The organism is Variovorax flavidus (genome assembly GCF_030317145.1).
GTDB lineage: Bacteria > Pseudomonadota > Gammaproteobacteria > Burkholderiales > Burkholderiaceae_C > Variovorax > Variovorax flavidus.
Genome location: NZ_JASZYE010000008.1, coordinates 1 through 112,019, shown reverse-complemented (window position 1 = coordinate 112,019; position 112,019 = coordinate 1). Strand labels below are relative to the sequence as shown.

The window sequence follows — 112,019 nt, the reverse complement described above, 5'->3', positions numbered from 1 at the left end:
TTCGCCGTGGCCTGCGCGGAAGGTCCGCCGCGAAGATCCAGATCGGAGAAATAGGCGATGCCGTGGCCACGCGTGTTGTCCGCATCGGCCGAGATGGCGACCGCGACCACGTCAGGCATGGTGCTGCCGGCCTCGTCGCCGAACGCGCGGCGATAGTCCGCGAGCAGGTTGCGTCGTTCGGCCACCCATGTGCCCGGCTTCGCGGCGGCGCCGGACTCGAGCACGATCATGCGCACGCGGCGGGTGAAGGCGTTCATGAACTCGCTTCCCTTCGCCTCCTTGTTGTCCCACACGTAGCACAGCGCTTCGCTGGGCACGTCTTCGCCGGTCGTACGGCGGGCGAGCGCCAGACGGGTGCGCTCGCCGACGGACAGCCTGTCGACCGGGAAGTCGAAGAACACGCACACCTTGGCCGCGCCATCGTCACCGGCGCGGGTGCGCAGGTCGGCGTCCTGGACGAACTCGTCGACGCGCCAGCGCCATGCGAGCGTAGTGCCTCCGTTGAGCGGCACCTGCGTCGGATGCACAAGGTTGCCGTAGGACTGGTCGGCCTCGACCCTCAGCACGCGCTTGCCGTCCTGCTGCACCACCTCGAACCGCGTGGGGGCCTTGTTGGGCAGGGTGGTGAAGCGCCAGGGCTGCGGCGCCTGCGCGCCCTGTGCGCTCGAGAAGGGCGTGAGCGTTGCGGGCTCGTCTGCGTGGGCAGCGGGAGTCGATGCCAGCAGGAGCATCGAAGCGAGCGGCAGGGCCGCGGCAACTCGCCGCTGCCAGCGCGCAAACTGATCCGTCGTCGTGCTCTCCATGTCGGCCCCTTCGCCCTGGGTTGGTGAAACCTCTGCTGAGCGCCTTCGGCGCTCAGCGCACCATGCGAGTGTGGGGGCGAAAGGGCCCAAGATAAATACGCCAAAAGGAATCTGTCTGTCTCAATCCCGGACACAATGTCCGGCAGACAGCTATCGAATCGATAGCAAGAAATCCTTGTTTGGCGGCCTCGCAGAGGCTATTCGGCCGCCCTCGACGGGCTCAGTGCAGATCGCCGTCGACGTAGTACCACCGATTGTGGAGGCCATCGACCTCGCGCACGAAACGGCTGCGCTCGTGCAGGCGCGACGCCACGCCGGCGCTGCTGCGTTGGCGGGCCACGAACTCGACCTCCGCGTGGTCGGCGTCGAGCACCGATCGCGAGCGGACGTCCAGCCCGAGCCACTTCACGCCGGGATCGAAGCTCACTTCGGCTGGGCGGGTCGATGCATGCCAGGTCGCGAGCAGGTAGTCGGCTCGTTCGCGCACGAAGGCGGTGTAGCGCGAGCGCATGAGCGATTCGGCGTCCGTTGCCGGGGTGTTCTCGAAGTCGTCCACATAGCGGCCGCAGCATTGGGCGTAGGCCAGCGGGAGTTCCCGGCGATCACGGCGCCCGCAGGGGCAAGGGACACGGGCGGAACTGGGAGAGGATGCGGACATTGGGAAGGTTTTGGCGGGGAATGCAGCACGTATTGTGCAGACCCTCGCACAAACCCTGCCTCCGGCAGCGCCGCCCCTCCCCTCATTTGGGGGCAGGCAGACGGCCCAGGAGGCTTTCGACCGCCAGGCCCAGGGCCAGCAACTGGCGGTCGCTGCCCGCCGGCCCGTCGAACTCGAGGCCGACCGGCAGGTGGCTCGTGGCACCCAGCCCCGAGGGTAGTTGCAGGCCCGGTATGCCGGCATTGCTGCCGGGGTCGGTGTTCTGGATCAGCACGACGAAGTTCTCCGGGCTGCTGGCATCGGGCGTCGCGGCCAGCGCCACGCGCGGGACCGTCGGGAACACCAGCGCATCGAGCCGGTTCCTCGTGAAGGTGTCACGGTAGAGCCTCTGCAGCGCCGGGCGGGCCACCCGCATCGCGTTGTCGTACGCCGGCTTGGCGTCGACCACGCCTTTGGCGGCCGGCAGCTTGCGCGGGATGATCAGCCCGTCGAAAGTGCCCTTCACATCGGGGCTGGCGACCGCCGCGGCGAGTTGCGCGATGCCCACGCCGGTGCGGTACCTGGCGAGGTAGGCCGCGATGTCGTCATGCGCCTCGTAGAGCGCGACCGGAAAGCCGACCGCGCCGTTGAGCTCCATCAGCTTCGGCATTTCCACGTCCACCAGAGTCACCCCCGCCGCACGCAGCTTGGCCAGCGCTGCATCCGTGGCCGCGCGCGTGTCGGCATCGAGATTGGCGTAGAAAGCCGGCACCACGCCGAGCCGCACGCGCTTCAGGTTGGCGGGCTTGACCGGCGTACCGCCCACGATCACACGATCGATCAGCGCCACGTCCGCGACCGACAGCGCCATTGGCCCGGCCGTGTCGCGCGTGTGCGAGATCGGCGTGATGCCCTCCTGCGAATAGCGGCCGACAGTCGGCCGCAATGAGGCGCAGCCGTTGAACGCGCAGGGAATGCGCACCGAGCCGCCCGTGTCGGTGCCGAGTGCCGCCGGCACCATGCGTGCGCCAAGCGCCGCGCCGTTGCCGGACGACGAACCACCCGCGACACGCGTGCTGTCATAGGCGTTGCGCACGCCCACTTCGGGGCCGGTCTGGAAGGCGGGGTTGTAGCCCGTCACGCCGAAGGCCAGCTCGTGCATGTGGGTCTTGCCCAGCACGATGGCGCCCGCCGCGCGCAGCTTGGCGACGACAGGCGCGTCGGCCTGCGGCACGAAGGTCTTGAGGGCGGGCGTTCCGGCGGTGGCTGGCAGCCCCTTGACCTGGATGTTGTCCTTCACCGCCACCGGCACGCCGGCGAGCGGCTTGCAGGCGCCTCCCTGCTTGCGCTCCGCATCTGCCGCACGAGCGGCGCGCAAGGCGCCAGCCTCATCGAGCGTGATGAAAGCGTTGAGCTGCATCTTCGCCCTGGCCTGCGCGAGGTAGGCCGACACCACTTGCTCGCTGCCGAGCGTGCCTGCGCAGATCAGCCGCGCGGCCTCGCTGGCCGTCAGGGTGGCGATATCCGGTGTCACGGGCTGTGCCGCCGCGGGCAACCCGAGGGCGGTCATGCACAGAAGGGCCGCCGCTCGAAGCGCGCGCGGAGGATTCGGCGGGAAGAGCATGGTGCGATCTCCAACGAAGAGACCACCAATGCTGCACCGATATGTGCGCCTTGTCTGCCGGAGCGTTCGGCACCTATTCGCCGGACCTGCGTTAGTCCGATGGCGCCTGTTGCGCGGAAACACGTGGCATGCGGATGCCGCAGTAGGCCATGACGATGGCGATGATCGGGCTCGCGATGCAGAAGATCGCATAGGGCGCGTAGCTGAACGTGGCAACGCCAAGGGTGGCTGCCATGTAGGCGCCGCAGCTGTTCCATGGGATCAGCGCAGACGTGGGCGTTGCCACGTCGCCGATGGTGCGCGACAGTACGACCGGCGCGAGGCCGCGTGTTTCGAAGGCACTCTTGAAGGACCGCCCCGGCAACATCACGGCCATGTACTGATCGGCAGTCGCGATGGCGGTACCGATGATGGCGGCCGCGAGCGCGGCGACCAATGCCCCGTTGCTCTTCGCCCGCGCGAGGATCGGAGTCGTCAGTCGCTCCAGCACTCCGCACCTTTCGACGACGCCGCCGAAGGCGAGCGCGGTGATGATGAGCCAGATCGTGCTCATCATGCTTTCCATTCCGCCCCGTGTGACCAGCAGGTCGATGGTCGGAACGCCGGTCGAGGATTTGTAGCCGCTCGCCAGCGCCAGCCACATGCCCTTGAGCATCGCGAGCAAGGTCGGAACGCCTTCTCGCGGCTGTGCGAAGGCGATGACGCGCTCAGGCGCAACAAAGACTGCCAGGACGGCGGCGACGAGCGCGCCGACAAAGATCGACGTGAAGGCGGGAATCTTGAACAGCGCAAGCAGGATCACGGTTGCGAGCGGTATGAAGAGAATCAGCGAGATGTTGAAGGTGCTCTTGAGCAGAGCCAGTTTCTGGCTCGCGTCGAATTCACCGGGACGGCCGAGCTGGTAGAAGACCAGCAATGAAATGACAAGCGCAATCAGCGAAGTCAACAGCGTCTCACGGATGTGCTTGTACAAATTGACGCCCGCCGCGGCGGCGGCAAGGTTGGCCGAGTCCGAAAGCGGTGAGGACTTGTCGCCGAAGTACGCGCCAGAAATCACCGCACCAGCCGTGATGGCGGGGTTCATGTCCATGTTCTGCGAAATGCCCATCAGGCCGATGCCGATCGTGCCCACGGTCGTCCAGGAACTCCCGATGCTGAAGGAAATGAATCCGCAGATCATCAGGGCGGTCGCGTAGAAGTAATTGGGGCTGAGCAACTGCAGGCCGTAGTACACCATTGCGGCGATGGTGCCGCTCAGCGCCCAGGTGCCAATCAGCGCGCCGACCGCCAGCAGGATGAAGATGGCGCCAAGACCTGAACTCACGCTCGCAATGGCCGCCTCGCGCATTTCATCCAGAGTGAGGCCGTGACGCAAGCCAATGACGGCGGCCACCATCGTCGCCACCATCAGTGCCACTTGGTTCGGCCCTCCCGCACCGGCATCGCCGAACAGGAAGTAGGAAAGCCCGACCAGAAAAATCAGGCTGGCGACGGGAATGACGGCCTCGATCAACGAAAGCGGAGGCTTTGTCGCTTGCTCCGTGTCCATACTCTCCCTGCTTGCGCGGCAGCGTGTTGGTGTGGGTGTTGCGGTCGTACGGAAGAGCCATGCACCGGGCGGTTCCGCCAAGGTCCGCGGTCGCCGGCATTACACATCCGCTTGGCAACAAGCGCAACGCGGACAAAGTGATTTGCCGCTGGCGCTGCTACGTCGAGAGGCGCTGATCGAGAGCGGCCGCCTGGTACGCGTGCGCCATGAATGGACGCCGCGCGTCCACGAACATGCGGGTCATTCATTGGCGGTGTGATCTCAGGCCAACGGGAGCTGAATTCCTGACTCTGCGAAGACATCGCGTACGACGGACAGCCCGTTCAGCGCTGCCGGAAATCCCGCGTAAACCGCCGTCTGCATCACAACTTCTACCACCTCCGCTGGTTTGCAGCCGACGTGCAATGCAGCATGCACATGCACCCGCAGCTGAGGCAGCGCATGGCCAAGTACGCACAATGCAGCGACCGTCGCGAGTTCACGTTCGCGCAAGCCCAGCCCTTCTCTTGCGTAGATGTCGCCGAACGGGAATTCCAGCACATAGCGCGCGAAGTCCGGAAAGGACTTCGCAAGCCCCTCGACCACTGCCAGGCCTGCCGGGCCGTCCACGGCAGCCAACATGCGCGAGCCGCGCTCGTAACGCTCGGCGCTCATCGGGCACCTCCCATGTGATGCCGACGAGCGGCCGCGGTTACTGAAGCATGGTGAAAAAGGGTCATGAAGTTCTCCAAACATTTGATGAAAGTCACTGTAGAACTGGCCTCCAGCAAGCGGAATGACCAAGTTCGTGATACCTTTTTGATATGTCTAATCTGCTGGACTCCCGGTCACTCGCGCTCTTCCTTGCCGTCGCGGATGCGCTGAGCTTTCGCCAGGCGGCCGAGACACTGCACCTGTCTCAGCCGCCGCTGAGCCGGGCGATTCGGGAGCTCGAGGAGCGATTGGGGACGCGGCTGTTCGACCGCAACACGAAGGGCGTGAACCTCACCGACGCTGGGCAGCGGCTGCTGCCCTATGCGCGCAGCGTCGGAAAGTTGCTTCGCGAGGCCGAAGCGGAACTCGCGACCCAGGGATTGCCGACCACCCTCCGGCTTGGCCTGACCAGCGCAGTGGAGCCGACGTGGTTCCGCGGGCTGGCACAACGAGTGCAGGCAGCTCATCCCGAAACGTCCGTGTCAACCCTGTCCGATACCTCTCCGCGGCTTGTACGCCAGCTTCGCGCCGGCAAACTGGATGCGGCCTTCGTTGCACTTCCTACGGATACGCATGGGTTGGATGTCCTGGAACTCGACCGCCTGCCGATGGTGGTCGCGATGCAGTCTTCCCATCAGCTGGCGAAGCGCAGGACGGTCAGTCTTGCAGACCTGGCGCGCGAATCGGTCTTCTGGTTCGAGCGCGCGCGACAGCCCGCGTTTTACGACCACTGCCAGAAGGTCTTCTCTCGCCATGACTTCGCTCCACCAAAGCTGAAGGAACCGACCGACCATCACGTTCTATTGGGTGACGTGGCCAGTGGACGTGGTGTGGCCCTGCTGCCCAAGTCGTTCACCGGACTGAGACGGGCGGGCGTCGTCTACAGGTCTCTGGTCGAGGGCGAAGAGCTAGCAGTCGGTATCGGGCTCGCTACGCGCAGGGACCGGCAAGGAATGCGCGACATACTGATCGAGGCAGGAACATCCGGACAGCCGTAGTCAGCCAACTGCGGACCGTCGGTCGTGCCGCAGAAATCACCAGTTGGCAGACATTCGCGGCGCGTGCACAACAGTCCTGCCCCCAGGGGGAAACGCGTAGCCCGAAGCGCGTGCACACAAACAGGCATATGAGAACAATCAGCCGAATGTCCAGCCCAGCGCCCCTTTCGTTCAATTTCGTGCTCTTCGTTGCCATCGCTGCACTGACCGGGCTCGCGATATCGCTCGTAGTGGGCCTCCTCATTGGCGCGGCGCTGCTCCCACGCGGCCATCCCGCGGCAGACCGCCTTCGTCAAATCGCCGGCGAGATACCTCGTTTTGCGCTCGCGGGCCTGGTCTGGATTCCTACCGTTGCTTTCGTTGGCGTCATCGCCTTTTTCGCCCTCGTCTGAGCAGGCGCGCGGATCGCGCCCATCCCTGATGTCCAAACATTTCGCCGAAGGCTACTACCTGATTACTGGTGCTTCGGGAGCCGGAAAGTCCACCCTCATAGCGGCGTTGAGCGACCTTGGATATGCCACGGTCCCGGAAGCCGCCCTCACCATCGTCCGCGAGCAACAGGAGTGCGGTGGCAACATTCTTCCTTGGGTGAATCGCCCGGCGTTCATGGAAGCGGTCCTCGAGCGCAACATCCGCAACCATCAAGCTGCTCGGTCGCTGAGGGCGCCAGTTTTCTTTGACCGCGGCATTCCGGAATGCCTGGCCTGGTTGCAACTGTCGGGCTTGGCGTTGGAGCCTCATCATTTGGCCGCGCCCGCTCAGTACCGATATGCCCCAACCGTATTTGTGGCAGAGCCCTGGCCCGAGGTGTACGTTCGCGATGCCGAGCGCCAGGCAAGCTTCGAGCGGGCGGCTCGCTCCTATGCGCCAACCGTGGCGGCGCATGTCGAGGCCGGGTATTCAACCTGCGTCATTCCAAAGGTGTCCGTGCAGGCGCGCGTGGCGTTCGTCCTCGAACATGTGGCGAACATGATGTGAGCCTCCAGTCGGCCTACGGCGCACGTACTACTCCGCCTCGATGCCGGCGGCCTTCACGATGCGTCCCCATTTCTGGGATTCGCCCGCCTGGAACTTCGCGAGTTCGTCCGGCGAGGTCGTGAACACCTCGGTGCCGGTCGGCTCATAGAACGCGGCCTTGGCCGCATCGCTCTTTGCCGCCTTGACCAGCAACTCGTTCAGTCGCTTGACGACTGCAGGCGGCGTCTTGGCGGGCGCATAGGCGGCGAACCAGTAGCCCATCTCGTAGCCCTTGACGCCGGCCTCGGCGATGGTCGGCACGTCTGGCGCGAGCGGCGAGCGAGTGCTGCTCGACATGCCGAGCGCGCGCAGCTTGCCGGATTTCACCTGCGGAAGGCCCGTCGCGGTGTCGGTGATCATCATGTTGATCTGGCCGCCGAGCAGGTCCGTCACCGCGAGCGTGTTGCTCTTGTAGGGCACGTGCAGCAGCTTGATGTCGGCCATCTGCTGGAGCAACTCGCCCGCCATCCGGCTCGACGAACTGCCGCTGCCGAAGCTGTACTTGCCCGGCTCCTTCTTCGCCATCTCGACGAACTCTGCGACGGTCTTGGCCGGGAAGGACGGGTTGACCACCATGATCTGACCGCCCTTGCCCAGTGCTGCCACGGGTGCGTAGTCCTTCACCGGGTCGTAGGGCAGCTTCTTGAAGAGGTGCTCGTTGGCCGCGTGCGTGGTGTTGGTGGTGATGAGGACCGTGTACCCGTCCGGCGCGGCCTTGGCCACTTGCTGAGAGGCGATGAAGCCGCTGGCGCCGGCCTTGTTGTCGATGACCACGGCCTGCTTCGTCTCGGCGGTGACGCCGTTGCCAATGGCCCGTGCGATCTGATCCGTGGCAGTTCCGGCGGCGAAGGGCACGACGAAGGTGATGGGTTTGTCGGGGAATCCCTCGGCATGTGCCAGCAGGGGCACCATTGCGAAGGCAGCGGCCGCCGCGAACGCGATGGAGTGGATGCGGTTCATTTGTCTTGTCTCCGGATAGTGGTTGGATATGAAAGGGATCAGGATTCAGGCGGGCCGACGAGCAGATGCTGAAGTGCGTCAGGCACTTCGATCGGCATGTCGAGCAAGAGGAACGAGAGAGACTTGCCGTGCGTGTCGAGGTTCAGGGCGTCGTTGACGCCACCATCGAGGACCGCGTCGAGCACGAAGTTCATCGCATGCAGTCTGGGCAGGACAAAGCGCTGCACGCGGCTCGGTGCCCGGTAGCGAAACTGCGAGGCCACGGCATCAGGCGTGATCTGCTCGAGCAGCAGCGGGAACAGGTCCGGATGCCAGGCAATCACGCTGATGTTCGAGCGATCGCCCTTGTCGCCAGTTCGACCGTGCGCCGCGCGATAGAGGGGAACAGTGGCGGAACTCATGGCGACACCATCTCGAAGCGCACCGGTACTGCTTCCCGTGGCAACAGGCACGAGATCGTGTTGAGCCGTGGCGTGAGCGTGCTGCGAACACCGCCGCCGCCGGCAGGGCCGCAGGTGTAGAGCGCCATCACTTCGCGCCCCAGACGTTCGGCTTCGGCACGATCGTCATGTGTGGCGGCAATCCGCAGGCGCACGTCGCGCGCACCGCTGTCGGCCGTTGCCGCGAGGGTGTGCCCGGCGTCGTCGCCGAGGATGCTGACCGCCCCGATCAGGTCGACGCGCAGGGCAAGGCCTTTCAGGCGGCTGCGCAACACGTCGGCGGCGAGGCGCGCTCGCGACTCGGCACGCGGACCCGCGTATGAAATTTCGCCCTCGGCGAGCCAGCCACCTTCGTGGCACACGTTCACCTTGTAGTGCGTCGGGCGTGCATGGCCGCGAACGCCGTTCAGCGCGACGCGATTGACGCCCAATGCACTCACCTGTGCCTCCGTGATGTCGGCGATGACATCCGGCGTGAGGTAGCCAGCCGGGTCGTGCACCTCGTAGAGCAACTGCTCCTTGACCGTGGCTTCAGTCACCAGGCCGCCGGTTCCATCGGACTTCACGATGGTGCAGGCACCATCGGCTTCGATTTGCGCAATGGGAAATCCCACCTTGTCCAGGCTCGGCACCTCCTTGAAACCAGGGTCGGCGAAGTAGCCCCCGCAAACCTGCGCTCCACATTCGAGCAAGTGGCCCGCCATGGTCGCGCGGCCGAGCTTCTGCCAGTCGTCCGCGCGCCATCCGAAGTGGGACATCGCAGGGCCGACTGTCAGCGATGGATCGGCGACTCGGCCGCAAACCACGATCTGGGCGCCTGCATCAAGGGCAGCGGCGATCGGCTCGGCACCGATGTATGCGTTGGCGCTCACGACGCGCAGGCTGTCGAGGCGCTCGCCCAGTTGCTCGCGCAGCAATTCGCGTTGCGCCGGTGTGGATAGATCGTCGCCCTCGATCACGGCAATGCGCGGCGCAGGCGCCCCCACTTCCAATGCGATGCGGGCGATATGTCGGGCAGCTGCGCGCGGGTTGGCTGCGCCGAAGTTGCTGACGATACGGATTCCGTTTTCAAGGCAGCGCGCCAGCACCGGACGCAGCATCTCGTCCAGCAAGGGTTCGTATCCCGACTCGGGATCAGCGCGGCGCCGCAACTGCGCGAGTGCCAGCGTGCGCTCGGCCAAGGTCTCGAAGATGAGGAAGGCGCGTTGGCCCGCCGGGCCCGCAGCGAGCGAGGCGACCAGCGTGTCGACGACCGGGCCAGCCGCATCGGTGCGGTCGCCGGAGAAGCCGGCTGCGCAGCCCACCAGCAATGGAGCGATTGATGGATTCATTCAGGGGATGGATTCATTCAGGGTTTGTCTCTCGTAGCGGAATGTATGGGCGGGAAGTGTTATCGGTAAAATTGAAAGTTCGAATCAACTCATCCACTTTTCAGATAGCCATGCCAACCACCGATCTATCGACACGACAGCTCCGTGCGTTCGCAGCGCTAGCCGACGAGCGCAACTTCACACGCGCGGCGCAGCGCTGTCATCTGTCGCAGCCGGCTTTCAGCACGTTGATCCGCACGCTGGAGGAGACGGTGGGCGCACGGCTATTCGATCGCGACACCCGTAGCGTGCAACTGACGCCCGAAGGGCGCCAGTTCGAGAGTTCGGCGAGGCGCCTGCTTGACGACATGCAGGAATTGATCGGTGACCTTGCCGACCGCGTTGAGCGGCGAAAGGGACGCGTGAGCGTTGCGGCGCTGCCTTCGCTCGCGGCCGGCTGGCTCCCACAGATCCTTGCAGAGTTCATGCGGACCTGGCCAGGGATCGCGGTCGAGCTTCACGACGCGCTCTCGGATGCGTGCATCGCGCGGGTACGCAATCACGAAGCCGACTTCGCACTCTCCGCGAGCGAGGCAAGGTCGACCGCAGGGGTGGACTTGCGCAGCACAAAGCTGTGCAGCGACCGTTTTCACCTGGTCTGCCGCACCGACCACCCCTTGGCCAGGATCGACAGGCTCTCACCAAAACAACTCGCGGCTTATCCATTCATCCAGATGACGCGCAACAGCAGCGTGCGCCAGGCGCTGGATGCTGCGCTGCATCCATTGAAGCTCAATACCGTCTTCGAAGTGGAGCACTTGGCGACCGTGACAGGATTGGTCGAAGCGGGTGTCGGAATCAGCGTCGTGCCGACGCTCACCCTCTTTCACTTCCAACGCGAAACGCTCATGACACGCCCCCTGTCGGCGCGAGGCCTGAACCGCACGATTCATCTCGTCCAACGAAGAGAAGGAAGTCTCTCCGTCGCGGCACAAACCTTGCACGATCTGATCTTCGAGCGAATGGGGTCGCTGAAGATCGAGGACATGCTCGCTCATTGAGCGCCGGGCACCGCGAGAGCGCGATCGACACCCGCGCCGTATCTCCGATCAGCCAAGGGCGGCGGGTCGCGATGCAGCGCGGATGTGACAGACTCTCGCTCCATCTCAAGTTGACAAGGACTTTCATGAGGCTGGCCGAAGAACTTCCCGAAGTGTTCGAACGCTTCGGCCGCGTGTCGGCCCGTCGCATGTTCGGAGGCCACGGCATCTTCCACGAGGGGCGCATGTTCGGCCTGGTGAGCGGCGAGCGCCTGTACCTCAAGACCGACGAGGAGAGCCGGGCTCAGTTCGAGGCGAAAGGGCTCGCGCCCTTCGAATACATGCGCTCGGGCAAGCTGACACCGACCTCGTACGTCGAAGCGCCGCCCGAAATCTACGAAGACCGCGAGGAAGCGGCGCGCTGGGCCCGCCTCGCCTGGGAGGCCGTCCTGCGGAAGGCCGGCGCGGCCGCGCGACGAAAGCCGGCTGCCAGGAAGATGGCTGCAAAGAAGGCGAAGAAGGCGTAAGTGGCGAAGGCCGCTAGGGCTGATTCAACTGAGCGTAGGGCACGAACGCGGCGCCACCCCAATTGGCCTGCAGCAAGACGCCCTTGTCGGTGAACTGGTAGGTGGACACGTAGGGATTGAAGGACATGGACATGTCCGCCGATGATCCCGCGGAGCGCAGCTTCATGGTTGCGTCGGCGGACGCAGCGACGTCAGCGCCGAGTCTGCGAAATTGGTCGAACACTTCCTTGTTCTTGAAAACCATCACCTGGCGGAAATCCTTGTATCCAATGCCCGGGCCGGTGCCGGCGCGCGTTGCAAGCATGAAGGTGTTCGCCTGCGTGGCGTTGTCGACCAGCACCCCTGTGCCGCGCGCCCCGACGAAGAGCAGGACGTTGATCTGCGAGGAATCGAACACTGCGTAGCCGATCGCCTTCTTCACTTCATCGCGGGTCTCGGGCTTCTGCGCAAAAAGCTCGTCGAGCGTCTTGTCGCGCATGGAGAGGATCTCCGCCTTGACTCTGGGAACATCGGCAGGCAACAGCGCGGGCTGCACGGAGCTTTCGTCATGCTTGGATCCTGTGGCGCAGGCCGATAGCAGCACAGGCAGCAACAACAACATCCAACAACGATGCTTCATGTTGAATTCCTGAAAGGCGATTGGGGCAAGGCAGGCACCAATGAGTTCGTGTCATTGTGCGCCAAGCGACGTTGGGAGGCCATCGCCGCCATGCCGAAACAATTCGATGGACGCGCGCGCCCGAGTGCGGCATGCTTGCGCGCGATTGCCCCACGAACGATCGCAGGCGACCCCAAAAGTGACCAACTCACGTCGATTTGCGCAGGCATGCCTCGCCGCCGTGGCGGTAGCGTTGCCGAGCCTTGGATTCGGTCAGCAGGACGCGCTGCCCGCATTCAAGGAACTCGACTCGATGGAAGCGAGAGTTCAAGGCTGCGTGACCTGTCATGGGCAGAGCGGACAAGGGACCAGCAACGGCTACTTCCCGCGAATTGCAGGAAAGCCGGCCGGCTACCTCTACAACCAGCTCGTGGCGTTCCGCGACGGCACCCGGCGGTATCCGCCGATGAACTATCTCGTCGCCTATCTGCCGGATGCCTATCTCAAGGAGATCGCAGACCATTTCGCCAGGCAGCGCCCACCATTCGCCGCGCGTGAAGACGCCGGTGCCGACGCAGCCACGCTGGCGCGAGGGAAGGCGCTGGTAACGGCAGGGGACCCGCAAAAGGGCATCCCCGCGTGCATTGCCTGTCATGGCGAGGGCCTGACTGGCATGAACCCGGGCATTCCCGGGCTGGTGGGGCTTCGGCCAAGCTACATCGCGGCGCAGCTCACCCGCTGGCGGGTCGGCGACCGGCATGCGGCCGACCCCGACTGCATGAAGAGGATTGCGGTGCGCCTCTCGGAGATCGATGTGAACGCGGTGGGCGCCTGGCTAGGGCAGCAAGATCCTCCCAGGGACCCTTCACCCGAGTCCTCGAACCTCGTCCGCATGCCGCTGGCATGTGGCAGCCAACGGTAGTCGCCATGCGTCGTCCCTGGATCACCTTGCTTGGCGCGGTCGTGGTGGTCGGGGTGATCGGCGTTGCGGCGATGTACTACCTGCTTCCTGGCGAGCTTCGCCCTACCCAGGGGGTGGCAACGACGCCCAACGCCACGACGCAAGTCATCAACAAGGGCGAGTACCTCGCGCGGGCCGGTGACTGCGTTGCGTGCCATACCCACCCGGGCGGCCAGGAGTTCGCCGGCGGCCGCGCCATGCCGACACCGTTCGGCAACCTCTATGTTCCGAACATCACGCCGGACGAGGAAACTGGCATCGGCGCGTGGTCCCCCGAAGAGTTCTATCGCATGATGCACAAGGGCGTGTCCCGCGACGGTACGTTGCTGTACCCCGCGATGCCCTTCGCCTCCTACACCAAGGTGACGCGCGAGGACTCGGACGCCATCTTTGCCTACCTGATGTCGGTGCCGCCGGTGAAGCAGCCGAACCGGCCGCACGAGCTGCGCTTCCCCTACAACAAGCGGGAGCTGCTGGTCGGTTGGCGCGCCTTGTATTTCAGCGAGGGCGAGTACCAACCCGACCCGAAGCAATCCGCCCAGTGGAACCGCGGCGCCTACCTCGTACTGGGCCTGGGCCATTGCGCCATGTGCCACACGGCCGTGAATCCCCTGGGCGGTTCGAGCGAATCCAAGGCGTTCGAGGGCGGGATGATCCCGAACCAGAACTGGTACGCGCCATCGCTGACCTCGAACCGGGAAGCCGGGCTGGGCAACTGGAGCCTTCAGGACATCAAGGATCTGCTCCAGGTCGGCGTCTCGCACCGCGGGACCGTCTACGGGCCGATGGCCGAGGTCACCTACAACAGCCTTCAGTACCTGAGCGACGAGGACGTGGAGGCGATGGCGGTCTACCTGAAGGCGCTGCCGCAGCGCGACTCCGAGCCGCCGCCCACGAGCCAGGCGCGCCTGGTGGCGCCGAACGTCATGGAGCTGGGCCGGAAGGTCTACGCCCAGCAGTGCGCGATGTGTCACGGCGAAGAGGGCAAGGGCCATCCGCCCGGCCTGCCTCCGCTTGCCGGCAACCAGTCGATCACCATGGCGTCGCCCGTCAACTCGATCCGCATGGTGCTCAACGGCGGCTACGCGCCCGGGACCCGGAAGAACCCGAGGCCGTACGGGATGCCTCCCTTCAATCACATCCTTAACGATGACGAGGCGGCCGCCGTCGTGACCTACATCCGCGTCGCCTGGGAAAACAGCGGCACCCCGGTGTCACCCGCCCAGGTCAATGACCTGCGCAAGCTCATACCCGAATAGGAGGAGGCGGAGATGACATCAGCGGCCAGGCAGGAAGAGCGACTCGACGACGAAGACCGTCGCGTCGACGAGATCGTGAGACGAGGACCTTCCGGTACCTTCGCTGTCGCCGGCGTGGCGACCGCCATCGTGGTCGCCATCTATTTCATCTTCTACATCTTCGCCTACCTGCCGCGAGGAGCAGTGCAGTGACGGCAGCGATGTCCTCCGAAGACGGCACATCCGAAGCCATTGCGCTCGCGGCGGAGAAGCGCTGGGCCTACGTTGTCGCAGGCATCATCGTGATCCTCCTGGCGATGATGATCGTCACGGGGCTGCACTGGGCGGCGATGCCTCCGTCGCGCGTGGAGACCATCGACGTGAATACGGTTCACCTGAAGGGCGAGTTCGTCGAGAGCAATCTCGGCACCGCGCTGGGACCGGACGGCAAGGTCACCGTGCGCCTCGTTGCGCAGCAATACTCCTTCGTTCCGCAGTGCATCGTCGTTCCCGCGGACATGCCGGTGACCTTCCGAGGGACAGCCACGGACGCCATCCACGGATTCATCGTCGGCCGGACGAATGCCAACACGATGCTCATTCCAGGCTTCATCGCCACGTTCACGACGCGCTTCTCCAGGACCGGCGAGTGGTTGATGCCCTGCCATGAATACTGCGGCACCGGCCACGAGGCGATGTGGGCGCGCGTGCAGGTGCTGCCACCCCAGGAGTTCCTGGCCAAGGCGCAAGCGGGAGAAAGGCTGGACTGTGTTTCACGCTAGGAAACTCGTTCTCGCCCACTTCGGGGTCGCGTTCATCGCGTTCCTGGGTGCACTCGCGCTGGGTGCGTGGCAGATGTACATCCGCAGCCCCCTTGCCACCTGGGTCAACAACCCGGAGCACTACTACCGCTCCGTCACTGCCCACGGCACGGTGATGGCCTATGTATTGCCGACGCTCGTGGCGATGGGCTTCGGCTACGCCATCTCGGAGCTTGCGCTCAAACGGCCCCTCATCGGAGTTCGATGGGCCTGGGCCGGCTTCTGGCTGGTCATCGCCGGCACCGTGTTGGCGGCAGTGACGATGGCACTCGGCAAGGCGTCGGTGCTCTACACCTTCTATCCGCCGATGATCGGCAGCCCCTTCTACTACTTCGGCGTGGTGCTTGTCGTCGTGGGCTCGTGGGTCTGGGTCGCGCTCATGGCCGTCAACCTGCATGCCTGGCGCAAGGAGCATCCCGGCGAGACGGTGCCGCTCGCGATGTTCGGCAACGTCACCGGCGCCTACCTCTGGGCCTGGACGTCACTGGGGGCTGCGCTCGAAGTGCTGGTCCTCATCCTCCCGGCGTCGCTCGGCCTGACGGACACCATCAACGCCGGACTTGCGCGCGTCTTCTTCTCCTGGACGCTTCACGCCATCGTCTACTTCTGGCTGATGCCCGCCTACATCGCCTTCTACACGATCGTGCCTCGCGCCATCGGTGGGCGCCTGTACAGCGACACCATGGGACGCGTCGCGTTCGTGCTCTTCCTGGTGTTCTCGATGCCCATCGGCATCCATCACCTGTTTGCCGATCCGCAGGTGGGATCAGGCTTCAAGTTCGTTCACGCGGCGATGACCGCGATGGTGTCCGTTCCGACGCTGCTGACCGTCTTCACGATCGTCGCATCGGTGGAGATCGCCGGACGCCTGCGCGGGGGCCAGGGACTGTTCGGCTGGGTGAAGGCGTTGCCCTGGGACAACCCCTGGATGCTGGCCGTCACCTTCTCCTTCGTGATGCTGGGCTTCGGAGGCGCCGGCGGCATCATCAACATGAGCTACCAGCTCAACGAAACGGTGCACAACACCCAATGGGTCACGGGCCACTTCCACCTGATATTTGCCGGCGCCATCGTGCTGATGTACTTCATGGTGGCCTACGATCTCTGGCCTCAGCTCACGGGATGCGCGCCGCTGTCTGCCACGCTCATCAAATGGCAGGTGTGGACCTGGTTCGTCGGGATGATGGTGCTGTCGATGCCCTGGCACCTGGTGGGCCTGCTCGGCATGCCCAGGCGCATGGCGTACTACGACTACACCCACCCTGACATCCAGCCGCAGGCCTGGACCGTGACCGTGTCGGCCCTCGGCGGGTTCGTGCTGCTGGCCTCCGGCATCCTGCTGGTCTACATCCTCGCCACCGCGCACAAGCGCAGGGCTGGCGTGGTCCAACCCTATGGCTTCAGCCGCACGACGCACCCGACGACGCATACCCCGGCACTGCTGAACCGCTTCGGGCTCTGGGTGGCCATGATGATCGGCCTGACTCTCGTCAACTATGGGTATCCGATCTTTCAGCTGGCGGTGCTGAAGGAGGCTTGGGTGCCCATCATTCCGATCGGGAGCCGGTGATGCGTGACCGGGCCGTCTACTCCTGGCGCAACGGCTGGTTCCGCTGGTCGGTGGTGTCGCTGGTCGTGTTCACGGTGCTGTGCGTGCTGGTGGGATTCGTCTGGCTGCCGTCCGTGCACAAGGACTTCACCGCGCAGAACCTGTGGGACGCGATCTGCAGGGCTGCGGGCGTTCCGGCCCACTGGTCCAGCGGATCGGATGTGAAGACCGGGCCCGCGTCCACGGACGTCGTTCTCGAGCGCCGCATGGTCCGCATGACCGACACCGCTGCGGTGGGCCGGGGCGCGACGCTTGCACTGAACTGCACGATGTGCCACGGGGCGCAGGGCATGAGCACCTCCGACGCGCCCAATCTCTCGGGCCAGTACCCTGAAGTCGTCATCAAGCAGTTGCTCGACTACAAGGCAGGCCGGCGCTCGCACACCCTGATGGAGACGCTGGCACGCAACATGTCCCAGCGCGACATCGAGGATCTCGCGGCCTACTACGCCTACCTTCCAAAGGCCCGGACGGCACCCACCACCTACGACGAATCCTTGCCCGCACTGGTGCGCGTGGGCGACCCGCTGCGCAACATCGCGCCGTGCATCTCATGCCATGGCGGCGTCGACCAGAAGCTCGGCGCACCGTGGATCGAGGGAATGCCCAAAGACTATCTGGTCGAGCAGCTGAAGGCCTTCAAGACAGGAGCGCGACGCAACGACTCCCAAGGCCAGATGCGCAACATGGCTCGACCGATGTCGGAGCAGGAGATTGCCGAAGTCGCGGAGTTCTATGCCCGCAAGGCCAGCGCCGGACAACGACACTGAACGAGCCCGGACAGTTCGGCCCCGATGCCCGGCTCAGGGCCGGAACCACCCGTTGCCCACCACCAGGTACACGGCCGTCGTCCCCGGGCTGTGGGCCACATCGATGCCCACATCGAGTCCGAACTTGCGTGCCAGTTCGTAGCGAAAGCCGAAGCCGCCGCTGCCCACGTTCTGCGTGGCGGAAAAGTTGTCGCCGGTGACACGTGTTGTCCCGCCCCCGGCGAAGACGACGCCGCTCCATGGGCCGGAGAATCGCCAGCGTGCTTCCACTTCGACGGAGGCAACCTGGTCGCCCTGGTATCGCATTGCGGGGACGCCACGCAGCTGGACGAACGGCCGCAGGAAAAAAGGGGTGCCGTCGGAGGACCATGCATAGCTTCCACGCGCGGCCAGCGTGACGCCATGCGCCAGCGGCTGCCAGCCCATCACGATCTGCTGGAAACGTTCGAAATCATCGGTCGAACCCAAGGCCTCGCGTGATGCCAGCCATGACGTTTCGGCGTAGACGCCGCGCGTCGGCGTGAAGACGTTGTCCCGCGTGTCGTATTCGAGGATGGCAGTCGGTGCGGAGATCTTCACGCGGGCGCTGTCGGCGAGACCCGAAGGCTGAGGCTCGTCCCGCAGCTTCGGGTCGACGTCGGCGAAGACGTAGCGCATGCCGATCGCCCACGGTGACTTCGGTGCGAGTTGCCAGTTGACCTGCGCGACGGCGCCTGCGAACTGCAGCGAGTAGCGCACCTTCTGGTCCAACGATGGCAGTCCGGAGCCCAGGCCGTAGAAATCCAGATTGACCTCTCCGGCCGCGGCACCGACCAAGGTGCGCAAGCGCCCGTCCATCCAGCGGCTGGCATCGCCCGCGAACGCACCCATCGTCCCGTTCTCGGTGGCGAATGCCCCGATGCCCGAGATGTCAGGGCGCGCCCATCCTTCGTCACCTGCTTCCTTGCGTGGCCGCAGGAACATGCCAGCGGCGCCGCCGCCGTAGCCGACGGCCGGCTCTGTCACGACGATCGGGATCGGCAGGAAACCGCGGGGATTCTCGAGGAGGCTGCTCAAGTCGAGCGGTCCATCCTGACGGTCGAAGAGCCGTTCGCGGCCGCGCGGCGCGGGCTCCTTCATCGCCTCTGCAGGCGCCGCGCCCTCGCTACGCAACGGTTCGGACAAAGGCTGGGCGCCGACGCCCGCTGATGCGCCCATGGCGAGCACATGAAGTAGGGCGGGCGGCAACCAGCGCATCGTTGAATTATCCAGATGGGTCGGTGTCGTCTCTGCGAGAAATCGCCTCGATTGGAACCGAGTGTCGCCATGCAGTCGAGATGCACAGCCAGATCGTGGAACAGCTAGTTGAAATCGTCATTTGACGCCGCGAGGATCCATTCGCGAAATGCAGCCACCTTCGGTCGTGCCTGGCTGTCTTTTGGATAGACCAGGTAATAGGCGAAGTCGTCGAGAAGGGTGTCCTTGGCAAGCCTGACAAGGCGCCCCTCGGTGACATCTGGCGCGATCATCGCGGCGGGCAGAAGGCCTGCACCCTGACCGGCCAGGACAGCCTTCAAGAGCAATCCGGCATCGTCAAAGGCGACGCCGCGAGCGGGCCCGATGTCGTCGACGCCGAGGGTCTGGAACCACAGGTGCCAACCCCTGCGCTCCGCATCGTGCACCTTCGGCCACGACGCGAGCGCTGCGGGGTTCGGCGGCAATCCCCGCGCGTTGACCAGCGCCGGCGCGGCGACTGGCACGACCTCGACACTCACGACCCGATCGCTGAGCAGGCCGGCGTAGCGACCGAGCCCATGGCGCACGGCAACGTCGACGCCGTCGCGCTCCCAGTTCACCAGTGCGGTGCTCGCGACGATCTGAAGATCGATCTGCGGATAGGCCTCCTGAAAAGACCGCAGTCGCGGGACGAGCCACGCCGAGGCGAAGAAGGGCGTCACGCTGACGGTGAGGCGACCGGTATCGGCGCCGCCTCCGATCCGGCCCGACGCTTCGGCGATTTGCCTGAACGCGTTGTGGATCGGAGGCAGGTAGCTGTGACCCGCGGTGGTGAGCCGGATGCCCCGGTTGACGCGATGGAACAGCGTGACGTCGAGATGCGACTCGAGCAGTTTGAGCATCTGGCTGACGGCGCCCGGCGTGACGCATAGCTCCTCGGCGGCCTTCTTCACGGACTGGTGGCGCGCAGCCGCCTCAAACGCACGCAAGGCGCCCAGCGGCGGAAAGCTTCTGAAGTTCATTTAGCTCAGCTTAATCGAATGGCTCAGAAATGCTGCTTTGATCTGTCTCATCTGGAGAGGCAGACTGGCACCGGTACAGCAATTTTCATCTTAGCCAGACTAACGCAATATTGGAACGCATTCACGCATGAACGACCCAACCGACGAGTGGCACCACCTGACGATCATGGAACTGGCGACGCGCATCCGGAGACGCGCGATGTCGCCCGTGGCGCTAACGCACGCCCAACTCGAACGCATTGCCGCGCTCGACCGCGACCTGTCCAGCTACGCGAGGGTCATGGCGGATTCGGCTATCGCGCAGGCCAGTACGGCGGAGGCTGAACTGGCGGCTGGCCGCTACCGAGGCCCATTGCATGGAATACCGATCGCCGTGAAGGATCTCTTCTGGACCGCGGGCGTGCCGACCTCGGCCGGCATGGCGGTCCACAGGGATTTCGTTCCAGCGGAAGACGCCACCGTCGTTCGCCGGTTGCGCGAAGCCGGCGCGGTGTTGCTCGGCAAGTTGCAACTCACCGAGGGCGCCTACTCCGAGCACCATGCCAGCGTGATCGCACCGAAGAATCCGTGGGACGCCGCGTACTGGCCCGGCATCTCATCCAGCGGCGCCGGCGTCGCGACGGCAGCGGGCCTTTGCTACGGTGCGATCGCCTCCGACACGGGTGGGTCGATTCGCTGGCCTTCGGCGGCCAACGGCGTGACGGGGCTCAAGCCGACCTGGGGCCGGGTGAGCCGCCACGGAATGTTCGCGCTGGCGCCCACGCTGGACCATGTCGGCACGATGGCGCGCAGCGCCGCGGATGCCGGCGCACTGCTTTGGGCGATTGCCGGGGCGGACACGGCCGATCCCTCCGCGGCGCAGTGCCGGGTGCCCGACACGCCGACATCAGCGACTCAGGACTTGCGAGGTCTGCGCCTCGGCATCGACCCGGCGTGGAATGGCGACGACGTCGATCCCGGCGTCCTGCGCGTCGTCGCGGAAGCGATCGCGGCCCTGTGCGAACTGGGCGCCCGGATCGTGCCGGTTCGCATGCCCGCGATGGACCAGGCTGTCGCGGACTGGGCGCCACTTTGCGCGGTGGAAGCCGCCGTCGCGCACGAAGCCACCTATCCGGCACAGGCGCATGCGTACGGGCCGGTGCTGGCCTCAGTGGTGGCGCGCGGACGCACGCTGACCGCTGTCGACCACCACAAACTGCTGATGCGCCGACTCGCGCTGCGTGGCCGCGTTGATGCGCTGTGGGCTCACATCGATGTTCTGCTGACTCCGGTCCATCCCTTGCCGCCGCCGACACTGGCGGGGATGCAAACGCTCGGCGAGCGACCTGAACTGGTGGCAAAGCTGCAACGGTATACCTGCCCCTTCAATCTGACCGGCCATCCTGCGTTGACGTTGCCCGGCGGCGTCGGCGACGGCGGAATGCCCATCGCGTTCCAACTGGTGGGGCGGCACATGGGCGAACCGACGCTGCTGCGCGCCGGCACGGCCTACCAGGGCATCACGCCGTGGCATCGGCGCCATCCCGAGGCATGGATCGACGGTCTGCAGGCAAGATCGAGGTAGCCATGTCATCTCACTTCAATACGGGCGAGCGCCCGACGGTGTTCTACGGCTGGTTCGTGGTCGCTGCCGCATTCGCGATCACCTTCATCGGCTTTGGCAGCGCCTACACGTTCAGCGCGTTCGCGGACTCGCTGCAGAGTGAATTCGATGCATCGCGCGGCTCCACGTCGGTGGTGTTCTCGCTGGCGGGCTTTCTCTACTTTGGCTTCGGCATCGTCAGCGGCCGGCTCGCCGATCGTTGGGGCTCGCGGCGACTCGCCCTGGTCGGAATGCTGCTGCTGGGTGGCGGACTGATGACCGCGAGCCTGGCGCAAAGCCTGACCCAGGTCTACGTCGCCTACGGGCTCGGGATGGGTCTGGGCGTCGGCTGTTCCTATGTGCCGGTGGTGGGGGCGGTGCAGCGGTGGTTCGCCCGCCGGCGAGGGCTGGCGTCGGGCCTGGCCGTGAGCGGGATCGGTGTCGGCACGCTGGTCATGCCCGTGCTGGCCGCGGGTCTGATCGCGTGGCTGGGCTGGCGCGGCGCGTATGCCGTGCTCGGTGGCGTGGCGATCATCGTGGGATGCGGCATGGCGCTGCTCATCGAGAACGACCCGGCCGGTCGCGGCCTGCTTCCTGATGGCGATGCCGCGGACGGCGGGGCGCCGCTGGCGCGCGCCGCGGGCATGTCCGTGCGCGAGGCCATGCGGTCGCGCCAGTTCGCCGCGCTGTACGCGGCCTGTCTGGCCTGTTCGTGTGGCGTCTTCGTGCCTTTCGTGCATCTGGTGCCCTTTGCCATGGACCATGGGGTGAAAGCCTCGTCGGCCGTGCTGCTGCTGGGCGCTGTCGGCATCGGCAGCACGGCCGGCCGCTTCCTCCTGGGCGGACTGATGGACAGGATGGGGCGCGATCGCGCTCTGTGCGCAACCTTTCTCGGCATGGCGTTTGCACTGGGCATCTGGGCCTTGTCGACCCAGCTGTGGTCGCTGGCCTTCTTCGCGCTGGTCTTCGGCCTTTTCTACGGAGGCTGGGTCGCAGTGTTGCCGGCGGTCGTGATGGATCGTTTCGGCGGCCGTCACGTGAGCGGCATCATCGGCGCCCTCTACACGAGCGTGGCGTTCGGCACTTTGATCGGACCCAGCGTGGCGGGATTCATCTTCGACCACAGTCGCAGCTACATGGTGCCGATCCTCGCGAGCATCGCCGCGAACCTGCTGGCGGCGGGCATCGCCTGGGCCGTGCCGCACCGGACAACGGACGCACGCACCACGCCAAGCAGCAAGGACGCGGCTTGAACGCATGTAGCGAGAGCCCGGCCGGATCCGTCGATTTCCAGAATCGGCCTTTCCCGACGACGCCTCATTCAGCTATCGTGCGTGCCACGGGACTGTCCCGGGCCCCGAACCGCGAGCGCTGACGGTGCTATCGGTCGAAGAACTATCTGGTGATGTATGGAAGCTCCACTGCTCGCACACGCAATGAACCTCACGACCCTCTCGGTCTTTGCGTTGGTCGCCTTGGTGGCCATCGCAACGCCAGGGCCGACCGTGTTGCTGGCGCTGGCCAATGGGTCTCGCTATGGCGTGCGCCGGTCCCTTCCCGGAATGTTCGGCGCAGTCATGTCTGACTTCGTGCTGGTCGGCGCCGTCGCGCTGGGTCTCGGCGCCTTGCTTGCTGCATCGGAGTTCTGGTTCTCCGTCGTGAAATGGTTCGGCGCGGCCTACCTCGCGTGGATCGGCCTCAGGCTGTTGCGCTCAAACGGAGCTCTGGACCTCTCGCCATCGGGAGCGGAAATCGGCGATGCCGCAGCGCGACGCGTCTTCGCGAAATCCTTTCTGGTCGCAGTCACCAACCCGAAGGGATACCTTTTCTGTTCGGCGCTGTTGCCGCAGTTCATCGATGCAGCAGCACCACAATGGCCCCAGTACGTCGTGATTGGCCTGGTGTTTGCTGGTCTGGACTTCGCTGTCATGCTTGGCTATGCCGTTGTCGGAGCGCGCGCCGTAAGGCTGCTGCGACAGCGAGCAGTCCTTTGGCTGGACCGCTCGTGCGGCGCCGCGTTGTTGGCCCTGGCTGGCTCGCTGGCGTTTTACCGTCGAAGCGCCAACTAGGGTCTAGCTTAGAAATACTCAAAATGATGGATTGGGTCCCAATAGTCTTCGTTACGTTCAAGGTTCTCGTGTTCGGCACGGGCATGTTCTTCGCCATCAAGTGGCACTACGAGCGAGGGAAGAAAGGGAACGAGAAGCAGAGCGCGGCGCCACGCGCGGGCAGCAAGGTGGCCGCAGTCTTCGTGCTGTCGCTCCTGGGCCTCTCGCTCCTCACCTTCGGCCTCAGCAGGATGCTCGGTTTGGACCTGACCTTCCCGTGATGGCAAAGAATGGTCGGCCGATATCCGAACGCGGCCACGAGCAGACCGTCAACAAATCCATCCAATTTGCGGCTACCGGAGCGACTTGGTTGCCCTAAGGTGCAATTCCTCAGCCGGCGTACAAGGCGGATGATGATCGAGATTTCGCGCAGCCAAACTTTCATGGCTTGAAAGGAGTAGAGATGGCGACCTCGAAGAAGCCGAACATCCTGTTCATCATGGCCGACGACATCGGCTGGTTCAATGTCAGCGCCTACAACCTCGGCGTCATGGGCTACCGCACCCCGAACATCGACCGGATTGCCCGACAGGGTGCGATGTTCACCGACTTCTACGGCCAGCAAAGCTGCACGGCAGGCCGCGCGGCATTTATCACCGGTCAGGCGCCCATCCGCACCGGCCTGACGAAGGTCGGCATGCCGGGCGCTACCTTGGGCCTCAGCGCGGAAGACCCTTCGGTGGCCGACTTCCTGAAGGGGTTCGGCTATGCCACCGGCCAGTTCGGCAAGAACCACCTGGGGGACCGCAACGAGCACCTGCCCACTGTCCATGGCTTCGACGAGTTCTTCGGAAACCTCTACCACCTCAATGCCGAGGAGGAGCCGGAGTATGAGAACTACCCGAAGGATCCGGCATTCCGCAAGCGGTTCGGGCCGCGCGGCGTCTTGAAATGCAAGGCCACCGACAAGGACGACGCGACTGTGGACGCGCAGTTCGGCAAGGTCGGCAAGCAGACCATCGAAAACACAGGTCCGCTGACGCGAAAGCGCATGGAGACTGTGGACGAGGAGTTCCTCGACGCAGCAATGGACTTCATGGAGCGGAAAACGAAAGAGGGTGGCCCCTGGTTCTGCTACTTCAACCCGACCCGCATGCACGTCTTCACGCACCTCAAGGAGTCGTCCAGAGGCAAGAGCGGCTTCGGTCTCTATCCCGACGGCATGGTGGAGCTCGATGGCTATGTGGGCCAGTTGCTGAAGAAGCTGGAGGACCTCGGCGTTGCCGACGACACCGTCGTTGTCTTCACGACCGACAACGGCGCGGAGGTGTTGTCGTGGCCGGACGGCGGTGCGACACCATTTCGTGGAGAGAAGGACACGAACTGGGAAGGCGGTTGGCGTATCCCCTGCGTCATGCGCTGGCCGGGGGTCATCGAGCCCGGCCGGGTCATCAACGACATCTGCTCGCTCCAGGATTTCATTCCGACCTTCGCGGCAGCGAACGGCGAAACGGAACTGGTCGAGAAGGTCAAGAAAGGCTACAAGATTGGCGAGAAGACCTTCAAGGTCCACCTGGACGGCTATAACCTCTTGCCGTTCCTGTCGAGCGAAGAGGAGAAGTGCCCACGCGAAGGCTTCCTCTATTGGAGCGATGACGGCGACATGATGGCCATGCGGATGGGAAAGTACAAGATTGTCTTCGCCGAACAGCGAAGCAAGGGACTAGAGGTTTGGCGCGAGCCTTTGTCCCAGATGCGCATCCCCAAGTTCTTCGACCTGCGCTCGGACCCGTTTGAGCGTGGCGAAGAAAGCTTCAAGTACAACGATTGGTTCGTTGAGCAGAACTTCTTGATGTATGGCGCGCCCCCGCTGCTCGCGAAGTGGCTGGACAGCTTCAAGGAGTTTCCACCACGAGCCCGCGCCGCGAGTTTCAGCGTCGACCAGGTCGTCGAGAAGTTGATGCCCAGGACCTGAGCACCTTCAGCGCTCGCGGCCTTCGCTCAGTTGCTTAAAGAGCCCGCTGAATGAGCAGCTTCTGAATGTCCGACGTGCCTTCGTAGATCTGGCACACCCGCACGTCGCGGTAGATGCGCTCCAGCGGAAAGTCATTGACGTAGCCATAGCCGCCCAGCGTCTGGATGGCCGCGCTGCACACGCGCTCGGCCATTTCGCTGGCGAAGAGCTTGGCCATGGCCGCTTCCTTCAGGCAGGGCTGGCCGGCATCGCGCAGGCTGGCTGCGTGCCAGATCAGTTGTCGCGCCGCTTCGAGCTGCGTTGCGCATTCGGCCAGCCGAAAGCCCACTGCCTGCTGATCGAAGATCGAGCCGCCGAAAGCCTGGCGCTCCTTCGCATAGGCCAGTGCCACTTCGAACGCGCTGCGCGCCATGCCCACGCTCTGGGCCGCGATGCCGATGCGCCCGCCCTCCAGGGCGCCCAGGGCGATCTTGTAGCCTTCGCCTTCCTGCCCGATCAGGTTCCCGGCAGGGATGCGGCAGGCATCGAAGTTGATCTGTGCCGTGTCGCTCGAATGCTGGCCCAGCTTGTCTTCCAGCCGCGCGACCGCGTAGCCCGGCGCATCGGTCGGCACGATGAAGGCGCTCATGCCGCGCTTGCCTGCGCCCTTGTCGGTGACCGCGATCACGATCGCGACCTGTCCGTTCTTGCCGCTGGTGATGAACTGCTTGACGCCGTCGATCAACCAGCCGTCGCCGTCCCTGCGCGCAGTGGTGCGCAGCGACGATGCATCGCTGCCGGCCTGCGGCTCCGTCAGGCAGAAGGCGCCAAGCATCTGTCCTTGCGCCAGCGGCTGCAGCCACTGCTTCTTCTGCTGCGCGTTGCCGTAGCGCATGAGGATCGCGTTGACCGGGCAGTTGGTCACGCTGATCGCGGTGCTGGTGCCGCCGTCGCCGGCAGCGATCTCTTCCAGCACCACCGCGAGCGTCAGGTAGTCGAGCCCGGCGCCGCCATCTTCCTCGGGCACGCAGATGCCATAGGCGCCGAGCGCCGCCAGCCCAGCATGCGCCTCCTTCGGAAAGCTGTGCTCGCGGTCCCAGCGCGGGGCGTGGGGCCAGAGTTCCGCTTGCGCAAACGCGCGCACGGCATCACGAATCGCTTCCTGGTCGGAGCTGAGCAGCATGACGGCGTCCTTGTTTACTTGCCTTGACCGAGGTCCATGATCAGCTTGCTGGCCATGTAGAGACGGCGCGGGATCGCGCTGGTGTCCACGTACTCGGCCTTGTCGCTGTGGTAGCCGAAGCCCGGCAGGCCCAGGCTTTCGATGACCGGCTTGCCCGCCAGTGCGGCGTAGGCCGCATCGGTGCCGCCGCCGGTGCGTTCGACGATGTCGAGTTCGCCGCCGGCTTCCTTGTAGTACGCCACGGCCTTGTCGACCAGCTTGCGGCCGCCCTCGCCCGCATTGAAGGCCGGACGGCCGCGCGTGATCAGCACCTTGACGTCGGCCTCGGGCAGCTTCTTCTGCTGCGCCTTGGTTTCGAGCGTCTTCATCGCGGCGTCGAAGTCTTCGTTCTTCGCGTAGCGAACGTCCGCGTTGAGCGTGGCGCCGGCCGGGATGATGTTGGAGACATTGCCGGCCTTGGCCATGGTCCAGTTGAAGCGCAGGCCCTTGGCCTTGTCGTCGATGCCCATCGTGCGCAGCACCAGGTCCGAAGCCTCGACCAGCGCGTTCACGCCCAGTTCGGGCGCTGCGCCCGCATGCGAAGCCTTGCCGGTGATGTTGACCTGCACGTACGCGATGCCCGAGGTGCCGAGCGAAAGGTCTTCCTTGCCCGCGCCCGTGGGCTCGAAGGAGAGCACGTAGTCGGCCTTGGCGGCTTCTTCCTGGATCAGGTCGCGCGAGCCGAAGGAGCCCTTTTCCTCGTCGGTGTTGAACAGCACCGTGATGCTGCCGAAGTCCTGGAAGCCACGCGCCTTGAGCAACTTGAGCGTGTGCACGATGACCGCGTTGCCGCCCTTGTCGTCCGCGATGCCGGGGCCGTAGGCCTTGTCGCCTTCGACGCGGAACGGCGCCTTCGCGAGGATGCCCTTGAGGTACACCGTGTCCATGTGCGAGATCAGCAGCAGGTTCTTGCCGCCCTTGCCCTGGAGCTTGCCGACGATGTTGTCGCCCACCACGATGCCGGCCGACTTGCTGCGCGTGACGGTGAAGCCCAGCGACTTCAGTTCATCTTCCAGGTACTTGCCGGCCGAAGCCATGCCCTCGGCATCGCCGGTGCCGGTCTCGATGTTGACGAGGTTCTCCAGCGTCTTGATGACGGCGGGCTTCTCCGCCGTGGCGGCTGCGAACAGGGCCTGGTCGCGCGTCTGGCTCCAGGCGGCGGGTGCAACAAAGGCGGTGGCGAGCAGCGCGGCCAGCGCGCTGCGATGAAAGACCGGATGCATGTGAACAGGACCTCAAGAATTGGAAGAGCCTTCGATTCTAGGGAGCGGTTCTCGCTCGAATCAGGCACGGATCAAAGAGCGCGGATCAGATCAGTTCGATCGCCACCGCCGTGCCTTCGCCGCCGCCGATGCACAGCGTCGCGACGCCGCGCTTCTTGCCGCGTTGCTGCAGCGCATGGATCAGCGTGACCATGATGCGCGCACCGCTGGCGCCGATCGGATGGCCCAGCGCGCACGCGCCGCCATGCACGTTGACGATGTCGTGCGACACCGACAGCTCGTGCATCAGCGCCATCGGCACCACGGCGAAGGCTTCGTTCACTTCCCACAGGTCGACGTCCTTCACGCCCCAGCCCGTCTTCTTGAAGAGCTTGGCAACCGCGCCGACCGGTGCGGTCGAGAACCACTCGGGCTGCTGCGCATGCGTCGCATGGGCGACCAGGCGCGCGATCGGCTTCGCGCCGTATTTCTTCGCGGTGCTCTCGGTCATCATGACCAGCGCGGCAGCGCCGTCGTTGATGGACGAGCTCGACGCCGCGGTGATGGTGCCGCCATCCTTCTTGAATGCCGGCTTGAGCGTCGGGATCTTGTCGAGCTTGACCTTGCCGGGGCCTTCGTCGATGTCGATGACCGTCTCGCCGCCGCGGCCCTTGACCGTCACCGCGGCGATCTCGGCCTTGAAGGCGCCGGAGCTCGTCGCGGCCTTGGCGCGCTCGACGCTGGCGATGGCAAAGGCGTCCTGCTGCTCGCGCGTGAACTTGTACTTGGCGGCGCAATCCTCGCCGAAGGTGCCCATCGAGCGGCCCGGCTGGTAGGCGTCCTCCAGGCCGTCGAGCATCATGTGGTCGAAGATGCGGTCATGGCCCATGCGGTAGCCGCCGCGGCCCTTGAGCATCAGGTAGGGCGCGTTGGTCATGCTCTCCATGCCGCCGGCGACCATCACCTCGTGCGTGCCCGCAAGCAGCATGTCGTGCGCGAGCATCGCCGCCTTCATCGCGGAGCCGCACATCTTGCTGAGCGTGACGGCGCCCGCGCTGTCCGGCAGGCCGCCCTTGTAGGCCGCCTGTCGCGCAGGTGCCTGGCCCTGGCCCGCCATCAGGCAGTTGCCGAACAGCACCTCGCCCACGCTGTCGGCCGTGATGCCCGCGCGTTCGACGGCCGCCTTGATGGCCACGCCGCCGAGGTCGTGTGCCGCGAGAGAAGAGAAGTCGCCCTGGAAGCCGCCCATCGGGGTACGGGCCGCGCCGACGATCACGATTGATTCGCTCATGGAAATTGCTCCTTCAGTGGTTTGTCAGAAATACGGCGCGTGGCCATCGTGGCGAAAGCGCTGCGCCTCGTCGTAGGGAAAAACGTCCAGCATCTGGCCCGCCTGGATGCGTTGCTTGTGGCTCTGCCAGAAGGCCGCATCGAGCAGGTCCGCGTGGTGGGCCATGAAGGCCTCGCGCACCGCCGGGTTGCCGAGCAGAAAGGGTTCGAAGGTCTCGGGGAACACATCCTTCGGCCCGACCGTGTACCAGACTTCGCCGCTCATCTCGTCCTCTTCGTTGCGCGGTGCGGGCACCTTGCGGAAATTGCAGTCGGTGAGGTATTCGATCTCGTCGTAGTCGTAGAACACGACCTTGCCGCCGCGCGTGACGCCGAAGTTCTTGAACAGCATGTCGCCGGGGAAGATGTTGGCCGCCACCATGTCCTTGATTGCATTGCCGTACTCGACCACCGCATGCTCCAGTTGCTTGCTCGCGCGCTTGGCGTGCTCGGGCTGCTCGAGCAGGTCGAACGCCTCCTGCAGATAGATGTTGAGCGGGATCATGCGGCGCTCGATGTAGACGTGCTTGAGCACCAGCTCCATCTCCCCGTTGCCGTCGCGGTCGCCGATCTCCAGCTGGCTGGGCGCGAACTGCTTGATCTCCTCGATCAGCTCGGGCTCGAAGCGGTCCATCGGGAAACCCACGTCGCTGTATTCCAGCGTGTCGGCCATGCGGCCGACGCGATCGTGCTGCTTCACCAGCATGTACTTGCCCTTGATCTGCTCCCGAGTGGTCTCCTTCTGCGGTGGATAGAAGTCCTTGATGACCTTGAACACGTACGGAAAAGACGGCAGGTCGAACACCAGCATCACCATGCCCTTGATGCCGGGCGCACTGCGGAACCTGTCGGTCGAATAGTCCAGGTGCGCAAGGAAGTCGCGATAGAACAGCGTCTTGCCCTGCTTGGCCAGCCCCAGCGCGTTGTAGATTTCCGCGCGCGGCTTCTTCGGCATCAGGGAGCGCAGGAACTGCACGTAGGCCGAGGGCACCTCCATGTCGACCATGAAATAGGCGCGCGCAAAGCTGAAGAGCATCTGCAGGTCCTCTTCGCCGAACAGCACTGCGTCGACGTAGAAGCGGCCCTTGGCGTCATGCAGGATCGGCAGCGAGAAGGCCAGCTCGACGAAGCCGTTGATGATCTTGCCGACCACGTAGGCGCCCTTGTTCCGGTAGAACAGCCCGGAGAGCACCTGCAGCTGGAAGTTGGCGCGCAGCTTGACCTGGTGGAAGCGCCCCAGGATCGCCGCCGCCACGCGCTCGGCATCCCGGCGCATGTCGGCATGGATGCCCTGGAGCGCGTAGTCCTGCAGCATGCGCTCGACGGTGTCGGCCAGCGTGGCGCTCTCGGGGTAGTAGGCGCGGTAGGTCGGCTTGTCGCGCTGCTCGATGTACTCGGTGCTGATGGCCGGGCGCACGAAGATGAAGTCGTTCTGGAAGTACGCGCGGTGCAGGATCTTGGTGGTGACCGAGTTGAAGAAGGTCTCGGCAAGCTCGGGCTGGTGATGGTTGACCAGCAAGCCGATGAAGTGCAGCTTGACCTGGTGCCACACGTCCATCGGCTGCTCGCCGGCCTTGAACTCCTTCTCCAGCCGGGCGACGGCCTCCCCCACCCGCAGGTCGTAGAACTCGATGCGTTCGCGCTGCGCGCGTTGCTGGCCGTGCCAGTCGGCGGTCTCGAAACGGTGCTTGGCGCGCGACGACTCGGCCCGGAACAGCCGGTAGTGCCGATCGAAGCCGTCCCGCATCGCCTTGGCGATGTCGTAGGCAAGCGGCGAATCGAGGCGCTGGGGGAACATGGCTTCAGAAAGCCTCAGTCGGTTTCCTTGACGGCTTCGGAACTGGGCTGCGCCCCTTCTTCGGACGGCTTGCTCCACTTGTAGCGGATGCGTTGCACGGCAGCGCGGTACAGCGCGTCGAGCGGCCTGGAGCCGTCGACGGTCATGCCCAGGTCCTGCAGCAGCCCGTCATGCACGCCGAAGGCCCAGCCGTGGATCGTGACCTTCTGGTCGCGGCTCCATGCATCGCACATGACGGTGCTGACCGCCACGTTGACCACCTGCTCCGCCACGTTCAGCTCGCACAGGGCATCTGCGCGCACGTGCTCGGGCAGGGACTTGAGCATCACGCGGTGCCGGTCGCGCACGTCCTGGATGTGGCGGATCCAGTTGTCGGCGATGCCGATGCGCGCGCCTTCGAGCGCGGCCTGCACGCCCGAGCAGCCGTAGTGGCCGACCACCATGATGTGCTGCACCTTGAGGCGCTCGACCGCGAACTGGATCGCGGACAGTGCATTGAGGTCGGAGTGCACCACGATGTTCGCCACATTGCGGTGCACGAACACTTCGCCGGGCTCCAGACCGGTGATCTGGTTGGCGGGCACGCGGCTGTCGGAGCAGCCGATCCACATGTAGCGCGGGGTCTGCTGCTTCACCAGGCTGGTGAAGAAGCCGGGCCGGTCGCGCTCCATCCGGGCGGACCACGCCCTGTTGTGGGCAAACAGATCGTCGAGGGATTCAGGCATGTTTTCCATTGTCGATAAGGTGTGTAGGTTGGATGGGCCAGGTCAGACGCTCAGCGTGCCTTGGGCTTGGTGGCACGCGCGAGCGCGGCGCGTGCCTGCTTTTCCTGTTCGCGGACTTCCGCGATGTTGGCTTCCAGCTCGGCCATCTGGGCTTCGAGCTGCTCGCGGTGACTGCCGAGCACCCCGAGGAAGCGCTGCAGCTGCACTGCGGTGTCCCTCGGGCTGTCGTACATGTCGAGTATCTCCTTCACCTCCGTGAGCTTCAGCCCGAGCCGCTTGGCACGCAGCGTCAGCGTGAGGCGCGTACGATCGCGCGAGGTGTAGATGCGCTGCAGGCCCGCGCGCTGCGGCGTGAGCAGGCCCACGTCCTCATAGAAGCGGATCGCCCGGGTGGTGAGATCGAACTCCTTGGCGAGTTCGCCGATGGTGAAGGTCTGCGACGGCATGGAGCGGTGGGTTGCGGGGGCGACAGCGCGTTTCGACCGCACTGCCTACAATCATGGCTTCTTGCCATGACGTTAACGTAAACGTCAATCGTACATGAACCTCCTCGAACGCGAACTCCACTATCCCCTCGGCGACACCTTGCCGGCTCCCGGCGAGGCGCTCGAAGTGGCGCCCGGCGTGCGGTGGATCCGCATGGCGCTCCCCTTTGCGCTGGACCACATCAACCTCTGGCTGCTGCGCGACACGATCGACGGCGTCGAAGGCTGGACGGTGGTCGACTGCTGCATCTCGCACGACGCCTCGCGCGCGCAGTGGGAACAGATCTTCGAAACCCAGTTGCAGGGCCTGCCGATCCTGCGGGTGATCGTCACGCACATGCACCCTGACCACATCGGCCTGGCCGACTGGCTGTGCCGGCGCTGGAATGCGCCGCTGTGGATCAGTGCCACCGACTACCACGTCGCCCGCGTGCTCACCTCCGCCGGCGACACGCTGGCCGGCGGCGACGCGGCGGCGGACTTCTTCGCCTCGCACGGCCTGACCGACCCCGAAGCGGTCGCGAAGATCCGCGGACGGACCAACTACTACGTCAGCATGGTGCCCGCCGTGCCGGCCAACTTCGTGCGCATGCTCGACGGCGACCGGATCGCCATCGGCGGCCGCGAGTGGCGCTGCATCAGCGGCTACGGCCACGCGCCCGAACACATCGCGCTCTACTGCGAAGAGCTCAATGCCCTGCTCGGTGGCGACATGATGCTGCCGCGCATCTCGACCAACGTGAGCGTGCATGCCGGGGAGCCGGAAGCCAACTCGCTGCGGCTCTTCCTCGACAGCATCGAGCGCTTCAATTCGCTGCCGGCCGACACGCTGGGCCTGCCCTCGCACGGCAAGCCGTTCACCGGCATCCACCGCCGCGTCGAACAACTGCAGGAGCATCACCGCGACCGCCTGGCCGAGCTGCTGGAGGCCTGCATCGCCAAGCCGCACAGCGCGGCAGAAGGCCTGCCGATCCTGTTCAAGCGCCAGCTCGACCTGCACCAGATGACCTTCGCCATGGGCGAGACCGTGGCCCACCTGCACCTGCTGTGGTTCTCGGGCCAGTTGCAGCGCCGCCTGGGCGAGGACGGCGTCTACCGCTTCGGCGCCTTCGCATGACCGTATTGAGCCAGTTGCGCGCAGGCCAGTTGGCCGGGTCGCAACGGCTCGACCTGTCCTGCGGCCTCACGGAGTTTCCGCGCGAGATCTTCGATCTGGCGGACACGCTGGAGGTGCTCAATCTCTCGGGCAATGCGCTGAGCGCCCTGCCCGACGACCTGCACCGGCTGCACCGGCTGCGCGTGCTGTTCTGTTCGGACAACCAGTTCACCGAGTTGCCAGAAGTGGTGGGCCAATGCCGGCAGCTCGACATGGTCGGCTTCAAGGCCAATCGCATCCGCAGCGTTCCGGCGGAGTCGCTGCCGCCAGCCTTGCGCTGGCTGATCCTCACGGACAACCTCGTCGAGGCCCTGCCCTCCACGATCGGCCAATGCGCCCGGATGCAGAAGCTGATGCTCGCCGGCAACCGTCTGCGTGCGCTGCCGGAAGAGATGGCCGCCTGTCGCGCGCTGGAGCTGCTTCGCGTCTCCGCCAACGAATTCGACGCGCTGCCCGATTGGCTTCTGTCGCTGCCCCGGCTTGCATGGCTGGCTTTCGCGGGCAATCCCTTCGACGAGACGCCGGAACAAGCGGCCCTTGCGGCGCAGCCTGCAGCAGCCATCGACTGGAGCGGCCTGTCGCTGAAGCACAAGCTGGGCGAAGGTGCCTCCGGCGTGATCCATCACGCGGATTGGCAGCAGGCCGACGGCACCATCCGTCCGGTGGCGGTCAAGCTGTTCAAGGGCGCGGTCACCAGCGACGGCTGGCCGCACAGCGAGATGGCGGCCTGCATCGCGGCCGGCCCGCATCCGAACCTGATCGCCGTGCTCGGCCGGGTCAAGAACCATCCCGAGGACACGCCGGGCCTGGTGCTGGAACTGGTGGATGCGAGCTTTCGCAACCTCGCGGGGCCGCCGAGCCTGCAGTCCTGCACGCGGGACGTCTATGGCCCTGAAGCGCTCGGGTCCCTGGAGACCGTCTCGCGCATGGCGCACGGCATCGCCTCCGCCACCGCCCAGTTGCATGCGCGCGGCGTTTTGCACGGCGACCTCTATGCGCACAACATCCTGTGGAACGGCCAGGGCGACTGCTTGCTGGGCGACTTCGGCGCAGCGTCGTTCCTGCCGACGGACGCCGCCACGTCGCAGGCATTGCAGCGCGTCGAGGCGCGCGCATTCGGTTGCCTTCTCGAAGAACTGCTGGCCCATTGCCACCCGGTCGTCGAAGCCGACGAGGCGAAGCGGAAACTGCTGGCGACCTTGCAACTGCGGTGCACGGACCCGGACACGTCGGCACGCCCCGCGTTCGCGGAAATCGCCTCGCTCCTGGTCGCCTGACCACCATGCGCCCCCTGCCGCTGCCCTTGCGTGATGGCGTCGGCCCGAGCTGCGTCGCCCTGCCGACGGGCGACTGGCCCACGATCCTCGAATTCCTGGTGCAGCGCTTCGCCGCCATCCCGCGCTCGACATGGCAAGCCCGCATCGAGGCCGGCGACGTGGTCGACGAGCATGGAGTGCCCGTCACGCAGGTCCGGCCCTTCGAGCCAAGGCTGCGCGTCTACTACTACCGCGCGCTCGAAACCGAGCCCCGCATTCCTTTCGAGGAAGTCATCCTGCATCAGGACGAGCACCTGCTGGCCGTGGACAAGCCTCACTTCCTGCCGGTCACGCCCGTGGGCAAGTACGTGCAGGAAAGCCTGCTCGTGCGCCTCAAGCGCAAGCTGGGCCTGCAGGATCTCGCGCCCGTGCACCGCATCGACCGCGAAACCGCCGGGATCGTGCTGTTCTCGGTACGGCCCGCCACGCGCGCCGCCTACAGCGCGCTGTTCGCGGATCGCGAGATCAGCAAGCACTACGAAGCGATCGTCCAGTGGTCCGGCGACCGGACGCTGCCCGCCATTCATCGCAGCCGGCTCGATGCCGACACTCACTTCATGCGCATGCGGGAAGTTCCCGGCGAACCCAATTCGGAGACGCACTTCAGGCTGCTCGCCGAACGCAACGGATGGGCCCGCCTGGACCTGTCGCCCGTCACCGGCCGCAGGCATCAATTGCGCGTGCACTGCGCCGCGCTCGGCATGCCGATCCTGAACGACGCCATCTACCCCGTGCTTCGTCCCGAAGGCAGCGACGACTTCGAGCGGCCGCTGCAATTGCTGGCCAGGGAGATCGCGTTCCGGGATCCAGTGAACGGCAGCGAACGGCGCTTCACGAGCCCCAGGTCGCTCTCGCTGCCAGCCTGAGCCGTCGTCGGCCGGGCCGCTTTTGCGGCCCCTGCTGGCACCCATGTGACGCAAGCCGGCGGCAAGGCGCACTAAGCTCGCGCCGAACACTTCCAGGAGACAAGCCACATGGACACCACCCAACTCTTCTCGCTCAAGGGCCGCACCGCGCTCATCACCGGCGGCTCGCGCGGCATCGGCCGCATGATTGCCGAAGGCTTCCTCGCGCAGGGCGCCCGCGTCTACATCTCGGCGCGCAAGGCAGCCGCCTGCGACCAGACCGCCAAGGAACTCGCGGCCTTCGGCCATTGCGTCTCGCTGCCGGCGGACGTGTCGACGGTCGAGGGTGCGCATGCCCTCGTCGCCGCGTATGCCAAGCATGAAGGCTCGCTCGACATCCTGGTCAACAACGCCGGCGCCGCCTGGGGCGCGCCCTACGACGAGTTCCCCGAGAGCGGTTGGGACAAGGTGGTCGACCTCAACCTGAAGACGCCCTTCTTCCTGACCCAGGCGCTGACGCCGATGCTCAGGAAGGCCGCCACGGACCATCTGGCGAAGGTCATCAACATCGCGTCGATCGACGGCATCTCGGTCAACCCCCAGGAAACCTATTCGTATGCGGCGAGCAAGGCGGGCCTGATCCAGCTCACGCGCCGCATGGCACTGCGGCTCGCGCAGGATCGCATCGCCGTCAGCGCGATCGCGCCGGGCGCCTTCGCGTCCGACATGAACCGCGTCGCCCGCGACCATGGTGACGAGATCAAGGGCGGCATTCCCGCGGGGCGCATCGGCGAGCCCGAGGACATGGCGGGCGCCGCGATCTATCTCGCCTCTCGCGCTGGCGACTACGTGATGGGCTCGACGCTCATCGTGGACGGCGGCGTCACGCACGCGCGCTGAGGGGCGCGAGGATGTCCGGGCTTCTCAGGAACATCCTCGCCTTCTTCGTCGGGTTGTTCGGCTACGGGAGCAGGGCCCCGCAGGACGTGGTGGTCACGAACTTCTGGGTCACGCCCTTCGACTCGGGCATCAAGGTGCTCAAGAGCGACAAGTACCTGCAGTTTGCCGAGACCGCGCAGGTGGACTACCTGCTCCAGGTGGGCCGGTTCTTCGCCATTCTTCGAAGCGGGGCCAGCTTCGTCAATGTGGCGCAGCAGGTGAGGTTCTCGCGGCCCGTTCCCGTCTTCAGCCGGGTGCGGGTCGAGACGCGGCTTCTCTACGCGGACGAGAAATGCGCGTACTTCCTGCATGCCGTGCATGCGAGAGGCGGCCAGGCTGCCGAGGTGCTGGTCAAGATGAAGTTCAAGAAGGGCGGCATCACGGTCGCGCCCGCGTCCTTTCTTCGTTTCGACTTCGCGGAAGTTCCGGAGAAGGTTCGACGCTGGGAGCCCGTGCTGCAGACGCAAGGCCCTGGCGATACGCCTTCCTTCCCTTCGCCTCCGCCACCTGCAGTTCCTTCGCAGTCAACACATAAGCCGGGTTGTTCACCATCCGCTTGACGGCGAGGTCGATGAAGGCCCGCACGCGCGCCGGCTGGGCAGTGCGGCTTCCGTAGTAGACGAAGGTGCTGGAGTAGTCGGCCACGTGCTTCGTCAGTACCGGCACCAGCCGGCCCGCGCGGATGTGCGGCGCGGCCGTGACGCCCGTCAGGAGTCCGATGACGTGCCCCGCCAGCACGGCTTCGGTCTCCAGCGGCTCGTCGTTGACGCACAGCGCCGGCACCACGGGGTAGTCGACCATGCCATCGTGCACCTTGACGTGCCAGGGCATGACCCGGCCGGTGCTCGTGTGGCGAAAGGCGCTGCAGCGGTGTGCGGCGAGCGCATGGAGGCTGTCCGGCGCGCCGTGGCGCTCCAGGTACGCCGGCGCCGCACAGATGATGAGCTGCAGCGGGAACAGCTTGCGCGCGATGACACCCTCGGCCGGCGAAGGCCCGACGCGAAAACCCACGTCCACGCGGTCTTCCACCCAGTTGCCGATGCGGTCGTCCAACTGCACATCGGGCTGCACTTCGGGGTACAGGCGGCAGTACTCGTCGAGCACCGGCCAGAGCACGGGCGCGAAGGTGGACCGCGGGCCGACGATGCGCAGCGGCCCGGCGATCTCGTCCTTGGCTTGCCGTGCCATGTGCAGGGCGCGCTGCAGGCCGACCAGTGCCGGCTGCGCGGCTTCGAGGAACTGCCGGCCCTCGTCGGTGAGTGACAGGCTGCGCGTCGTGCGGTGAAACAGCCGCACGCCGAGATGCTGCTCGAGCTGCGCCAGGGCCTGGCTCGCAGCCTGGGGCGTCATGCCCTGCGCAACGGCGGCCTGGCGCAGGCTGCCGAGTTCGGCGGCCTTGGCAAACGTTCCGATGGAACGCAATTCGTTGATCGGCATGAAGCCCCCTTTGGCTGACGATTATCAACAGCAACTTGTCAGTCCTTCAAGGTTCCGCGGGCTATTCGGCGCGTAGGTCCAAGCCTAAAGTCTCCCCAGGTCGGCCGTTCGAGCCGGCTACCCACCTGTGCGTGCGCCGCCCCCGCAGCGCGCGCCAACGATGAAGGAGCGGAACGCGACATGACCACGCTCGACGAGTTCAGCATTTCCCGACGCGGCCTGTTGAAGGCCGGTGCGGCGACCGCATCCGTGCCTGCCATGGCCGCCGCGTCCGCGGCACCCGCCCCGGCGCGCGCCACCAGCGGACCGGGCCCCTCCACGGTCACGCTCAACGTCAACGGCAAGACGCACCGCCTCGTGCTGGACACCCGCACCACATTGCTCGACACCTTGCGCGAGCACCTGCACCTGACCGGCACCAAGAAGGGCTGCGACCACGGCCAGTGCGGCGCCTGCACGGTCATCGTGGATGGCCGCCGCATCAACTCGTGCCTGACGCTGGCCGTGATGCACGAAGGCGCCAAGGTGACCACCATCGAGGGCCTCGGCACGCCCGGCAATCTGCACCCGATGCAGGCGGCCTTCGTCAAGCATGACGGCTACCAGTGCGGCTACTGCACACCGGGCCAGATCTGCTCTGCCGTCGGCATGCTGGGCGAGATCGCCGAAGGCATTCCGAGCCACGTCAGCGCCGACCTGGCCGCCAGGCCGCAGCTCACGCCCGTCGAGTTCCGCGAGCGCATGAGCGGCAACATCTGTCGCTGCGGCGCCTACAGCAACATCGTGGATGCGATCAGCGAAGTGGCGGGGGTGAAAGCATGAAAGCCTTCAGCTACGAGCAGGCCACCTCGCCCGAGCAGGCGGTGGCTGCGGCGGCGCGCCAACCCAACGCGCGCTTCATTGCCGGCGGCACCAACCTGCTGGACCTGATGAAGCTGGAGATCGAGACGCCGGCGCACCTGATCGACGTCAACGGCCTCGGCTTCGACAAGATCGAAGCCACGCCGGACGGCGGCCTGCGCATCGGCGCACTGGTGCGCAACACCGACCTCGCCGCGGATGCGCGCGTGCGGCGCGACTATGGCGTGCTGTCGCGCGCCCTGCTCGCCGGCGCTTCGGCGCAGCTTCGCAACAAGGCGACCACCGCAGGCAATCTGCTGCAGCGAACGCGCTGCCCCTACTTCTACGACACGAACCAGGCGTGCAACAAGCGCCAGCCGGGCAGCGGCTGCTCGGCGATCGGCGGAGTCAGCCGGCAGTTGGCCGTGGTGGGCACGAGCGAAGCCTGCATCGCGACGCATCCGAGCGACATGGCCGTCGCCCTGCGCGCGCTCGATGCGACGGTCGAGACCCTCCGGCCCGGCGGCCAGCGCCGCACGATCCCGATCGAGGACTTTCACCGACTGCCTGGCGCCACGCCGCACATCGAGACGGCGCTGCAGCCCGGCGAGCTGATCGCGTCGGTCAGGCTCCCGGCGCCCGTCGGCGGCAAGCATGTCTATCAGAAAGTGCGTGACCGGGCCTCCTACGCGTTCGCGCTGGTCTCGGTCGCAGCGATCGTGCAGCGCGACGGCACGGGCCGCGTGGCACTGGGCGGCGTCGCGCCCAAGCCGTGGCGAATCTCCTCCGCAGAAGCGCAATTGCCCCGTGGCGCCAGCGCCGTGACCTCGGCCTTGCTCGCTGGCGCGAAGCCGACCGAACACAACGCCTTCAAGGTGACGCTGGTCGAGCGCACGCTCGACGCGGTGTTGACGGAAGCGAGGAGCTGAGCCATGCGATTCGACCAACCCGCCACCACGAACCCCATCGACCAGCTCAAGGTCGTCGGCCGGCCCACGGACCGCATCGATGGACCGCTCAAGACCACGGGCACCGCCCCCTACGCCTACGAGCGCCATGACGTCGCGCCCAACGCGGCCTACGGCTACATCGTCGGCGCCGGCATCGCCAAGGGCCGCATCACCGCCATCGACCAGGGCCGCGCCAAGTCGGCGCCCGGCGTGATCGCCATCGTCACGGCCGAAAACGCGGGCGAACTCGGCAAGGGCAACTTCAACACCGCGAGGCTGCTGGGCGGACCCGCCGTGGAGCATTACCACCAGGCCATCGCGCTGGTGGTCGCCGAGACCTTCGAGCAGGCGCGGGCGGCCGCGCAATTGCTGAAGGTGAGCTACGCCACCGCCGAAGGCGTCTTCGACCTCGAGGCCGCGAAGACCTCCGAACGCCGGACCGCCGACCGCAACAGCACGATCGGCGACTTCGCCGGGGCCTTCGCCAAGGCCGAAGTGACGCTGGACGAGACCTACACCACGCCGGATCACTCGCACGCCATGATGGAGCCGCATGCCACGACCGCCGCATGGCGCGGCGACCAACTCAACATCTGGACGTCGAACCAGATGATCGACTGGACCCGGACAGACCTGGCGACAACGCTGGGCATGCCCAGGGAAAAGATCCACCTCATGTCGCCGTACATCGGTGGCGGCTTCGGCGCGAAGCTGTTCCTGCGCGCCGACACGGTGCTCGCGGCCATCGGTGCCCGCATGGTTCGCCGCCCGGTCAAGGTGGCCCTGCAGCGCCCGATCATGGCGAACAACACCGTCCACCGGCCCGCAACCATCCAGCGCATCCGCCTGGGTGCCACCCGGCAGGGAAAGCTCACGGCCATCGGGCATGAGAGCTGGTCCGGCAATCTGGTCGGCGGCAAGCCCGAGAACGCGGTGCAGCAGACGCTGTGGCTCTACGCCGGCGAGAACCGCCTGACCGGCACCCGGCTGGCGATGCTCGACCTGCCCGAAGGCAATGCGATGCGCGCGCCGGGTGAAGCCCCAGGGTTGATGGCGCTGGAAATCGCGGTTGACGAGATGGCCGAGCGTCTCGGCATGGACCCGGTCGAGTTCCGCGTGCTCAACGACACCCAGGTCGACCCGGCGAACCCGAGCCGGCGCTTCTCCGAGCGTCGCCTGATCGAATGCATGCGCACCGGCGCGGATCGCTTCGGATGGGCGCAGCGCAGCGTCAAGCCCGCGCAGCGGCGCGAAGGCCGCTGGTGGATCGGCACCGGCATGGCCGCGGCCTTCCGCAACAACCAGGTCACCAAATCGGGCGCCCGCGTGCGGCTCGACGGACGCGGTGTGGTGACGGTGGAAACCGACATGACCGACATCGGCACGGGCAGCTACACCATCATTGCGCAGACCGCCGCGGAGATGATGGGCGTGCCGCTCGAACGCGTGGTCGTGCGCCTCGGCGACTCGTCCTTCCCCGTTTCCTCCGGTTCCGGCGGGCAATGGGGCGGCAACTGCTCGACCGCCGGCGTGTACGCAGCCTGCGTGAAGCTGCGCGACGCCGTGGCGCAGCGCGCGGGCCTGCCGGCGGAAGGCGCGAGCTTCGCGGACGGCATGGTGCGCGCGGGCGGCCGCAGCGCATCGCTCTCCGAGGTGGCCGGCGACAGCGGCATCGTGGCGGAGGACACGATCGAGTTCGCCGAGCTGAGCAAGCGCTACCAGCAATCCACCTTCGGCGCGCACTTCGTCGAAGTGGCCGTGGATGCCTACACCGCCGAGGTCCGCGTGCGCCGGATGCTCGCCGTGTGCGCGTCGGGCCGCATCCTCAACCCCAAATCCGCACGCAGCCAGGTCATCGGCGGCATGACGATGGGCGTCGGCGCCGCGCTGATGGAAGAACTCGCGGTGGACAAGCGCCTGGGCTTCTTCGTCAACCACGACCTCGCCGGCTACGAAGTGCCCGTGCACGCGGACATCCCGCACCAGGAAGTGATCTTCCTGGACGAGACGGACCCCATCTCCTCGCCCATGAAAGCCAAGGGCGTCGGCGAACTCGGCATCTGCGGCGTCGGTGCAGCGGTCGCCAACGCCATCTACAACGCGACCGGCGTGCGCGTGCGCGACTACCCGGTCACGCTGGACAAGCTGATCGGACGCATGCCAACGCCGGGCGCCTGACGACGCAATCTCATGAGGAAGCAAAAAATGCAACATCGACAACTCGGAAAAAGCGGCCTGGAGGTCTCTGCCCTCGGGCTGGGCTGCATGGGCCTGAGCTATGGCTACGGGCCTGCCACCGATACGGCTGATGCCGTCAAGCTCATTCGCGCCGCCTTCGATCGCGGCATCACGTTCTTCGACACGGCCGAAGCCTACGGACCTTTCATCAACGAAGGGGTGGTCGGCGAAGCGCTCGAGCCGATCCGCGACCAGGTCGTGATCGCAACCAAGTTCGGCTTTCGCGAGGGCGACACCGCCAAGGGCCTCGACAGCAGGCCGGAGCGCATCCGGCAGGTGACGGACGAGGCGCTGAAGCGCCTTCGCACGGACCGCATCGACCTGCTCTACCAGCACCGCGTCGATCCGCAGGTCGCCATCGAAGAAGTCGCCGGGACCGTGAAAGACCTGATCCGCGAGGGCAAGGTGAAGCACTTCGGTCTCTCCGAGGCCGGCGTCGACAGCATCCGGCGTGCGCATGCGGTCCAGCCTGTCACTGCGCTCCAGAGCGAGTATTCCCTGTGGTGGCGCGAGCCGGAGAAGGAGGTTCTCCCGCTGCTCGAGGAACTGGGCATCGGCTTCGTGCCGTTCAGCCCGCTCGGCAAGGGCTTCCTGACGGGCGCCATCGACGCGCAGACCGCGTTCAGCGCGAATGACTTTCGCAACACCGTGCCGCGCTTCGCGCCGGAGGCTCGGGAGGCGAACCGCGCGCTGGTCGACGTTCTGGCCGGCATCGCCTCACGCAAGCAGGTCACCCCTGCCCAGCTTGCGCTCGCGTGGTTGCTCGCGCAGAAGCCGTGGATCGTGCCCATCCCCGGCACGACCAAGCTTCACCGCCTTGAAGAAAACGCCGGCGCCACATCCGTTGTCTTGTCGCCGGAAGACCTGAAGGAGATCGAGGCGGCCGTGTCGAGTGTGCCGGTGCAGGGTGCCCGCTACTCTGCGGACCGCCAGAAGCTCGTCGGGCGGTGAGCTGAACAGTGCCACCGTCATCGGGGCCGGATCGACCCCGCGCCATTCGCGTGAGCGCGGCCCGAGCAAAGCGCCGGCACACAATGGCGTCCTTCCGGAGAAGGACACCTCTCGACCATGGCGACGTTCGAATGGATCATCGTGCTGCTGCTCGGCGCGGCACTGCTGGCGGCGCTGGCGCGCAAGCTCGGCGCACCCTACCCGACCTTCCTCGCGCTCGGCGGCACGCTGCTCGCCTTCGTGCCCGAGAGCCCGAACTGGACACTGGACCCGCACCTCGCGCTGACGCTCTTCGTCGCGCCGGTGCTGGTCGACGCGGCCTACGACACCTCCCTGCGCGACCTGCGGGCCAACTGGCGGCCAGTGGCCGGGCTCGTCATCGCGGCGGTCGGCACGACCGTGCTGGCGGTCGCGTTCACGGCGCGCTGGCTGGTGCCCGGCATGCCGTGGCCGGTCGCGATCGCGCTCGGTGCCATCGTCGCGCCGCCCGATGCGGCGGCAGCGACTGCGGTGATGCGCCAGGTGAAGCTGCCGCACAAGCTGCTGAAGATCCTCGAAGGCGAAAGCCTCCTCAACGACGCGAGCGCACTGCTGGTCTACCGGCTCGCCATCATGACCATGATGGCCGGACACCTCGGCTTCGGCAGTTTCGCGCCGGTGTTCCTGCTGACCGTCTTCGGCAGCATCGCCGCAGGCATCGCCTGCGCCCGCGTGCTGGGGCCACTGACGATCAGCCTGCGCGAGGTGCCGATCGCGCTGATCGTGATGTTTGCGCTGACCTTCGGCGTGTGGATCGCAGCCGAGGCGATCGGGCTCTCCGGCATCCTGACGCTGGTCGCCTATGCGATGACCATCGCGCGGCGTGGCGGGCAGCAGATGCCGGCGCGCATGCGCGTGCCGATCTTCGCGGTATGGGAGACGGTGGTCTTCGTGCTGAACGCGTTCGCCTTCGTGCTGATCGGCATGCAGTTGCGGCCGATCTGGACGCGGCTCGAAGCCAGCGGCGGGCAGGCCGATGCGCTCATCACCGCTGCGGTGGTGCTGGGCGTGACGATCCTGGCGCGCTTCGCGTGGGTGATGGTCTACCAGGCGCTCAAGCGTCGGCGCAGCGCGAAGCCCGGCGAGCCGCCGCATCCAAAACCCACGCTCGGCAGCGGCATCGTGCTCTCGTGGGCGGGCATGCGCGGCATCGTCACACTGGCGGCGGCCTTCGCCATTCCCGAGACGCTGCCCGACGGCACGCCCTTTCCGTTCCGCGACCTGATCCTGCTGTGCGCCTTCGCGGTCGTGCTCGGCACGCTGGTGCTGCAGGGCCTGACGATGGCGCCGCTAATCCGCGCCATGGGCCTGACCGACGACGACCCGGTCGGCCGCGAGATCCGGCTCGGCCGCACGCATGCGTACGGCGCGCTGCTCGACGCGATCAAGGACGACGACACGCTTTCGGCAAAGCTGCTGCGCAAGGAATACGGCGCGGTGGTCGAACTGAATACCAGCCAGACGGCTGACACGCGCGTCGATGAAGTGCCCGGCGGACCGCTTCGCCGCCATGCGATCACCGTGGCGCGGCAGCGCGCATTCGAGCTTCGCCGCGATGACGTGATCGGCGACGACGCCTACCGGGTGCTGGTGCAGGAACTCGACTGGGCGGAACTCAGCGCCGGCGGCGGCAGGCCGGATTGACGCCTTAGTACTGGAGCTTCGGATACCAGTCGGCGCCGCGCCCGCCCGGCGTCAGGTCGAGGATGGACCAGAGCGAGGCGATGTCGGGCGCGCCGCGCGGGTCCTGGCCGGGGTCGGCCATCTCGCCCGTCATCTCGCCGGCCCAGAACAGGCGGACCTTGTCGCCGTCGCGCTTGAACACGATCAGCGCCGGGTACTCGCTCCCGTCGGGCTGCAGCACGCCGATGTCCTTCGCATAGTCGTCGCCGATGGTCTGCACGAAGTTCAGGTCGCGCCAGCCGCGCTCCTGCGCAAAGGCGTACTGCCGCTCCACCGGCGAGCGCCCCAGCACCCTGAGCGCTACACGCTGCTTGATGTCCGCGGCATTGCCGTTCAGCGCACCCAACAGGTTGGTGCACATCGGGCACGGCCGTTCGCGCTGCGGCCCGTACATCCAGAAATAGGTGACGAGCGTGTCCTTGTCGCCGAACAGGTCGAGCAGCCCCACCTCGAAGGCCTGTTCGTCCTTGAAGCGGTAGTTCTTCTCGATCACCGGGCCGGCCGGCAGGTCCTGGCGCTGCTCGACCAGGCGCGTCATGTGGCGGCGAAACTCGATCTCTTCGGCCAGCAGAGCCTGTCGGGCGGCGGCGTATTCGGCCGATGCGCCAGGGAACGGCGTCTTCGCCTTCTTCGCCAGCTCTGCGGCGGGGGTCAGCGTTTGCGGCATGCCTTTGCTCCTTGTTTGCGCCTAGAGTATGGAAAACAACGACGGTTTTCCAAGGAGACATTCATGAGGATTCTGCGTCAGACGTTCACTACATGGCTGCTTCTGTGCTGCGCCGCAGTCACCGCCTGGGCGGCCGACACGCCCCCCGCCAAGGAAGGCGACTGGATCGCCAAGGACTTCCGCTTCCACACCGGCGAAGTCCTGCCTGAAGTGCGACTGCACTACACCACGCTGGGTTCGCCGTCGAATCCGGCCGTGCTGGTGTTGCACGGCACGTCCGGCTCCGGGACCGGCATGCTGTCGCCGGCCTTCGGCGACGAACTCTTCGGGCCGGGGCAGCCTCTCGACGCCAGCAAGTACTTCGTCATCCTTCCGGATGCCCTGGGCCATGGCAAGTCGTCCAAGCCGTCGGACGGCCTGCGGACGAAGTTCCCGCTCTACAACTACGACGACATGGTGCAGGGCCAGTTCCGGCTGCTCACCGAGGGGCTCGGCGTGAAGCACCTGCGCCTCGTCATCGGCAATTCGATGGGTGGCATGCAGACGTGGATCTGGGGCGCGCAGCACCCCGAGTTCATGGATGCACTGGTGCCGATGGCTTCGCAGCCCACCGAGATGTCGAGCCGCAACTGGATGATGCGGCGGATCGTCATCGACTCGATCCGCAACGACCCGGCCTGGAACAACGGCAACTACACGACGCAGCCCCAGGCCGTGCGCGCGGCCAACGCCTATTTCGGCATCGTCTCCAACGGCGGTTCGCTGGCGTACCAGAAGATGGCGCCGACCCGCGCGGCAGCGGACAAGCTGCTGGATGCGCGACTGGCAGCGCCTTTCACGGCCGACGCCAACGACTTCCTCTACCAGTGGGATTCCTCGCGCGACTACAACGCCGCGCCGCAGCTGGAGCGCATTCGTGCGCCCCTCCTCGCCATCAACTCGGCGGACGACGAACGCAATCCGCCCGAGCTGGGCATCATGGAGCGCGAGCTCAAGCGGCTGAAGAACGCGAAGTTCCTTCTCATTCCGGCCAGCGAAGACACACGCGGCCATGGCACCACCGCCAACGCGAAGTTCTGGAAGACGCAGATGAAGCAATGGCTGGACGCGGCGCCAGCCCAATAAGAATACAAAACACTTACATTTGAACGCGCCTGGAGGCCCTCCGGACGGGCCTTCAGGCGCGCAAACTCATGGCCCCTCATTCCAAGGAGAAGCGCCATGGGCACCCCCACCGAGATCGCCAAGCAAGGTTATGCAGCGTTCGGCAAGCGCGACATTCCGGCGCTGCTGGATCTGCTCGCGGATGACGTGGAATGGAAATTCCTCGCCACCCCCGACACCGGCACGCCCTACGGCGGCACCTGCAAGGGCAAGCAGCAGGTGGCCGAGTGGTTCGGCAAGCTGGCCCAGGCCGATGAGATCCTGGAGTTCGAGCCGCGCGAGTTCCTCGAAGGCCCCAATCACGTGACGGTCCTCGGCCGCGTCAAGGGCCGCGCGTTGCCGGACGGCAAGGTGCACGAATCCGAATGGATCCAGGTGTTCACGTGGAAGGAAGGCACCAAGATCAGCCGCTGGGTCGGGACAGGCGACACCGCCTCCAGACTCCACGCGAAGTAGACAATGGCTGGATGAACAAACGTCACTTCCTGGGCACGGCAGCACTCGCCGGACTGTGGCCCGCAGTCGATGCACTAGCGGCCGACCCGGAGCGCAAGGGCCCGGGTCTCCTCACCGTCAGCGGCGCGATCGGCAAGTCGAACCGGGGCGCGGTCGACCCGGCGCTCGACCAGCTGCTGGTCAAGCACGGCGTCAAGTTCGACAAGGCCTTCGTGTTCGACTCCGACGCCTTGCGCCGTCTGCCCGTCACCCGCATCAAGGCCACGCTCGAATACGACGCCAAGATGCACGCGCTGGCAGGCCCGCTGCTGACGAGCGTGCTGGAAGCGGCGGGCGTTCCGACGACCAGTGAAGTGACGATCGCCCTTCGCGCGGTGGATGGCTACGTCGTGCCGCTGAGCATGGCGAACGCACGTGCCTACCGCATGATCGTGGCCACCGAGATCGACGGCACGCCGCTCGCGCTCGGTGGGCTCGGCCCGCAGTGGGCGATCTATGAGGCGGACACGCTCGCCGCGTTCAAGGACAAGCCGCTCAAGGAACGCTTCGCGCTGTGCCCGTGGGGGCTCTACAGCATCGAAGTCACGCGCGGTTGATCGCTGCACGCTGAACCATGGACAAGCCAACCGGCCTCAGGAAGGGGCTCACCAGCTACGGCGACCAGGGCTTCTCCCTGTTCCTTCGCAAGGCCTTCATCAAGGGTGCGGGCTACACCGACTCCGCGCTCGACCGGCCCGTGGTCGGCATTGCCAACACCGGCAGCGCCTACAACCCCTGCCACGGCAACGCGCCGCAACTCATCGAGGCGGTCAAGCGCGGCGTGATGCTGGCCGGCGGCCTGCCGATGGAGTTTCCGACCATCTCCATCCATGAGAGCTTTGCCGCGCCGACCAGCATGTACCTGCGCAACCTCATGTCGATGGACACCGAGGAAATGGTGCGCGCCCAGCCGATGGATGCCGTCGTGCTCATCGGCGGCTGCGACAAGACCGTGCCCGCGCAGCTCATGGGCGCGGCGTCGGCCGGCATCCCCACCATCCAGCTCATCACTGGATCGATGTTGACCGGCAGCCACCGCAGCGAGCGCGTCGGCGCCTGCACCGACTGCCGCCGCTACTGGGGCAAGTTCCGCGCAAGCGAGATCGATGAAGACGAAGTCGCCGACGTGAACAACCAGCTCGTCGCCAGCGTCGGCACCTGCTCGGTGATGGGCACGGCCAGCACCATGGCCTGCATCGCCGAGGCGCTGGGCATGACGATGCCGGGCGGCGCATCGCCACCGGCCGTCACCGCCGACCGCATCCGCATCGCCGAGCAGACCGGGACGCAGGCCGTGCAGATGGCGCGCGATCGATTGACCATCGACAAGGTGCTGACCCCCGCCGCCTTCGAGAACGCGATGCGCGTGCTGCTGGCGATCGGCGGCTCGACCAACGGCATCGTGCACCTGACCGCCATTGCGGGGCGCATGGGCCTGGAGATCGACTTGGCCGCACTCGACCGCATGGGCCGCGACACACCCGTGCTGCTGGACCTGAAGCCGTCCGGGCAGCACTACATGGAAGACTTTCATCATGCGGGCGGCATGGCGACCCTGCTGCGCGAGCTCAAGCCGCTGCTGCGGCTCGACGCGATGACAGTCACCGGCCGCACGCTGGGCGAAGAGATAGAGCGCCACGGCGCGGGCTTCAAGCAGGATGTCGTGCGGCCCATCGCCAACCCCATCTATCCGCAAGGCGGCATCGCCGTGCTGCGCGGCAACCTGGCGCCGGGCGGCGCCATCATCAAGCAGTCGGCCGCCGACCCGCAGCTGATGGAGCACGAAGGCCGCGCGGTCGTGTTCGAGAACACCGAGGACCTGCTCACGCGGATCGACAGCGATGACCTGGACGTCACTGCGCAGGACGTGCTGGTGTTGAAGAACATCGGCCCCAAGGGCGCGCCCGGCATGCCCGAGGCGGGCTACATCCCCATCCCGCGCAAGCTGGCACGCGCGGGCGTGAAGGACATCGTTCGCATCTCCGATGGACGCATGAGCGGGACGGCATTCGGGACCATCGTGCTTCACGTCACGCCCGAGTCGGCTGTCGGCGGTCCGCTGGCTTACGTGCGCAATGGCGACCGGATTCGCTTGAGCGTGCGGGACCGCGAGATTGCGCTGCTCGTGACCGATGAGGAACTGGCGCGGCGGGCGAAGGAGTCGCCCGTGACGGCGCCGACTGCCGAACGCGGCTACCTCAAGCTGTTCCTTCAATCTGTCACGCAGGCCGACCAGGGTGTGGACTTCGACTTCCTGCGGGCGGCCGGGATGAACGGGAAAGTGCCCGAGTAGCCATGCGTGGGTAGCGGGGCGCCGCGAGCGCCACCTACAATTTCCACCCCCATGGCAAAGCATCGCAAACACACATCCTCCACCCCGTACATCAGGGTGGCGCCCAGCGGGGTCCACGGGCTCGGCGCCTTCGCGACGCGGGACCTGCCCGCTTTCGCATTGCTGGGCCTCTATGAAGGCCGCCGCTACTCCAAGGAGGAAATCGCGGCGAAGGCGTGGGATGACCAGCTGACCTACCTGTTCACGTTGTCGAACCACGAGACCATCGACGGCGCCAAGGGCGGCAATGGCACGCGCCACCTGAATCACGCCTGCGACCCCAACTGCGAAGCGGTCGAGGAGTATGACGACGCAGGCCGCCTGGTGCTGAAGTTCCAGACGATCGTGCCCGTGGAGGCAGGGGACGAATTGTTCATCGACTACTGCCTGACGGCGGACGACGGATCGCCCGCCTCGAAATACCCCTGCCATTGCGGCTCCGCGAACTGTCGCGGCACGATGCTCGCGCCCGCCGAGGTCGACTCAGCTTCGTGAGTCGCGCGCCGGGCGCTTGCACCAATGTGCAATTGCGCGCGACGCCGACGCGGGTCACGCTTGCGCCCTGCTCGCGACGGCAAGAAGGCGGCGCCTTGCCCCTGGACCCGGTTCGCGAAGCCACTCCAGGAGCGAAGCGATGGCAAAGAAGCCCAGCAGTCCCGTGTCGCGCAAGCAAGCCTCCGCAGAGGCCGTCCCCGCGAACAGCACCCCTGAAATACTTCCCCGCCCCGACTTCCACTTCCCCGGCGAGGTCGGCCGCACCTATCTCGATTCCGATCCCGCCCAGTTCCCCAAGCCCGTGCAGGCACCCAAGGGCGCGCCGAACATCCTGCTGATCCTCATCGACGACTGCGGCTTCGGCCAGTACGGCACCTTCGGCGGCGGCATTCCTTCGCCCACCATGGACAAGCTCGCCGCCGAGGGCCTGCGCTACAACCGCTTCCACACCACCGCGCTGTGCAGCCCCACGCGCGCGGCGCTGATCACCGGGCGCAACCACCACTCCACCGCGTTCGCCGGCATCACCGAGCTGGCCACGGGCTACGACGGCTACACCTGCATCCTGCCGCGCAGCTGCGGCACGATGGGCGAAGTGCTCCGGCAGAACGGCTACATGACGGCCTGGGTCGGAAAGAACCACAACACGCCGACATGGGAGACCAGTGCGGCCGGGCCCTTCGACCGCTGGGCCAATGGCCTGGGCTTCGACTACTTCTACGGCTTCAACGGCGGCGACATGAACCACTGGAACCCGATCCTGTTCCAGAACCGCGACCTGGTGCCGGCGTCGACGGACCCGGACTACCACCTCACGACCGACCTCGCCGACAAGTCCATTGCATGGGTGCGCCAGGCCAAGAGCATCGCGCCCGACCGGCCCTACTTTCTCTATCTCGCCACCGGCGCGACCCATGCCCCGCACCACACGCCGCAGGAATGGATCGACAAGTTCAAGGGCCAGTTCGACGGCGGCTGGGACAAGTACCGCGAGCAGACGCATGCCCGGCAACTCAAGCTGGGCGTGATTCCGAAAGGCACCAAGCTCACGACCCGCTCCAAGGGCTTGCCGGCGTGGAGTTCCCTCAACGCGGACCAGCGGCGCCTCTACGCGCGGATGATGGAAGTCTTCGCCGGCTATGCGGCGCATTGCGACCACGAGCTGGGCCGCGTCGTCGAGGCCTGCAAGCAACTGCCCGACGCCGACAACACGCTCATCATCTACATCGCCGGCGACAACGGCGCCAGCGCCGAGGGTGGGCTGGAAGGTTCGCTGTGCGAGAACATGTTCTTCAACGGCTTATCGGAGAAGTGGCAGGACAACATCAAGGCGATCGACGAGCTGGGCGGTCCGAAGCACTTCAACCATTTCCCGTCCGCCTGGGCGCATGCGATGAACACGCCCTTCCAGTGGACCAAGCAGGTCGCCAGCCATTTCGGCGGCACCCGCAACCCGATGATCATTTCGTGGCCGGCGCGCATCAAGGACAAGGGGGGCCTGCGCGACCAGTTCATCCACACCATCGACATCGTGCCGACGATCTACGAGCTTTGCGGCGTCACCGCGCCGACCGATCTGAACGGGATCCGGCAGAAGCCCATCGAGGGCAGGAGCTTTGCCGATTCCCTGGGCAGCGCGGACGCGAAGAGCCCGCGCAACACGCAGTACTTCGAGCTCGGCTGCAACCGTGGCCTCTACCACGACGGCTGGATGGCATCGTCGCCGTCGTTCGTGCCGTGGGACCCGAACCGCCAGGAGTGGGACCCCGACAAGGCACCCTGGGAGCTCTACAACATCGAGGAAGACTTCTCCCAGGCCAATGACCTGGCCAAGAAGCATCCGGACATGCTGCGCAAGCTGCAGGACCTCTGGTGGGTGGAGGCCGCCAAGTACAACGTGCTGCCGCTCGACTGGCGCGCCACCATCCGCATGAATGCTGAGTTGATGGGGCGGCCCAGCCTCATCGCCGGGCGCACCCGCATGACCTACTACCCCGGCACCATCGGCCTGCCCGACGCGGCGTCTCCGCCGATGTGCAACAAGTCATGGACCATCACGGCCGAGTTCGAGGTGCCCGACGACAAGGCCGAAGGGATGATCGTGACGCACGGCGGACTCGAAGGCGGCTACGGCCTGTACCTGCGCGAAGGCAGGCCGACCTTCGTCTACAACTTCCTGAGCATCGACCGGCCCACGTTCACGGCGAAGAACCCGTTGCCCAAGGGCAGGAACAAGCTGGTGGTCGACTTCAAGTACGACGGCGGCGGCATGGGCAAGGGAGGCACCGTCACCATGAGCGCCAACGGCAGGAAGATCGCCGAGGGCCGGCTGGAGCGCACCATCCCGATCCAGTTCTCGCTGGGCGAGGGATTGGACGTAGGGATGGATATCGGCTCGCCGATCGACTTCACGTACAAGATGCCGTTTGCGTTCACGGGCACCATCGAGAAGGTGACGGTTGAACTGGGGCAACTGGGTGTCGCGGCGGGCAAGCGAGCGCGTACCTCGTAGATATACTTTGCGACATCACGTCAAAAAAAGGCGTGATCGGGTTTGACAGCCTGAAGCAGTTCTGCGACGTGAGCCGCAGTTTTCCCGCAGAGGGTCTGCGGCTTCGTCGTTCGTGCCTCCTTTTTAGGCGGCTCGGACGGGGAGCCGCAAGGCTCGCCGGTTCTCGCAAGAGCTGCCCGGTCTGTCAACCCGTTCGAGTCGCCGCCATCGTTTGACAGCGAGGCGGCGGTTTTAGAAAACCGCAGCTCTTGGAGGTCCTACGTGGTCCACCCTACTTGCGCGCTCGCGCGCCCCCCAAACGATCCCCCCGAAGACGATCGCGCCTCTCTGGCGAGGCGAGTCAACGCCGAAGTTAGCGCGGTGCACGACGGCTATCGCGCCGTCGGATGCCTTCGCGATCTGCTTCTTCGGGAGTTCAGCTTGAGCAAGGACGAGCGCATCGTCCGCCGCAGCGATGTGGAAGCCCTCTTGGACGTGGTCGATGCGGAGTTCCAGCGCCGCGTGCAGACCGCCATCGCGACCGCCGAATCAATGCAAGCGTCTCAATCAGGCATCGGCCCCACATAGCGCCCGCGCGGGCGAATCACTTGCGCCTCGCCCAATTGCTCCAGGCTGTGCGCCAGCAGCCCGACGCTGCGCGCCGTGGCGAACAGGCCGAAAGCCGCGTCGGCCGGCAGCCGATGGTGCGCGACCAGTGCGGCCAGGGCCACGTCGATGTTGGGCTGCAAGCCGGTGAGGTTCGTCACCTTCTCGATGAAGCGCGCGATGACTTCCGGGGGTTCGAACAACGCGAGCAAGGCCGCTGCGCGCGGATCGCCATCGGGATAGAGGTGGTGGCCGAATCCTGCCAGCGGCAAGCCGGTCGAGAGGTAGTGGGCCACCACCTTGTCCTCGCCCAGCCGCTCCACTTCGCTGAACAGCGCCTGGACGCGGCCCGAGGCATCGCCATGCAAGGGGCCGGAAAGCGTGGTCAAGCCGGCCAGGAGGCAGGCCGGCAGCGAGGCACCCGTCGAAGCGGCGATGCGCGCGACAAAGGCTGAACTGGTCAGCTCGTGGTCGACCAGCAGCACCATGGCCGTTCGCAGCAGATCGGCCACCTGGGCCGATTGCTTCCACCCCTTCGCAAAGCGCAGATGCAGCGGTTGCGGGCCCGGCTTGGCACCGAACGCATTGGCCAACTGACCCACCAGGCCCTGGCCCTCGGCGTGCAGCACGCGGGTCAGGCGCCCGCGCGTGGAATGCCCGGTGGCTGCGAGGTCGGCCAAGGCAGTGAAAGCGGCGGCACGCCCAGGTTCGACCGGACGCGCTGGCGTCGTCGGGGACGAAAAGTCCACGGCTTGCTCCGCGCTCCACAGCAGTCGCGCCACATCTTCCAGCGTGGCCGACCGGGCCAGGTTCACAGCATCCTGGCCGCGGTAGTAGGGCCGTCCGCGAAAGAAGGCGCAAAGGGCGGTCGGAATGCTCGGCTCCGAGCCGAACAGCGTATTGGCGGCCAGGGTCTCGTGCTTGCGCCCGGCCTGCTTGCGCTTGGCAAGGCCGGCGACGTCCTCGGCGCGGTACAGGCTGCGGCGCGTATCGGCCGGATCGGGCATGACTTCGAGCTTGCCGCGGCTCACGTAGGCGTAAACCGTCTGGGGTCGTACACCGAGGAGGCGGCATGCCTCGTCCATCGATATCCAGGAAGCCATGGCTTGATGCAGAAAGTTATTTATATTGATTTTAAACGTCAATATTGCCATGTTAGTCAATGTCTTACTAACATGGCCTCATGAAACCCCAGGTCCTGCAACTCAATCCGATCCTGATCCCTGCGATCAACGACCAGCTCGCATCGCTCTACACCGTCCACAAGTATTTCGAGACGAGTGACCCGGATGCCTGGCTGCGTGAACATGGCGCGTCCATCGACGCCGTGATCACCGGCGGGCACACCGGCATTTCGCGCTCGATGCTGGAACAGCTGCCTCGCCTCAAGGTCGTTGCCGTCAACGGCGTGGGGACCGACGCCGTGGATCTGGCGTACTGCCGGGGCCGTGGCCTGCCGGTGACCGCAACCCTTGGCGCGCTGACCGAGGACGTGGCCGACCTGGCCATCGGCTTGCTGATTGCCGCTTGCCGCAACCTGTGCGCCGGCGACCGCTTCGTGCGCGACGGCCAGTGGGAGCGCTTTCCGCAGCCCAACGCCATCCCGCTGGCCCGCCGGTTCAGCGGCATGCGCGTGGGCATCGTCGGAATGGGACGTGTCGGCCGCGCGGTCGCGGTCCGGGCGGCGGCCTTTGGTTGCCCCATCAGCTACACCGACCTGCTCGCCATGGACGATGTGGCCCATCGGTTCGTGCCGAAGCTGGTGGACCTCGCGCGCGACTCGGACGCGCTCGTGCTGTGCGCGGCGGCGGACAAGGCCGAAGGCATCGTCGATGCGGCCGTGCTCGATGCGCTCGGCCCGCGCGGCTTCCTGGTCAACGTCGCACGCGGCCGCCTGGTCAATGAAGCCCACCTGACAGAGGCGCTGACCGCCGGGCGCATTGCCGGTGCGGGCCTGGACGTGTTCGTCGACGAACCCCGCGTTCCGCCGGCACTGCGCCAGTCCGACAGCGTGACCCTTCAGGCTCACCGCGCCAGTGCCACCTGGGAGACGCGGACGGCCATGGCCGAGATGGTGCTCGCCAGCGTTGCCCAGGCCCTGGCGGGCGAACGCCCGTCGATGAGCCTGACCACCTGAGCGCCGGGGCCATGACGGATCTGGTCTTCCCGGCGCCCGCGCCGACCACCCTGCCGGTGGCGGGGAGCACTGCGGCTTTCCCTGTGGGCCGCGTGTACTGCATCGGCCGCAACTACCGGTGGAGCGTGGACGAGCAGGCGAGGCCGCGGGAAATGCCGGCCTGGTTCATGAAGCCTGCCAGCGCGGTGGTGCCCGCGCATGGCCTTCTGCCCTATCCCCCGGGTACCGCGGATTTCTGCCACGAGATCGAGCTGGTCGTCGCCATCGGCCGTGGCGGTCGGGATATCGACCCGGCACTGGTGGAGGCGCATCACATCTGGGGCTATGCCGCAGGGCTGGACCTCACGCGGCGCGACCTGCAGCAGCAAGCCAAGCGCGCCGGTGGCCCGTGGGAGGCCGCCAAGGCCTTCGACCACTCCGCCCCCTGCACGCGCCTCGTGCCGGCAGAAGTTTGCGGCCATCCCAGGCAGGGGGCCGTGTGGCTGGCGGTCAACGGCATCGAACGCCAGCGCGCCGACGTCTCCGATCTCATGTGGCCGGTGGCCGAACTGGTGGCGATGCTGTCGAGGTCCGTGACGCTCGCGCCCGGCGACCTGATCTTCACCGGCACCCCCGCAGGCGTGGGCGCACTGCAACCCGGTGACATCGTGAGCGGAGGCGTGGCGGAGATCGGCCAGTTCTCCATGACCGTGGGCAGCGCGCACGCACAGAACCATTCGCCATCACCAACGTCAGGAGACTCCCCTTGAACACAACCCCCTCCAGGAAGATCGCCCTGGTCACCGGCGCAGGCAGCGGCATCGGCCGCAACGTGGCCATCGGCCTGCTGAACGACGGCTGGGCCGTCGTGCTGGCCGGTCGCCGCGCCGAGCCCCTGCAAACGCTGGCGGCCGAGGCCGAGGCGCGCGGACAGACGGCCCTGGCCGTGCCCACCGATGTGACCGAACCCGACAGCGTGCAGGCACTGTTCGACGCCATCGAACAGCGCTTCGGCCGGCTGGACCTGCTCTTCAACAACGCCGGCGTGAATGCCCCGGCGGTGCCGATGGACGAACTGCCGCTGGACAAGTGGTTCAGCGTGCTGAACACCAACGTCACCGGCGTGTTCCTGTGCGCCCGCGCGGCTTTCGGCCTGATGCGCCGCCAGTCGCCGCAGGGCGGCCGCATCATCAACAACGGATCGGTCTCGGCGCAGACGCCGCGCCCCTTCACCGCGCCCTACACGGCCAGCAAGCACGCGGTGTCGGGCCTGACCAAGGCGCTGGCGCTCGACGGGCGTGCATTCAACATCGTGGCCAGCCAGATCGACATCGGCAACGCATTGACCGAACTGTCCGAGCGCATGACGCGCGGCGTGCTGCAGGCCAACGGCACCGTCGCGCCCGAACCCATGATGGACGCCAGCCACGTGGCCGATGCGGTGCGCCACATCGCCGCCATGCCTCTGAGCGCCAACGTGCTGAACATGACCGTGATGGCCAGCGCCATGCCCTTCGTCGGGCGCGGCTAGAGCACCCGATGCAGCGGCCGCGCGGGGTCTAGCGGACCCAACGGCGCTGCATGACGATTTGATCCACCCGCAAGAGGAGACTTCCATGAAAACCAGATCCCTGTTCAAGGTCCTCGCCGTCTCGGCGTCCCTGGCCCTGGTGCCGGCCTTGGCATCGGCCCAGGCCTACCCCACGCGTGCCATCAAGATCATCGTGCCGGCCCCGCCGGGCGGCGCGATCGACACGATCGCCCGCGTCGTCGGCGACAAGCTCGCGGTGTCGATGGGCCAGCCGGTAGTCGTCGACAACAGGCCCGGCGCATCCAACAACCTCGGGACGGATGTGCTTGCCAAGTCGGCGCCCGATGGCTACACGATCGGCATCGTGGGCGGCAGCCACAACATCAACAAGTTCCTGTTCAAGAATCTGGGCTGGGACCCGGAGAAGAGCTTCGAGCCCATCGTCTACACCCACGAGGTTCCGCTGGTGTTCGCGATCTACCCGAAGATTCCCGCCAAGACGCTGCCCGAGTTCATCGCCTGGATGAAGGCCAATCCGGACCAGGCCAAGGTCGCCACCTCCGGCCGCGGCAGTGCGCAGGAAATGGCGGCCGAGATGTTCCGCATGGCGAGCGGCACGCAGATGCTGCTGGTTCCGTACAAGGGCTCGGCCGCCGCGCACCCCGATCTGCTGGCCGGACGCACCGCCCTCTACATCGACACCATCAGCGCCATCCAGTCGCAGGTGAAGGCCGGCAATGCCCGCGCCGTTGCGGTGTCGACCCGGAAGCGGACATCGTCGCTGCCGGACGTGCCGACGGCGGAGGAACAGGGGCTCAAGGGCTACGACGCCAACACGAATGGCGGCTTCCTGGCGCCTGCCGGCACGCCCAAGGCGATCGTCAACAAGCTCAATGCCGAGATCAACGCTGCGCTCAAGATGCCTGATGTGCGGGCCAAGCTGGAGGCGGCCGGCATCGAGATCCAGGGCGGAACGCCGCAGGACTACGCCGCGTTGATCAAGTCCGACCTCGTCAAGTGGGGCAAGGTGGTCAAGGAGGCGGGGATCGAACCGGAGTGAGTTCGCGGTTCACCCGGCCCTACGGGGCCTGCTCGCCAAGCAGGAACCCCACCGCGTTTCGCCACCACGCGTCGTCGACGTAGCGGATCCAGTCGTTGTGGTCGGCTGCGCGCACCACCTCGAGCCGCTTGGGACTGGGCAGCGCTTCATACAGCGACGTGCCGAAGCGCGCCGGAACAATGCGGTCGCGCTCGGCGACCGCCACCAGCACCGGCCGGCCGATCGACGCGAGATGCGCGGCGCTGTCGTACCGATCCCTCAGCAGCCAGCTCACCGGCAGCCACGGATAGTGATAGGCCGCGACGTGTTCAAGCGTGTCCCATGGCGTGATGAGCATCAGCGCCGCGACCTGCTCGCGTTGCCGCACACCCGCTGCAGCCGCCACGCCGGCGCCCAGTGATTCGCCGATGAGCAGCAAGGGCGCGCCGTGCAGCCGATGGGCCAGCGCGATGGTCTGCTCGGCGTCCTCCACCAGACTGCGTTCGCCCAACGCCCCATCACGCGGTCCGTACGCCGGGTATTCGGCGAGGATCACGCGCACGCCAAGGCGGGTGAGCACTGCGGCGTAGTAGTCGCGATGCCCTGCATGCCCTGCATTGCCGTGGAACACGATCGCCGTGCCGCGCGCAGGTCCGGCGGGCTCCGCCACCAGACCACGGAAGTCGCCTTCGGCCGGCCAGGCGACGAGTCCGGCGGACACCATGTCGGCGGCTTGCGCCCGGGCGGGGTGGTAGAGAAGACTGTCCTGGAACATGGCGGGCGCTGCCAGCGCAATGGCGCAGGCGGTGACGAGCCAGAGCATGATGGCAGCAGGTTTCATCCACGCCCGTCCGGTAGTTCGATGGCGGGTCATCCTTTGGCGAAGTCGTTGCGCTGTCAACCCTGCAGCGCGTCAGGGACGTGACATGGCCGCCACCCCATACAGGACCAACGCCGCCACGACCACCGCGGTGAAGCCGATGTGGATCGCGAGCAAGGTAGCCAGCACCGCCGCGGTGACCGATGCACAGCCGTTGATGCCCCAGGCCCAGGGAACGAGGCGGGCGTCGGCGGCTTCCACCCTGGTCAACCCCAGCGGAAAGGGCATGCCCATGAAGAACGCCAGCGGCGCGATGAGCGCTGCCGCAATCAGGATCCGCGCCGCATCGGGCAGGCCCATCGCGTGCTGGAAGAGCCAGGGCAGCAGGAGCAGGCAGAGCGTCGCCGACACGGCGATGGCGCCCACCACCGCCGCCACCGGATACCCCTTGAGCCGACCGGTCACGCGGCTGCCGATGCCGGCGAAGAGCAGGAAGGCGAACAGCACGACCGCAATCGCATACAGCGGATGGCTCAGGAACAGGACGAACTTCTGGATGAACGCGATCTCGATGAACATGAAGCCGAATCCGATCGCCAGGAAATAGGCCAGCACGCGACCGCGTGATGGCGCGGCCGGCATGGTGCGCGATGCGCCCTCACGTTGCCGCGCACCGGACCGCGCGACCCATGCCAGCGGCAAGCCGATCAGCAGCAGGCTCGCAAGCGCCGCCTGCACCAGCGTGGCGACCAGCACCGGATAGCCCCATTCGAGCAGCGGCAGGCCACCCCGACCTTTGAGCGACAGCAGTTCCGGCAGCGAGCGCCACTTGAAGAAGTGGAAGAAGTGGGGCCTGTCGTCGGTGGCCGGTTCGATGTGGAACTTGTAGCGCGCCATGAATTCGTCGCGCGCCGGACCGAGCAGCGCCTGCGCGCCATCGAACAGGTCCGGGCCTTCGACCACGTTGAAGCGATTCGCCTCCTCCCGCCGGATGCCGGGATAGAAGGCGAGGTCGAAAGAGCGGGCCACGCAGAAGCTCTTGATGGCAGCGATGTCCTCGCTCGTGAACGCGCCGTTCTTGACCAGCAGCGTGCTGGTTTTCCAACTGCGTATCAACGCCAGCCGCGATGCGGGGTCGGCGACGCCCGATTGCTCCAGCGCCGCCACCGCGGCGGCAAAGAGCTTGAGCGCATCGCGCGGCGGCAGCGTGACCCATCGCGTCACCGCGAGCAGGCCGCCGGGCTGCAAGTGGCGCAGGTCGTCCTGCAAGGCCTCGACCGTGTAGAGATAGTTCTCGGCGAGTGCGTAGAGGCCGGCCGAGGATGCACTGAACGAATCGAGCAGCGCCACCTGGATGAGGTCGTAGCGGTCCCGGCTCGCCGCGACGAAACCCCGCGCCTCGGCCACATGCACACGCGCCATCGGACCGTAGACGCCGCCCGATGCGTCGGCGAACGGCCCCAGCACCAGTTCGACGACGTGCGGATTCAGCTCCACTGCATCGATGCGGCGCGCGCCATGGAAGTGCGCCTGCAGCACGTCTGCCCCGGCGCCGGAGCCCAGCACCAGCACATGCGGTCGATGCAGCAAGTGATAAGGCAGCGCCGAGCTGATCTGGTCCAGATGGGCCAGGCTGGCGCGCCGTCCGTCGAAGCGGGTCAGGGCGTTGAGCCCCTCGCCATCGGTGAAGACGCCCCACTGAGGCGGCGGCTCGGTCGTCGCGGTGAGGCTCAGGCCCGGCGCATGGCGCAGCGGAATGCGCGGGCTCTCGACCACGCTGACAAGGCCCAGCGGGCTCGATCGCTGCGCGACCACCCGCGCACCGGGAATGCGCAAGGTCTGCGACAGTTCCTTGTAGGGCGACATCGCGGGCGCCATCCAGGCCGAGGGCAGCAGCAAGGGCACGCCGGCCAGGGCCACCAGCGCAAACGCCGGCCAACGCCGATGCCCGCCGCATTCGAGCCATCCGACCGCTGCCGCAACGCAGCCCAGCGCGCCGATCAATTGCAATGCGTCGGTCGGCGACAGCACGAACAGCAACGCCACGATGCCCAGGCTGCCCGCCCCTGCGCCGAGGATGTCGACGCTGTAGATGCGTGACACCTGCCCGCGAAAGCGCGACAGGGCCATGCACACGCAGGCCCCGGCGCACAGGAAGGGAACCAGCAGCAGCAGGTACACGGCCAGCAGGTACGCCGGCTGGCGCGGGTCCCACAGGATTTCCAGCGGATTGAAAGGCACGCGCTGCGCCAGCAGGAAGCAGCCGATCGCACTGAGCCCGAACCCCGCGGCGGCCGTGCAGAACAACGGCGCGAAATGCTGCTGCACCGCGCGCTGCGCCAGCGTCAGCAGCGCGCCGCTGGCGCCCCAGCCCAGCAGTGCGAGGCTGATGATCATGTAGGCGAAGTGGTGCCACAGGATGATCGAGAACAGCCGCATCAGCAGGATCTCGTAGGCCAGCGCCGCAGCCGAGACCAGGGCCACGGCGATCAGCGGCGCGGTGGCCATCGACGCTCCGGCTCAGCGCCGGCCGGTCAGCGGAACGAAGGCCACCGGCAGGATCTGCCGTGTCGACACCGTGCCATCCGCGTTCTTCTCGATGAGCATCAATTGCTGGACCATGAACGCCGCACCCACCGGGATCACCATCCGGCCGCCGGGCTTGAGCTGGCGGATGAGCGGCGGCGGGACGTGGCTGGCCGCCGCGGTCACGAGGATGGCGTCATAGGGCGCATGCTCCTCCCAGCCGTGGTAGCCGTCGCCCAGGCGCACCTGGACGTTGCCGTAGCCCTGCTGCTGAAGACGCTGCGCGGCCTGCAGCCCCAGCGGCTCGATGATCTCGATGGTGTAGACCGCGCGGACCAGCCGGGCCATCACCGCCGCCTGGTAGCCCGACCCGGTCCCGACCTCCAGCACCTTGTGGCCCGGCTCCGCCTTGGCCAGGTCGGTCATCAGCGCCACGATGTAGGGCTGCGAAATGGTCTGCCCGTGGCCGATCGGCACCGGCCGGTTGTCGTACGCGACGTCGACCTGATCGGCGGGCACGAACTCATGCCGGGGCACCGTGCCCATGACCGTCATCACCCGCGCGTCGAAGGCCGGCCTGCCGGTCTCGTCGCTGGTCTGGCGTGCCAGCGTCGCGATCTGCTCCATCATCCGCCGCCGCTCGGAAGCGAAATCCGGGGTGGCCGCGGCATGGGCTCCCGCCGTCGCCAGGAGGAGCGATGCCGCCATGGCGCGAAGCATGGCGCCCGGGCCGTCAGTTCGCGGCGAAGCAATAGAGCAGGCCGTCACCCCCCGTTCCGCGCAGCGCCTGCTGGCTGCAACCGCCACGGGACTGGTGCGAGGAGTTCCACGAGGTCGCCCAGGGGTCTGCCGTCGGCCCCGAGCGATCGTGATGGCCCACGATGGTCACGCCCTCGGTGCCGCTGCGCGTCCAGTTGCCGCAGGTCATGTCCGTGTCGTTCGGCGAAAAGGCCGTTCCGTCGGCACGCGAGCCGGTCAGGATGTCATGGCGGTTAGGCGTGTCGCCGCGGCCCTCGACAGGCTGGCCTTTCTCGTTCAGCGCTGTCTGCTTCGTGACGTTGTTCGCCCCGTGCAACTGGTCGACGTCGCGTGCGATCACCTCGCCCTTGGCGTTGCTCCAGGGGCCCTTGCCGATCCGGTCCCGCGCGTTCACGGTGGGGACGCCGTCCTTGCCCTGGGTGCTCAGATAGGCCCGCCATGTCTTGCCGCCCGCGCCCGCGGCGGTGGCCAGGTTCTGGCAGTGCTTGTCGGCGCCCGCGATCCCGCCCAGGTCGGCGCCCTTGCCGGCACCCACGCTGGTCACGAAGAAACTCATCGGCCCGCCACCCGCGCCGCCGGATTGCTGCATGGCGCACGCCGTGATCAGGACCGGAAGGCCGATGAGGACTGCCCGCAGGGACCAGGAAAAGCGTCTGGACATGTTTCCTCCGTTGGAAGTGGAAGGTTGCGTCGCAGCTCGGCCGCCCGGGGCCAGGCTGCGCGGATTATGGGAGCCGGCATGAGCGATCGCCAGCACTGTCCCACCTGTTCATTGAGGGCATTGGTGCTCGGGCCCGGCGCGCCCCACGTCCGGGAGCATGGGGTTATTGAGTAGCAACGGGTTGCCTAAACGGTATACAGTATTCAATAATGATGAAAACCGCTTTTCTCGGGTGAGCGCTCCAATCTGGAATCCATGCGCGCCGGAATGGTGCGGCAACGTTTGGAAGGCGCGCGATTCCTAGGAGAAATTGGCCACGATCACGTCTTGGCTCCCTGTGCCAGAGGGGAGCGACCGGCAGCGTCAGTGGTGCATTGCAGGATTGCTTTCTGGCCCACGTTTTGCATACTGTATTAATTCATTCACACCGGAGGTTCCTCATGTCTCTGTTCTCGCGCCGTATACCGGCACTCGTCCGACTGGTACCGGCACTCGCCATGGCGGCAGGCCTGGTGTCCCTCGCCGGCCAGGCCGCCGCGCAGCCCGACAAGCCCCTGACCAAGGTGCGCTATGAGGAAGTCATCCGCTCGGTGCTGTACGTGCCGATGTACGTCGCCCTGAACCAGGGCTACTTCAAGGATGCCGGCCTCGACGTGGGCATGAAGACCTCCCAGGGCACCGACAAGGGCATGGCCGCGCTGTTGTCCGGCAGCGCGGACATCGTGCTGATCGGTCCCGAGGCCTCCATCTATGTCGCCAACAGCGAGTCGCCGTCCAAGCCGAAGATCTTCGCCGGGCTCACCGCAACCGATGGCTTCCTGCTGATGGGGCGCAAGCCGGTCAGCGGCGCCTTCGACTGGAACCAGCTCAAGGGCAAGTCGGTGATGGCCTTCCGTCCGGGCTCGAACCCCGACGTCTTCCTGGAGGCCGCCCTGCGCAAGCACGGGCTCGACCCGAAGAAGGACCTGAAGCTGGTCAACAACATCGGCCCGGCCGCACGCACCGGCGCCTGGATGGCCGGGCAGAACGACTACGCGATCTTCCTGGAGCCGGAGGCCGGCAACCTGGAGAAGGACGGCAACGGCCATGTCATGGCGTCCATCGGCAGCGAGGTCGGTCCGGTCGACTACACGGTGTTCACCACCACCGACACCTTCATGCAGAAGAACCCCGAGGTGCTGCAGGCCTGGACGAACGCCGTGGCGCGGGCGCAGAAGTACGTGCAGGCCGCACCGGCCGCAGACCTTGCCAAGCAGATCGCGGAGTTCTTCCCCGGCATGTCGCAGCCCGAACTGGTCAAGGCCATCGAGCGCTATCGCGGCTACAAGCTGTGGAAGACCTCGCCGCTGGTGGAGAAGGCAGCAGTCGAGCAATTGCAGGACATGCTCACGACCAGTGGCGTGCTCGAAAGCGGCAAGCGCGTGAAGTACGAGCAGGTCGTCGTGACCGACTTCGCCACCAAGGCCAAGTGATGGTGGCAGCCGGCATCTCCGCGGCCGGACGGCCGCGCATCGACGTGCGCAACGTCTCGCTGCGCTACTTCACGCTGCAGGGCGAGACCCAGGCGCTCGACAACATCTCGCTCGCCGTCGCACCCGGCGAGTTCGTCAGCATCATCGGCCAGTCCGGCTGCGGCAAGAGCACGCTGCTGTCGATCATCGCCGGCATCCTCGAACCTTCGTCCGGCAGCGTGACGGTGGACGGCAAGCCCGTCACGGGCCCGTCGCCGAGCATCGGCTACATGCTGCAGCAGGACTATCTCTACGAATGGCGCAGCATCCTGGACAACGCGCTGCTCGGCGCCCAGATCCAGAAGCGCAACATGCGCGAGGCGCGCGAGCGTGCCATCCACCTGCTGCACAAATGCGGCATGGGGGACTTCCTGCACCATTACCCGCGCCAGCTCTCGGGCGGCATGCGCCAGCGCGTGGCGCTGGCGCGCACGCTGGTGACCAACCCCGACGTGGTGCTGCTCGACGAACCCTTCTCGGCGCTCGATTCGCAGACGCGGCTGGCGATCGCCGACGAAGTGGTCGAGGTGCTGCGCAGCGAGGGCAAGTCGGTGGTGCTGGTGACGCACGACATCGGCGAGGCGATCGCGATGACCGACCGCGTGGTGGTGCTGTCGCGCCGCCCGGGCCGCATCAAGTCCGAGCACCTGATGAGCTTCCCGAGCCACGGCAAGCGCCCGACGCCCTTCGAGGCGCGCGCGCTGCCCGAATTCAACACCTACTTCGGCACGCTCTGGGACGAGCTCGACGTGCATGTCGAAGGATGACCGTGAGCGCAGACATGAATGCAATCCCCACGATGACGATGCCCCCTGCGGCCCTGCCTTCACAACCCGCCGTCACCCCGGACAAGGCCCCCAGCGCGGCCTACACGGCCTGGCTGGCGCGCCAGCGCCGCGAGAAGACGCTGGTGCTCGCGAGCCGGCTGCTGCTGCTCGCGGCCTTCTTCGGCCTCTGGGAGCTGCTGGCCAAGACCCGCTTGGTCAACCCGATGCTCACGAGCTACCCAAGCGCGCTGTGGCCGACTTTCGTCGACCTGCTGCAGAACGGCCATCTTCTGATGCACACCTGGGCCACCTTCAAGGCGACCCTGGTCGGCTTCGTGCTCAGCATGGTGTTCGGCGTCGCGATCGCGGCGGGCCTGTGGTGGTCGCGCTTCGCGAACAAGGTGCTCGACCCCTTCCTGGTCGTCGCCAACGCGATGCCGAAGATCGCCTTCGTGCCGATCTTCTACATCTGGCTCGGCTCGGAATACTCGGTGTACGGCATGGCGGTCGCCATCGCGATCTTCGTGACGATCATGGTCGCCTACGACGGCTTCCAGTCGACCGACCCGAACAAGATCAAGCTGGCGACCACGCTGGGCGCGAGCCGCGCGCAGGTGCTGCGCATGGTCGTGCTGCCGGGCAGCGTGCCGACGCTGATCGCGGCGCTCAAGATGAACATCGGGCTGTCGCTGGTCGGCGTGATCGTCGGCGAGTTCCAGTCGGCCAGCGAGGGGCTGGGCTTCCTGATCGTCAATGGCAGCCAGATCTTCAAGCTCAATATCGTGATGACCGCGATCGTGGTGCTGGCGCTGATGTCGGCGCTGATGTACCTCGTTATCGCCCGCGTCGAAAGCGCGCTCGCACGCCGCTACGGCTGAACCCGAGAAACCAGAGAGAGCCAATACACACGATGGAATTCCCCGCCTGGATCGTCGACCGCGTGATCGCGCGGCAAGGCACGCTGCACCCCTATCCCCGCTTCGACGCGAGCCGCACCGCCTTCGTGGTGGTCGACCTGCAGAACTACTACACGCAGCCCGGCTACCTGGGCGAGTGCGCGCCGGCGGGCGCCACCTTCGGCAAGGTCAATGCGCTCGCCTCGGCGTTGCGCGAGGCCGGCGGCACAGTTGTGTGGGTCCAGACCTGCTCCGACGGCGCCGACAGCTTCTGGTCGCACCACCACGCCTACATGCTGACGCCGGAGCGCAGCGCGCGCCGCCTGCTGGAGCTCGGCCGCTCGCACCCCGGCTTCCAGCTCGCACCGGGCCTGGACGTACGGCCGGAAGACCCGCGCGTGGTCAAACGCTGCTACAGCGCGCTGGTGCCGGGCTCGTCGTCACTCGACGAAGTGCTGAAGGAGCGCGGCATCGACACCGTGCTGATCGGCGGCACCGTCACCAATGTCTGTTGCGAGTCGACCGCGCGCGACGCCATGATGATGAACTACGCCACCGTGATGGTGGAGGACGCGCTCTCGGCCGTCACGCCGGAAGAGCACGTGCACTCGCTGCACAACTGGATGCTGTTCTTCGGTGACGTGCTGAGCGGGGACGAAATCGGCGAGCGGCTGCGGGCCTAGAAGGTGCCGGGGTAGGCTCCGCCGTCGATCAGCAGGCTCTGCCCGGTGATGTAGCCGGCGTGTGCTGAACACACGTACGCGCAGAGCGCGCCGACCTCCTCAGCGCGGCCGAAGCGGCCCGCCGGATTGTTGCGGCCGCGCTCTGCCCACAACGCCTCGAAGGATTTGCCGCCCGCCTTCACGAGCCCCTCGACGTGGTGGCGCTGCGCATCGGTCGCGAAGACGCCGGGCAGGATGTTGTTGATCGTCACGTTGTGGCGCACGGTCTGCCGCGCCAGGCCGGCGACGAAGCCGACCAGCCCCGAGCGCGCACCGTTCGACAGTCCCAGTTCGGCCTGCGGCGTCTTCACGCTGCGCGAGACGATGTTCACGATGCGTCCGAAGCCGCGCTCGATCATCGGATCGACGGTGCGGCGGATCATCTCGATCGGGCCCAGCATCATGGCGTCCAACGCGGCATGCCAGTCGGCCGTCGTCCATTCGCGGAAGTCGCCCGGGGGCCGACCATCGGCGTTGTTGACGAGGATGTCCGGCGAGGGGCAGGCCCCGAGCGCGGCATCGCGGCCTGCTGCGGTCGTGATGTCGGCCACCACGAAGCGCAACGCGGCGCCGGTCTCGGCCGACAGCTCGGCCGCCGTCTGGTGCAGCGTGGCCTCGGTCCGCGCTGCGATCACCACCTTCACCCCTTCCAGCGCGAGTTGCCGTGCACAGGCGCGCCCCATGCCGCGGCTGCCGCCGAAGACCAGCGCCGTGCGCTGGGAGATGCCGAGGTCCATCGGGATTCCTTGCGTGCCGCGGCTCAGGCCGTGGCGGTGGATTGGAAGGTGAAGCTGTCGCTGTACAGATGGTCGATGCTCGCGTTGCGCGCCAGGAAGACTCGCTTCGCGTCGCCGATCATCGCCGGCGAGCCGCAGAGGTAGAGGGCGTGTTCCGACAGATCCTCGAAGTCCTCCGCCACCGCCTGCTGCACGTGCCCGCGCCGGCCGGCCCAGCCTGCGCCCGCGCGCGACAGCACGGGCACATAGCGGAAGTCGCACAGGCGGTCGGCCCAGCGCTGGATCTCGTCGTGCAGGTACAGGTCGGCCTCGGTGCGCATGCCCCAGTAGAGGCTCACCGGCGGGCAGTCGTCGTCGTCCATGAGCGACTCCAGGATGCTCTTGATGGGTGCCAGCCCGGTGCCGGTCGCGACCATCAGCAGCGGCCGGTAGTCCTCGGCGTGGAAGCAGAAGCTGCCATGCGGCAGTTCCACCGGCAGCCGGTCGCCGGGCTTCAACCTCGCGGCATGGCCGCTGGTGAAGCGCCCTTCGGGAATGCGCCGGATGTGGAAGTCGAGCGCCTGCGGATGCGGCCGCGACGCCATCGAGAAACTGCGATGGCCGCCCTCGGGCAGAAGGATGTTGATGTACTGGCCCGGCCGATAGAGCAGTTCGGCCTCGGACGGCACTTCGAGCGACAGGTGCAACACGTCGTCGCCGAGCGGCCGCAGGGCCGTCACGGTGGCCAGGTGGCGCGCTGGCTCGGAGCATGGCGGCAAGCGGCGCGCGGCGCTGATCACGAGGTCGCTCGCCGGCCTGGCCTGGCAGGCCAGCGCAAAGCCCTCCGCGGCCTCCTCGGGCATCAGGCCGGGCGGGAAGTCGTCGTAGTGCACCGAGCCTTCGACGAGCTTGATGCGGCAGGTCGCGCAGGTACCGAAGCGGCAATCGTGCGGCAGCCGCAGTTCGTGACGCAAGGCTGCGTCGAGCACGGATTCGCCGGGCGCGGCCTCGAAGCTCTGCGCGGTGTCGAGCAGCTGGATGCGAAAAGCCATCGCCTTACTTCTTGATGTCGGCCTCGACCAGCACCGCATGGCCCTTGGCTTCGAGGAACTCGTGCAGGGCCTGCAGCGCGGCCACGCCGCATTTCGTGTCCTGCTCGCCATTGCCGCCCGACAGCCCGACGCCGCCGATGACGCTGCCGTCGACCACGATCGGGAAGCCGCCGACGAAGACGGCGAACTTGCCCTCGAAGCTCCACTGGATGCCGAAGGCCTCGTTGCCCGGCAATGCGGGGCCGTTGGGCAGGGTGTTGAAGAGGTGCGTCGACCGCTTGTGGCCGGCAGCCGTGAAGGCCTTGTTCCATGCGATCTGCGGGCCGGTGATGCGGGCGCCGTTCATGCGGTCCATGGCGATCGGATAGCCGCCGTCGTCGACGATGCAGATGGTTTCGAGCACGCCGATTTCTTCCGCCTTGCGGATGGCGGCGGCGATCATCAGGCGGGCTTCTTCGAGTTCGAGCTTGAGTGCGGTTTTCATGAGGTATCTCTGCGAGAGGAAAGGAGAGGATCAGCAGCCGCGGTAGACGGTCTTGATCTGCGTATAGAACTCGAGCCCGGTGCGGCCCGACTCGCGGAAGGTCGAGGTGCTGGATCGCTTCAGTCCGCCGAAAGGCGCGTTGATCAGGTTGCCGGTGGTGGTGCGGTTGATCTTCACGGTGCCCGACTGGATGTCCTGCGCGAAGCGGTGCGCATGCACCGGGCTGGTAGTGGCGATGGCTGCGGACAAGCCGTATTCGGTGTCGTTGGCCTTGGCGATCGCGTCCTCGTAGCTGTCGGCCTCGATGATCGCGATCACGGGCCCGAAGATCTCCTCGCGCGCGATGCGCATCTGCTGCGTCACGCCGGTGAAGATGGCCGGCGTCACATAGAAGCCATGGGCGAATTCGCCGTCGACGAGCCGCTCGCCGCCGCACAGCAACGTGGCCTCCGACTTGCCGATCTCGATGTAGCCGAGCACCGTCTCCAGTTGCTTGCGGGTGGCGAGGGGGCCGATGTCCATGCCGGGCGTCATGCCGCTGCCGATCTTGAGGGTCCGCACCCTGGCGACCAGCCTGTCGGTGAAGTCGGCCTTGATCTTCTTCATCACGAGCACCCGGCTCGTGCCGGTGCAGGCCTGGCCGCTGAGCGACAGGCCGCCCTTGATGACGAGATCGACTGCCTTGTCGAGATCGGCATCGTCCATCACGATCAGCGGGTTCTTGCCGCCCAGCTCCATCTGCGTGCGCGTGGTCATGGCGGCGGCGCGGTGGATCTGCTCGCCCGCCGCCGTCGAGCCGGTGAAGGAGATGGCGCGCACGGCAGGCGACTCGGTGATGACCGGCCCGACCTCCGAGGCGCGCCCCGTGATGAAGTTGAGAACACCCTTGGGCAGCCCGGCCTGGATCAGCGCCTCGGCCAGCCGAAGGCCCGACAGCGGTGCATCCGACGAGGGCTTGAACACCACGGTGTTGCCGGTGACCAGCGCCGGCGCGATCTTGCGCGCGGGGATCGACACCGGAAAGTTCCACGGGCTGATGACCGTCACCACGCCGAGAGGCTCGCGCTGGCTGTAGACCACCATGTCCGGGTCGTCCTGCGGGAAGGTCTCGCCCGAGAAGGACTGGCCCTCCACCGCATAGAAGCGCAGCGTCTGGGCCGAACGCAGGATCTCGTCGCGGGCCTGGGCCAGCGGCTTGCCCTCCTCGCGGGTCAGTTCCTCGGCAAAGCTGGCGGCGTTGGCCTCCAGGTATTGCGCGGCAGCGTTGAGGATCGCGGCGCGCCGGGACACGGGCGTCTTCCGCCAGCCGTCGAAAGCAGCGGCAGCAGCCGCCACGGCCGCTTTGGCATCGTCGGCGGACGAAGCCTGGAAGCGCCCCACCATCTCCCGCGCGTCGGCGGGGTTGATGTTGTCGAAGGTGCGATCGGTGCAGCTGGAAACCCAGGCTCCGTCGATGTGGTTCTGGAAGGGGGTCGATGAGGCGTGGGTCATGTCGAGGGATGTGCGATGAGGTCTTTTCAGAGAATACTGTATACCAAACAAAACAACAAGATTCGACCTCTCCTGCTGGATGGCTTGCAGTCGCAACGATGTTTGGTATACAGTATTCATAACAACAGCCGCCAATCCATCACCTTTCCGACCAGGAGCCCGCATGCCCGCCCTCATGAACCGTGACGAATTCCGTACCGCCCTCGAAAACGCCATCAAGGGCAAGAGCGCCAACACATCCCCGTTCAGCCTGGCCTGGGCCGGCGGCACGCTCAGCCGCGCGCACCTCGCCCGCTGGGCGGAGAACCATTACCACTACGTCGGCCCCTTCGCCGACTACCTGGGCTATCTGTATGCACGCATGCCCGACCGCTACACCGAGGCCAAGGACTTCCTGCTTGCCAACATGTACGAGGAAGAGATCGGCGGCGACCGCCACACCGACCTGCTGATCCGCTTCGCCGAAGCCTGCGGCACCACGCGCGAGCGCGTGACCGACCCCGACAACATGTCGCCCACCACGCGCGGCCTGCAAAGCTGGTGCTACGCGGTCGCGATGCGCGAAGACCCGATCGTGGCCGTCGCCGGCCTCGTCGTGGGGCTGGAGTCGCAGGTGCCTTCGATCTACCGCAAGCAGACGCCCACACTGCGCGAGAAGTACGGCTTCACGGACGAGGAGGTGGAGTTCTTCGACCTGCACATCGTCTCGGACGAGATCCACGGCGAGCGCGGCTACCAGATCGTGCTGGAGCACGCCACCACGGTCGAGCTGCAGCAGCGCTGCCTGAAGATCTGCGAGGTCGGCGCCCAGATGCGCCTGCTCTACACGACGGCGCTGTACCACGACTACGTGGCGATCGAAGGCACGAAGCAGCCGGCGCTCGAAGCCGCCTGAACGGCCAGCGATTCCTAATTGCAAGCCGCCACGCATGCCCATCATCACCTTCCACAAAGGCGGCCAGGTCTACAGCGACGAGGTCAAGGAGAACACCAACCTCGTGGTGCGCGCAGGCATCAAGCAGTTTCCCTACCCGCACCTGCGCTACGAGTGCGGCATGGGCAAGTGCTCGAAGTGCGCCTGTCGCGTGCTGGCCGGCGCCGAGCATCTTCCTCCTCCGAACTGGAAGGAGAAGAAGCAGCTCGGCGAGCGGCTCGACGCGGGCTGGCGCCTGGCCTGCCAGCTCTGGGTGCAGCAGGACGTCGAGCTGGCGCAGGACGACGCGCTGCCCGCCTGAAGCATCGCCCACCATGTACGTGATATTGACCAGCAAGCCCGGGCAGTTCCGCACCGAGCTCGTCGAGGGCCTGCGGCGCGTCGAGTCGGCCGACTACCTCTTCTTCGGCCGCTGCAAGGCGCGCTTCGTGATCGCGGAAGTCGTGTCGGACTGCCGCATCACGGTGATCGACGAGGTGCCTCCCGAAACCGTCAACCACGTGCCCATCAAGTTCTTCGAGAAGTTCACGACCGTTGAACGCGCGCGCAAGGCCCTGCGCGAGCTAGTGCACGAAGGCGATGCCGACGTCGTGCTGGTGCCCACCTGAATTTCCCCTCGCCTCTTCATGATCCAGATCACCTTCATCAGCAACAACGCCAAGGTCGTCTCCGCGCCCGAAGGCGGCAACCTGCTGCGCATCTCGCTGCGCGAACAGGGCGGCATCCCCTTCAAGTGCGGCGGCGGCCTCTGCGGCACCTGCAAGTGCCTCGTCGAAAAGGGCGTCGAGCACACCGATGCCGTCAAGGCCAAGGAGAAGAAGCACCTCTCCGAAGACGAATTGAAGCAGGGCTGGCGCATGGCCTGCCAGACCTTCGTGAACGGGGACATCGCCGTGTCCTGGAAACCGCGCGTCCTCGCCAGATGATCGCTTCGCTGCTGCCCGATGGCATGAGCCTGGCCCACTACGCCGGCATGGCCGCGATGGTGCTCGTGGGCGCCTGCCTGCAGGGCATCGGCGGTGTCGGTTTCGCGATGTTCTCGGCGCCCATTGCGGCCTTGTTCTATCCCGAGCTCGCACCGGGGCCGCTGCTCGCGCTCGGCGGGCCGCTGGCACTGATGTCCGCGCTGCGCGAGCTGGATCAGGTGGATTGGGGCGCGGCAGGCGTGGCGCTCATAGGCCGCGTGGTGGGCACGCTGGGTGCCGCGGTGTGCCTGATGCTCCTGCCGGCCGAGCTGCTGACCGTGATGTTCGCAATCTTCATCCTCGCGGGCGTGGCGTTGAGCCTGAGCGGGCGCCGCATCGACGCATCGCGCGGCAACATGGTCGGTGCCGGCATCGCGTCGGGCTTGATGGGCACCATCACCTCCGCGGGCGCGCCGCCCTTTGCGCTGGTCATGCAGTACCTGCCGCCGCCGAGGCTGCGCGCGACCCTGGGTTGCGTGTTCTTCGTCGGCGCCGCCTTCTCGGTGGCTATGCTGGCGAGCGTCGGGCGCTTCGGCCGGCACGAACTGCTGCTCACCGCCTGGCTGTTGCCGTTGATGGCGGCGGGGTTCGCGCTCTCGGGGCCCCTCAACCAACGGGTGCCGCGGGGCGCGGTGCGCGGGCTGCTGCTGGCGCTGTCCGCCTTCGGTGCCGTGGCCTTGCTGGTGCGCGAAGCCGTCGGCTACTGACACCTTTCACGGAGCCCCGTCATGCAACACATCACTGATTCCATGGTCGAGGCGCTGGTCTCGCCCGCCGATGCGCAACAGGTGCTGCGCGATGCCTTCGCGCGCTTCGGCCAGCACGAGGCAGCGATGCAGGAACGCATCCGCACCGAGGCCGGCGGCGTCAAGCTCTCGACGCTGGGCGCCGTCATCCCCGGGCAGGGCGTGGCAGGCGCGAAGGTCTACACGACGATCAAGGGACAGTTCTCGTTCGTCATCCTGCTGTTCTCGACCGACGACGGACGGCCGCTGGCGTCCTTCGACGCCGGCGCCATCACGAAGCTGCGCACGGCCGCCTGCTCGGTGATCGCGGCACAGCATCTGGCGCGCCCCGAGTCGCGGCACCTGGCGCTGTTCGGTGCGGGCACGCAAGGCCAGGCGCATGCGGTGCAGATGGCGACGGCTTTCAGGCTCGAAAGCATCCGCGTCTGCACACGCAACCCCGCTCCGGGCCTGGCCGAAAGCCTCGCCGCGCAATGCGGTGCGCCGGTGCGCCTGTGCACCGCCGACGAGGCCCTGGACGGCGCCGACATCGTGGTCACCGCATCGCGCGCCACCACGCCGCTCTTCGCGGGCGAACGCCTGCCACCGGGCTCCTTCGTCGCCGCCATCGGCTCCAGCCTGCCGCACACGCGCGAACTCGACGACGTCGCACTGTCGCGCGCTGCGCTGGTCGCGGTCGAGTGGCGGACGCAGTCACTGCGCGAGGCCGGCGAGCTGGTGCAGGCGGCGGAAGGCGTACTGCCCGAGGAAAAGATCGTGGAACTGGCCGAGCTCGTCACCGGTCAGGTGCGTGGCCGCCGGACCTTGGACGACATCACGGTCTACAAGTCGGTCGGCGTGGGCCTGGAGGACGTGGCGCTCGCGGGCCTCGCCTGGCAACGCCTCGGCGGGCACTGAGCCCGCGCCTTCAGGCGGACTCTGCCGGCGCCGAAGGGGAGGCTGGCGGCAACGCCGGAGGCAGCTCGGCCGCGCTGTAGACGTGGCGCGCGGCGAGCAGCGCTGCCAGTTCGGCGTCGCCGGCCACCACGGCACGCAGGATGGCGGCGTGTTCCTGCCAGTTGGCGTGCATGCGTTCCCGGTTGTTCACCGTGAAGAAGAGCGCCGTCCGCTCGCGCAGCGAACGCATGATTTCCTGCAGCACCGAATTGGCCGCGACGTTGCCCAGCGCTTCGTGAAAGTCGAGGTTGAGCGCCGAAATGCGCGCCAGATCGTCGTCGCTGGTGAGCTGCGAGCCTTCGGCCAGGATGCGCTCCAGCTTGGCGATCTGCACCGGGTCGTGGCGCCGCGCCGCCAGCTTGGCGTTCAGCGCCTCCAGCGTGGCGCGCACCTCGACCATCTCCTGGATCTGTTCCTTCGTGAAGGTCGTCACCGTCGCGCCGCGCCGCGGCTCGATGGCCACGATGCCTTCGGCCGCCAGGGCGCGCAAGGCCTCGCGCACCGGCATCCGCGAGACACCCAGTTCCTCGGAAAGGCGGCCTTCCACCAGCCTTTCACCCGGCGCGAGCGCCCCGCTCAGAATGCGCTCCCGCAGTGCCGCCAAGACAAGCTTCGTGAGCGGCGCGTGGCGCTCGCCCAATTTGCCATCTGTGTTTAGTGCTTCCATTGCTCCAACGGCGACCCGTGATCTTCACCGGCAAACCAGCCGGTATACGAAATCCATATTGTGCCCGGCCGTTTCGGTGCAGCGCTAGCGCACAGTCTTGCGATTCGCGTGCAACAGCGCGAGAAAGTGCTCGGCGGGCTTGCTCAAGGGACGGTCCTTGGGAACCAGGCTGCCGTAGGTCTCCAGCTTCTGCTTCATCCGGTAGGCGACGATGCGCAGCACGCCATGCTCGGCATCGCGTCGCGCCACCGTCTCCGGGATGACCGCCACCAGCAGCGACTGCCGGATCAGGTTGATCGACGTCAGGATGGAGCCGGTTTCCACCAGCCCCTTGGGCAATTGCGCGTGGTGGTCGCGGAACTCCCGCTCGATCACGTCGCGCATCGGGCTTCCCGTGGGCTGCAGGATCCATGGGTAGTCGAGCAGCTCCTCGAACTCGACACGCCGCTTGCGCGCGAGTGGATGCTCGTTCCCGACCACCACGGCCAGCGCTTCATCGTCGATCGCGCGAAAGGTGCACTCGATGCCGGGATGCCCGACGAGCCGGCCGATGACCAACTCCAGCACGCCCTCGCGCAGTTGCGCGAGCAGCCGGTCGCTGGTGTCGACGGCGACCTGGATCGACAGCAATGGAAACGCGGCCTTGAGCCCGACGATGGCATCGGTCAGGCGCCCGGGCGAGGCCGCCATGATGCTGCCGACCGAGAACTTGCCCGCGCTGCCTAGCCGCAGCTCGCCCAGTTCGCGATTCAGCGCCTCCATGCTGCCGCGGATGCTGCGGAAGTAGCCCGTCACACGCTCGCCCGCGGCATTGAGCTGGAGACCGCGGCCGACGCGCTCGAAAAGCGGCTGGCCCAATGCGTTCTCCAGTTCATGCAGCATCTTGGTGGCCGCGGGCTGCGTCATCCCCAACTGGCTTGCCGCACCCCGCAAGGTGCGCCGCTCCTCGATCGCGAGGATCAATGCGATCTGCCGCATGCGCAGGCGGTTGAGCAACTGGGGCGTGCTGTCCTGCCGGTCGATGGAGCCCACGATTGATTACCTCCGGCTATTGAACGATCAAGAGCTTTCAGTTTACGGCGATCAATTGCGTTCCTACCATCAGGACTCGCGATAGCCCGAAAAGCCCAAAAACAGCCTGGAGACAAACAGCATGAAGAATCTCGTACATGCCTTGATGGCGGCGACGCTGGCGCTTGGCGTCGGCAGTGCGCTGGCGCAGGAGTGGCCCGCCCGGCCCATCAAGATCATGGTGGGCTCCGCGCCCGGCGGCGGCACCGATGCCATGGCCCGGGCGGTGGCCGATCGGCTCGGCCCGCTGCTGAAGCAGCCGGTCGTGGTCGAGAACCGGCCCGGCGTTTCCAATACCCTGGCAGCCGATGCCACGGCCAAATCGACGGACGGCCACACCGTGGTGATGGGCGTCGTCACCGCGCACGCGATTGCGCCGCACCTGCTCAAGCTCAACTACGACAACAACCGCGACCTCGTGCCGGTGGCTTTCGTCGGTGCAGTGCCCAACGTGCTGGTGGTCAGCAACAGCGTGCCGGCGGATTCGGTGCAGGCCCTGGTCCAGCTGGCCAGGAAAGAGCCCGGCAAGCTCAACTACGCGACCAGCGGCGCCGGCAGCACGCAGCACATCGCGGCCGAGATGTTCAAGGATGCGACCGGCATCGACATCACCCACGTGCCCTACAAGGGCAGCGGGCCGGCTCTGGTCGACCTGATCGGCGGCCAGGTGCAGATGAGCTTCGACACCCTGCCTTCGGTGATCGGGCAGATCAAGAACAGCAAGATCCGCGCGCTCGCGGTCACCACCGCCAAGCGCAACCCGCAGTTGCCCAACGTGCCGACCCTCGCCGAAGCAGGCGTGCCGGGCATCGAGATGAGCGCCTGGTACGGCATCTACATGCCGGCCTCGACGCCGAAGGCGGTGCAGGACAAGGTGCACGACGCGGTCAACCAGGTCCTCGCCATGCCCGAGACCCGGACCCGGCTCGAAGCGGTCGGCGCCGAAATCACGCCGATGACGCAGGTGCAGTTCGCGCAGTTCCACGCTGCCGAGTTCAAGCGCTTCGGCGAAATCATCAAGAAGAACAACATCCGCCTGGATTGACATGAGCACACCCATCCTCCCCGTCGTCGCCGTCACGCTGGGCGACCCTGCTGGCATCGGCGCCGAACTCATCGCCCGCCTTCTCGCCAGATCCGAAGCCACTGCGCTGGCCAACGTGGTGCTCGTCGGAGACCGCTGGCTGTGGGACGAAGGACAGCGCATCGCCGGCACGTCTGTCGCGGTGGACGAAGTGCAGTCCTTCGCCGAAGTGCGCGACCGGGCCGGCACGGCCCGCCCCGCCTTCCTGCCGGTCGACAGCATCGACCCGGCACTCGTGCACCGTGGCGTCGCCGAAGCGGCGGGCGGACGGTCGGTGCTCCAGGTGCTCGACCAGTGCATGGACGCGACGCTCGCCGGCGAGGTGGACGCCATCTGCTTCGCCCCCCTCAACAAGCAGGCCATGAAGATCGGCGGCATGCAGCACGAGGACGAGTTGCACCACTTCGCCGAGCACCTGGGCGTGACCGGCTACTTCTGCGAATTCAACACGCTGGGCGAACTCTGGACTTCGCGCATTTCCTCGCATGTGCCGATGAAGGACGTGGCGAGCTACCTGAGCGTGGAGCGCATCGAGCAGGCGGCAGAACTCATCTACCGCTCGTTGCTGGCCAACGGCGTGCCGCAGCCGAAGGTCGCGATTGCCGCCTTCAACCCGCATGGCGGCGACGGCGGCGTGTGCGGGCGCGAGGAGATCGAGATCATCGGGCCCGCCGTCCGGAAGCTGCAGGCTCGCAGCTGGCCCACCGACGCGCCCTTCCACGGCCCCTTCCCGGCGGACACCATCTTCCTGAAGGCCCAGGCCGGCGACTACCAGGCGATCGTGACCATGTACCACGACCAGGGCCAGATCGCGATCAAGCTGCTGGGCTTCAGCCGCGGCGTCACGGTACAGGGCGGGCTGCCGATTCCGATCACGACGCCCGCGCACGGCACGGCCTACGACATCGCGGGCCAGGGCAAGGCCAGCGTCGAAGCGACCTGGCAAGCCTTCCGCATCGCGAGCCGCATGGGCGCCGCCCACCGCCTCGCCAGCCAGGCAACCGCCTGAACCCCTCCCCAACCATAGAGACACCATGAAGATCAAATCCGTCCGCGCCCGCGTCTTCCAGTGGAAAGGCAAGACCGTTCCGCCGCAGGGCAACTTCTGCTCCAACGCGATGGACCTGCTCTACTCGCCCGCGGAGACCATGAGCACCTTCCGCTTCCATTCGTGGACCGTGGTCGAGATCGAGACCGACGACGGCATCGTCGGGCTCGGCAACGTGGCGCTCGCGCCCACGATCGCCAAGGCCATCATCGACCAGTACCTCGCGCCGCTCGTGATCGGCCAGGACCCCTGGGACTACGAATACCTCTGGCAGCGCATGTACCGCGCCACCCACGCCTGGGGCCGCAAGGGCATCACGATGGCGGCGATCTCGGCGGTGGACCTCGCGATCTGGGACATCCTCGGCAAGTCGGTGAACAAGCCGGTGTTCAAGCTGCTGGGCGGGCGCACCAAGGAAAAGATCCCCTGCTACTACTCCAAGCTCTACCGCACCGACCTCAAGGCGATGCAGGACGAGGCGAAGAAGTACCTGGACCAGGGCTTCACCATGTTCAAGTCGCGCTTTGGTTATGGCCCGGCGCATGGCACCCAGGGCGTGTCGGAGAACCTCAAGGCGGTCGAAGCGATCCGCGAGGTCATCGGCTACGACAACGACCTGATGCTCGAGTGCTACATGGGCTGGAACGTCGAGTACGCCAAGCGCATCCTGCCCAAGCTCGAGAAGTTCCAGCCGCGCTGGGTCGAGGAGCCGGTGATCGCCGACGACATCGACGGCTATGCCGAGCTCAATGCCTTCACCAGCATTCCGATCTCGGGCGGCGAGCACGAGTTCTCGCTCTACGGGTTCAAGCAGCTGCTCGAACGCAAGGCGGTGAGCGTGGTGCAGTACGACACCAACCGCGTCGGCGGCATCACCGCAGCGCACAAGATCAACGCGCTGTGCGAGGCCTACTCGGTGCCCGTCATTCCGCACGCCGGCCAGATGCACAACTACCACCTGACGATGAGCACGCTGGCTTCGCCGATGGCCGAGTACTTCCCGATGTTCGACGTCGAAGTGGGCAACGAACTCTTCTATTACATCTTCGACGGCGAGCCGGTGGCAGAGAACGGCTTCCTGCAGCTCGACGACCACAAGCCCGGCCTCGGCCTCACGCTCAAGACCGAATTCCTCAAGGACTTCGACATCATCGAATAGGCGCGGCCATGAACACCCACCGACCCGCCCGCTACCAGGGGTTGTTCCCCGTCGTGCCGACGACCTTCACCGAGAGCGGCGAACTCGACCTCGACAGCCAGAAGCGCTGCGTCGACTTCATGATCGACGCCGGCTCCGACGGGCTGTGCATCCTGGCCAACTTTTCCGAGCAGTTCCTGCTGGCCGACGACGAACGCGAGGTGCTCACGCGCACGATCCTCGAACACGTGGCGGGCCGCGTGCCGGTGATCGTCACCACGACGCACTTCAGCAGCCGGGTGTGCGCCGAGCGCAGCCGCCGCGCACAGGACATGGGCGCCGCGATGCTGATGGTGATGCCGCCCTACCACGGCGCCACCTTCCGGGTGCCCGAGCCGCAGATCTACGAGTTCTACGCGCGGCTCTCGGATGCGGTCGGCATTCCCGTCATGGTCCAGGACGCGCCGGCCGCGGGCACGCCGCTGTCGCCCGCCTTTCTCGCGCGCATGGCGATGGAGATCGAGCACGTCGCCTATTTCAAGATCGAGACCGCGGGCGCCGCCGCCAAGCTGCGCGAACTCATCCGGCTCGGTGGCGATGCCATCGAAGGTCCGTGGGATGGCGAGGAAGCGATCACGCTGCTGCCCGATCTCGAAGCGGGTGCCACCGGCGCCATGACCGGCGGCGGCTTTCCGGACGGCATCCGTCCCATCCTCGATGCCTACCGCGCGGGCCGGCGCGATGAAGCCATTGCGGCCTACGAGCGCTGGCTGCCCCTGATCAACCTGGAGAACCGCCAGTGCGGACTCCTGGCGGCCAAGTCCTTGATGAAGGAAGGCGGCGTGATCGCCTGCGAGGCGCCGCGCCATCCGTTCCCGGCGATCCACCCCGCCAGCCGGTCGCTCCTGATCGAGACGGCGCGCAGGCTCGACGCGCAGGTATTGCACTGGGCTCGGTGAAATGGGTGGCGGGCGTCGGCAACGACGGCCTGTGACGGGCGAAAATACGCCAGGACAGTCCGCCCGGGAAGCCTCGGGTCGGTCGCTGTTCGACGATAGTCAGCGTCCAGAAAAGACTGGACGCCGGAAAGCCTCGCCCCAACTTGCTAAAGTTTGCCCCAGTCCGCAACCCCGTTCGCCATGCCGGCGGGTGACATTGCGTGTGTTCAACCCATCCCAAGGCTGCCATGACCGCCAAAAACTCCCAGATCATCTACACCCTCACCGACGAGGCTCCCCGCCTGGCGACCGCATCGCTCCTGCCCATCGTCAAGGCCTTCGCCGCACCGGCGGGCATCGACGTCACGACCAGCGACATCTCGGTGGCCGCCCGCATCCTGGGCCAGTTCGCCGAGGCGCTGCCTGAAGCGCAGCGCGTGCCCGACAACCTCGCCGAACTGGGCAAGCTGACGCTGCGCCCCGACGCCAACATCGTCAAGCTGCCCAACATCAGCGCCTCGGTGGCCCAGCTGAAGGCGGCCATCAAGGAACTGCAGGACAAGGGCTACAAGATTCCCGACTACCCCGAGAGCCCGAAGACGGACGAGGAAAAGGACATCCGCGCCCGCTACAACAAGTGCATCGGCAGCGCGGTGAACCCGGTGCTGCGCGAGGGCAACTCCGACCGCCGCGCGCCCAAGGCGGTGAAGGAATTCGCCCGCAAGAACCCGCACAGCATGGCCGAATGGAGCCAGGCGTCGCGCTCGCACGTCTCGCACATGCACCACGGCGACTTCTATCACGGCGAAAAGTCCATGACGCTGGACAAGGCCCGCGACGTGAAGATGGAACTCATCACCAAGAGCGGCAAGGCCATCGTGCTCAAGCCGAAGGTCTCCCTGCTGGAACGCGAGGTGGTCGACTCGATGTTCATGAGCAAGAAGGAACTGGTCGATTTCTACGAGCGGCAGATCCAGGACGCCCACAAGACCGGCGTGATGTTCTCGCTGCACGTGAAGGCCACCATGATGAAGGTGTCGCACCCCATCGTGTTCGGCCACTGCGTGAAGATCTTCTACCGCGAGGCCTTCGAGAAGCACGCCAAGCTGTTCGAGGAACTGGGCGTGAACGTCAACAACGGCATGGTCGACCTGTACAACAAGATCGCCGCCCTGCCGCAAAGCACGCAGGACGAGATCCGGCGCGACCTGCACGCCTGCCACGAGAACCGCCCCGAGCTGGCCATGGTGGATTCCGCCAAGGGCATCACCAACTTCCATTCGCCCAACGACGTGATCGTGGACGCCTCGATGCCCGCCATGATCCGCAACGGCGGCAAGATGTACGGCGCCGACGGCCGGCTGAAGGACGTGAAGGCCGTGATGCCCGAGAGCACCTTCGCCCGCATCTACCAGGAGATGATCAACTTCTGCAAGTGGCACGGCGCCTTCGACCCCAAGACGATGGGCACCGTGCCCAATGTCGGCCTCATGGCCCAGCAGGCCGAGGAATACGGCTCGCACGACAAGACCTTCGAGATCTCCGAGGACGGCGTGGCCAACATCACCGACCTCAACACCGGCGAAGTGCTGCTCAGCCAGAACGTGGAAGCCGGCGACATCTGGCGCATGTGCCAGGTCAAGGACGCCGCCATCCGCGACTGGGTCAAGCTCGCCGTCACGCGTGCGCGCAACTCCGGCATGCCGGTGGTGTTCTGGCTGGACGCCTACCGCCCGCATGAGGCGCAGCTCATCACCAAGGTCAAGATGTACCTGCACGAGCACAACACCGTCGGGCTGGACATCCAGATCATGAGCCAGGTGCGCGCCATGCGCTACACGCTGGAGCGCGTGGTTCGCGGGCTGGACACCATCAGCGCCACCGGCAACATCCTGCGCGACTACCTGACCGACCTGTTCCCCATCATGGAGCTGGGCACCTCGGCCAAGATGCTGTCCATCGTGCCCCTGATGGCCGGCGGCGGCATGTACGAGACGGGCGCCGGCGGTTCGGCACCCAAGCACGTGCAGCAACTGGTGGAGGAAAACCACCTGCGCTGGGATTCGCTGGGCGAGTTCCTCGCCCTGGCGGTGAGCCTGGAAGACCTGGGCATCAAGACCAGCAACACCAAGGCCAAGATCCTCGCCAAGACGCTCGACTCCGCCACGGGCAAGCTGCTGGACAACAACAAGGGCCCTTCGCCCAAGACCGGCCAGCTCGACAACCGGGGCAGCCACTTCTACCTGGCGCTCTACTGGGCCCAGGCCCTGGCCGAGCAGACCGAGGACAAGGAACTCGCCGCCCACTTCAGTCCGCTCGCCAAGGCGCTTGCCGCCAATGAGAAGAAGATCGTGGACGAACTGGCCGCGGTGCAGGGCAAGCCAGCCGACATCGGCGGCTACTACCAGCCGGATGCGGACAAGACCGATGCCGTGATGCGACCCAGCGCGACCTTGAACGCGGCCCTCGCGGCAGCGGTCGGCTGACAGGGGCCCCGGCCGCTCACTTCCGCACGGAAGTGAGCGGCATCATTCCTGGGCCTCCACGTAGTAGGTCTGGATCGGCTCCGCCTTGCCCTTGACCATCGCCGGCGGCATGGCCCGCAGGCGAAACTGGCCATCGAGCGTGCGGCGAATGTCCTCCGTGACGAGCAGATCGACTTCGTACTTGCTCGTCAGCCCCTCGACCCGCGAGGCGACGTTGATCGGGTCGCCGGTCACGCTGAACTTCGACAGGCCGGCGGTGCCGATCACGCCGGCCACCACTTCCCCTCCATGGATGCCGATGCCGAAGCGCAGCTCTGGCAGGCCCTTGTCGCGCAAGCTTGCGTTGTAGCGCGCGAGCTCCGCGCGCATTTCCAGTGCGGCCATGACGGCGTCCCGCGCCTGCCAGGGGTTGGACTCCATCGCGCCGAACAGCGCCAGCAATCCGTCGCCCACGAACTCGGTGACGTGGCCGTGATGCTGGATGATCGCCGCCGTCATGTGGCGAAAGTAATCGTTCAGGATGCTCACCGTGACCGCCGGGTCGAGCCGGTCGCACAGCGCCGTGAAGCCGCGCAGGTCGGCAAACAACATCGTCACCTGGCGTCGCTCGGGCGTGAAGGCGTCGCCGGCGTGGGTGAGCCGCTCCACCACGTCAGCGGGCACGAAACGCTCGAACTGGCGTTGCAGCTGCTCCAGCTTGTCGTCGGCGGCCAGCAGCAGCTTCTCGAGCTGGTCGTTCTGGCGACGGCCGCGCAACACGAGCACGGCCAGCCCCGACAGGGCGACGGCGCCGATCACGACCAGGACCCAGGTGAGCGTCATCACTCCAGCAGCATGGCCAGCCGAACCGTTCCGTTCGCCAGCGATGCCACGCCGATGGCCTCCAGCAGCGCCGCGTCGCCCAGTTCGGCACCGAGGGCGCGCGTTCGTTGCTGGATCGACGCAGGCTCGTAGTAGACCGTGTCGCGCGTCCAGGCCAGGAGGCCGGCTTCGCGCTGCGCAAGGTGCGGGCTGCGAAGCGTCGCCATGGCGTTGTCGATGTCCTCCTGGCTCAGGCCGTCTTCGCGCAAGAGTCGGGTCGCCGCGGCTTCGCAATGCGGGCAGCCGAGCGTGCGCGCGACCACGGCGAACATCAGCGCCTTGGCGCGGCGGCTCAGCACCCGGGACTCGAATGCGCCGTCGAGCGCCGCCTTCATGACCCTGCCCGCCCCGAGGCCGGCCAAGGGCTCCAGCACCACGCCAAAGGGGCCCGCAGCCAAGTCCGCGCGATCCATCGGCAGCTGCACGGGCCTGCCCGGCGCGAACTTCTTGGTCAACGGCATCGCCAGCGCGAGCAACCAGCGAAACGGGCCACTGGCCATGCGTTCGAACTTCTGCTCGGGCGGACACGCCAGCAAGGTGCTGACGCGGTTGTAGAAGCATCCGAACGAGATCGCGAAGGCGATCTCGCCGATCTGCGCCGGGGTGTAGCCGCTCTTGAGCAAGGCGGCGCGCTCGGCCGCCGCCGGGCGTGGCCTCGATCGGGCCAGGCTGCGGCAGAAGGCGATATAGGCGCGCTCCTTGTCGTCCAACTCGGCCATCTGCGCGTCGCGTTCGACCTGCTGGATGAAGGATTCGGAATAACCCAGCACCTTCATGTAGGCCCGGTTCGCGCCATAGCAGTAGCGGCACGAGTTCTCCTGCGCCGTCACCATGCTGCCGATGCGGTGCAGCCGCTCCGGCAAGGCGCCGGGCGCGTAGTTCGTCGCCTGGTAGGCCGCCTCGCGCAGCCAGGGGCTGGGTGCGACCCGGCGGTCCACCTCCAGGACCGGGGCGCCACGGCGCTTGAGTTCGGCCTCCCACTGCGCATCGTGCGTCACCGGCAGGACCGGGTCGCTCCACTGGATTTCGCTCAGCAATACAGCCATTGGCACTCCAACCGAAACGGGACGCGGCGCGCTTCGCCGGCATTTGCACGTCGACCGCATTCTGCCTTCCATGGGGTCATGGGGTCGCTCCCGTGCCGGTGAGTCGACTGGCCTCGCCAAGTAGCACGAATCAAATCCGCGCACAAGGCGCATCTACGTGATGCCGCCAGGTTCGCCCGCGCATACGGTCTGGATCGTGGTTCTTTTTGGTAACTATTACAACGGAGGGTGCGATGAAGACTGTTGCGGTTTCTTCGGTTTCATTGGCGTGTGCGGTGCTCGTCTCCGCGTGCGGAGGGGGTGGAGGAGGCGGTTTTCCAGTGGGCGCCCTGGGAGGGGGCGGCACCACGCCTGCGACCACCACCAAGGTGGACGTCAAGGTCGTGGACGGTGCGATCTCCAACGCGGCGGTCTTCCTCGACCTGAACGAGAACGGCGCGCTGGACTCCGGCGAGCCGACCGCCAAGACCAATAGCGCAGGCGTGGCCACACTGGTCGTTCCGAATGACAGCGTCGGCAAGGCCCCTGTGGTGGCACTGGTGGGCACCGATGCCGTCGACGCGGACACCGGCCCGGTGCCGGTTGCCTTCAAACTGACGGCGCCCAAGGACAGCACGGGGGTGGTCAGCCCGCTGACCACCATCGTCCAGCACATGGTCAAGCAGAACGGCATGTCGACGGCCGACGCGGCGGCAGCTGCGCAGGCGCAGGCTGGCCTGGCCGTCTCGATGCTGGCCGACTTCACCGCCGACTCGAGCGCCGGCGGCAAGGTGGCTGCCAGCGCAGCGAGACTGTTCGTGGTGTCGGTGCAGCAGTACACGAGCACGCTGTCACCGGCGGCCGGAACCCCTGACCTGGCTGGTGCGGCGATCACGCAGGCCGACATCGACAAGGCGATCACCCAGAAGGCGGTCGAATCCTTTCCGGCCCTGGTGGAAGTCGCAAAGAGCCCGGAAGTACAGGCGGCATGCGCCTCCCCGAGCGCCGACACCTGCAAGACCCAGGTCGCAGCGCGGGCGGCGGAGGTCAATGCGGAAAGCGGTCTGACGGCGAGTTCGCTTCCGCTGGTCATTGCCGCGGCGCGGGCACCCATCGAAAACCCAACGGCGGTGGCAGGGGCCACGCTGAGCTTCCTGAACTTCGGCGACGCGAGCAACTGGTACTACCGCGTGTTCATGGCCTCCGCTGCGGAGAACACGCCAGACGCCAACGGCAATACGCGCTATCGCTCCTATTCACGGGCGATGACGGCCGGAGTCTCCTATGAATGGGCCACAGGCGGCGCCTATTCGAGGCGAGACGACCAGCACTGGAACGGCAGCGCCTGGGTCGTCTGCCCACTCGGACTGCAAAACGTCCAGTCCGCTCGCGATGCGAATGGGCGCACCGCCAACAACAACTACTGCGACGGCCTCGAACTCAGTTCGTCACAGCGCTCCGAAGTCGACATCTCCGATCGCAAGATCGCGGACGTCGTCGCCGTGATCCAGGCAAGCCTTCCCAACTATGCAAGCTGGGGCTCGCCGCCGGCGGGATACACCGGCGGTGGAACGGCCAACTATGGTTCGGCGGTCTTTCCCGCCAAGTCGAAGCTGCTGGCCCAGAGCACGACGTCTGCGCAATCGGCCTACGCGTTCGATGTCACATCGCCGCTCATCGGGTACTCCGACCAGATTTCGGCCGGAGACGATGCGCGCGCCAACGCCGGCTCGGTCTGCCTGAGCGCGGAGGCGAATACATCACCGACCATCGCCGTCACCAGCATCGAGACCATGCTCGCGCGATTCAAGGGCACGCCTTGTGTCTACAGCCAAGGCTTCATCAACGGCGTTGCGGGGCCGGACCCCAATGAATGGTGGGGCAACAGCACGCTGAGCGTGGGCTTCATCGGGACTGCGCCGGTGCTTGCGAACCCGACGACCTACATGACCGGCAACACCTTCGTCAGGTTTGCCTTCACGGGCGGAAACGCGGTCACGTACTACACCTGTCCGCAACGACAGATCAACGGATCGCAACGCAATTGCACGACCGTTGGCACGGGGACGTACTCGGTCGCCACGCTAGGTGATGCCAGGGTGCTGACGCTTGCCAATCCGCCGGCAATCGCCGCGTCGTTCGACTACGAGCGCGTGATGGTGGAACGCGGTGGCCAGATCTTCTACGGCTACAAGTCCAAGCAGCGCACGACCTATACGACGCGCTTGAACCTGCCGGCGACCAACGCCTTGTTCATGCAACTCGGGATTCCGACTATCACGCCTTGATGGGCTCGCCCCGTCGACGTACTCCAACCCAAGGACGAGGGTCCGCCAGCCCCAGCCGGGGGCAGCCCCTGGCGGACTTTCTCGACACAGAACTCGATCGCCGCGTGCAGGCCACCATGGCCGCGGCCGATTCGATGCAAGCGGCTCGACAGACCTCATCTCGTCACGCCAGTAGCGGGCGGTCGGCAGGCGCTTCGCGTCAGAATGAGAACACCATGATCGTCCGCCCCCGCCCCCACTGGCTGCGCATGCTGTTTGTGTGGCGCGGCTCCGTGCTGCCCGTGATCGTGCCGCAGTTGCTGGCAACCACGGCCTTCGCGATCCTCGTGACGGTGCTGCACGGGCGCCTGTTCGCGTGGAAGATTCCGCTCAACTTCGTGCCCTTCTCGCTGATCGGCCTGACGCTCGCCATCTTCCTGGGCTTCCGCAACAGCACGAGCTATGCGCGCTATTGGGAGGCGCGCATGCTGTGGGGCACGCTGCTCAACGAGACGCGCACGCTGGTGCGGCAGGCGCTGACACTGGCCGATTCAGCGTCATCGGATGCGCCTGTGCTGACAGCACGCCTCATCGCTTTCGTCCATGCGCTGCGCCACCAGTTGCGCATGACGGACCCCACTGCAGACTTCGAACGATTGCTTTCGCCGGAGGAATGTTCCCGCTTGCAGGCGGCACGCTACAAGCCGGCGATGCTGCTGTTGATGGCGGGCGAATGGCTGCGCGATCGCCGCAACATGGGGCAGTTGTCACCGCCTCTTGCACAGGCCATGGAGTTGCCACTCGGCCGTCTCACCGAAGCCCTGGGCGGTTGCGAGCGCATCGCCAGCACGCCGATCCCGTTCACTTACGCCGTCATCATCCATCGCACGATCTACCTGTACTGCGTGCTGCTGCCCTTCGGGCTGGTCGATTCGATCGGTCCGATGACGCCGGTGATCGTCGCCTTCATCGCGTACACCTTCTTTGCGCTGGAGGCGCTGGGTGCGGAGATCGAGGAGCCTTTCGGCACCCAGCCGAACGACCTGGCGCTCGACGCGATGTCGGCCATGATCGAGGGGACGTTGCGGGAGATGATGGGTGAAACGCAATCGATGCCGGCGCAGGCCGGGACGACCGGGTTCATTCAGACCTGAGCCAGTCCCAAACCCGGTCGGGTGCCTCGACCATCACGTTGTGACCATTCGGCCCCAGATCATGGGCATCGGGATCGAGGGCACGCAGGTGCTCCATCGTCACCAGCGCATCGTTTCGTCCACGGCCCAGATGAACAGGGCAGCGGGCCAGGCCCATCAGTTCGGACAGCGGCGGCTTGCCCACGGCATTGGCGCGTGGATCCATCGCGAGGCGCCATCCATCCCCGTCGCGCTCGATCCCTCTCGCGACGACCGCCGACGACGCATCGACGATTCCGGCAAGGCCGGCAACCTTCAGGTATCGCTCCGACGCTTCTTCCTGCGTCGAGAAGCGCTTCGCGGGCTGGAATGCCAATGCCTGCATGCGACGGAGTTCATCGTCACTCCACTCGACCTTGATGCCGGCACCGAAGACCCGATGCGGAAAGAGACCGAACCAGCCCGTTGCCAGGGCCAGCGCGATCACGCCGCCGAGCGAATGTCCGAGAACCACGAGGCGGCCTTCGGGATGAACGTGCGGCACGGCGGCGCGTCCGACCGTTGCGGCGTACTGACCGATGGCATAGGTGTCCTGCCGGGCGGACTGGCCATGGCCGGGCAGGTCCAGGGCCAGCCAGCGGCCTCTCCAGCGCTTGCCGGCCTCGGCGCACATGGGCGACCAAACAGCCCCCGTCGCGCCCATTCCATGCAGCATCAGGAGAAGGTCTGCGCCTTCGCCGCCTTGTTCTATGTACATGTTCACTGTCTCCCGTCGCGGCTTCGATAGCGCGAGGTTAATTGACCGCCACGCCGCCCCTACCAGCGCGGCACCGGCTCATCCTTCAACTGCCTTCGCAACACCTCATAGTCCGGCACCACGCTCTCCACCGTCTCCCAGAACCGCGCACTGTGGTCCATCACGCGCAGATGGCTCAGCTCATGCGCGACCACGTAGTCGATCACCGACATCCGGAAATGCACCAGCCGCCAGTGCAAACGGATGGCGCCATCCACGCTCGCGCTGCCCCAGCGCGTCGATGCGTTCGACAGCGACAGCTTGTTCCACTTCACCCCCAGCCGCGGCGCGAAGTGATCGAGCCGTTCGATGAAGATGCGGCGCGCCTGCCGCATGAGCCAGGCTTGGGCGGCATCGCGGATCTGCGTCGGCGTGGCGTTGTTCGCGACCGCGAGGCGCAGCGTGTGCGGTCCGTCTCCCGTACCCGCGTCCAGTACCGCGCCAACGCCGTCGAAGGCATGGTGCGGATCAAGTTGCACGGTCACGTCCTGCCCCAGGAAGGGAAAGATGACGCCGTCCTTCCACTCGATGCGCGCGGCTTCGAGCCGCTCATGGCGCTGCTGCGTCTCAGCCAGCTTGCGCAGGATCCAGTCGGACTTTTCGAGCACGGCCGCATCGACGTCGCGCAGCGCCACCCAGCGCGGCGCACGCACCGACAGGCCATCGGCGCCGACGACGAAGCCGATGGTGCGGCGCTTGCCGCGCGTGAACTCGTAGGCCACGCGGGCATGGCCCAGCATCAATTCGCGCGAGGCGCGCGGGTGGACGAAGCTCGCGGGGCTCAGCGCGTCGCTGAGCGAGATCGGCGGCAGATGGCTGCCGGGCGCCGGAGGCTTTGGCGCTTCGGGCGGCCGGGCGACGGGCGGCGGCTCGACGGCTGCAGGAGCGTCGAAGAGATCGAGCGTGAACTGCAGCAGGCTGCGCATGTCGGGACGGAGGAAGTTCAGGCGGTGGTCGATGCCGTCGAGGCCGCAGGCGCATAGGCCTCGGGGTCGAGCCGGCGCATTTCGCTTTCGATCCAGGCCTCGACTTCGCGCATCAGTTCATCTGGGCGACGGCCGACGCTGGGGATGGCCGGGCCGATCGACACGTCGACCACGCCCGGTCGCTTGATGAAAGCCTTGCGGGGCCAAACCTTGGCCGAAGTGACCGCGACGGGAATGACGGGCACGCCGGTCTCGCATGCGAGCCGTGTGCCGCCGGTCTTGTATTGGCCCTGCTGTCCGCGCGGAATGCGCGTGCCTTCCGGGAACATGATGATCCAGATGCCTTGCTCCAGCAGCTTGCGGCCTTGCGCCACGACCTTGTTGAAGGCCTGAGTGCGCTGGCTGCGGTCGATGTGGATCATGTCGAGCCGCGCCATGGCCCAGCCGAAGAAGGGCACGTAGATCAGCTCCTTCTTGAACACGAAGGCCAGTGGATGCGGCATCAGCGTGGGCATCAGGAAGGTCTCGTAGGTCGACTGGTGCTTGACCAGGAGCACGGCACCGGCGAGCTTGTCGGTCGGCAGGTTCTCCATGCCGGTGACGCGGGCGCGGATGCCGAGCAGCACGCGCGCGCCGCCGATGGCCCAGCTGAGCCATTGCACGGCCATCCAGTACAGCGGAATGCCGCGTTTCCAGATGGAGCAGACGCACATGATGATCCCCCAGGGGATCACGGTGACGAGCATCCACAGCGCGTGGACGATGGAACGGATCAGTGACATCAGACGGCGACCTTCAGGGCAGCTTGCTCTTCTCGCTGGAGCAGGAAATCGACGAAGGCGGCAAGGTCCTCGTGCACGATGGTGTTGGGCGGGTATTCGGGCGGCAGCGGCACGCCACGGCAGGCAGCGCCCATGCCGGTGAGAAGCAGATGCGGCTCGCAGCCGGCGGCGGCGCCGGCCTGCAGGTCGCGCAGGCTGTCGCCGGCGGTCGGCACATGCGCCAGGTCGACGCCGTAGCGCTCGCCGATCTGGGTGAAGAGGCCCGGCCGGGGCTTGCGGCAGTCGCAGCCCTCGTCGGGGCTGTGCGGGCAATAGAACACGGCTTCGATGCGGCCTCCGACGGCGGCCAGCATCTTGTGCATCTTGGCGTGCATGGCGTTGAGCGACGCGACGTCGAACAGGCCGCGCCCCAGGCCCGACTGGTTCGATGCGATGACGACGTGCCAGCCGGCATGGTTGAGCCGCGCGACGGCCTCGAGCGCGCCAGGCAGCGGCGTCCATTCGAGGTCGCTCTTCACGAAGTCCTCGCGGTGCACGTTGAGGCTGCCGTTGCGGTCGAGGATGACGAGTTTCATGGCGTGCCGATCGGATGTCAGGCGGCGAGGCGTTCAAGCTGCGCGACGCGGTTCATCGCGTTGTGCAGCAGCATCAGCAGGCCGAGGCGGTTGAGCCGCAGGTCGGACTGGTCGGCATTCACCATCACGCCGTCGAAGAAGGCGTCAACGGGCTCGCGCAGTGCGGCCAGGGTCTGCAGCGATGCGGTGTAGTCGCCTTCGTCGAACTGCGCGTCGGCCTTCGGCACGATCTGCCGCATGGCCGCATGGAGCGCCTTTTCGGCGGGCTCGTGCAGGAGCATTTCGCTCACATGGGCGTCGGCCTCGGGCGACTTCTTGAGGATGTTGCCGATGCGCTTGTTGGCGGCGGCGAGTGCCGGTGCTTCAGGCAGTGCGGCGAAGGCGCGCACGGCGGCGAGCAGCTTCGGCACCTCGCCGAGGCGCTGGGGACGCGGTGCAAGCACGGCCTCGACCTCTTGCGCACTGGCGCCCTGCTCGCGCAGGCTGCCGGCGAGGCGGTCGTAGATGAAGGCTTCGAGCGCATCGGTCGGGTCGGTCAGCGCGACGTCGCCGGCCTTGGGTGCACCGAAGGCTGCGAAAGCCTCGCCGAGCACGCCACGCAGTTCGAGCGGCAGGTTGCGCTCCGTCAGCATGCGGATCACGCCGAGCGCATGCCGGCGCAGCGCAAAGGGGTCGCGGTCGCCGGTCGGCAGGTTGCCGATGCCGAACATGCCGACGAGGGTTTCGAGCTTGTCGGCCAGCGCGACCACGACGCCGGCGGGATTGCGCGGCAGCTCGTCGCCGGCAAAGCGCGGCTTGTAGTGGTCTTCGATGGCGTCCGCCACGGCCGCGTCGAGCCCGTCGTGCAGCGCGTAGTAGCGGCCCATGATGCCCTGCAGCTCGGGAAACTCGCCGACCATGTCGGTGACGAGGTCGGCCTTGGCGAGTTGTGCGGCCTGTGTGGCCTGGCGTGCCAGCGTGGCATCGCCGAGCTGTTCCGCGAGTCCGCGCGCGATGCGCATCACGCGCTCCACGCGCTCGCCCTGCGTGCCGAGCTTGTTGTGATAGACCACCTTGGCCAGCGATTCGACGCGCGAGGCCAGCGACTTCTTGCGGTCCTGGTCGAAGAAGAACTTGGCATCGGCCAGGCGCGGGCGCACCACGCGCTCGTTGCCGCCGACCACGGCGCTCGCATCGTCGGGGCGGATGTTGCTGACGACCAGGAACTTGTTGGTCAGGCGGCCGGCTGCGTCGAGCAGGGGGAAGTACTTCTGGTTGGCCTTCATCGTGAGGATGAGGCACTCCTGCGGCACATCGAGAAACTCGCGCTCGAACTCGCAGATCAGCACGTTCGGGCGCTCGACCAGCGCGGTGACTTCATCGAGCAGCGCGTCGTCGAGGATCGGCTGCGTGCCACCGCCCACCTTGACGGCGGCGTCGGCCAGCTGGCGTGCGATTTCGGAGCGGCGCGCCTCGAAGCCGGGGATGACGGCGCCGTCGTCCGTCAGTTGCTCGGCGTAGTGGTTGGCGTCGCGCAGCACAATGGGATCGACCGTGGCTTCGAAGCGGTGGCCGTGCGTCTCGCGTCCGGCCTTCAGGCCCAGCGCCTCGACCGGAACAATCGTGTCGCCGTGCAGCGCGACCAGGCCGTGCGCGGGGCGCACGAAGCTCACGCTGCTCCAGCCCGGCAGCTCGCAGCCGGTTTCGAGCTGGTAGCTCATGACCTTCGGGATCGGCAGCTTGGCGATCGCCTCGGCCAGCGCCTTCTGCAGGCCTTCGGCCAGCGTCGCGCCCTTGGCGGTGCTCTCGAAGAACAGCGCTTCGGCCTTGCCGTCCATCGCGCGGCGCAGCCCCGGCACGGCCGACGCATCGGCACCCAGCGCACCCAGGCGCTTGAGCAGCGCGGGCGTTGCGTTGCCCGAGGCATCGAGTCCCACCGTCACCGGCATGAGCTTCTGCGACACGGCCTTGTCGGCGGCCTGCGCGAGCACATCGGTCAGGTGCGCAGCGAGGCGGCGCGGCGAGGCGTAGGCGGTCAGCACCGAGCCGGCATCGGCCAGTCCTTGTGCGACGAGCTGATCGCGCAACACGGAGGCAAAGGCATCGCCGAGTTTCTTCAGCGCCTTGGGCGGGAGTTCCTCGACGAAGAGTTCGACGAGCAGGTTGTTCTTGCTTGTGGTCATCGCTCAGGCCGCCTTCTTCGTGATCTGTGCGACCCACTCGCGCGGCGCCATCGGGAATCCGAGCCGTTCGCGGCTCTCGTAGTAGCTCTGCGCGACGCTGCGCGCGAGATTGCGGATGCGGCCGATGTAGGCCGCGCGTTCGGTCACGCTGATCGCGCCGCGCGCGTCCAGCAGGTTGAAGCTGTGCGCGGCCTTGAGCACCTGCTCGTAGGCCGGCAGCGCGAGTTGTTGTTCCATCAGGTTCTTCGCCTGCTTCTCATGCGCGGCAAAGGCGGTGAAGAGGAAGTCGGCGTCGCTGTGCTCGAAGTTGTAGGTCGACTGCTCGACCTCGTTCTGCTTGTAGACGTCACCGTAGCTGAGCCCGTCGGTCCACGTCAGGTTGTAGACGTTGTCCACGCCCTGCAGGTACATCGCGAGCCGCTCCAGCCCGTAGGTGATCTCGCCGGTGATCGGCCGGCAGTCGATGCCGCCGACCTGCTGGAAGTAGGTGAACTGCGTGACTTCCATGCCGTTGAGCCAGACCTCCCAACCAAGCCCCCACGCGCCGAGCGTCGGGTTCTCCCAGTCGTCCTCGACGAAGCGGATGTCGTTCTTCTTGAGATCGAAGCCCAGCGCTTCAAGCGAACCCAGGTACAGCTCGAGGATGTTGCTCGGCGCCGGCTTGAGCACCACCTGGTACTGGTAGTAGTGCTGCAGGCGGTTCGGGTTCTCGCCATAGCGCCCGTCCTTGGGCCGGCGGCTGGGCTGTACATAGGCAGCCTTCCACGGCTCCGGCCCGAGTGCCCGCAGGAAGGTGGCCGTGTGCGAAGTGCCCGCGCCGACCTCCATGTCGTACGGTTGCAGCAGCGCGCAGCCCTGGTCGGCCCAATAGGCCTGAAGCTTGAGAATGATTTGTTGGAAGGTCAGCATGTCAGCCCTGGGTGGCCGCGGCAGGGAAGAGCCCCACGCGGCGAACCAATCATTTTAAGAGCCAGCCAGCCGGCCCCTCCTCTTGCAGAAATACCGCGGATCCGGCTTCCGCCGGTCCGCCGGTATTGCCCCCTGCAAGGGGGAAGGCGTAGCGACACGAAGTGCGCGAAGCCTGGGGGTGAGCTAGTACTCCCAGAAAATGCGCTGCAGCTCCTTGGTGTCGCTGGTCTTGGTCAGCGCCACCATCGCGAGGATGCGCGCCTTCTGCGGGCGCAGGTCATGCGCCACCACCCAGTCGTACTTGTCGTCAGGCTGCTCGGCGTTGCGGATCACGAAGCCGTCCGGCACGCGCGAACTGCGAATCACGAGGATGCCGTCGCCGCGCACCTTCTGCAGCACCGGCACGATGCGGTCCGCCACCGAGCCGTTGCCGGTGCCGCCATGGATCAGCGCCTTGATGCCGCTCTTGGCCAGCGCGTCGATGGCCGTCGCCGGCACGCCCTCGTAGCCGTAGGCGATCTCGACCGGCGGCAGCGCGTTGATGGTGTCGATGTCGAACTCCGACTGCATCGTGTGGCGCTTGACTGGTGCGCGGAACCAGTAGTTGCGGCCCTCGACCACCATCCCGAGCGGGCCCCATTGGCTCTTGAAGGCCTCGGTCTTGATGTTGACGGTCTTGCTGACGTCGCGGCCGGTGTGGATCTCGTCGTTCATCGTCACGAGCACGCCCTTGCCGGCGGCGTCCTTGCTGGCCGCGACGTTCACCGCGTCGAACAGGTTGAGCGCGCCGTCGGCCGAGAGCGCGGTGCCCGGGCGCATGGAGCCGACCACGATGATCGGCTTGGACGTGTGCACGGTGAGGGTCAGGAAGTAGGCCGTCTCCTCGAGCGTGTCGGTGCCGTGCGTGATGACGATGCCGTCGACGTCGGGCTGCTTCGCGAGCGCCGAGACGCGCTTGGCCAGCACCAGCAGGTTGTCGTTGGTCAGGCTTTCAGAGGCGATCTGGAAAACCTGCTCGCCGCGGATGCTGGCCACTTTCGAGAGCTCGGGCAGGCCCGCAATGAGCTTGTCGACCGGCACCTTGGCCGCCGAGTAGGTGGCGCTGTTGACGGCCGAAGCCCCGGCGCCGGCGATGGTCCCTCCGGTCGCGAGGATCACGACGTTGGGCAGGGCGGTCTGCGCCTGGGCAATGGCGCTGGCCGCGAGCAAGGCGGCCGCACCGGCGAAGGCGCGAATTCGGGTGGCGAAGTACATAGGGACTCCTGTGGTGTCGAGGGCCGAAACGATACGGGAAGCATGCCGTCGCGGCGCACCCCTGCGATGCCCGGTGTGCATGCGGTCATGCAGTCCGCTCGCAAGCATGCTGCGGTGCAGCGTTTCGGGCAAGCGCTACCATCGCCACGCGGCACGACCCGCCGAAAACGATGACCTCCGACGCCCTTTCCCCCGCAGCCGTGGATGCGCAACAGATGCCGGCGCCCAGTGGCCCGCTGTCGCGCGCACGGCCCGGACGCGAGCGCATCCTGGCCGCGATCCGCACGGCGGCCATCGCCGAATTCAGCCTGCACGGGCTCAAGGGCGCCTCGACGCAGGCCATCGCGGCGCGCGCGGGCCTGACCAAGCCTCAGCTCCACTACTACATCCCCGGCAAGGAAGAGCTGTACGAAGAGCTGCTCATGCAGGTGCTGCACGACTGGAAGGTGGTGTTCTCGTTCGAGAACCATGCGGGCGACCCGGGCGCGGTGCTGGGCGAGTACATCCGCAAGAAGCTGGACCACGCCTTCGACAGCCCGGAGATCTCGCGCATCTTCACGCGGGAGGTGCTGGACGGCGGGCGCAACCTCGAACGCTACTGGCCCAATGCACGGGCGTGGACGCAGAAGAAGGTCGACATCATCAACGGCTGGATCGCCCGCGGGCTGATGCGGCCGCTGGACGCGCGCCTGCTGCTGATGCACATCTGGGCCATGACCCAGAGCTACGCCGACTACGCGCTGCAGACGCGCGTGATGCTGGGGCTGCCGACGGATGCGCCGATCGACCGCGAGCCGATCGCTCGCGAGCTGGTGGCGTTCGTGCTGGGCGGCTGCGGCATCAAGCCCTAGTCCCGCTTCCTTCCCGCCGAGAGGATTCGCTCCCCCGTTTGGTGCAACGGGATTGGCACGTCGCTTGCATAACCTGACCACTTGCTCTGATTAAGCGGTCAAACACACCATGCGAGTGCTCGTCGTCTACTGCCACCCGGTCGAAACCAGCTTTCATGCAGCGCTGCACCAGGAAGTGCTGCGCAACCTGCGCGCCGCCGGCCATGAGGTGGACGACTGCGATCTCTATGCCGAAGGCTTCGACCCCGTGCTCTCGCGCGAGGAGCGCCTGGGCTACCACGAGGTGCCGGGCAACCAGTTGCCTCTGAAGCCCTACGTCGAGCGGCTGCAGTGGGCCGAGGGCATCGTGTTCTGCTTTCCGACGTGGTGCTTCGGCCTGCCCGCCATGCTGAAGGGCTACTTCGACCGCCTCTTCATGCCCGGCGTCGCCTTCGATCTCAGCGACCCGGCCAACGTGAAGCCGATGCTGACGAACATCCAGCGCGTCTCCGCCGTCGTGACCTACGGCCGCCCACGCTGGGTCGCCTGGTACATGGGCGACCCGCCTCGCAAGATCGTCACGCGCTACATGCGGCGCCTCACCGGCAAGCAGGCGCGGGTCGACTACCACGCGCACTACCACATGAACGTGGCGACCGAGCCCCAACTGAAGCGCTTCATGCAGCGCGTCGGACGCGCGATGGCCCGCTTCGCCTGAGCGCTGCCCCTTTCCCTCCACAGGACCACCCCATGCTCCACGGCTACATCCCGCCCCACCGTTTCCTGCCCTACCTGAGCTGGACCGAGATCGACGCGCTGCCCGACCGCGAGAACACGGTGATCGTGCTGCCTTGCGGCGCGATCGAACAGCATGGCCCGCACCTGCCCTGCTCGGTCGACAGCGTCATCGCGTCGGGCGTGATGGGCAAGGCGCTCGAACGCCTGCCCCCCGAGGTGCGCGCCTTTGCACTGCCGACCATCACCTACGGCAAGTCGGAAGAGCACCTGCACTTCCCCGGCACGATGACGCTGACCGGCACCACGCTGCTGTCGACGGTGATCGAGATCGGCGAGTCGGTCTATCGCTCGGGCTTTCGCAAGCTGCTGTTCGCCAACGGGCACGGCGGGCAGCCGCAGGTGCTGGAGATGGCGGCGCGCGAACTGCGTCTGCGGCATGGCGATTTCGTCGTGGTGCCGCATGGCGTGTCGCGCCTGCCGAACGCATCGAGCAAGCAGATCAGCGAGCAGGAGAAGCGGCTCTCGATGCACGCCGGCCACTCCGAGACGGCGCTGATGCTGGCCTTGGCGCCCGACACGGTGCACATGGAACGTGCGGCCGCCAACTTCCCGCCGCCCTTCCCGATCAAGCTGCTGTCGGCCGACGGCCGCCCCGCCTGCGCATGGACCGCGCGCGACTTCGGCCCCAGCGGCGTGATCGGCGACCCGACCAGCGCCACGCGCGAACAGGGCGAGGAGATTCTGGACACGCTTTCCGCGAGCTGGGTGCAGGCGCTGACCGAACTGCATGCGCTGCGCTGGGTCGTGCGCGAGGAAGCGACCTGGGGCCGTGGCCATGAGCAGGGCTTCATCCAGTCGTCCTCGCGCCCGGACGCCGCGCTCGCGGCCTGAGGCCCGCTCCTTGCATCCGTCGCCCCTTTTCTTCATCCGTCGTTTTCAACAGAGGTCCCACACCATGCGCAAACCCTTCGCCTTCCGCTTCGGTTCCCTGGCCGCTGCTGCAGCACTCGCCTTCGCGGCGGCCGCACCCGCACAAGCCCAGGACAAGTTCACCTACATGACGAACTGGTACGCGCAGGCCGAGCACGGCGGCTTCTACCAGGCGGTCGCGCAGGGCATCTACAAGAAGTACGGGCTCGACGTGACGATCAAGATGGGCGGCCCGCAGGTCAACATCACGCAGATGATGGCTGCCGGGCAGGCCGACTGCATCATGGGATCGAGTGACATCCAGATGATGCAGGTGCGCGAAGGCGGCGTGCCGGTGGTCAACGTGGCGGCCTTCTTCCAGAAGGACCCGCAGGTGCTGATCGCGCACGACGACGTCAAGAAGTTCGAGGACCTGAAGGGCAAGACCATCCTGATCGGCTCGCAGGCCAACCGTGGCTATTGGCCCTGGCTGAAGGCCAAGTTCGGCCTCACCGATGAACAGACGCGCCCCTACACCTTCAACATCCAGCCTTTCGTCGCGGACAAGAACACCGCGCAGCAGGGCTACCTGACCTCGGAGCCCTACGCCATCCAGAAGGCCGGCGTGAAGAGCACGGTGCTGATGTTCAGCGACCACGGCTTCCCGGCCTATGCGACCACCGTGTCGTGCATGGACAAGACCGTGAAGGAGCGCAGCAAGCAGGTGGCCGCCTTCATCAAGGCTTCTGCCGAGGGCTGGAAGAGCTATCTCGCCGACCCGGCGCCCGCGAATGCACTGATCAAGAAGGACAACCCCAACATGACCGACGACCAGCTCGCCTACAGCGTGGCGAAGCTGAAGGAGATGGGCATGGTCACTGGCGGCGACGCGGCCACGCAGGGCATCGGCGTGATCACCGATGCGCGCACCAAGGCGAGCTACGACTTCCTCGTGTCGGCCAAGCTGCTGGACCCTGCCAAGGTCGAGATCGCCAAGACCTACACCACCGAATTCGTGAAGGACGCGAAGGTCCTGCCCTGAAACACCGGAGGCTACGGCCTCCCTCGAAAGGCTCTGCATGAACGACAACGAATCCGCTGCCTACGCACTGCCGCCGCAGCCGGTCGAAGCCTCGACCGCCATGCCGGCGGTTGAAGTGCTCTCCGCCGAGAAGACCTATCCGAACGGCACGCAGGCCTTGCTGCCGGTCGACCTCACCATCGCGGAAGGCGAGTTCGTCACCCTGCTCGGCCCCTCGGGCTGCGGCAAGAGCACCTTGCTCAAGATGGTTGCCGGCATGCTGGAGCCGACCGACGGCCGGCTGTTGCTCTGGCGCAAGCCGGTGCAGCAGATCGACGAGAGCGGCAAGCGCATGGCCTTCGTGTTCCAGTCGCCGACGCTGATGCCGTGGGCCAGCGTGCGCACCAACGTGCGCCTGCCGCTGGACCTGGCCGGCGTGCCGCGCAAGGAGGCCGATGCGCGTGTCGCGGAGGCGCTGGAGCTGGTGGGGCTCGACAAGTTCGCGTCGGCCCTGCCGCGTGCGCTGTCGGGCGGCATGCAAATGCGCGTGTCGATCGCGCGCGGCCTCGTGACGCAACCCGACCTGCTGCTGATGGACGAGCCTTTCGGTGCGCTCGACGAGATCACGCGCCACAAGCTGGATTCGGAGCTGCTCGATCTCTGGCGCAAGAAGAAGCTCACGGTGATCTTCGTGACGCACTCGATCCACGAGGCAGTGTTCCTGTCGAGCCGCGTGATCATGATGGCGGCGCGGCCGGGCCGCGTGGTGGAGCAGTTCCGGATCGACGAACCCTATCCGCGCAGTGCCGACTTCATGGTGTCGCCGCAATTCAGCCGCTATGCGAAGAAGCTGCAGGACAGCCTGCTGCGTGCAAGCAGCGCACATGACGAGGTGGCGGCATGAGCGCGCTGGCACCTGCGAGCATCGCGGCCACTTCGCCAGTCGCGCCCACTCCTTCTGCACCACCATCCGCATCGGCAAGGCCACGGCCCGTGGTGCCCGCGCCGGCCGAGCGGAAGGCCGTGCGCACGCCCCTTCTGCAACAGCCGGGCGTGCAGCGCGTGATGTACCCCTTGCTGGTCGGCGTGGTGCTGGTCGCGCTGTGGCAGGGACTGGTCACCGCGATGGAGCTGCCGCCCTATCTGGTGCCCTCGCCCTACCTGATGATGCAGACGCTGGTGACCGACTGGGTGCCGCTGGGCATGGCCTTGCTGGTGACCTTGAAGATCACCGTGCTGTCCTTCGTGGTCGCGACCATCGCCGGCGTGCTGATCTCCTTCCTCTTCGTGCAGAGCAAGCTGATCGAGACGGCCCTCTTCCCCTATGCCGTGCTGCTGCAGGTGACGCCGATCGTGGCCGTCGCGCCGCTCATCATCATCTGGGTGAAGAACCCGACCGCGGCGATGGTCGTGTGCGCAGCGCTGGTGGCGCTGTTTCCGATCATCAGCAACACCACGCTGGGGCTGCGCAGCATCGAACCCGACTTGCAGAGCTACTTCAAGCTGAACCGCGCGACGCGCTGGCAGCAGCTGGTGCGCCTGCGGATCCCGAGCGCGCTGCCCTACTTCTTCGGCGGGCTGCGCATCTCCAGCGGCCTGGCGCTGATCGGTGCGGTGGTGGCGGAGTTCGTGGCCGGCACTGGCGGATCTGGTGCGGGGCTGGCCTATCAGATCCTGCAGGCAGGCTTCCAGCTCAACATTCCGCGCATGTTCGCTGCGCTGCTGCTGATTTCGCTGACCGGCGTCGCGCTCTTCGTGCTGATGGCCTGGCTCACCAAGCTCGCGCTCGGCTCCTGGCATGCGAGCGAACTCTCACATGATTGATTTGATGAACGCCCCCGTTTCCGCCATCGAGCGCCTGCACCTCGAACTGCCCGAGCTCGACTGGATCACCGACCCGGGCCGCATCGCGCGGCTGTCGCAGGACTTCGCCTGGTTCAGCCCCGTGCTGGATCGGCAACTGAAAGACAAGCGCGCCGACGCCGTCGTGCGGCCACGCACCGAGGACGAGATCCGCGCGCTGGTGAGCGCCTGCGCGCGCCTCAACGTGCCGATCACCATCCGCGGCAGCGGCACCGGCAACTACGGCCAGACCACACCGCTCGCGGGCGGCGTGGTGCTGGACTTGACGGGCTACAACGCCGTGCAATGGGTGCAACCCGGCGTGGCACGCGCGCAGGCGGGCATCCGCCTGGGTGAGTTGGAAAAGCACACCAAGGCGTCCGGGCAGGAGTTGCGCTGCGTGCCTTCGACGTATCGCAGCGCGACATTGGGCGGCTTGTTCGGCGGTGGCTTCGGCGGCGTGGGTTCGATCAACTACGGCCCCCTCGCGGCGCCGGGCAACGTGCTGGGGCTGCGCGCGATGACAATCGAGCCCGAGCCGCAGGTCTTCGAGCTGCGCGGCGAGGAAGCGCTCCGCATGCACCACCTCTGGGGCACCAACGGGCTCGTGCTGGAACTCGAAGTGGCACTGGCGCCGGCCCATCCCTGGCTCGAAAGCCTCGTGGTCTTCGAATCGTTCGACGAGGCGCTGGGCTTTGCGGACGCGCTGGCGCATGCGCCCGGTATCGTGAAGCGCGAGGTGGCGTTCTTCGCGAGCCCCGTACCCGACCATCTCGCGCAACTCGCCGAGCACTTGCCGAAGGGTTGCCATGCGGTGTTGTCGCTGGTGGCTGAATCGTCCGAGGACCCGCTGGGCCAGCTCGTGCGAACGCATGGCGGCACGATGAGCTATCGCAAGACGGCCGAGGAGGTGCGCAAGAGCAATCGCACCCTCATGGAGTTCACCTGGAACCACACGACGCTGCATGCGCTGAAGGTCGACAAGACGCTGACCTACCTGCAGAGCAGCTTCGTCCCGGGCCAGCATGTGCAGCAGATCAAGGAAATGGAAGCGCTCTTTGCCGGCGAGGTGCTGATGCACGCCGAGTTCCTGCGCAACCTCGATGGATTGATCACCTGCAGCGCGCTCCAGCTCGTGCGCTTCACGACCGAGGAACGCCTCGACGAGATCATCCGCATGCACCGCGAGCGCGGCGTGCGCATCAACAACCCGCATGTCTTCATCGTCGAGGACGGGAAGGCGGGCGGGGCCTTGCCGGCCGAGATCATCGAGATGAAGAAGCGCTTCGACCCGCAAGGGCTGCTGAACCCCGGAAAGCTGCGCGACTGGCCTGTGCGCAAGTGACGACCGCGCCGGTCGCCGCCTAGGTTCAGGCGGCGCGTCGGCGGCGGAAGGTCAGCGTCGCGGCGACCACCAGCAGCGCGGCGCCCCATAGCGGCCACAGCCGGAAGCGCGACACCCACATGGCGTAGGGCGTGAGCCCTGAGCGGCCTTCGACCTCGGCCTCCAGCACGCCGCGCGTGAGGCGCGGCAACTCGTGCGTGACGCGGCCGCGATGGTCGATAACCACCGTCGCGCCCGTGTTGGTCGAGCGCACCATCGGCCGCTGGAACTCCAGCGCCCGCATGCGCGAGATGGCGAGATGCTGGTCGATGGCGATCGAGTCGCCGAACCACGCGATGTTGCTCACGTTGAGCAGGACGGTCGGCGCGTCCGCCTCGTTGCGGAAGTTCGCGCCGATCTCATCGCCGAACAAGTCCTCGTAGCAGATGTTGGGTGCGATGCGCTGGCCCTGCCAGGCAAAGGGCGCCTGGGCGAGACCACCGCTGCGGAAGTCGCCCAGGGGAATGTTCATCATGTCCGTGAACCACCGGAACATGTGCGGAATGAACTCGCCGAAGGGCACGAGGTGATGCTTTTCGTAGCGGTAGGGCGTGGCTTCGCCGGGCTTGAAGCCCAGCACGGCGTTGCTGTAGGACTGGCCGTCGCCCATCGGAAGGCCCACGATGGCCGCCTGGGTGCCGCTGGCGTACCGCGCAGCGATGGCCTCGAGGTAGCCGGGCGGCAATTGCGAGGGCAGCAGGGGCAAGGCGGTTTCGGGCGTGATGACGAGCGGCGCGGTGGCCTTCTGGAGTTGCTCGCCATACCAGCGCAGCGCCGTCACGACGCCGCCGCTGGGGATGAACTTTTCGTCCTGCGGGATGTTGCCCTGGAGCAGCGCGATGCTGATGCGCCCGCCCGAGCGGTCGGCATCGTCGGCGGGCGTGCCGCGCAAGGTGCTGACGAGCACCGGCACGCAGAGCAGGACGAGCGCCACCGCCACAGGCGCGGCGAATGCGCGTCCGCGGGCATTGCGGAAGGCGAGCGCCGCGAGCGTCGCGATGCCGGCCGCGACGGCACCGATGCCGTAGACGCCAAGCCATGGCGCGTAGACGGCGAGCGGTCCATCGACGTGCGCGTAACCGCCAGCACCCCATGGGAAGCCGGTGAACCAGCTGCCGCGCAGCAGCTCGCCGAGCGTCCAGAGCGCGGCGAAGAAGGCTGCGGCCCGCAAGGGGCTCGGCGGAGCAAAAGCCACGAACAAGGCACACGCCAGCGCGTAGTACAAAGCCAGCGCTGCGGAGAGCGCGAGCACTGCGATCGCGGCGAGCGGCGCTGCAAGCCCCCCGTAGGTATGCATCGAGATGAAGAGCCACCAGAAGGTGCCGCAGAGCCAGGCCGTCGCGAACAGCCAGCCGTAGAGGGCGCCGCTGCGCAAGGGCCGCCGAGCGCCGGCGCCCGAACGCAATGCATCGAGTTGCCAGACCAGCGCAGCAAGCGAGAGCAGTTGCAGCCACCACAGCGGCTGGCCGTTCCACGGTGCGGCAATGGAGGCGGCCTGCGCAAGACCGGCCAGGCCGAAGCCCAGCGCGCGAATCAGCGTTTTCAATCGGCCGCGTCGTCGCCGCGTGCGGGCGACACCTTGAACCAGCGGACCGCGCCGCCCTTCGTGTGCAGCACGACGAAGTCGAAGGCGCCGAGCGCGTAGTGCTCGCCGCGCTTGGGTACATGGCCCATCTCGTGCGCGATCAGGCCGCCGATGGTGTCGAAGTCCTCGCTGAGCGCCTCTTCGTCGAAGGTGATGCCGAAGGCCTCGGCCACGCGCTCGATCGGTGTGTCGCCCGACACGCGGTAGGTGTGGTCCGCGAGGCCGAAGATGTCGCCTTCGTCCTCGGCGATGTCGAACTCGTCCTCGATCTCGCCGACGATCTGCTCGAGCACGTCCTCGATGGTGATGAGGCCGGCCACGCGGCCGAACTCATCAATGACGATCGCGAGGTGATTGCGATTGCCGCGGAACTCGCGCAGCAGGTCGTTCAGCCCCTTGCTCTCGGGCACGAAGGTCGCGGGGCGCAGCAGGGCGCGGATGTTCAGGCCCGGTGCGCGCTGCAGCTTGAGCAGGTCCTTCGCGAGAAGGATGCCGATGATGTTTTCCTTTTCGCCCTCGTAGACGGGAAAGCGCGAGTGGGCGGTGTCGATCACCAGGTGCAGCAGCGCGTCGAAGGGCGCGTCGATGTTGACCAAGTCCATGCGCGGCGCGGCCACCATCACGTCGCCGGCGGTCATGTCGGCCATGCGGAGCACACCTTCGAGCATGACGCGTGATTCCGCGCCGATCACGTCGTTGTCCTCGGCATCGGCGAGCGTTTCGATCAGCTCGTCGCGCGAGTCGGGCCCGGGATGGATGAATTCGGCGAGCTTCTGAAGAAAGCTGCGCTTGTCTTCGCGTTCGACGGGCGCGCGTTCAGGGTGAGGGTCTGCCACTGCGGGAGGGCTTAGTTGGGGGACTACAAGCATACATGAGGCACCCCCGTTGCTTGCTCACTTCGTGTAGCCGCCTCCCCCCTCAAGGGGGCGTGGCCTGCGGACCGGCGGAGCCGGATCCGCGGCCACCTGCGAACGCGGCGCGCTTCGCGCGGCCACTCGCCGGGGGCACAGCCCTGCGAACCTGGCTAGGGGGAGGACTTTTCTCTTGCGGCTCGGACGCCGCTGCGGATTTCCTGGAGTTCGGCCAGGAAGGCCCAGAACTGCTTGGCGCGGGTCTTGAGTTGATAGTCGACCTGGGCGAAGTGCTGCAGGGCGATTTCGCTCATGCGGCTGTCGAAGGTGGCCGCAGGGAGTTCGAGGTGGGCTTCGGATTCGGAACCGCTGCGCACGACGGTCGCGCCGGCGTTGCGGGCGATCTTGAGCATGGCGGCGTTCTCGCTCAGGGCGTGGATGAACAGCATGCCGACGCCTTCGTTGCGGGCGACCACGACGGCGCGCTCGAACAGGCGGGCACCGTAGCCGCGGCCGCGGGCGTGCTCAGCGACGGAGACGCCGAACTCGGCGCAGTCCTGCTGCTGTTCAGCGGGCGCGAAGGCCAAGTGGGCCATCGCGATGAGGTCGAGCCGGCGGTTGTAGATGCCGAAAAGCTCGTCGCGCTCGAAATCGAGGCCGTCGACGTAGCGGCGAATCTGCTCGTCGGACGCTGCATAGCCGAAGCGCAGGTAGCGGTCGTGCGGTGCGAGCGCGAGCAGGTGTTGCGCGATGCGGTCACGCTCGCGCGGGCCGATCGAACGGATCGGCACCATCACAGGGGTTGGCGCGGCGGCGCGCGGCTGCGCCTCAACCATCGGCGCCTTGAGGAACGAGCCGACGCCGAGTGAGGCTAGAAAGAGGGCCTTGGCGGTAAGCATGCATCGAATATAAGGGTTTTCCCTAGACTCACAAGACCGTAGGGACTCCCTGAGGCTTCATTGGTGAACAAGTACCCAAAAAAGAACGATGCCGTTACAAATCGTCGTCAAACGGGCACTGCGGTCGTTGCCTTCACCCGGTCGAGCACGAAACTGGTCTTGCAGTCTTGCACGCTGGGGTGTTTGAGCAGGGTGTCCATGATGAAACGGCTGTAATGGGCCATGTCGGCCACGACGACGCGCAAAAGGTAGTCCATCTCTCCGGTCAGCGCTGCGCATTCGACGACTTCCGGCCAAGTCTGAACGCTGGCGCGGAACAAGTCCATCGGGTTGCGCTTGTGGCTTTCGGTGTGCTTTTCGAGCCGGACGTTGAGGTAGGCCGTGAGCCCCAAGCCAACCGATTCGGGCTTGACGAGGGCAACGTAGCGATCGATCACGCGCGTTTCCTCCAGGCGCTTGACCCGTCGCAGCACCGCGCTGGGGGAGAGGCTGACCTGCTCCGCCAACTGGTCGTAAGTGGCGCGCCCATCGATCTGCAGGGTGCGAAGAATGTGGCGATCGATCTTGTCCAGTGCGTCCATGATTGGATTTTCGCAGGATTCTTGCGTTTCTGCAGCAAACCAGGCGCAATAACGCCGGAATCATGATGACGGACGCTTTTACAGTTCAACACGGGCGCTGCAGACCCGCAGCGCGACACTGAATCCCCCCACCCCGCCCTATCGGAGACACGCCATGAGCACCAACGACGAATCTGCTTTCACGCCCTGGGAGAACCCGATGGGGACCGACGGCTTCGAGTTCATCGAATACGCCGCACCCGATCCCGCCGCGATGGGCAAGGTCTTCGAGCAGATGGGCTTCAAGCCGATCGCCAAGCACCGCCACAAGAACGTGCTGCTGTATCGCCAGGGCACGATCAACTTCATCATCAATTCGGAGCCGGACTCCTTCGCGCAGCGTTTCGCGCGCCAGCATGGTCCGAGCATCTGCGCGATCGCGTTCCGCGTGCAGGACGCCAAGGCCGCCTACGAGCGAGCCATCTCGCTGGGTGCATGGGGCTTCGCGCCCGGCGCCGGCCCGGGCGAACTGAACATCCCCGCCATCAAGGGCATCGGCGACAGCCTGATCTATTTCGTCGACCGCTGGCGCGGCAAGAACGGTGCGGCCCCTGGCGACATCGGCAACATCGGCTTCTATGACGTGGACTTCGAGGCGCTGCCCGGCCTGACGGCGATCGAAGCGCTCGCACCGAAAGGCCACGGCCTCACCTACATCGACCACCTGACGCACAACGTGCACCGCGGTCGCCTGAAGGAATGGGCGGACTTCTACGAGCGCCTCTTCAACTTCCGCGAGATCCGCTACTTCGACATCGAAGGACAGGTCACGGGCGTGAAGAGCAAGGCGATGACCAGCCCCTGCGGCAAGATCCGGATCCCGATCAACGAGGAAGGCAATGAAAAGGCCGGCCAGATCCAGGAATACCTGGACAGCTATCGCGGCGAAGGCATCCAGCACATCGCAATGGGTTCGCAAGACCTGGCGCATTCGGTCGACGCCTTGCGCGCTTCGGGCGTGAAGCTGCTGGACACCATCGACACGTACTACGAGCTGATCGACAAGCGCATCCCCGGTCACGGCGAGAACGTCGCCGAGCTGAAGAAGCGCAAGATCCTGGTCGACGGCAAGAAGGGTGCGCTGCTGCTGCAGATCTTCAGCGAGAACCAGCTCGGGCCGATCTTCTTCGAGTTCATCCAGCGCAAGGGCGACGATGGCTTCGGCGAAGGCAACTTCAAGGCGCTGTTCGAGAGCATCGAGCTCGACCAGATCCGCCGCGGCGTGCTGGCCGCCGCACAATAAAGCTCCCTCATATATATAGGAGCTTCGCATGCGCCCGACGTCTTCGCTTCGTTCTTCCCTCTGGATGGTGGCTGCGGCCCTGACGCTGGGAGGCTGCGCGATGACGCCGCGGCAAGGCGACACGACGTCGCGGCTCGACACGGTGCAGAAGGCGGGCGTGCTGCGCATCTGCACGCCCGGCGACTACCGGCCGTTCAGCTTCCAGAAGCCGGACACGAGCTACGAAGGCATCGACGTCGATCTCATGACCAGCTTCAGCGCGAGCCTCAACGCGAAGCCGGAGTGGATCAAGACGACTTGGGCCAATCTGCTGCCGGACCTCGCGGCCGGCAAGTGCGACATGGCGGTCGGCGGCGTGTCGGTCACCACCGACCGCCAGAAGCGCGCTTTCTTCAGCACGGCCTACATGGTCAACGGAAAGACGCCGATCGCGCGCTGCGCGGACGTGGCCAAGTACCAGACCGTGGAGCTGATCGACAAGCCGGAAGTGCGGGTGATCTTCAACCCGGGCGGCAGCAACGAGCGTTTTGCGCGTGCCAGTTTCAAGCGCGCCAAGCTCACGCTGCATGGCGAGAACGTGACGATCTTCGACGAGATCCTTGCGAACCGCGCCGATGTCTTCGTGACGGAATCGGCCGAGGCCATCACACAGCAGAAGCTCAAGCCGGGCCTCTGCGCGATCAACCCCGACAAGCCGCTGCAATACGGCGAGATGGCCTGGATGCTGCCGCGCGACGACGTGGCCTTCAAGGCCTATGTCGACCAGTGGCTGCACCTGTCGCTCGCGGGCGGCGAATTCCAGCGGACGATGGACCGCTGGCTCAAGTAATCAACCCAATGGAGCTTTGCATGGACACCCCCGCAGTTGCGGTCACGCCGGCCGTTTACGGCGAATCGGAGCGCCCGCCTCGCGGCGACTACTCGCGCGGGGGCGCCGTCCATGCCGACTACACCTGCCCGCAGGATTGGGCCAGCTACACGCCGGCCGACCACGACACCTATCGGCGTCTCTATGAACGCCAGGCAGCGCAGTTGCCCGGACTGGCTTGCGACGCCTTCATTGCCTCGCTGCCTTCGCTCGGCGTCAAGGACCGCATTCCACGCTTCGACGAGATCAACGAGCGGCTCTACAAGGCCACGCGCTGGGAAGTGGTTGCGGTGCCGGGACTGATCCCGGAACTGCCCTTCTTCACGCTGCTGGCGAATCGCAAGTTTCCGGTGACCGACTGGATCCGCAAGCCGGAGGAGTTCGACTACATCGTCGAGCCCGATGTCTTCCACGACCTGTTCGGCCACGTGCCGATGCTCTTCGATCCGACCTTTGCCGACTACGTGCAGCGCTACGGCCAGGGCGGCATCAAGGCGCATGCGCTTGGCGCGGGAGAGAAGCTCGCAAGACTTTACTGGTACACGGTGGAGTTCGGGCTCATTCGCCAGCCGGATGGTGTGCGGGCCTATGGCGCGGGCATCCTGAGTTCGGTGGGCGAGTTGCAGCACGCGGTGCGCAGCATGGAGCCGCATCGCCTGCCGCTCGACCTGCTGCGGACGATGCGCACGCGCTACAAGATCGACAGCTACCAAAGCACCTATTTCGTGATCGACAGCTTTGCGCAGCTGTTCGATCTGACGGCGCCCGACTTCACGCCGCTCTACGAGCAACTGGCGACGCAGCCGGACATCGAGGCGGGCGTGCTACTGCAGGGCGAATCCGGCGCCATGGCCTGAGCGATTCGCGAAACACTGCGCTTCAGTTGTCCAGAAGCGCGAGGGTTTCGCGCATGAGTCGAGAGTCGAAGGCCAGTTCCACGTGGGCCCGCCCCGGAACAAGGCGGTTGTCCGCTCCCGGCAGTGTGGCCACTGACGTGGGGAAGACGATGTTGTCGCAGTTGGAGTGCCAGCACGTGAACGGGACCTGCTGGGTGCTTGTCCGCTCGCCTTCGATTTTCTGGACCCATTCGCCGCCCATGCGCATCTCACGGCCGTTGACGGTACGACCGAAGCGCGCAAGCCACGTGCCTCGGTGCGGCGTGGCGATCGTGACAATGCGGTGCACGCGCTCGCCATCCGAGTCGCGCAACCAGGCCCTGGCGGCCAGGCCGCCCATGCTGTGGCAGATCAGCAGAGGCGGCTGGCCGGTCGCAGCGGTCACGCGGGCAATGGCGTCGTCGATGATCTCGACGTATTGATCGATGGAACCGAAGGCAGGCTCCAGAGTGACGGCCACAAACACACGCCCCGAAGCCTGCAACTTCCGCAGCCACGGATTCCAGAAGCCGCGGTTGCCGACGAAGCCATGGACCAGCACCGCACCACGGCGTGCATCGGGCTGGAGCTGGTCCGGGATGGACTTCGCACGAAAGGGCTGGCGCCAGCCGAAGACATACGGCGCCGCCACGCTCTCGGCCAGCCACGCGGCGATGTACTGGGTCGCGCTGCCACGAGGAATGGGATCCTGTCCGCTCACGCGGTAGCTGGCGAGGAACTCGAAAGCCAGGACGCCCGCATGAGCGCACGCCAGGACCAGAAGGCCTGCAACGGCAATGGCCGTCGAGCGCCCCCACCAGAAGGTCGTCCACGCGACGGCCACCACAAGCCAACCCACCACCAGACACCGCTGTAGACGCGCAATCATGTGCTCGACTATCGCATGCGTGACGCGTGCGGCGCCGCATTAGGACAAGCCCGCTGGCGGTCGGCATGAGCTCGCTTCGACAATCCGCGCCAAAGGAGACCGCATGCAGACATCAGTGCTACAGAACTACCCGGCCGGCGTGCCGCACGAAGTCCACCCCGAGCAATATCGCTCGCTGGGGCAGATGTTCGATGAGTCATTCAAGCGTTACGCCGAGCGCCCGTTTTCCGTCTGCATGGAGCGGTGGATGTCCTATGGCGAACTCGATGCCTTGTCGACGGCTGCCGGCGCATGGCTGCAGTCGCGCGGACTGGAAGCGGGGGCACGCGTGGCGATCATGCTGCCCAACGTGCCGCAGTTCCCGGTCACGATGTGCGGCGTGCTTCGCGCGGGCTACACCTGCGTCAACGTGAATCCGCTGTACACGGCGCGCGAGCTCGAACATCAACTCAAGGATTCGGGCGCGACCGCCATCGTCATTCTCGAGAACTTCGCAGCCACGCTCGAACAGGTGATCGACCGCACCGCCGTGAAGCATGTCGTGGTGGCGTCGATGGGCGATCTTCTCGGCGGGCTGTACGGCACGTGGATCACCATCGCCGTGCGGCACCTCGCGAAGATGGTGCCCGCCTACAAGCTGCCGCTGGACAATGGCAGGACCGTCACGCCGTTTTCCGAGATGATCGCGGAGGGCCGCGGCCGCACGCTGGCGGCTGACCCGAGCACGCTGGATTCGATCGCGTTCCTGCAATACACCGGCGGCACCACGGGCCTGTCGAAAGGTGCGGTGCTCACGCATCGCAACATCGTCGCTGCGACGCTCCAGGCCGAGGCATGGTTCACGCCGGCGCTTGCGCGTGCGGGCGACCTGTCGAAGGTCAACAGCATCGCTGCGCTGCCGCTGTATCACATCTTCGCCTTGACGTTGTGCCTGCTCGCGATCCGCCAGGGCTCACACCTGACGCTGATTCCCAACCCGCGCGACTTCGACAAGTTCATCGCAGTGTTGAAGAAGCGGCCCTTCCATATGCTGCCGGCGGTGAACACGCTCTTCAATGCCTTGCTGGTCCATCCCGAATTCAAGACCATCGATTTCTCGACCTTGTTCGTGTCCCAGGCCGGGGGTATGGCAGCGTCGGAGGGCACAGCCCGAAAGTGGTTCGAGGTCACCGGCTGTCCGATGATCGAAGGCTGGGGCATGAGCGAGACCTGCGCGATCGGCACGAACAATCCCGTATCGAACAGCGCGTTCACCGGCACCATCGGCTTGCCCTTGCCCGGCATCGAGATCGCGGTCAAGGATGACGAAGGACGATCGCTCCCCGTCGGCGAAGCAGGCGAACTCTGCATCAAGGGGCCTAACGTGATGACGGGTTACTACAACCAGCCCGCCGAGACCGCGGCGGCCTTCACACCGGACGGCTTCATGCGGACCGGCGACATCGCGGTGATGCAGGAAGATGGCTACAGCCGAATCGTCGATCGCAAGAAGGACATGATCCTAGTGAGCGGCTTCAACGTCTTTCCGAACGAGCTCGAGAATGTGATCTCGCTGTGCCCTGGCGTCATCGAATGCGCTGCGGTCGGTGTGCCCGACGAAAAGCAAGGTGAGGCCATCAAGGTTTTCGTGGTCCGCAAGGACACTTCCTTGACCGAGGATGCAGTCATGCGCTACTGCCACGACCAACTGACTGGGTACAAGCGACCGAAGCTCATCGAGTTTCGTGACGCCTTGCCCAAGACCAACGTCGGGAAGATTCTTCGTCGACAGTTGCGTGTGGGCGCGCAGGCTTGACGACCCTCGATGGCCTGCCGGCCCGGATGCTGGTTCTTGAACGTGGGTGGCTGTCGGCCAACAACATCGTCTTCGTCGGGCGTGACCAGACTGCGGTGGTTGACACTGGGTACGTCACTCATTCGGAGCAGACGCTGGTGTTGATCGACGCGGCGCTGGCCGGCCGACCGCTCGATCGGATACTGAATACGCATCTTCACAGCGACCATTGCGGTGGCAATGCCGCGCTGCAGGCGCGCTATCCAGGTGTCGAGACACGAATTCCTCCCGGAGAAGCCGCGTTGGTGCAAAGCTGGGACGAAGACGGTCTGAGTTTTCGAACCACTGGCCAGGCTTGCCCACGGTTTCGCTTCGATGCTCTGCTCCAGCCTGGCCACGAAGTCGTCCTGGGAGACATTCCATGGGAGATCCACGCCGCCCCGGGCCACGATCCGCATTCGGTCATCCTTTTTGAGCCGCGTTCACAGACCCTGATCTCCGCAGACGCGCTTTGGGAGAACGGTTTCGGGGTTGTTTTTCCCGAGCTGGCGGGAGAGCCGTCCTTCGATGAAGTCGCAGCGACGCTGGACTTGATCGAAGCGCTTGATCCGAAGCGGGTGATTCCGGGCCACGGGGCTATGTTCAACGACGTCGTCGGAGCCTTGGACTCGGCGAGAAGCCGCCTTGCCGTGTTCGCGGAGAACCCGATCAAGCATGCGTGGCATGCGGTCAAGGTGCTGGTCAAGTTCAAGCTGCTGGAAGCGCAGACCATGAGCGTCGAGGAATGGCAATCCTGGGTGCGGCAGACGCCTTATATCGACGCCATTCGCGCTCGCTTTTTTCCTGCGTCTTCACTGGAAGACCTGAGCGCAGAGGCATTGGCTGCGCTCGAGAAGGTTGGCGCGGCATTCGCCGATGCAGAGCGAATTCAGAATCGCTGAAGAGCTTTCGGAAACCTCCGCGCAGAACGCAAAAAAGCCCAGCCTTTGTGGGGCTGGGCTTTTCTGGGCTGTAAGAGCCTGACGATGACCTACTTTCACACGGGAACCCGCACTATCATCGGCGCTGAGGCGTTT

General features: G+C 66.3%; 109 protein-coding genes and 1 pseudogene (1 of these 110 running past the window's edge). 66 read left to right on the top strand and 44 right to left on the bottom strand.

Annotation, left to right across the window (positions count from 1 at the left end; all coding sequences use genetic code 11):
• From QTH90_RS26560 to QTH90_RS26540, 5 genes are all read right to left on the bottom strand, one after another.
• Positions 1-803, bottom strand: the 5' portion of a protein-coding gene (locus tag QTH90_RS26560; protein ID WP_286667562.1) for a DUF3047 domain-containing protein. The gene continues 31 nt to the left of window position 1, outside the view; the window shows 803 of its 834 coding nt (coding positions 1-803); it begins with the start codon at positions 801-803; the stop codon falls past the left edge of the window.
• 220 nt (positions 804-1,023) lie between these two features.
• Positions 1,024-1,461, bottom strand: coding sequence for a YchJ family protein (locus QTH90_RS26555; RefSeq protein ID WP_286667560.1), 438 nt, complete (start codon positions 1,459-1,461; stop codon positions 1,024-1,026).
• A gap of 82 nt (positions 1,462-1,543) precedes the next feature.
• The gene (gene iaaH / locus QTH90_RS26550; protein WP_286667628.1) at positions 1,544-3,010 is read right to left on the bottom strand and encodes an indoleacetamide hydrolase; all 1,467 of its coding nucleotides are present in this window, start codon (positions 3,008-3,010) and stop codon (positions 1,544-1,546) included.
• A gap of 145 nt (positions 3,011-3,155) precedes the next feature.
• Positions 3,156-4,613 (bottom strand): Na+/H+ antiporter NhaC, encoded by a 1,458-nt coding sequence (gene nhaC, locus QTH90_RS26545; protein ID WP_286667559.1) that lies wholly within the window; start codon positions 4,611-4,613, stop codon positions 3,156-3,158.
• Positions 4,614-4,874: 261 nt separating this feature from the next.
• A complete protein-coding gene (locus QTH90_RS26540) occupies positions 4,875-5,267 on the bottom strand; it encodes a carboxymuconolactone decarboxylase family protein (RefSeq protein WP_286667558.1) in 393 nt (130 codons plus the stop codon).
• A gap of 149 nt (positions 5,268-5,416) precedes the next feature.
• Between QTH90_RS26540 and QTH90_RS26535 the strand changes: the two genes are divergently transcribed.
• From QTH90_RS26535 to QTH90_RS26525, 3 genes are all read left to right on the top strand, one after another.
• Positions 5,417-6,304 carry a LysR family transcriptional regulator gene (locus QTH90_RS26535; RefSeq protein WP_286667557.1) on the top strand — a complete coding sequence of 296 codons (888 nt, stop codon included), beginning with the start codon at positions 5,417-5,419 and terminating at the stop codon, positions 6,302-6,304.
• A gap of 128 nt (positions 6,305-6,432) precedes the next feature.
• Positions 6,433-6,696, top strand: coding sequence for a hypothetical protein (locus tag QTH90_RS26530; RefSeq protein WP_286667556.1), 264 nt, complete (start codon positions 6,433-6,435; stop codon positions 6,694-6,696).
• Positions 6,697-6,724: 28 nt separating this feature from the next.
• Positions 6,725-7,282 (top strand): AAA family ATPase, encoded by a 558-nt coding sequence (locus QTH90_RS26525; RefSeq protein WP_286667555.1) that lies wholly within the window; start codon positions 6,725-6,727, stop codon positions 7,280-7,282.
• A gap of 27 nt (positions 7,283-7,309) precedes the next feature.
• Here the strand turns inward: QTH90_RS26525 and QTH90_RS26520 are convergent, their stop codons facing one another.
• The 3 genes from QTH90_RS26520 to QTH90_RS26510 are packed head-to-tail and all read right to left on the bottom strand — an operon-like array spanning position 7,310 to position 10,052.
• Positions 7,310-8,281 carry a Bug family tripartite tricarboxylate transporter substrate binding protein gene (locus QTH90_RS26520; RefSeq protein WP_444814767.1) on the bottom strand — a complete coding sequence of 324 codons (972 nt, stop codon included), beginning with the start codon at positions 8,279-8,281 and terminating at the stop codon, positions 7,310-7,312.
• A gap of 38 nt (positions 8,282-8,319) precedes the next feature.
• Positions 8,320-8,682 (bottom strand): AtuA-related protein, encoded by a 363-nt coding sequence (locus tag QTH90_RS26515; protein ID WP_286667554.1) that lies wholly within the window; start codon positions 8,680-8,682, stop codon positions 8,320-8,322.
• A complete protein-coding gene (locus tag QTH90_RS26510) occupies positions 8,679-10,052 on the bottom strand; it encodes an acyclic terpene utilization AtuA family protein (protein WP_286667553.1) in 1,374 nt (457 codons plus the stop codon). Before QTH90_RS26510 ends, QTH90_RS26515 begins: the two co-directional genes overlap by 4 nt.
• A gap of 110 nt (positions 10,053-10,162) precedes the next feature.
• Here QTH90_RS26510 and QTH90_RS26505 point away from each other — a divergent pair, with 110 nt between their 5' ends.
• Entirely contained in the window at positions 10,163-11,092 is a 930-nt protein-coding gene (locus QTH90_RS26505) for a LysR family transcriptional regulator (protein WP_286667626.1), read from the top strand.
• A gap of 125 nt (positions 11,093-11,217) precedes the next feature.
• The gene (locus QTH90_RS26500) at positions 11,218-11,598 is read left to right on the top strand and encodes a TfoX/Sxy family protein (RefSeq protein ID WP_286667552.1); all 381 of its coding nucleotides are present in this window, start codon (positions 11,218-11,220) and stop codon (positions 11,596-11,598) included.
• Positions 11,599-11,611: 13 nt separating this feature from the next.
• Here QTH90_RS26500 and QTH90_RS26495 read toward each other — a convergent pair whose 3' ends face one another.
• On the bottom strand, positions 11,612-12,217 hold the full coding sequence (locus tag QTH90_RS26495; protein ID WP_286667551.1) for a lipid-binding SYLF domain-containing protein: 606 nt from the start codon (positions 12,215-12,217) through the stop codon (positions 11,612-11,614).
• 106 nt (positions 12,218-12,323) lie between these two features.
• Between QTH90_RS26495 and QTH90_RS26490 the strand changes: the two genes are divergently transcribed.
• The 6 genes from QTH90_RS26490 (at position 12,324) to QTH90_RS26465 (ending at position 17,595) form a co-directional block, all read left to right on the top strand.
• Positions 12,324-13,118 carry a c-type cytochrome gene (locus QTH90_RS26490; RefSeq protein WP_506555368.1) on the top strand — a complete coding sequence of 265 codons (795 nt, stop codon included), beginning with the start codon at positions 12,324-12,326 and terminating at the stop codon, positions 13,116-13,118.
• Positions 13,119-13,189: 71 nt separating this feature from the next.
• Complete coding sequence (locus tag QTH90_RS26485; protein ID WP_444814770.1) at positions 13,190-14,416, top strand: c-type cytochrome; 1,227 nt, start codon at positions 13,190-13,192, stop codon at positions 14,414-14,416.
• 12 nt (positions 14,417-14,428) lie between these two features.
• Positions 14,429-14,608 carry a hypothetical protein gene (locus QTH90_RS26480; RefSeq protein WP_286667549.1) on the top strand — a complete coding sequence of 60 codons (180 nt, stop codon included), beginning with the start codon at positions 14,429-14,431 and terminating at the stop codon, positions 14,606-14,608.
• Between the two features lie 8 nt (positions 14,609-14,616).
• Entirely contained in the window at positions 14,617-15,177 is a 561-nt protein-coding gene (locus tag QTH90_RS26475; RefSeq protein WP_286667623.1) for a cupredoxin domain-containing protein, read from the top strand.
• Entirely contained in the window at positions 15,164-16,786 is a 1,623-nt protein-coding gene (locus QTH90_RS26470) for a cbb3-type cytochrome c oxidase subunit I (RefSeq protein WP_286667548.1), read from the top strand. Before QTH90_RS26475 ends, QTH90_RS26470 begins: the two co-directional genes overlap by 14 nt.
• Positions 16,786-17,595: a c-type cytochrome gene (locus QTH90_RS26465; protein WP_286667547.1), complete on the top strand. Its 810-nt coding sequence runs from the start codon at positions 16,786-16,788 to the stop codon at positions 17,593-17,595. Before QTH90_RS26470 ends, QTH90_RS26465 begins: the two co-directional genes overlap by 1 nt.
• 33 nt (positions 17,596-17,628) lie before the next feature.
• Here QTH90_RS26465 and QTH90_RS26460 read toward each other — a convergent pair whose 3' ends face one another.
• Positions 17,629-18,792: a BamA/TamA family outer membrane protein gene (locus QTH90_RS26460; protein WP_286667546.1), complete on the bottom strand. Its 1,164-nt coding sequence runs from the start codon at positions 18,790-18,792 to the stop codon at positions 17,629-17,631.
• A 143-nt stretch (positions 18,793-18,935) separates the two neighbouring features.
• Complete coding sequence (gene gcvA, locus QTH90_RS26455) at positions 18,936-19,832, bottom strand: transcriptional regulator GcvA (RefSeq protein WP_286667545.1); 897 nt, start codon at positions 19,830-19,832, stop codon at positions 18,936-18,938.
• A gap of 127 nt (positions 19,833-19,959) precedes the next feature.
• Here gcvA and QTH90_RS26450 point away from each other — a divergent pair, with 127 nt between their 5' ends.
• The 5 genes from QTH90_RS26450 to QTH90_RS26430 all read left to right on the top strand — a co-directional run bounded on the left by QTH90_RS26450 (position 19,960) and on the right by QTH90_RS26430 (position 25,437).
• Positions 19,960-21,396 carry an amidase gene (locus QTH90_RS26450; protein ID WP_286667544.1) on the top strand — a complete coding sequence of 479 codons (1,437 nt, stop codon included), beginning with the start codon at positions 19,960-19,962 and terminating at the stop codon, positions 21,394-21,396.
• Between the two features lie 2 nt (positions 21,397-21,398).
• On the top strand, positions 21,399-22,667 hold the full coding sequence (locus QTH90_RS26445; protein ID WP_286667543.1) for an MFS transporter: 1,269 nt from the start codon (positions 21,399-21,401) through the stop codon (positions 22,665-22,667).
• A gap of 183 nt (positions 22,668-22,850) precedes the next feature.
• The gene (locus QTH90_RS26440; RefSeq protein WP_286667542.1) at positions 22,851-23,483 is read left to right on the top strand and encodes a LysE family translocator; all 633 of its coding nucleotides are present in this window, start codon (positions 22,851-22,853) and stop codon (positions 23,481-23,483) included.
• A gap of 23 nt (positions 23,484-23,506) precedes the next feature.
• Complete coding sequence (locus tag QTH90_RS26435) at positions 23,507-23,743, top strand: hypothetical protein (protein WP_286667540.1); 237 nt, start codon at positions 23,507-23,509, stop codon at positions 23,741-23,743.
• Positions 23,744-23,925: 182 nt separating this feature from the next.
• Positions 23,926-25,437: an arylsulfatase gene (locus QTH90_RS26430; protein WP_286667539.1), complete on the top strand. Its 1,512-nt coding sequence runs from the start codon at positions 23,926-23,928 to the stop codon at positions 25,435-25,437.
• Between the two features lie 34 nt (positions 25,438-25,471).
• On the opposite strand, the gene QTH90_RS26425 is transcribed toward QTH90_RS26430, so the two are convergent.
• The 6 genes from QTH90_RS26425 to QTH90_RS26400 all read right to left on the bottom strand — a co-directional run bounded on the left by QTH90_RS26425 (position 25,472) and on the right by QTH90_RS26400 (position 32,138).
• The gene (locus QTH90_RS26425) at positions 25,472-26,599 is read right to left on the bottom strand and encodes an acyl-CoA dehydrogenase family protein (protein ID WP_286667538.1); all 1,128 of its coding nucleotides are present in this window, start codon (positions 26,597-26,599) and stop codon (positions 25,472-25,474) included.
• A 14-nt stretch (positions 26,600-26,613) separates the two neighbouring features.
• Positions 26,614-27,861, bottom strand: coding sequence for a glutamate carboxypeptidase (locus QTH90_RS26420; RefSeq protein ID WP_286667537.1), 1,248 nt, complete (start codon positions 27,859-27,861; stop codon positions 26,614-26,616).
• Positions 27,862-27,946: 85 nt separating this feature from the next.
• Complete coding sequence (locus tag QTH90_RS26415; RefSeq protein WP_286667536.1) at positions 27,947-29,131, bottom strand: acetyl-CoA C-acyltransferase; 1,185 nt, start codon at positions 29,129-29,131, stop codon at positions 27,947-27,949.
• Positions 29,132-29,155: 24 nt separating this feature from the next.
• Entirely contained in the window at positions 29,156-30,967 is a 1,812-nt protein-coding gene (aceK, locus tag QTH90_RS26410) for a bifunctional isocitrate dehydrogenase kinase/phosphatase (protein WP_286667535.1), read from the bottom strand.
• Between the two features lie 14 nt (positions 30,968-30,981).
• On the bottom strand, positions 30,982-31,692 hold the full coding sequence (gene can, locus QTH90_RS26405; RefSeq protein WP_286667534.1) for a carbonate dehydratase: 711 nt from the start codon (positions 31,690-31,692) through the stop codon (positions 30,982-30,984).
• A 50-nt stretch (positions 31,693-31,742) separates the two neighbouring features.
• Positions 31,743-32,138: a MerR family transcriptional regulator gene (locus tag QTH90_RS26400; RefSeq protein ID WP_286667533.1), complete on the bottom strand. Its 396-nt coding sequence runs from the start codon at positions 32,136-32,138 to the stop codon at positions 31,743-31,745.
• Positions 32,139-32,232: 94 nt separating this feature from the next.
• On the opposite strand from QTH90_RS26400, the gene QTH90_RS26395 reads away from it, so the two are divergent.
• The 5 genes and pseudogenes from QTH90_RS26395 to QTH90_RS26375 all read left to right on the top strand — a co-directional run.
• Positions 32,233-33,294 (top strand): MBL fold metallo-hydrolase, encoded by a 1,062-nt coding sequence (locus tag QTH90_RS26395; RefSeq protein ID WP_286667532.1) that lies wholly within the window; start codon positions 32,233-32,235, stop codon positions 33,292-33,294.
• Entirely contained in the window at positions 33,291-34,610 is a 1,320-nt protein-coding gene (locus QTH90_RS26390; protein WP_286667531.1) for a leucine-rich repeat-containing protein kinase family protein, read from the top strand. Before QTH90_RS26395 ends, QTH90_RS26390 begins: the two co-directional genes overlap by 4 nt.
• Before the next feature lie 5 nt (positions 34,611-34,615).
• Entirely contained in the window at positions 34,616-35,515 is a 900-nt protein-coding gene (locus QTH90_RS26385; RefSeq protein ID WP_286667530.1) for a pseudouridine synthase, read from the top strand.
• 108 nt (positions 35,516-35,623) lie between these two features.
• On the top strand, positions 35,624-36,394 hold the full coding sequence (locus QTH90_RS26380; RefSeq protein WP_286667529.1) for an SDR family oxidoreductase: 771 nt from the start codon (positions 35,624-35,626) through the stop codon (positions 36,392-36,394).
• An 11-nt stretch (positions 36,395-36,405) separates the two neighbouring features.
• A pseudogene (locus tag QTH90_RS26375) lies at positions 36,406-36,819 on the top strand (thioesterase family protein); the annotation flags it as partial.
• Here the strand turns inward: QTH90_RS26375 and QTH90_RS26370 are convergent.
• Positions 36,812-37,870, bottom strand: a complete 1,059-nt coding sequence (locus QTH90_RS26370; protein WP_286667528.1) for a LysR family transcriptional regulator — start codon at positions 37,868-37,870, stop codon at positions 36,812-36,814. The pseudogene QTH90_RS26375 and the gene QTH90_RS26370 sit on opposite strands and share 8 nt — an antisense overlap.
• 180 nt (positions 37,871-38,050) lie before the next feature.
• Here QTH90_RS26370 and paoA point away from each other — a divergent pair, with 180 nt between their 5' ends.
• From paoA to QTH90_RS26345, 5 genes are all read left to right on the top strand, one after another.
• Positions 38,051-38,692 (top strand): aldehyde dehydrogenase iron-sulfur subunit PaoA, encoded by a 642-nt coding sequence (paoA, locus tag QTH90_RS26365; protein ID WP_286667527.1) that lies wholly within the window; start codon positions 38,051-38,053, stop codon positions 38,690-38,692.
• Positions 38,689-39,639 carry an FAD binding domain-containing protein gene (locus QTH90_RS26360; RefSeq protein WP_286667526.1) on the top strand — a complete coding sequence of 317 codons (951 nt, stop codon included), beginning with the start codon at positions 38,689-38,691 and terminating at the stop codon, positions 39,637-39,639. Before paoA ends, QTH90_RS26360 begins: the two co-directional genes overlap by 4 nt.
• Positions 39,640-39,642: 3 nt before the next feature.
• Positions 39,643-41,838 carry an aldehyde oxidoreductase molybdenum-binding subunit PaoC gene (gene paoC, locus QTH90_RS26355; RefSeq protein ID WP_286667525.1) on the top strand — a complete coding sequence of 732 codons (2,196 nt, stop codon included), beginning with the start codon at positions 39,643-39,645 and terminating at the stop codon, positions 41,836-41,838.
• A 27-nt stretch (positions 41,839-41,865) separates the two neighbouring features.
• Positions 41,866-42,849: an aldo/keto reductase gene (locus tag QTH90_RS26350; RefSeq protein WP_286667524.1), complete on the top strand. Its 984-nt coding sequence runs from the start codon at positions 41,866-41,868 to the stop codon at positions 42,847-42,849.
• A gap of 117 nt (positions 42,850-42,966) precedes the next feature.
• Positions 42,967-44,532 carry a Na+/H+ antiporter gene (locus QTH90_RS26345; RefSeq protein ID WP_286667523.1) on the top strand — a complete coding sequence of 522 codons (1,566 nt, stop codon included), beginning with the start codon at positions 42,967-42,969 and terminating at the stop codon, positions 44,530-44,532.
• A 4-nt stretch (positions 44,533-44,536) separates the two neighbouring features.
• Here the strand turns inward: QTH90_RS26345 and QTH90_RS26340 are convergent, their stop codons facing one another.
• The gene (locus tag QTH90_RS26340; protein WP_286667522.1) at positions 44,537-45,238 is read right to left on the bottom strand and encodes a DUF899 family protein; all 702 of its coding nucleotides are present in this window, start codon (positions 45,236-45,238) and stop codon (positions 44,537-44,539) included.
• A gap of 63 nt (positions 45,239-45,301) precedes the next feature.
• Here QTH90_RS26340 and QTH90_RS26335 point away from each other — a divergent pair, with 63 nt between their 5' ends.
• The 7 genes from QTH90_RS26335 (at position 45,302) to QTH90_RS26305 (ending at position 52,803) form a co-directional block, all read left to right on the top strand.
• A complete protein-coding gene (locus tag QTH90_RS26335) occupies positions 45,302-46,363 on the top strand; it encodes an alpha/beta fold hydrolase (protein WP_286667521.1) in 1,062 nt (353 codons plus the stop codon).
• A gap of 96 nt (positions 46,364-46,459) precedes the next feature.
• The gene (locus QTH90_RS26330; RefSeq protein ID WP_286667520.1) at positions 46,460-46,858 is read left to right on the top strand and encodes a nuclear transport factor 2 family protein; all 399 of its coding nucleotides are present in this window, start codon (positions 46,460-46,462) and stop codon (positions 46,856-46,858) included.
• A gap of 11 nt (positions 46,859-46,869) precedes the next feature.
• Entirely contained in the window at positions 46,870-47,454 is a 585-nt protein-coding gene (locus tag QTH90_RS26325; RefSeq protein WP_286667519.1) for a putative pterin-binding protein, read from the top strand.
• A gap of 17 nt (positions 47,455-47,471) precedes the next feature.
• The gene (locus tag QTH90_RS26320; RefSeq protein ID WP_286667518.1) at positions 47,472-49,190 is read left to right on the top strand and encodes an IlvD/Edd family dehydratase; all 1,719 of its coding nucleotides are present in this window, start codon (positions 47,472-47,474) and stop codon (positions 49,188-49,190) included.
• A 51-nt stretch (positions 49,191-49,241) separates the two neighbouring features.
• Positions 49,242-49,724 (top strand): SET domain-containing protein, encoded by a 483-nt coding sequence (locus QTH90_RS26315; RefSeq protein WP_286667517.1) that lies wholly within the window; start codon positions 49,242-49,244, stop codon positions 49,722-49,724.
• 139 nt (positions 49,725-49,863) lie between these two features.
• The gene (locus QTH90_RS26310) at positions 49,864-52,236 is read left to right on the top strand and encodes an arylsulfatase (RefSeq protein WP_286667516.1); all 2,373 of its coding nucleotides are present in this window, start codon (positions 49,864-49,866) and stop codon (positions 52,234-52,236) included.
• Between the two features lie 420 nt (positions 52,237-52,656).
• Entirely contained in the window at positions 52,657-52,803 is a 147-nt protein-coding gene (locus QTH90_RS26305) for a hypothetical protein (RefSeq protein ID WP_286667515.1), read from the top strand.
• Here QTH90_RS26305 and QTH90_RS26300 read toward each other — a convergent pair.
• The gene (locus tag QTH90_RS26300; protein WP_286667514.1) at positions 52,779-53,924 is read right to left on the bottom strand and encodes a citrate/2-methylcitrate synthase; all 1,146 of its coding nucleotides are present in this window, start codon (positions 53,922-53,924) and stop codon (positions 52,779-52,781) included. The genes QTH90_RS26305 and QTH90_RS26300 overlap by 25 nt on opposite strands.
• Positions 53,925-54,004: 80 nt before the next feature.
• Here QTH90_RS26300 and QTH90_RS26295 point away from each other — a divergent pair, with 80 nt between their 5' ends.
• The 4 genes from QTH90_RS26295 (at position 54,005) to QTH90_RS26280 (ending at position 57,528) form a co-directional block, all read left to right on the top strand.
• Positions 54,005-54,958, top strand: a complete 954-nt coding sequence (locus QTH90_RS26295) for a 2-hydroxyacid dehydrogenase (protein ID WP_286667513.1) — start codon at positions 54,005-54,007, stop codon at positions 54,956-54,958.
• Between the two features lie 11 nt (positions 54,959-54,969).
• The gene (locus tag QTH90_RS26290) at positions 54,970-55,707 is read left to right on the top strand and encodes a fumarylacetoacetate hydrolase family protein (protein WP_286667512.1); all 738 of its coding nucleotides are present in this window, start codon (positions 54,970-54,972) and stop codon (positions 55,705-55,707) included.
• On the top strand, positions 55,704-56,468 hold the full coding sequence (locus QTH90_RS26285; RefSeq protein WP_286667511.1) for an SDR family oxidoreductase: 765 nt from the start codon (positions 55,704-55,706) through the stop codon (positions 56,466-56,468). The genes QTH90_RS26290 and QTH90_RS26285 overlap by 4 nt, the downstream gene beginning before the upstream one ends.
• Positions 56,469-56,553: 85 nt before the next feature.
• On the top strand, positions 56,554-57,528 hold the full coding sequence (locus QTH90_RS26280) for a Bug family tripartite tricarboxylate transporter substrate binding protein (RefSeq protein WP_286667510.1): 975 nt from the start codon (positions 56,554-56,556) through the stop codon (positions 57,526-57,528).
• Positions 57,529-57,547: 19 nt separating this feature from the next.
• Here the strand turns inward: QTH90_RS26280 and QTH90_RS26275 are convergent, their stop codons facing one another.
• The 4 genes from QTH90_RS26275 to QTH90_RS26260 all read right to left on the bottom strand — a co-directional run bounded on the left by QTH90_RS26275 (position 57,548) and on the right by QTH90_RS26260 (position 62,273).
• Complete coding sequence (locus tag QTH90_RS26275) at positions 57,548-58,348, bottom strand: alpha/beta hydrolase (protein ID WP_286667509.1); 801 nt, start codon at positions 58,346-58,348, stop codon at positions 57,548-57,550.
• A 72-nt stretch (positions 58,349-58,420) separates the two neighbouring features.
• Complete coding sequence (locus tag QTH90_RS26270) at positions 58,421-60,835, bottom strand: spermine/spermidine synthase domain-containing protein (protein WP_286667508.1); 2,415 nt, start codon at positions 60,833-60,835, stop codon at positions 58,421-58,423.
• Between the two features lie 12 nt (positions 60,836-60,847).
• Complete coding sequence (locus QTH90_RS26265; protein ID WP_444814766.1) at positions 60,848-61,621, bottom strand: protein-L-isoaspartate(D-aspartate) O-methyltransferase; 774 nt, start codon at positions 61,619-61,621, stop codon at positions 60,848-60,850.
• Complete coding sequence (locus QTH90_RS26260) at positions 61,587-62,273, bottom strand: hypothetical protein (protein ID WP_444814765.1); 687 nt, start codon at positions 62,271-62,273, stop codon at positions 61,587-61,589. Before QTH90_RS26260 ends, QTH90_RS26265 begins: the two co-directional genes overlap by 35 nt.
• Positions 62,274-62,713: 440 nt before the next feature.
• On the opposite strand from QTH90_RS26260, the gene QTH90_RS26255 reads away from it, so the two are divergent.
• Genes QTH90_RS26255 through QTH90_RS26240 form a run of 4 tightly spaced genes read left to right on the top strand, consistent with a single transcriptional unit; the run spans position 62,714 to position 66,130 of the window.
• Positions 62,714-63,745, top strand: a complete 1,032-nt coding sequence (locus tag QTH90_RS26255; protein ID WP_286667506.1) for an ABC transporter substrate-binding protein — start codon at positions 62,714-62,716, stop codon at positions 63,743-63,745.
• A complete protein-coding gene (locus QTH90_RS26250; RefSeq protein ID WP_286667505.1) occupies positions 63,745-64,551 on the top strand; it encodes an ABC transporter ATP-binding protein in 807 nt (268 codons plus the stop codon). Before QTH90_RS26255 ends, QTH90_RS26250 begins: the two co-directional genes overlap by 1 nt.
• Before the next feature lie 14 nt (positions 64,552-64,565).
• Entirely contained in the window at positions 64,566-65,429 is an 864-nt protein-coding gene (locus QTH90_RS26245; protein ID WP_286667504.1) for an ABC transporter permease, read from the top strand.
• Positions 65,430-65,461: 32 nt separating this feature from the next.
• Positions 65,462-66,130 carry a cysteine hydrolase family protein gene (locus tag QTH90_RS26240; protein ID WP_286667503.1) on the top strand — a complete coding sequence of 223 codons (669 nt, stop codon included), beginning with the start codon at positions 65,462-65,464 and terminating at the stop codon, positions 66,128-66,130.
• On the opposite strand, the gene QTH90_RS26235 is transcribed toward QTH90_RS26240, so the two are convergent.
• Genes QTH90_RS26235 through QTH90_RS26220 form a run of 4 tightly spaced genes read right to left on the bottom strand, consistent with a single transcriptional unit; the run spans position 66,127 to position 69,912 of the window.
• The gene (locus QTH90_RS26235) at positions 66,127-66,906 is read right to left on the bottom strand and encodes an SDR family oxidoreductase (protein WP_286667502.1); all 780 of its coding nucleotides are present in this window, start codon (positions 66,904-66,906) and stop codon (positions 66,127-66,129) included. The genes QTH90_RS26240 and QTH90_RS26235 overlap by 4 nt on opposite strands.
• A 23-nt stretch (positions 66,907-66,929) precedes the next feature.
• Complete coding sequence (locus tag QTH90_RS26230; RefSeq protein ID WP_286667501.1) at positions 66,930-67,937, bottom strand: 2Fe-2S iron-sulfur cluster-binding protein; 1,008 nt, start codon at positions 67,935-67,937, stop codon at positions 66,930-66,932.
• A gap of 4 nt (positions 67,938-67,941) precedes the next feature.
• Entirely contained in the window at positions 67,942-68,421 is a 480-nt protein-coding gene (locus QTH90_RS26225) for a GlcG/HbpS family heme-binding protein (RefSeq protein ID WP_286614902.1), read from the bottom strand.
• Positions 68,422-68,451: 30 nt separating this feature from the next.
• The gene (locus tag QTH90_RS26220) at positions 68,452-69,912 is read right to left on the bottom strand and encodes an aldehyde dehydrogenase family protein (protein ID WP_286667500.1); all 1,461 of its coding nucleotides are present in this window, start codon (positions 69,910-69,912) and stop codon (positions 68,452-68,454) included.
• 163 nt (positions 69,913-70,075) lie between these two features.
• Between QTH90_RS26220 and QTH90_RS26215 the strand changes: the two genes are divergently transcribed.
• Genes QTH90_RS26215 through QTH90_RS26190 form a run of 6 tightly spaced genes read left to right on the top strand, consistent with a single transcriptional unit; the run spans position 70,076 to position 73,454 of the window.
• Complete coding sequence (locus QTH90_RS26215) at positions 70,076-70,807, top strand: iron-containing redox enzyme family protein (protein ID WP_286667499.1); 732 nt, start codon at positions 70,076-70,078, stop codon at positions 70,805-70,807.
• A gap of 34 nt (positions 70,808-70,841) precedes the next feature.
• Complete coding sequence (locus tag QTH90_RS26210; RefSeq protein WP_286667498.1) at positions 70,842-71,147, top strand: 2Fe-2S iron-sulfur cluster-binding protein; 306 nt, start codon at positions 70,842-70,844, stop codon at positions 71,145-71,147.
• Between the two features lie 13 nt (positions 71,148-71,160).
• Entirely contained in the window at positions 71,161-71,454 is a 294-nt protein-coding gene (locus tag QTH90_RS26205) for a ferredoxin (protein WP_286667497.1), read from the top strand.
• An 18-nt stretch (positions 71,455-71,472) separates the two neighbouring features.
• Positions 71,473-71,772 carry a 2Fe-2S iron-sulfur cluster-binding protein gene (locus tag QTH90_RS26200; protein WP_286667496.1) on the top strand — a complete coding sequence of 100 codons (300 nt, stop codon included), beginning with the start codon at positions 71,473-71,475 and terminating at the stop codon, positions 71,770-71,772.
• Positions 71,769-72,518, top strand: a complete 750-nt coding sequence (locus QTH90_RS26195) for a sulfite exporter TauE/SafE family protein (RefSeq protein WP_286667495.1) — start codon at positions 71,769-71,771, stop codon at positions 72,516-72,518. The genes QTH90_RS26200 and QTH90_RS26195 overlap by 4 nt, the downstream gene beginning before the upstream one ends.
• A gap of 21 nt (positions 72,519-72,539) precedes the next feature.
• On the top strand, positions 72,540-73,454 hold the full coding sequence (locus QTH90_RS26190) for an ornithine cyclodeaminase family protein (protein ID WP_286667493.1): 915 nt from the start codon (positions 72,540-72,542) through the stop codon (positions 73,452-73,454).
• Between the two features lie 10 nt (positions 73,455-73,464).
• On the opposite strand, the gene QTH90_RS26185 is transcribed toward QTH90_RS26190, so the two are convergent.
• Together QTH90_RS26185 and QTH90_RS26180 are read right to left on the bottom strand one after the other, a co-directional pair.
• Positions 73,465-74,160 carry a GntR family transcriptional regulator gene (locus tag QTH90_RS26185; protein WP_286667492.1) on the bottom strand — a complete coding sequence of 232 codons (696 nt, stop codon included), beginning with the start codon at positions 74,158-74,160 and terminating at the stop codon, positions 73,465-73,467.
• 84 nt (positions 74,161-74,244) lie between these two features.
• Positions 74,245-75,192, bottom strand: coding sequence for a LysR family transcriptional regulator (locus QTH90_RS26180; protein ID WP_286667491.1), 948 nt, complete (start codon positions 75,190-75,192; stop codon positions 74,245-74,247).
• A gap of 121 nt (positions 75,193-75,313) precedes the next feature.
• Here QTH90_RS26180 and QTH90_RS26175 point away from each other — a divergent pair, with 121 nt between their 5' ends.
• From QTH90_RS26175 to QTH90_RS26155, 5 genes are all read left to right on the top strand, one after another.
• Positions 75,314-76,276 (top strand): Bug family tripartite tricarboxylate transporter substrate binding protein, encoded by a 963-nt coding sequence (locus QTH90_RS26175; protein ID WP_444814764.1) that lies wholly within the window; start codon positions 75,314-75,316, stop codon positions 76,274-76,276.
• Position 76,277: 1 nt separating this feature from the next.
• On the top strand, positions 76,278-77,324 hold the full coding sequence (locus tag QTH90_RS26170) for a 4-hydroxythreonine-4-phosphate dehydrogenase PdxA (RefSeq protein ID WP_286667490.1): 1,047 nt from the start codon (positions 76,278-76,280) through the stop codon (positions 77,322-77,324).
• Between the two features lie 25 nt (positions 77,325-77,349).
• A complete protein-coding gene (locus QTH90_RS26165) occupies positions 77,350-78,522 on the top strand; it encodes an L-rhamnonate dehydratase (RefSeq protein WP_286667489.1) in 1,173 nt (390 codons plus the stop codon).
• A gap of 8 nt (positions 78,523-78,530) precedes the next feature.
• Entirely contained in the window at positions 78,531-79,460 is a 930-nt protein-coding gene (locus tag QTH90_RS26160; protein ID WP_286667488.1) for a dihydrodipicolinate synthase family protein, read from the top strand.
• A gap of 227 nt (positions 79,461-79,687) precedes the next feature.
• Positions 79,688-81,925 (top strand): NADP-dependent isocitrate dehydrogenase, encoded by a 2,238-nt coding sequence (locus QTH90_RS26155; RefSeq protein ID WP_286667487.1) that lies wholly within the window; start codon positions 79,688-79,690, stop codon positions 81,923-81,925.
• Positions 81,926-81,967: 42 nt separating this feature from the next.
• Here QTH90_RS26155 and QTH90_RS26150 read toward each other — a convergent pair whose 3' ends face one another.
• Together QTH90_RS26150 and QTH90_RS26145 are read right to left on the bottom strand one after the other, a co-directional pair.
• Positions 81,968-82,747 (bottom strand): adenylate/guanylate cyclase domain-containing protein, encoded by a 780-nt coding sequence (locus QTH90_RS26150; RefSeq protein ID WP_286667486.1) that lies wholly within the window; start codon positions 82,745-82,747, stop codon positions 81,968-81,970.
• Complete coding sequence (locus QTH90_RS26145; RefSeq protein WP_286667485.1) at positions 82,747-83,832, bottom strand: carboxymuconolactone decarboxylase family protein; 1,086 nt, start codon at positions 83,830-83,832, stop codon at positions 82,747-82,749. Before QTH90_RS26145 ends, QTH90_RS26150 begins: the two co-directional genes overlap by 1 nt.
• A gap of 320 nt (positions 83,833-84,152) precedes the next feature.
• On the opposite strand from QTH90_RS26145, the gene QTH90_RS26140 reads away from it, so the two are divergent.
• Positions 84,153-86,099: a hypothetical protein gene (locus tag QTH90_RS26140; RefSeq protein WP_286667484.1), complete on the top strand. Its 1,947-nt coding sequence runs from the start codon at positions 84,153-84,155 to the stop codon at positions 86,097-86,099.
• 215 nt (positions 86,100-86,314) lie between these two features.
• Positions 86,315-87,232: a bestrophin family protein gene (locus QTH90_RS26135; protein ID WP_286667483.1), complete on the top strand. Its 918-nt coding sequence runs from the start codon at positions 86,315-86,317 to the stop codon at positions 87,230-87,232.
• On the opposite strand, the gene QTH90_RS26130 is transcribed toward QTH90_RS26135, so the two are convergent.
• The 7 genes from QTH90_RS26130 to QTH90_RS26100 all read right to left on the bottom strand — a co-directional run bounded on the left by QTH90_RS26130 (position 87,219) and on the right by QTH90_RS26100 (position 94,615).
• Positions 87,219-87,968 (bottom strand): alpha/beta fold hydrolase, encoded by a 750-nt coding sequence (locus QTH90_RS26130; protein WP_286667482.1) that lies wholly within the window; start codon positions 87,966-87,968, stop codon positions 87,219-87,221. The genes QTH90_RS26135 and QTH90_RS26130 overlap by 14 nt on opposite strands.
• A 59-nt stretch (positions 87,969-88,027) precedes the next feature.
• On the bottom strand, positions 88,028-88,933 hold the full coding sequence (locus QTH90_RS26125; RefSeq protein WP_286667481.1) for a M48 family metallopeptidase: 906 nt from the start codon (positions 88,931-88,933) through the stop codon (positions 88,028-88,030).
• A 17-nt stretch (positions 88,934-88,950) separates the two neighbouring features.
• On the bottom strand, positions 88,951-89,715 hold the full coding sequence (locus QTH90_RS26120) for a lysophospholipid acyltransferase family protein (protein WP_286667480.1): 765 nt from the start codon (positions 89,713-89,715) through the stop codon (positions 88,951-88,953).
• Positions 89,715-90,290, bottom strand: coding sequence for a D-glycero-beta-D-manno-heptose 1,7-bisphosphate 7-phosphatase (gene gmhB, locus QTH90_RS26115; RefSeq protein ID WP_286667479.1), 576 nt, complete (start codon positions 90,288-90,290; stop codon positions 89,715-89,717). Before gmhB ends, QTH90_RS26120 begins: the two co-directional genes overlap by 1 nt.
• A gap of 17 nt (positions 90,291-90,307) precedes the next feature.
• Positions 90,308-92,452 carry a glycine--tRNA ligase subunit beta gene (glyS, locus tag QTH90_RS26110; protein WP_286667478.1) on the bottom strand — a complete coding sequence of 715 codons (2,145 nt, stop codon included), beginning with the start codon at positions 92,450-92,452 and terminating at the stop codon, positions 90,308-90,310.
• Positions 92,453-92,455: 3 nt separating this feature from the next.
• Positions 92,456-93,361 (bottom strand): glycine--tRNA ligase subunit alpha, encoded by a 906-nt coding sequence (glyQ, locus tag QTH90_RS26105; RefSeq protein WP_286667477.1) that lies wholly within the window; start codon positions 93,359-93,361, stop codon positions 92,456-92,458.
• Between the two features lie 183 nt (positions 93,362-93,544).
• Positions 93,545-94,615, bottom strand: a complete 1,071-nt coding sequence (locus QTH90_RS26100; RefSeq protein ID WP_286667476.1) for an asparaginase — start codon at positions 94,613-94,615, stop codon at positions 93,545-93,547.
• Positions 94,616-94,830: 215 nt separating this feature from the next.
• Between QTH90_RS26100 and QTH90_RS26095 the strand changes: the two genes are divergently transcribed.
• The 7 genes from QTH90_RS26095 to QTH90_RS26065 all read left to right on the top strand — a co-directional run bounded on the left by QTH90_RS26095 (position 94,831) and on the right by QTH90_RS26065 (position 101,300).
• Positions 94,831-95,466 carry a TetR family transcriptional regulator C-terminal domain-containing protein gene (locus QTH90_RS26095; RefSeq protein WP_444814769.1) on the top strand — a complete coding sequence of 212 codons (636 nt, stop codon included), beginning with the start codon at positions 94,831-94,833 and terminating at the stop codon, positions 95,464-95,466.
• 109 nt (positions 95,467-95,575) lie between these two features.
• Positions 95,576-96,163 carry an NAD(P)H-dependent oxidoreductase gene (locus QTH90_RS26090; protein ID WP_286667474.1) on the top strand — a complete coding sequence of 196 codons (588 nt, stop codon included), beginning with the start codon at positions 95,576-95,578 and terminating at the stop codon, positions 96,161-96,163.
• A gap of 32 nt (positions 96,164-96,195) precedes the next feature.
• Positions 96,196-97,074, top strand: coding sequence for a creatininase family protein (locus QTH90_RS26085; protein ID WP_286667473.1), 879 nt, complete (start codon positions 96,196-96,198; stop codon positions 97,072-97,074).
• A gap of 64 nt (positions 97,075-97,138) precedes the next feature.
• On the top strand, positions 97,139-98,134 hold the full coding sequence (locus tag QTH90_RS26080) for an ABC transporter substrate-binding protein (protein WP_286667472.1): 996 nt from the start codon (positions 97,139-97,141) through the stop codon (positions 98,132-98,134).
• A 37-nt stretch (positions 98,135-98,171) separates the two neighbouring features.
• Complete coding sequence (locus QTH90_RS26075; protein WP_286667471.1) at positions 98,172-99,017, top strand: ABC transporter ATP-binding protein; 846 nt, start codon at positions 98,172-98,174, stop codon at positions 99,015-99,017.
• Positions 99,014-99,937, top strand: coding sequence for an ABC transporter permease (locus QTH90_RS26070; protein WP_444814763.1), 924 nt, complete (start codon positions 99,014-99,016; stop codon positions 99,935-99,937). The genes QTH90_RS26075 and QTH90_RS26070 overlap by 4 nt, the downstream gene beginning before the upstream one ends.
• 4 nt (positions 99,938-99,941) lie before the next feature.
• Entirely contained in the window at positions 99,942-101,300 is a 1,359-nt protein-coding gene (locus QTH90_RS26065; protein ID WP_286667470.1) for an FAD-binding oxidoreductase, read from the top strand.
• A gap of 25 nt (positions 101,301-101,325) precedes the next feature.
• Here the strand turns inward: QTH90_RS26065 and lnt are convergent, their stop codons facing one another.
• The 4 genes from lnt to QTH90_RS26045 form a co-directional block, all read right to left on the bottom strand.
• Positions 101,326-102,885, bottom strand: coding sequence for an apolipoprotein N-acyltransferase (lnt, locus tag QTH90_RS26060; protein WP_286667469.1), 1,560 nt, complete (start codon positions 102,883-102,885; stop codon positions 101,326-101,328).
• Positions 102,882-103,760, bottom strand: coding sequence for a CorC family transporter (locus QTH90_RS26055; protein WP_286667468.1), 879 nt, complete (start codon positions 103,758-103,760; stop codon positions 102,882-102,884). The genes lnt and QTH90_RS26055 overlap by 4 nt, the downstream gene beginning before the upstream one ends.
• A 188-nt stretch (positions 103,761-103,948) precedes the next feature.
• Positions 103,949-104,674: a GNAT family N-acetyltransferase gene (locus QTH90_RS26050; RefSeq protein ID WP_286667467.1), complete on the bottom strand. Its 726-nt coding sequence runs from the start codon at positions 104,672-104,674 to the stop codon at positions 103,949-103,951.
• Between the two features lie 107 nt (positions 104,675-104,781).
• Positions 104,782-105,255, bottom strand: a complete 474-nt coding sequence (locus QTH90_RS26045; protein WP_286667466.1) for an Lrp/AsnC family transcriptional regulator — start codon at positions 105,253-105,255, stop codon at positions 104,782-104,784.
• Between the two features lie 154 nt (positions 105,256-105,409).
• Between QTH90_RS26045 and hppD the strand changes: the two genes are divergently transcribed.
• The 3 genes from hppD to phhA are packed head-to-tail and all read left to right on the top strand — an operon-like array spanning position 105,410 to position 108,262.
• Positions 105,410-106,537, top strand: coding sequence for a 4-hydroxyphenylpyruvate dioxygenase (hppD, locus tag QTH90_RS26040; RefSeq protein ID WP_286667465.1), 1,128 nt, complete (start codon positions 105,410-105,412; stop codon positions 106,535-106,537).
• Between the two features lie 28 nt (positions 106,538-106,565).
• Positions 106,566-107,366: a transporter substrate-binding domain-containing protein gene (locus QTH90_RS26035; protein ID WP_286667464.1), complete on the top strand. Its 801-nt coding sequence runs from the start codon at positions 106,566-106,568 to the stop codon at positions 107,364-107,366.
• Between the two features lie 20 nt (positions 107,367-107,386).
• Positions 107,387-108,262 carry a phenylalanine 4-monooxygenase gene (gene phhA, locus QTH90_RS26030; RefSeq protein ID WP_286667463.1) on the top strand — a complete coding sequence of 292 codons (876 nt, stop codon included), beginning with the start codon at positions 107,387-107,389 and terminating at the stop codon, positions 108,260-108,262.
• A 22-nt stretch (positions 108,263-108,284) separates the two neighbouring features.
• Here phhA and QTH90_RS26025 read toward each other — a convergent pair whose 3' ends face one another.
• Entirely contained in the window at positions 108,285-109,169 is an 885-nt protein-coding gene (locus QTH90_RS26025; RefSeq protein WP_286667462.1) for an esterase/lipase family protein, read from the bottom strand.
• Positions 109,170-109,272: 103 nt separating this feature from the next.
• Here QTH90_RS26025 and QTH90_RS26020 point away from each other — a divergent pair, with 103 nt between their 5' ends.
• Together QTH90_RS26020 and QTH90_RS26015 are read left to right on the top strand one after the other, a co-directional pair.
• On the top strand, positions 109,273-110,964 hold the full coding sequence (locus tag QTH90_RS26020) for an AMP-binding protein (protein WP_286667461.1): 1,692 nt from the start codon (positions 109,273-109,275) through the stop codon (positions 110,962-110,964).
• 26 nt (positions 110,965-110,990) lie between these two features.
• Positions 110,991-111,884 (top strand): MBL fold metallo-hydrolase, encoded by an 894-nt coding sequence (locus QTH90_RS26015; RefSeq protein WP_286667619.1) that lies wholly within the window; start codon positions 110,991-110,993, stop codon positions 111,882-111,884.
• The last annotated feature ends 135 nt before the right edge of the window (positions 111,885-112,019 follow it).

Bases quoted from the DNA above. Each gene is read 5' to 3' on its own strand.
- QTH90_RS26555 (WP_286667560.1), bottom strand. From the start codon at position 1,461: ATGTCCGCATCCTCTCCCAGTTCCGCCCGTGTCCCTTGCCCCTGCGGG.
- iaaH (WP_286667628.1), bottom strand. From the start codon at position 3,010: ATGACCGCCCTCGGGTTGCCCGCGGCGGCACAGCCCGTGACACCGGAT.
- nhaC (WP_286667559.1), bottom strand. From the start codon at position 4,613: ATGGACACGGAGCAAGCGACAAAGCCTCCGCTTTCGTTGATCGAGGCC.
- QTH90_RS26540 (WP_286667558.1), bottom strand. From the start codon at position 5,267: ATGAGCGCCGAGCGTTACGAGCGCGGCTCGCGCATGTTGGCTGCCGTG.
- QTH90_RS26535 (WP_286667557.1), top strand. From the start codon at position 5,417: ATGTCTAATCTGCTGGACTCCCGGTCACTCGCGCTCTTCCTTGCCGTC.
- QTH90_RS26530 (WP_286667556.1), top strand. From the start codon at position 6,433: ATGAGAACAATCAGCCGAATGTCCAGCCCAGCGCCCCTTTCGTTCAAT.
- QTH90_RS26525 (WP_286667555.1), top strand. From the start codon at position 6,725: ATGTCCAAACATTTCGCCGAAGGCTACTACCTGATTACTGGTGCTTCG.
- QTH90_RS26520 (WP_444814767.1), bottom strand. From the start codon at position 8,281: ATGAACCGCATCCACTCCATCGCGTTCGCGGCGGCCGCTGCCTTCGCA.
- QTH90_RS26515 (WP_286667554.1), bottom strand. From the start codon at position 8,682: ATGAGTTCCGCCACTGTTCCCCTCTATCGCGCGGCGCACGGTCGAACT.
- QTH90_RS26510 (WP_286667553.1), bottom strand. From the start codon at position 10,052: ATGAATCCATCAATCGCTCCATTGCTGGTGGGCTGCGCAGCCGGCTTC.
- QTH90_RS26505 (WP_286667626.1), top strand. From the start codon at position 10,163: ATGCCAACCACCGATCTATCGACACGACAGCTCCGTGCGTTCGCAGCG.
- QTH90_RS26500 (WP_286667552.1), top strand. From the start codon at position 11,218: ATGAGGCTGGCCGAAGAACTTCCCGAAGTGTTCGAACGCTTCGGCCGC.
- QTH90_RS26495 (WP_286667551.1), bottom strand. From the start codon at position 12,217: ATGAAGCATCGTTGTTGGATGTTGTTGTTGCTGCCTGTGCTGCTATCG.
- QTH90_RS26490 (WP_506555368.1), top strand. From the start codon at position 12,324: ATGGACGCGCGCGCCCGAGTGCGGCATGCTTGCGCGCGATTGCCCCAC.
- QTH90_RS26485 (WP_444814770.1), top strand. From the start codon at position 13,190: ATGTACTACCTGCTTCCTGGCGAGCTTCGCCCTACCCAGGGGGTGGCA.
- QTH90_RS26480 (WP_286667549.1), top strand. From the start codon at position 14,429: ATGACATCAGCGGCCAGGCAGGAAGAGCGACTCGACGACGAAGACCGT.
- QTH90_RS26475 (WP_286667623.1), top strand. From the start codon at position 14,617: ATGTCCTCCGAAGACGGCACATCCGAAGCCATTGCGCTCGCGGCGGAG.
- QTH90_RS26465 (WP_286667547.1), top strand. From the start codon at position 16,786: ATGCGTGACCGGGCCGTCTACTCCTGGCGCAACGGCTGGTTCCGCTGG.
- QTH90_RS26460 (WP_286667546.1), bottom strand. From the start codon at position 18,792: ATGGGCGCATCAGCGGGCGTCGGCGCCCAGCCTTTGTCCGAACCGTTG.
- gcvA (WP_286667545.1), bottom strand. From the start codon at position 19,832: ATGAACTTCAGAAGCTTTCCGCCGCTGGGCGCCTTGCGTGCGTTTGAG.
- QTH90_RS26450 (WP_286667544.1), top strand. From the start codon at position 19,960: ATGAACGACCCAACCGACGAGTGGCACCACCTGACGATCATGGAACTG.
- QTH90_RS26445 (WP_286667543.1), top strand. From the start codon at position 21,399: ATGTCATCTCACTTCAATACGGGCGAGCGCCCGACGGTGTTCTACGGC.
- QTH90_RS26440 (WP_286667542.1), top strand. From the start codon at position 22,851: ATGAACCTCACGACCCTCTCGGTCTTTGCGTTGGTCGCCTTGGTGGCC.
- QTH90_RS26435 (WP_286667540.1), top strand. From the start codon at position 23,507: ATGATGGATTGGGTCCCAATAGTCTTCGTTACGTTCAAGGTTCTCGTG.
- QTH90_RS26430 (WP_286667539.1), top strand. From the start codon at position 23,926: ATGGCGACCTCGAAGAAGCCGAACATCCTGTTCATCATGGCCGACGAC.
- QTH90_RS26425 (WP_286667538.1), bottom strand. From the start codon at position 26,599: ATGCTGCTCAGCTCCGACCAGGAAGCGATTCGTGATGCCGTGCGCGCG.
- QTH90_RS26420 (WP_286667537.1), bottom strand. From the start codon at position 27,861: ATGCATCCGGTCTTTCATCGCAGCGCGCTGGCCGCGCTGCTCGCCACC.
- QTH90_RS26415 (WP_286667536.1), bottom strand. From the start codon at position 29,131: ATGAGCGAATCAATCGTGATCGTCGGCGCGGCCCGTACCCCGATGGGC.
- aceK (WP_286667535.1), bottom strand. From the start codon at position 30,967: ATGTTCCCCCAGCGCCTCGATTCGCCGCTTGCCTACGACATCGCCAAG.
- can (WP_286667534.1), bottom strand. From the start codon at position 31,692: ATGCCTGAATCCCTCGACGATCTGTTTGCCCACAACAGGGCGTGGTCC.
- QTH90_RS26400 (WP_286667533.1), bottom strand. From the start codon at position 32,138: ATGCCGTCGCAGACCTTCACCATCGGCGAACTCGCCAAGGAGTTCGAT.
- QTH90_RS26395 (WP_286667532.1), top strand. From the start codon at position 32,233: ATGAACCTCCTCGAACGCGAACTCCACTATCCCCTCGGCGACACCTTG.
- QTH90_RS26390 (WP_286667531.1), top strand. From the start codon at position 33,291: ATGACCGTATTGAGCCAGTTGCGCGCAGGCCAGTTGGCCGGGTCGCAA.
- QTH90_RS26385 (WP_286667530.1), top strand. From the start codon at position 34,616: ATGCGCCCCCTGCCGCTGCCCTTGCGTGATGGCGTCGGCCCGAGCTGC.
- QTH90_RS26380 (WP_286667529.1), top strand. From the start codon at position 35,624: ATGGACACCACCCAACTCTTCTCGCTCAAGGGCCGCACCGCGCTCATC.
- QTH90_RS26370 (WP_286667528.1), bottom strand. From the start codon at position 37,870: ATGCCGATCAACGAATTGCGTTCCATCGGAACGTTTGCCAAGGCCGCC.
- paoA (WP_286667527.1), top strand. From the start codon at position 38,051: ATGACCACGCTCGACGAGTTCAGCATTTCCCGACGCGGCCTGTTGAAG.
- QTH90_RS26360 (WP_286667526.1), top strand. From the start codon at position 38,689: ATGAAAGCCTTCAGCTACGAGCAGGCCACCTCGCCCGAGCAGGCGGTG.
- paoC (WP_286667525.1), top strand. From the start codon at position 39,643: ATGCGATTCGACCAACCCGCCACCACGAACCCCATCGACCAGCTCAAG.
- QTH90_RS26350 (WP_286667524.1), top strand. From the start codon at position 41,866: ATGCAACATCGACAACTCGGAAAAAGCGGCCTGGAGGTCTCTGCCCTC.
- QTH90_RS26345 (WP_286667523.1), top strand. From the start codon at position 42,967: ATGGCGACGTTCGAATGGATCATCGTGCTGCTGCTCGGCGCGGCACTG.
- QTH90_RS26340 (WP_286667522.1), bottom strand. From the start codon at position 45,238: ATGCCGCAAACGCTGACCCCCGCCGCAGAGCTGGCGAAGAAGGCGAAG.
- QTH90_RS26335 (WP_286667521.1), top strand. From the start codon at position 45,302: ATGAGGATTCTGCGTCAGACGTTCACTACATGGCTGCTTCTGTGCTGC.
- QTH90_RS26330 (WP_286667520.1), top strand. From the start codon at position 46,460: ATGGGCACCCCCACCGAGATCGCCAAGCAAGGTTATGCAGCGTTCGGC.
- QTH90_RS26325 (WP_286667519.1), top strand. From the start codon at position 46,870: ATGAACAAACGTCACTTCCTGGGCACGGCAGCACTCGCCGGACTGTGG.
- QTH90_RS26320 (WP_286667518.1), top strand. From the start codon at position 47,472: ATGGACAAGCCAACCGGCCTCAGGAAGGGGCTCACCAGCTACGGCGAC.
- QTH90_RS26315 (WP_286667517.1), top strand. From the start codon at position 49,242: ATGGCAAAGCATCGCAAACACACATCCTCCACCCCGTACATCAGGGTG.
- QTH90_RS26310 (WP_286667516.1), top strand. From the start codon at position 49,864: ATGGCAAAGAAGCCCAGCAGTCCCGTGTCGCGCAAGCAAGCCTCCGCA.
- QTH90_RS26300 (WP_286667514.1), bottom strand. From the start codon at position 53,924: ATGGCTTCCTGGATATCGATGGACGAGGCATGCCGCCTCCTCGGTGTA.
- QTH90_RS26295 (WP_286667513.1), top strand. From the start codon at position 54,005: ATGAAACCCCAGGTCCTGCAACTCAATCCGATCCTGATCCCTGCGATC.
- QTH90_RS26290 (WP_286667512.1), top strand. From the start codon at position 54,970: ATGACGGATCTGGTCTTCCCGGCGCCCGCGCCGACCACCCTGCCGGTG.
- QTH90_RS26280 (WP_286667510.1), top strand. From the start codon at position 56,554: ATGAAAACCAGATCCCTGTTCAAGGTCCTCGCCGTCTCGGCGTCCCTG.
- QTH90_RS26275 (WP_286667509.1), bottom strand. From the start codon at position 58,348: ATGAAACCTGCTGCCATCATGCTCTGGCTCGTCACCGCCTGCGCCATT.
- QTH90_RS26270 (WP_286667508.1), bottom strand. From the start codon at position 60,835: ATGGCCACCGCGCCGCTGATCGCCGTGGCCCTGGTCTCGGCTGCGGCG.
- QTH90_RS26260 (WP_444814765.1), bottom strand. From the start codon at position 62,273: ATGTCCAGACGCTTTTCCTGGTCCCTGCGGGCAGTCCTCATCGGCCTT.
- QTH90_RS26255 (WP_286667506.1), top strand. From the start codon at position 62,714: ATGTCTCTGTTCTCGCGCCGTATACCGGCACTCGTCCGACTGGTACCG.
- QTH90_RS26250 (WP_286667505.1), top strand. From the start codon at position 63,745: ATGGTGGCAGCCGGCATCTCCGCGGCCGGACGGCCGCGCATCGACGTG.
- QTH90_RS26245 (WP_286667504.1), top strand. From the start codon at position 64,566: ATGAATGCAATCCCCACGATGACGATGCCCCCTGCGGCCCTGCCTTCA.
- QTH90_RS26240 (WP_286667503.1), top strand. From the start codon at position 65,462: ATGGAATTCCCCGCCTGGATCGTCGACCGCGTGATCGCGCGGCAAGGC.
- QTH90_RS26235 (WP_286667502.1), bottom strand. From the start codon at position 66,906: ATGGACCTCGGCATCTCCCAGCGCACGGCGCTGGTCTTCGGCGGCAGC.
- QTH90_RS26230 (WP_286667501.1), bottom strand. From the start codon at position 67,937: ATGGCTTTTCGCATCCAGCTGCTCGACACCGCGCAGAGCTTCGAGGCC.
- QTH90_RS26225 (WP_286614902.1), bottom strand. From the start codon at position 68,421: ATGAAAACCGCACTCAAGCTCGAACTCGAAGAAGCCCGCCTGATGATC.
- QTH90_RS26220 (WP_286667500.1), bottom strand. From the start codon at position 69,912: ATGACCCACGCCTCATCGACCCCCTTCCAGAACCACATCGACGGAGCC.
- QTH90_RS26215 (WP_286667499.1), top strand. From the start codon at position 70,076: ATGCCCGCCCTCATGAACCGTGACGAATTCCGTACCGCCCTCGAAAAC.
- QTH90_RS26210 (WP_286667498.1), top strand. From the start codon at position 70,842: ATGCCCATCATCACCTTCCACAAAGGCGGCCAGGTCTACAGCGACGAG.
- QTH90_RS26205 (WP_286667497.1), top strand. From the start codon at position 71,161: ATGTACGTGATATTGACCAGCAAGCCCGGGCAGTTCCGCACCGAGCTC.
- QTH90_RS26200 (WP_286667496.1), top strand. From the start codon at position 71,473: ATGATCCAGATCACCTTCATCAGCAACAACGCCAAGGTCGTCTCCGCG.
- QTH90_RS26195 (WP_286667495.1), top strand. From the start codon at position 71,769: ATGATCGCTTCGCTGCTGCCCGATGGCATGAGCCTGGCCCACTACGCC.
- QTH90_RS26190 (WP_286667493.1), top strand. From the start codon at position 72,540: ATGCAACACATCACTGATTCCATGGTCGAGGCGCTGGTCTCGCCCGCC.
- QTH90_RS26185 (WP_286667492.1), bottom strand. From the start codon at position 74,160: ATGGAAGCACTAAACACAGATGGCAAATTGGGCGAGCGCCACGCGCCG.
- QTH90_RS26175 (WP_444814764.1), top strand. From the start codon at position 75,314: ATGAAGAATCTCGTACATGCCTTGATGGCGGCGACGCTGGCGCTTGGC.
- QTH90_RS26170 (WP_286667490.1), top strand. From the start codon at position 76,278: ATGAGCACACCCATCCTCCCCGTCGTCGCCGTCACGCTGGGCGACCCT.
- QTH90_RS26165 (WP_286667489.1), top strand. From the start codon at position 77,350: ATGAAGATCAAATCCGTCCGCGCCCGCGTCTTCCAGTGGAAAGGCAAG.
- QTH90_RS26160 (WP_286667488.1), top strand. From the start codon at position 78,531: ATGAACACCCACCGACCCGCCCGCTACCAGGGGTTGTTCCCCGTCGTG.
- QTH90_RS26155 (WP_286667487.1), top strand. From the start codon at position 79,688: ATGACCGCCAAAAACTCCCAGATCATCTACACCCTCACCGACGAGGCT.
- QTH90_RS26150 (WP_286667486.1), bottom strand. From the start codon at position 82,747: ATGACGCTCACCTGGGTCCTGGTCGTGATCGGCGCCGTCGCCCTGTCG.
- QTH90_RS26145 (WP_286667485.1), bottom strand. From the start codon at position 83,832: ATGGCTGTATTGCTGAGCGAAATCCAGTGGAGCGACCCGGTCCTGCCG.
- QTH90_RS26135 (WP_286667483.1), top strand. From the start codon at position 86,315: ATGATCGTCCGCCCCCGCCCCCACTGGCTGCGCATGCTGTTTGTGTGG.
- QTH90_RS26130 (WP_286667482.1), bottom strand. From the start codon at position 87,968: ATGTACATAGAACAAGGCGGCGAAGGCGCAGACCTTCTCCTGATGCTG.
- QTH90_RS26125 (WP_286667481.1), bottom strand. From the start codon at position 88,933: ATGCGCAGCCTGCTGCAGTTCACGCTCGATCTCTTCGACGCTCCTGCA.
- QTH90_RS26120 (WP_286667480.1), bottom strand. From the start codon at position 89,715: ATGTCACTGATCCGTTCCATCGTCCACGCGCTGTGGATGCTCGTCACC.
- gmhB (WP_286667479.1), bottom strand. From the start codon at position 90,290: ATGAAACTCGTCATCCTCGACCGCAACGGCAGCCTCAACGTGCACCGC.
- glyS (WP_286667478.1), bottom strand. From the start codon at position 92,452: ATGACCACAAGCAAGAACAACCTGCTCGTCGAACTCTTCGTCGAGGAA.
- glyQ (WP_286667477.1), bottom strand. From the start codon at position 93,361: ATGCTGACCTTCCAACAAATCATTCTCAAGCTTCAGGCCTATTGGGCC.
- QTH90_RS26100 (WP_286667476.1), bottom strand. From the start codon at position 94,615: ATGTACTTCGCCACCCGAATTCGCGCCTTCGCCGGTGCGGCCGCCTTG.
- QTH90_RS26095 (WP_444814769.1), top strand. From the start codon at position 94,831: ATGCCGGCGCCCAGTGGCCCGCTGTCGCGCGCACGGCCCGGACGCGAG.
- QTH90_RS26090 (WP_286667474.1), top strand. From the start codon at position 95,576: ATGCGAGTGCTCGTCGTCTACTGCCACCCGGTCGAAACCAGCTTTCAT.
- QTH90_RS26085 (WP_286667473.1), top strand. From the start codon at position 96,196: ATGCTCCACGGCTACATCCCGCCCCACCGTTTCCTGCCCTACCTGAGC.
- QTH90_RS26080 (WP_286667472.1), top strand. From the start codon at position 97,139: ATGCGCAAACCCTTCGCCTTCCGCTTCGGTTCCCTGGCCGCTGCTGCA.
- QTH90_RS26075 (WP_286667471.1), top strand. From the start codon at position 98,172: ATGAACGACAACGAATCCGCTGCCTACGCACTGCCGCCGCAGCCGGTC.
- QTH90_RS26070 (WP_444814763.1), top strand. From the start codon at position 99,014: ATGAGCGCGCTGGCACCTGCGAGCATCGCGGCCACTTCGCCAGTCGCG.
- QTH90_RS26065 (WP_286667470.1), top strand. From the start codon at position 99,942: ATGAACGCCCCCGTTTCCGCCATCGAGCGCCTGCACCTCGAACTGCCC.
- QTH90_RS26050 (WP_286667467.1), bottom strand. From the start codon at position 104,674: ATGCTTACCGCCAAGGCCCTCTTTCTAGCCTCACTCGGCGTCGGCTCG.
- QTH90_RS26045 (WP_286667466.1), bottom strand. From the start codon at position 105,255: ATGGACGCACTGGACAAGATCGATCGCCACATTCTTCGCACCCTGCAG.
- hppD (WP_286667465.1), top strand. From the start codon at position 105,410: ATGAGCACCAACGACGAATCTGCTTTCACGCCCTGGGAGAACCCGATG.
- QTH90_RS26035 (WP_286667464.1), top strand. From the start codon at position 106,566: ATGCGCCCGACGTCTTCGCTTCGTTCTTCCCTCTGGATGGTGGCTGCG.
- phhA (WP_286667463.1), top strand. From the start codon at position 107,387: ATGGACACCCCCGCAGTTGCGGTCACGCCGGCCGTTTACGGCGAATCG.
- QTH90_RS26025 (WP_286667462.1), bottom strand. From the start codon at position 109,169: ATGATTGCGCGTCTACAGCGGTGTCTGGTGGTGGGTTGGCTTGTGGTG.
- QTH90_RS26020 (WP_286667461.1), top strand. From the start codon at position 109,273: ATGCAGACATCAGTGCTACAGAACTACCCGGCCGGCGTGCCGCACGAA.
- QTH90_RS26015 (WP_286667619.1), top strand. From the start codon at position 110,991: ATGCTGGTTCTTGAACGTGGGTGGCTGTCGGCCAACAACATCGTCTTC.